The sequence below is a fragment of the Mesorhizobium sp. WSM4311 genome (assembly GCF_002295115.1).
Lineage (GTDB): Bacteria > Pseudomonadota > Alphaproteobacteria > Rhizobiales > Rhizobiaceae > Mesorhizobium.
In genome coordinates this window covers 1-110,750 of the sequence record NZ_NSFV01000005.1, presented here as the reverse complement: position 1 = coordinate 110,750, position 110,750 = coordinate 1, and the positions used below count along the sequence as shown (strand labels likewise).

Annotated in this window: 118 protein-coding genes and 1 tRNA gene (1 of these 119 running past the window's edge); 69 read left to right on the top strand and 50 right to left on the bottom strand. The window is 64.5% G+C overall.

Annotated elements, in window-relative coordinates; translation table 11 throughout:
* Positions 1–269, bottom strand: partial view of a tyrosine recombinase XerC gene (locus tag CK226_RS14645; RefSeq protein ID WP_095792249.1) — the 5' portion only. 670 nt of this gene lie to the left of the window's left edge; the window shows 269 of its 939 coding nt (coding positions 1–269); its start codon is at positions 267–269; its stop codon lies beyond the left edge, outside the window.
* 96 nt (positions 270–365) lie between these two features.
* Here CK226_RS14645 and rimM point away from each other — a divergent pair, with 96 nt between their 5' ends.
* The gene (rimM, locus tag CK226_RS14640) at positions 366–965 is read left to right on the top strand and encodes a ribosome maturation factor RimM (RefSeq protein WP_095792248.1); all 600 of its coding nucleotides are present in this window, start codon (positions 366–368) and stop codon (positions 963–965) included.
* Positions 962–1,660, top strand: coding sequence for a tRNA (guanosine(37)-N1)-methyltransferase TrmD (trmD, locus tag CK226_RS14635; protein ID WP_095792247.1), 699 nt, complete (start codon positions 962–964; stop codon positions 1,658–1,660). The genes rimM and trmD overlap by 4 nt, the downstream gene beginning before the upstream one ends.
* Here the strand turns inward: trmD and CK226_RS14630 are convergent.
* Complete coding sequence (locus CK226_RS14630) at positions 1,642–2,394, bottom strand: sulfite exporter TauE/SafE family protein (protein ID WP_095792246.1); 753 nt, start codon at positions 2,392–2,394, stop codon at positions 1,642–1,644. The genes trmD and CK226_RS14630 overlap by 19 nt on opposite strands.
* Positions 2,395–2,720: 326 nt before the next feature.
* On the opposite strand from CK226_RS14630, the gene rplS reads away from it, so the two are divergent.
* The 9 genes from rplS (at position 2,721) to CK226_RS14570 (ending at position 11,548) form a co-directional block, all read left to right on the top strand.
* Positions 2,721–3,266, top strand: a complete 546-nt coding sequence (gene rplS / locus CK226_RS14620; protein WP_019862024.1) for a 50S ribosomal protein L19 — start codon at positions 2,721–2,723, stop codon at positions 3,264–3,266.
* Positions 3,267–3,422: 156 nt separating this feature from the next.
* Positions 3,423–3,836, top strand: coding sequence for an organic hydroperoxide resistance protein (locus CK226_RS14615; RefSeq protein WP_095774786.1), 414 nt, complete (start codon positions 3,423–3,425; stop codon positions 3,834–3,836).
* Positions 3,833–4,378: a MarR family transcriptional regulator gene (locus tag CK226_RS14610; RefSeq protein WP_095792245.1), complete on the top strand. Its 546-nt coding sequence runs from the start codon at positions 3,833–3,835 to the stop codon at positions 4,376–4,378. The genes CK226_RS14615 and CK226_RS14610 overlap by 4 nt, the downstream gene beginning before the upstream one ends.
* Before the next feature lie 181 nt (positions 4,379–4,559).
* Positions 4,560–5,357, top strand: coding sequence for a transporter substrate-binding domain-containing protein (locus CK226_RS14605; RefSeq protein ID WP_095792244.1), 798 nt, complete (start codon positions 4,560–4,562; stop codon positions 5,355–5,357).
* A 269-nt stretch (positions 5,358–5,626) separates the two neighbouring features.
* Complete coding sequence (locus tag CK226_RS14595) at positions 5,627–6,442, top strand: amino acid ABC transporter permease (protein WP_095792243.1); 816 nt, start codon at positions 5,627–5,629, stop codon at positions 6,440–6,442.
* Positions 6,443–6,492: 50 nt separating this feature from the next.
* Positions 6,493–7,128, top strand: a complete 636-nt coding sequence (locus tag CK226_RS14590; protein WP_095792242.1) for a class I SAM-dependent methyltransferase — start codon at positions 6,493–6,495, stop codon at positions 7,126–7,128.
* Positions 7,129–7,492: 364 nt separating this feature from the next.
* Positions 7,493–8,902, top strand: a complete 1,410-nt coding sequence (gene leuC, locus CK226_RS14580; protein WP_095792241.1) for a 3-isopropylmalate dehydratase large subunit — start codon at positions 7,493–7,495, stop codon at positions 8,900–8,902.
* 163 nt (positions 8,903–9,065) lie between these two features.
* Complete coding sequence (locus CK226_RS14575) at positions 9,066–10,262, top strand: GGDEF domain-containing protein (RefSeq protein ID WP_095774780.1); 1,197 nt, start codon at positions 9,066–9,068, stop codon at positions 10,260–10,262.
* A gap of 74 nt (positions 10,263–10,336) precedes the next feature.
* Complete coding sequence (locus CK226_RS14570; protein ID WP_095774779.1) at positions 10,337–11,548, top strand: GGDEF domain-containing protein; 1,212 nt, start codon at positions 10,337–10,339, stop codon at positions 11,546–11,548.
* Positions 11,549–11,609: 61 nt separating this feature from the next.
* Here the strand turns inward: CK226_RS14570 and CK226_RS14565 are convergent, their stop codons facing one another.
* Entirely contained in the window at positions 11,610–11,972 is a 363-nt protein-coding gene (locus tag CK226_RS14565) for a hypothetical protein (protein WP_095774778.1), read from the bottom strand.
* Positions 11,973–12,321: 349 nt separating this feature from the next.
* Here CK226_RS14565 and CK226_RS14560 point away from each other — a divergent pair, with 349 nt between their 5' ends.
* The 8 genes from CK226_RS14560 to CK226_RS14525 all read left to right on the top strand — a co-directional run bounded on the left by CK226_RS14560 (position 12,322) and on the right by CK226_RS14525 (position 19,883).
* A complete protein-coding gene (locus tag CK226_RS14560; RefSeq protein ID WP_095774777.1) occupies positions 12,322–12,762 on the top strand; it encodes a hypothetical protein in 441 nt (146 codons plus the stop codon).
* Positions 12,763–13,108: 346 nt separating this feature from the next.
* Complete coding sequence (sdhC, locus tag CK226_RS14555) at positions 13,109–13,528, top strand: succinate dehydrogenase, cytochrome b556 subunit (protein WP_095774776.1); 420 nt, start codon at positions 13,109–13,111, stop codon at positions 13,526–13,528.
* A 2-nt stretch (positions 13,529–13,530) separates the two neighbouring features.
* Positions 13,531–13,929: a succinate dehydrogenase, hydrophobic membrane anchor protein gene (gene sdhD, locus CK226_RS14550; RefSeq protein ID WP_095792240.1), complete on the top strand. Its 399-nt coding sequence runs from the start codon at positions 13,531–13,533 to the stop codon at positions 13,927–13,929.
* 1 nt (position 13,930) lies between these two features.
* On the top strand, positions 13,931–15,766 hold the full coding sequence (sdhA, locus tag CK226_RS14545) for a succinate dehydrogenase flavoprotein subunit (RefSeq protein WP_095774774.1): 1,836 nt from the start codon (positions 13,931–13,933) through the stop codon (positions 15,764–15,766).
* Between the two features lie 2 nt (positions 15,767–15,768).
* Positions 15,769–16,206, top strand: coding sequence for a DUF3052 family protein (locus CK226_RS14540; RefSeq protein ID WP_095774773.1), 438 nt, complete (start codon positions 15,769–15,771; stop codon positions 16,204–16,206).
* On the top strand, positions 16,206–16,985 hold the full coding sequence (locus CK226_RS14535) for a succinate dehydrogenase iron-sulfur subunit (RefSeq protein ID WP_010912301.1): 780 nt from the start codon (positions 16,206–16,208) through the stop codon (positions 16,983–16,985). Before CK226_RS14540 ends, CK226_RS14535 begins: the two co-directional genes overlap by 1 nt.
* Before the next feature lie 404 nt (positions 16,986–17,389).
* Positions 17,390–19,123, top strand: coding sequence for an LTA synthase family protein (locus CK226_RS14530; protein WP_245437754.1), 1,734 nt, complete (start codon positions 17,390–17,392; stop codon positions 19,121–19,123).
* A 130-nt stretch (positions 19,124–19,253) separates the two neighbouring features.
* The gene (locus CK226_RS14525; RefSeq protein WP_095792238.1) at positions 19,254–19,883 is read left to right on the top strand and encodes a YceH family protein; all 630 of its coding nucleotides are present in this window, start codon (positions 19,254–19,256) and stop codon (positions 19,881–19,883) included.
* A 113-nt stretch (positions 19,884–19,996) separates the two neighbouring features.
* Here CK226_RS14525 and CK226_RS14520 read toward each other — a convergent pair whose 3' ends face one another.
* Positions 19,997–20,422 carry an OsmC family protein gene (locus CK226_RS14520; RefSeq protein ID WP_010912297.1) on the bottom strand — a complete coding sequence of 142 codons (426 nt, stop codon included), beginning with the start codon at positions 20,420–20,422 and terminating at the stop codon, positions 19,997–19,999.
* A 124-nt stretch (positions 20,423–20,546) separates the two neighbouring features.
* Between CK226_RS14520 and CK226_RS35525 the strand changes: the two genes are divergently transcribed.
* The 4 genes from CK226_RS35525 to CK226_RS14500 all read left to right on the top strand — a co-directional run bounded on the left by CK226_RS35525 (position 20,547) and on the right by CK226_RS14500 (position 22,517).
* On the top strand, positions 20,547–20,888 hold the full coding sequence (locus CK226_RS35525; protein WP_245437753.1) for a hypothetical protein: 342 nt from the start codon (positions 20,547–20,549) through the stop codon (positions 20,886–20,888).
* 11 nt (positions 20,889–20,899) lie between these two features.
* Entirely contained in the window at positions 20,900–21,256 is a 357-nt protein-coding gene (locus CK226_RS14510; protein ID WP_095774876.1) for a YciI family protein, read from the top strand.
* Positions 21,257–21,416: 160 nt separating this feature from the next.
* Positions 21,417–21,944: a hypothetical protein gene (locus CK226_RS14505; RefSeq protein ID WP_095774769.1), complete on the top strand. Its 528-nt coding sequence runs from the start codon at positions 21,417–21,419 to the stop codon at positions 21,942–21,944.
* 174 nt (positions 21,945–22,118) lie between these two features.
* Positions 22,119–22,517 carry a GFA family protein gene (locus tag CK226_RS14500; RefSeq protein ID WP_095774768.1) on the top strand — a complete coding sequence of 133 codons (399 nt, stop codon included), beginning with the start codon at positions 22,119–22,121 and terminating at the stop codon, positions 22,515–22,517.
* Here CK226_RS14500 and CK226_RS14495 read toward each other — a convergent pair.
* Positions 22,514–23,773 (bottom strand): ubiquinone biosynthesis hydroxylase, encoded by a 1,260-nt coding sequence (locus tag CK226_RS14495; RefSeq protein ID WP_095774875.1) that lies wholly within the window; start codon positions 23,771–23,773, stop codon positions 22,514–22,516. The genes CK226_RS14500 and CK226_RS14495 overlap by 4 nt on opposite strands.
* A gap of 99 nt (positions 23,774–23,872) precedes the next feature.
* Here CK226_RS14495 and tesB point away from each other — a divergent pair, with 99 nt between their 5' ends.
* The 4 genes from tesB (at position 23,873) to CK226_RS14475 (ending at position 27,386) form a co-directional block, all read left to right on the top strand.
* Positions 23,873–24,733, top strand: coding sequence for an acyl-CoA thioesterase II (gene tesB / locus CK226_RS14490; RefSeq protein ID WP_095774767.1), 861 nt, complete (start codon positions 23,873–23,875; stop codon positions 24,731–24,733).
* Between the two features lie 322 nt (positions 24,734–25,055).
* Positions 25,056–25,394 (top strand): P-II family nitrogen regulator, encoded by a 339-nt coding sequence (locus tag CK226_RS14485; RefSeq protein WP_013528889.1) that lies wholly within the window; start codon positions 25,056–25,058, stop codon positions 25,392–25,394.
* A 31-nt stretch (positions 25,395–25,425) separates the two neighbouring features.
* Positions 25,426–26,787, top strand: a complete 1,362-nt coding sequence (locus CK226_RS14480) for an ammonium transporter (RefSeq protein WP_095774766.1) — start codon at positions 25,426–25,428, stop codon at positions 26,785–26,787.
* A gap of 323 nt (positions 26,788–27,110) precedes the next feature.
* Positions 27,111–27,386: a hypothetical protein gene (locus CK226_RS14475; protein WP_095774765.1), complete on the top strand. Its 276-nt coding sequence runs from the start codon at positions 27,111–27,113 to the stop codon at positions 27,384–27,386.
* 138 nt (positions 27,387–27,524) lie between these two features.
* Here CK226_RS14475 and CK226_RS14470 read toward each other — a convergent pair whose 3' ends face one another.
* Complete coding sequence (locus tag CK226_RS14470; protein WP_095792236.1) at positions 27,525–27,896, bottom strand: hypothetical protein; 372 nt, start codon at positions 27,894–27,896, stop codon at positions 27,525–27,527.
* 196 nt (positions 27,897–28,092) lie between these two features.
* On the opposite strand from CK226_RS14470, the gene CK226_RS14465 reads away from it, so the two are divergent.
* The 3 genes from CK226_RS14465 (at position 28,093) to CK226_RS14455 (ending at position 32,604) form a co-directional block, all read left to right on the top strand.
* Positions 28,093–30,756, top strand: coding sequence for a DNA translocase FtsK (locus CK226_RS14465; protein ID WP_095792235.1), 2,664 nt, complete (start codon positions 28,093–28,095; stop codon positions 30,754–30,756).
* Between the two features lie 135 nt (positions 30,757–30,891).
* Entirely contained in the window at positions 30,892–31,572 is a 681-nt protein-coding gene (locus CK226_RS14460) for an outer membrane lipoprotein carrier protein LolA (protein WP_095792234.1), read from the top strand.
* 225 nt (positions 31,573–31,797) lie between these two features.
* Entirely contained in the window at positions 31,798–32,604 is an 807-nt protein-coding gene (locus tag CK226_RS14455) for an exodeoxyribonuclease III (protein ID WP_095774761.1), read from the top strand.
* Positions 32,605–32,657: 53 nt separating this feature from the next.
* Here the strand turns inward: CK226_RS14455 and CK226_RS14450 are convergent, their stop codons facing one another.
* Both CK226_RS14450 and CK226_RS14445 read right to left on the bottom strand, forming a co-directional pair.
* Positions 32,658–33,116: a cyclic nucleotide-binding domain-containing protein gene (locus CK226_RS14450; protein WP_095774760.1), complete on the bottom strand. Its 459-nt coding sequence runs from the start codon at positions 33,114–33,116 to the stop codon at positions 32,658–32,660.
* A gap of 122 nt (positions 33,117–33,238) precedes the next feature.
* Complete coding sequence (locus tag CK226_RS14445; RefSeq protein ID WP_010912284.1) at positions 33,239–33,922, bottom strand: response regulator transcription factor; 684 nt, start codon at positions 33,920–33,922, stop codon at positions 33,239–33,241.
* A gap of 144 nt (positions 33,923–34,066) precedes the next feature.
* Here CK226_RS14445 and CK226_RS14440 point away from each other — a divergent pair, with 144 nt between their 5' ends.
* Positions 34,067–34,603: a L,D-transpeptidase gene (locus CK226_RS14440; protein WP_179301068.1), complete on the top strand. Its 537-nt coding sequence runs from the start codon at positions 34,067–34,069 to the stop codon at positions 34,601–34,603.
* Between the two features lie 70 nt (positions 34,604–34,673).
* Here the strand turns inward: CK226_RS14440 and CK226_RS14435 are convergent, their stop codons facing one another.
* Positions 34,674–34,916, bottom strand: coding sequence for a hypothetical protein (locus tag CK226_RS14435; protein WP_095792232.1), 243 nt, complete (start codon positions 34,914–34,916; stop codon positions 34,674–34,676).
* Positions 34,917–35,046: 130 nt separating this feature from the next.
* On the opposite strand from CK226_RS14435, the gene gcvA reads away from it, so the two are divergent.
* The gene (gene gcvA, locus CK226_RS14430) at positions 35,047–35,979 is read left to right on the top strand and encodes a transcriptional regulator GcvA (RefSeq protein ID WP_095792231.1); all 933 of its coding nucleotides are present in this window, start codon (positions 35,047–35,049) and stop codon (positions 35,977–35,979) included.
* A 24-nt stretch (positions 35,980–36,003) separates the two neighbouring features.
* Here gcvA and CK226_RS14425 read toward each other — a convergent pair whose 3' ends face one another.
* From CK226_RS14425 to tsaD, 7 genes are all read right to left on the bottom strand, one after another.
* Positions 36,004–36,747 (bottom strand): glycosyltransferase family 25 protein, encoded by a 744-nt coding sequence (locus CK226_RS14425; protein WP_095792230.1) that lies wholly within the window; start codon positions 36,745–36,747, stop codon positions 36,004–36,006.
* A 15-nt stretch (positions 36,748–36,762) separates the two neighbouring features.
* Positions 36,763–37,179 carry a DUF1761 domain-containing protein gene (locus CK226_RS14420; protein ID WP_095774755.1) on the bottom strand — a complete coding sequence of 139 codons (417 nt, stop codon included), beginning with the start codon at positions 37,177–37,179 and terminating at the stop codon, positions 36,763–36,765.
* Positions 37,180–37,248: 69 nt separating this feature from the next.
* On the bottom strand, positions 37,249–37,905 hold the full coding sequence (locus CK226_RS14415; protein ID WP_095792229.1) for a methyltransferase: 657 nt from the start codon (positions 37,903–37,905) through the stop codon (positions 37,249–37,251).
* Positions 37,902–38,327 carry an EVE domain-containing protein gene (locus tag CK226_RS14410; protein ID WP_019861976.1) on the bottom strand — a complete coding sequence of 142 codons (426 nt, stop codon included), beginning with the start codon at positions 38,325–38,327 and terminating at the stop codon, positions 37,902–37,904. The genes CK226_RS14415 and CK226_RS14410 overlap by 4 nt, the downstream gene beginning before the upstream one ends.
* A 38-nt stretch (positions 38,328–38,365) precedes the next feature.
* Positions 38,366–38,662: a YciI-like protein gene (locus CK226_RS14405; protein WP_095774752.1), complete on the bottom strand. Its 297-nt coding sequence runs from the start codon at positions 38,660–38,662 to the stop codon at positions 38,366–38,368.
* A gap of 40 nt (positions 38,663–38,702) precedes the next feature.
* The gene (locus CK226_RS14400) at positions 38,703–39,734 is read right to left on the bottom strand and encodes an NAD(P)H-dependent glycerol-3-phosphate dehydrogenase (protein ID WP_095792228.1); all 1,032 of its coding nucleotides are present in this window, start codon (positions 39,732–39,734) and stop codon (positions 38,703–38,705) included.
* Positions 39,731–40,816 carry a tRNA (adenosine(37)-N6)-threonylcarbamoyltransferase complex transferase subunit TsaD gene (tsaD, locus tag CK226_RS14395; RefSeq protein WP_179296525.1) on the bottom strand — a complete coding sequence of 362 codons (1,086 nt, stop codon included), beginning with the start codon at positions 40,814–40,816 and terminating at the stop codon, positions 39,731–39,733. The genes CK226_RS14400 and tsaD overlap by 4 nt, the downstream gene beginning before the upstream one ends.
* Positions 40,817–40,918: 102 nt before the next feature.
* Between tsaD and hemC the strand changes: the two genes are divergently transcribed.
* The 6 genes from hemC to CK226_RS14365 all read left to right on the top strand — a co-directional run bounded on the left by hemC (position 40,919) and on the right by CK226_RS14365 (position 47,020).
* Positions 40,919–41,845 (top strand): hydroxymethylbilane synthase, encoded by a 927-nt coding sequence (gene hemC, locus CK226_RS14390; protein ID WP_095792515.1) that lies wholly within the window; start codon positions 40,919–40,921, stop codon positions 41,843–41,845.
* A gap of 2 nt (positions 41,846–41,847) precedes the next feature.
* Positions 41,848–42,564 carry a uroporphyrinogen-III synthase gene (locus tag CK226_RS14385; protein ID WP_095792227.1) on the top strand — a complete coding sequence of 239 codons (717 nt, stop codon included), beginning with the start codon at positions 41,848–41,850 and terminating at the stop codon, positions 42,562–42,564.
* Positions 42,565–42,674: 110 nt separating this feature from the next.
* On the top strand, positions 42,675–44,141 hold the full coding sequence (locus tag CK226_RS14380) for a COG4223 family protein (RefSeq protein WP_095792226.1): 1,467 nt from the start codon (positions 42,675–42,677) through the stop codon (positions 44,139–44,141).
* A 10-nt stretch (positions 44,142–44,151) separates the two neighbouring features.
* Positions 44,152–45,753, top strand: a complete 1,602-nt coding sequence (locus CK226_RS14375) for a heme biosynthesis protein HemY (protein ID WP_095792225.1) — start codon at positions 44,152–44,154, stop codon at positions 45,751–45,753.
* Between the two features lie 52 nt (positions 45,754–45,805).
* On the top strand, positions 45,806–46,285 hold the full coding sequence (locus CK226_RS14370) for a TerB family tellurite resistance protein (protein ID WP_095774746.1): 480 nt from the start codon (positions 45,806–45,808) through the stop codon (positions 46,283–46,285).
* 18 nt (positions 46,286–46,303) lie between these two features.
* Entirely contained in the window at positions 46,304–47,020 is a 717-nt protein-coding gene (locus CK226_RS14365) for a glutamine amidotransferase (RefSeq protein ID WP_095774745.1), read from the top strand.
* Positions 47,021–47,056: 36 nt separating this feature from the next.
* Here the strand turns inward: CK226_RS14365 and CK226_RS14360 are convergent, their stop codons facing one another.
* The 8 genes from CK226_RS14360 to CK226_RS14325 all read right to left on the bottom strand — a co-directional run bounded on the left by CK226_RS14360 (position 47,057) and on the right by CK226_RS14325 (position 56,407).
* Positions 47,057–47,365 carry an NIPSNAP family protein gene (locus CK226_RS14360; RefSeq protein ID WP_095774744.1) on the bottom strand — a complete coding sequence of 103 codons (309 nt, stop codon included), beginning with the start codon at positions 47,363–47,365 and terminating at the stop codon, positions 47,057–47,059.
* Positions 47,366–47,413: 48 nt separating this feature from the next.
* Positions 47,414–48,652, bottom strand: a complete 1,239-nt coding sequence (locus tag CK226_RS14355; RefSeq protein ID WP_095774743.1) for an MFS transporter — start codon at positions 48,650–48,652, stop codon at positions 47,414–47,416.
* A gap of 262 nt (positions 48,653–48,914) precedes the next feature.
* Positions 48,915–50,015, bottom strand: a complete 1,101-nt coding sequence (locus CK226_RS14350) for an aminotransferase class I/II-fold pyridoxal phosphate-dependent enzyme (RefSeq protein WP_095792224.1) — start codon at positions 50,013–50,015, stop codon at positions 48,915–48,917.
* 122 nt (positions 50,016–50,137) lie between these two features.
* Positions 50,138–50,593 (bottom strand): MucR family transcriptional regulator, encoded by a 456-nt coding sequence (locus tag CK226_RS14345; RefSeq protein ID WP_095774741.1) that lies wholly within the window; start codon positions 50,591–50,593, stop codon positions 50,138–50,140.
* Between the two features lie 212 nt (positions 50,594–50,805).
* A complete protein-coding gene (locus tag CK226_RS14340; RefSeq protein WP_095792223.1) occupies positions 50,806–51,510 on the bottom strand; it encodes an ROK family protein in 705 nt (234 codons plus the stop codon).
* A gap of 14 nt (positions 51,511–51,524) precedes the next feature.
* A complete protein-coding gene (zwf, locus tag CK226_RS14335; RefSeq protein WP_095774739.1) occupies positions 51,525–52,901 on the bottom strand; it encodes a glucose-6-phosphate dehydrogenase in 1,377 nt (458 codons plus the stop codon).
* A 22-nt stretch (positions 52,902–52,923) separates the two neighbouring features.
* Positions 52,924–53,940, bottom strand: a complete 1,017-nt coding sequence (gene gnd, locus CK226_RS14330; protein WP_095792222.1) for a phosphogluconate dehydrogenase (NAD(+)-dependent, decarboxylating) — start codon at positions 53,938–53,940, stop codon at positions 52,924–52,926.
* Between the two features lie 49 nt (positions 53,941–53,989).
* Positions 53,990–56,407, bottom strand: a complete 2,418-nt coding sequence (locus CK226_RS14325) for a glucan 1,4-alpha-glucosidase (RefSeq protein WP_095792221.1) — start codon at positions 56,405–56,407, stop codon at positions 53,990–53,992.
* 209 nt (positions 56,408–56,616) lie between these two features.
* On the opposite strand from CK226_RS14325, the gene CK226_RS14320 reads away from it, so the two are divergent.
* The 5 genes from CK226_RS14320 (at position 56,617) to CK226_RS14300 (ending at position 63,303) form a co-directional block, all read left to right on the top strand.
* Positions 56,617–57,630, top strand: coding sequence for an ABC transporter substrate-binding protein (locus tag CK226_RS14320; RefSeq protein ID WP_095774873.1), 1,014 nt, complete (start codon positions 56,617–56,619; stop codon positions 57,628–57,630).
* 49 nt (positions 57,631–57,679) lie between these two features.
* Positions 57,680–59,149: a sugar ABC transporter ATP-binding protein gene (locus tag CK226_RS14315; protein ID WP_095792220.1), complete on the top strand. Its 1,470-nt coding sequence runs from the start codon at positions 57,680–57,682 to the stop codon at positions 59,147–59,149.
* Position 59,150: 1 nt separating this feature from the next.
* Positions 59,151–60,131: an ABC transporter permease gene (locus CK226_RS14310; RefSeq protein WP_179301053.1), complete on the top strand. Its 981-nt coding sequence runs from the start codon at positions 59,151–59,153 to the stop codon at positions 60,129–60,131.
* Between the two features lie 3 nt (positions 60,132–60,134).
* Positions 60,135–61,082 carry an ABC transporter permease gene (locus tag CK226_RS14305; protein WP_095788895.1) on the top strand — a complete coding sequence of 316 codons (948 nt, stop codon included), beginning with the start codon at positions 60,135–60,137 and terminating at the stop codon, positions 61,080–61,082.
* Positions 61,083–61,236: 154 nt separating this feature from the next.
* Positions 61,237–63,303, top strand: a complete 2,067-nt coding sequence (locus tag CK226_RS14300) for a 3-hydroxyacyl-CoA dehydrogenase NAD-binding domain-containing protein (RefSeq protein ID WP_095792218.1) — start codon at positions 61,237–61,239, stop codon at positions 63,301–63,303.
* 37 nt (positions 63,304–63,340) lie between these two features.
* Here CK226_RS14300 and CK226_RS14295 read toward each other — a convergent pair whose 3' ends face one another.
* From CK226_RS14295 to CK226_RS14255, 9 genes are all read right to left on the bottom strand, one after another.
* Complete coding sequence (locus tag CK226_RS14295) at positions 63,341–64,849, bottom strand: aldehyde dehydrogenase family protein (protein ID WP_095792514.1); 1,509 nt, start codon at positions 64,847–64,849, stop codon at positions 63,341–63,343.
* Between the two features lie 20 nt (positions 64,850–64,869).
* Positions 64,870–65,214, bottom strand: a complete 345-nt coding sequence (locus CK226_RS14290; protein ID WP_095774732.1) for a cupin domain-containing protein — start codon at positions 65,212–65,214, stop codon at positions 64,870–64,872.
* Between the two features lie 22 nt (positions 65,215–65,236).
* The gene (locus CK226_RS14285) at positions 65,237–65,578 is read right to left on the bottom strand and encodes a cupin domain-containing protein (protein ID WP_095774731.1); all 342 of its coding nucleotides are present in this window, start codon (positions 65,576–65,578) and stop codon (positions 65,237–65,239) included.
* Positions 65,579–65,601: 23 nt separating this feature from the next.
* Positions 65,602–65,952, bottom strand: a complete 351-nt coding sequence (locus CK226_RS14280; protein WP_095792217.1) for a cupin domain-containing protein — start codon at positions 65,950–65,952, stop codon at positions 65,602–65,604.
* The gene (locus tag CK226_RS14275) at positions 65,949–67,223 is read right to left on the bottom strand and encodes a glycosyltransferase (RefSeq protein WP_095792216.1); all 1,275 of its coding nucleotides are present in this window, start codon (positions 67,221–67,223) and stop codon (positions 65,949–65,951) included. The genes CK226_RS14280 and CK226_RS14275 overlap by 4 nt, the downstream gene beginning before the upstream one ends.
* Positions 67,224–67,233: 10 nt before the next feature.
* Entirely contained in the window at positions 67,234–68,307 is a 1,074-nt protein-coding gene (locus CK226_RS14270) for an ABC transporter ATP-binding protein (RefSeq protein WP_095792215.1), read from the bottom strand.
* Complete coding sequence (locus CK226_RS14265; RefSeq protein WP_095792214.1) at positions 68,304–69,098, bottom strand: ABC transporter permease; 795 nt, start codon at positions 69,096–69,098, stop codon at positions 68,304–68,306. The genes CK226_RS14270 and CK226_RS14265 overlap by 4 nt, the downstream gene beginning before the upstream one ends.
* On the bottom strand, positions 69,091–69,933 hold the full coding sequence (locus CK226_RS14260; RefSeq protein ID WP_095792213.1) for an ABC transporter permease: 843 nt from the start codon (positions 69,931–69,933) through the stop codon (positions 69,091–69,093). Before CK226_RS14260 ends, CK226_RS14265 begins: the two co-directional genes overlap by 8 nt.
* Before the next feature lie 64 nt (positions 69,934–69,997).
* Positions 69,998–71,062, bottom strand: a complete 1,065-nt coding sequence (locus CK226_RS14255; RefSeq protein ID WP_095792212.1) for a spermidine/putrescine ABC transporter substrate-binding protein — start codon at positions 71,060–71,062, stop codon at positions 69,998–70,000.
* Positions 71,063–71,297: 235 nt separating this feature from the next.
* On the opposite strand from CK226_RS14255, the gene CK226_RS14250 reads away from it, so the two are divergent.
* The 4 genes from CK226_RS14250 to CK226_RS14235 are packed head-to-tail and all read left to right on the top strand — an operon-like array spanning position 71,298 to position 76,207.
* Positions 71,298–72,236 carry a GntR family transcriptional regulator gene (locus CK226_RS14250; protein WP_095774724.1) on the top strand — a complete coding sequence of 313 codons (939 nt, stop codon included), beginning with the start codon at positions 71,298–71,300 and terminating at the stop codon, positions 72,234–72,236.
* Positions 72,237–72,246: 10 nt separating this feature from the next.
* The gene (locus tag CK226_RS14245) at positions 72,247–73,530 is read left to right on the top strand and encodes a glycosyltransferase (protein WP_095792211.1); all 1,284 of its coding nucleotides are present in this window, start codon (positions 72,247–72,249) and stop codon (positions 73,528–73,530) included.
* 5 nt (positions 73,531–73,535) lie between these two features.
* Positions 73,536–74,906, top strand: a complete 1,371-nt coding sequence (locus tag CK226_RS14240; RefSeq protein WP_095792513.1) for a glutamine synthetase family protein — start codon at positions 73,536–73,538, stop codon at positions 74,904–74,906.
* 2 nt (positions 74,907–74,908) lie between these two features.
* Positions 74,909–76,207, top strand: coding sequence for an FAD-binding oxidoreductase (locus CK226_RS14235; RefSeq protein ID WP_179301052.1), 1,299 nt, complete (start codon positions 74,909–74,911; stop codon positions 76,205–76,207).
* Between the two features lie 41 nt (positions 76,208–76,248).
* On the opposite strand, the gene CK226_RS14230 is transcribed toward CK226_RS14235, so the two are convergent.
* Positions 76,249–77,019, bottom strand: coding sequence for an IclR family transcriptional regulator (locus tag CK226_RS14230; RefSeq protein ID WP_095774721.1), 771 nt, complete (start codon positions 77,017–77,019; stop codon positions 76,249–76,251).
* A gap of 117 nt (positions 77,020–77,136) precedes the next feature.
* On the opposite strand from CK226_RS14230, the gene CK226_RS14225 reads away from it, so the two are divergent.
* The 7 genes from CK226_RS14225 to CK226_RS14195 all read left to right on the top strand — a co-directional run bounded on the left by CK226_RS14225 (position 77,137) and on the right by CK226_RS14195 (position 84,927).
* Positions 77,137–77,994 (top strand): CoA transferase subunit A, encoded by an 858-nt coding sequence (locus CK226_RS14225; protein ID WP_095774720.1) that lies wholly within the window; start codon positions 77,137–77,139, stop codon positions 77,992–77,994.
* Positions 77,991–78,788 (top strand): CoA-transferase subunit beta, encoded by a 798-nt coding sequence (locus CK226_RS14220; RefSeq protein WP_095792210.1) that lies wholly within the window; start codon positions 77,991–77,993, stop codon positions 78,786–78,788. The genes CK226_RS14225 and CK226_RS14220 overlap by 4 nt, the downstream gene beginning before the upstream one ends.
* Position 78,789: 1 nt before the next feature.
* Positions 78,790–79,995 (top strand): 3-oxoadipyl-CoA thiolase, encoded by a 1,206-nt coding sequence (gene pcaF / locus CK226_RS14215; RefSeq protein WP_095792511.1) that lies wholly within the window; start codon positions 78,790–78,792, stop codon positions 79,993–79,995.
* 154 nt (positions 79,996–80,149) lie between these two features.
* Positions 80,150–81,181 carry a BMP family protein gene (locus CK226_RS14210; RefSeq protein WP_095792209.1) on the top strand — a complete coding sequence of 344 codons (1,032 nt, stop codon included), beginning with the start codon at positions 80,150–80,152 and terminating at the stop codon, positions 81,179–81,181.
* A gap of 259 nt (positions 81,182–81,440) precedes the next feature.
* Positions 81,441–82,931: an ABC transporter ATP-binding protein gene (locus CK226_RS14205; RefSeq protein WP_095792208.1), complete on the top strand. Its 1,491-nt coding sequence runs from the start codon at positions 81,441–81,443 to the stop codon at positions 82,929–82,931.
* On the top strand, positions 82,931–83,986 hold the full coding sequence (locus CK226_RS14200) for an ABC transporter permease (RefSeq protein ID WP_095792207.1): 1,056 nt from the start codon (positions 82,931–82,933) through the stop codon (positions 83,984–83,986). Before CK226_RS14205 ends, CK226_RS14200 begins: the two co-directional genes overlap by 1 nt.
* Entirely contained in the window at positions 83,983–84,927 is a 945-nt protein-coding gene (locus CK226_RS14195; RefSeq protein ID WP_095792206.1) for an ABC transporter permease, read from the top strand. The genes CK226_RS14200 and CK226_RS14195 overlap by 4 nt, the downstream gene beginning before the upstream one ends.
* Positions 84,928–85,294: 367 nt before the next feature.
* On the opposite strand, the gene CK226_RS14190 is transcribed toward CK226_RS14195, so the two are convergent.
* On the bottom strand, positions 85,295–86,062 hold the full coding sequence (locus CK226_RS14190; protein WP_095792205.1) for an SDR family oxidoreductase: 768 nt from the start codon (positions 86,060–86,062) through the stop codon (positions 85,295–85,297).
* Positions 86,063–86,353: 291 nt separating this feature from the next.
* Here CK226_RS14190 and CK226_RS14185 point away from each other — a divergent pair, with 291 nt between their 5' ends.
* Positions 86,354–86,509 (top strand): hypothetical protein, encoded by a 156-nt coding sequence (locus CK226_RS14185; protein WP_010912229.1) that lies wholly within the window; start codon positions 86,354–86,356, stop codon positions 86,507–86,509.
* Between the two features lie 136 nt (positions 86,510–86,645).
* Complete coding sequence (locus tag CK226_RS14180) at positions 86,646–87,587, top strand: LLM class flavin-dependent oxidoreductase (RefSeq protein WP_095792510.1); 942 nt, start codon at positions 86,646–86,648, stop codon at positions 87,585–87,587.
* Between the two features lie 6 nt (positions 87,588–87,593).
* On the opposite strand, the gene CK226_RS14175 is transcribed toward CK226_RS14180, so the two are convergent.
* On the bottom strand, positions 87,594–88,277 hold the full coding sequence (locus tag CK226_RS14175) for an isochorismatase family cysteine hydrolase (protein WP_095792204.1): 684 nt from the start codon (positions 88,275–88,277) through the stop codon (positions 87,594–87,596).
* Between the two features lie 14 nt (positions 88,278–88,291).
* Between CK226_RS14175 and CK226_RS34905 the strand changes: the two genes are divergently transcribed.
* The 4 genes from CK226_RS34905 (at position 88,292) to CK226_RS14160 (ending at position 90,940) form a co-directional block, all read left to right on the top strand.
* Entirely contained in the window at positions 88,292–88,459 is a 168-nt protein-coding gene (locus CK226_RS34905) for a hypothetical protein (RefSeq protein ID WP_179301051.1), read from the top strand.
* Between the two features lie 90 nt (positions 88,460–88,549).
* Entirely contained in the window at positions 88,550–89,518 is a 969-nt protein-coding gene (gene exbB, locus CK226_RS14170) for a tonB-system energizer ExbB (RefSeq protein ID WP_095792509.1), read from the top strand.
* Positions 89,519–89,525: 7 nt separating this feature from the next.
* Positions 89,526–89,993: a TonB system transport protein ExbD gene (gene exbD / locus CK226_RS14165; protein WP_095774712.1), complete on the top strand. Its 468-nt coding sequence runs from the start codon at positions 89,526–89,528 to the stop codon at positions 89,991–89,993.
* Entirely contained in the window at positions 89,990–90,940 is a 951-nt protein-coding gene (locus tag CK226_RS14160; RefSeq protein ID WP_095792203.1) for an energy transducer TonB, read from the top strand. Before exbD ends, CK226_RS14160 begins: the two co-directional genes overlap by 4 nt.
* Positions 90,941–90,992: 52 nt before the next feature.
* Here CK226_RS14160 and CK226_RS14155 read toward each other — a convergent pair whose 3' ends face one another.
* From CK226_RS14155 to CK226_RS14130, 5 genes are all read right to left on the bottom strand, one after another.
* Positions 90,993–91,313 (bottom strand): hypothetical protein, encoded by a 321-nt coding sequence (locus CK226_RS14155; protein ID WP_095774710.1) that lies wholly within the window; start codon positions 91,311–91,313, stop codon positions 90,993–90,995.
* Between the two features lie 106 nt (positions 91,314–91,419).
* Entirely contained in the window at positions 91,420–91,665 is a 246-nt protein-coding gene (locus CK226_RS14150) for a hypothetical protein (RefSeq protein ID WP_095792202.1), read from the bottom strand.
* Between the two features lie 66 nt (positions 91,666–91,731).
* Positions 91,732–92,790, bottom strand: a complete 1,059-nt coding sequence (locus CK226_RS14145) for a SagB/ThcOx family dehydrogenase (protein ID WP_245437752.1) — start codon at positions 92,788–92,790, stop codon at positions 91,732–91,734.
* Positions 92,791–93,203: 413 nt separating this feature from the next.
* Positions 93,204–93,953: a helix-turn-helix transcriptional regulator gene (locus tag CK226_RS14135; protein ID WP_095792199.1), complete on the bottom strand. Its 750-nt coding sequence runs from the start codon at positions 93,951–93,953 to the stop codon at positions 93,204–93,206.
* Between the two features lie 316 nt (positions 93,954–94,269).
* A tRNA-Ala gene (locus CK226_RS14130) sits at positions 94,270–94,345 on the bottom strand.
* Positions 94,346–94,490: 145 nt separating this feature from the next.
* Between CK226_RS14130 and CK226_RS14125 the strand changes: the two genes are divergently transcribed.
* Both CK226_RS14125 and CK226_RS14120 read left to right on the top strand, forming a co-directional pair.
* The gene (locus CK226_RS14125) at positions 94,491–94,781 is read left to right on the top strand and encodes a YggT family protein (protein ID WP_095792508.1); all 291 of its coding nucleotides are present in this window, start codon (positions 94,491–94,493) and stop codon (positions 94,779–94,781) included.
* Positions 94,782–94,794: 13 nt separating this feature from the next.
* Positions 94,795–95,115 carry a DUF167 family protein gene (locus CK226_RS14120; protein WP_095788875.1) on the top strand — a complete coding sequence of 107 codons (321 nt, stop codon included), beginning with the start codon at positions 94,795–94,797 and terminating at the stop codon, positions 95,113–95,115.
* 3 nt (positions 95,116–95,118) lie between these two features.
* Here CK226_RS14120 and CK226_RS14115 read toward each other — a convergent pair whose 3' ends face one another.
* Genes CK226_RS14115 through CK226_RS14105 form a run of 3 tightly spaced genes read right to left on the bottom strand, consistent with a single transcriptional unit; the run spans position 95,119 to position 97,883 of the window.
* Positions 95,119–96,000 carry a MurR/RpiR family transcriptional regulator gene (locus CK226_RS14115; protein WP_095788874.1) on the bottom strand — a complete coding sequence of 294 codons (882 nt, stop codon included), beginning with the start codon at positions 95,998–96,000 and terminating at the stop codon, positions 95,119–95,121.
* A 42-nt stretch (positions 96,001–96,042) separates the two neighbouring features.
* Complete coding sequence (gene ugpC / locus CK226_RS14110; protein ID WP_095774704.1) at positions 96,043–97,110, bottom strand: sn-glycerol-3-phosphate ABC transporter ATP-binding protein UgpC; 1,068 nt, start codon at positions 97,108–97,110, stop codon at positions 96,043–96,045.
* 2 nt (positions 97,111–97,112) lie between these two features.
* Positions 97,113–97,883 (bottom strand): SDR family oxidoreductase, encoded by a 771-nt coding sequence (locus CK226_RS14105; protein ID WP_095792198.1) that lies wholly within the window; start codon positions 97,881–97,883, stop codon positions 97,113–97,115.
* A gap of 181 nt (positions 97,884–98,064) precedes the next feature.
* On the opposite strand from CK226_RS14105, the gene CK226_RS14100 reads away from it, so the two are divergent.
* The 4 genes from CK226_RS14100 to CK226_RS14085 all read left to right on the top strand — a co-directional run bounded on the left by CK226_RS14100 (position 98,065) and on the right by CK226_RS14085 (position 102,971).
* Positions 98,065–99,297 carry a sugar ABC transporter substrate-binding protein gene (locus tag CK226_RS14100; protein WP_095792197.1) on the top strand — a complete coding sequence of 411 codons (1,233 nt, stop codon included), beginning with the start codon at positions 98,065–98,067 and terminating at the stop codon, positions 99,295–99,297.
* Positions 99,298–99,781: 484 nt separating this feature from the next.
* On the top strand, positions 99,782–100,651 hold the full coding sequence (locus CK226_RS14095) for a sugar ABC transporter permease (RefSeq protein ID WP_010912213.1): 870 nt from the start codon (positions 99,782–99,784) through the stop codon (positions 100,649–100,651).
* Positions 100,648–101,472, top strand: coding sequence for a carbohydrate ABC transporter permease (locus CK226_RS14090; protein ID WP_095774701.1), 825 nt, complete (start codon positions 100,648–100,650; stop codon positions 101,470–101,472). Before CK226_RS14095 ends, CK226_RS14090 begins: the two co-directional genes overlap by 4 nt.
* 23 nt (positions 101,473–101,495) lie before the next feature.
* Positions 101,496–102,971, top strand: coding sequence for a M81 family metallopeptidase (locus CK226_RS14085; protein WP_095788870.1), 1,476 nt, complete (start codon positions 101,496–101,498; stop codon positions 102,969–102,971).
* Positions 102,972–103,130: 159 nt separating this feature from the next.
* On the opposite strand, the gene CK226_RS14080 is transcribed toward CK226_RS14085, so the two are convergent.
* The 6 genes from CK226_RS14080 to CK226_RS14055 all read right to left on the bottom strand — a co-directional run bounded on the left by CK226_RS14080 (position 103,131) and on the right by CK226_RS14055 (position 108,417).
* Complete coding sequence (locus CK226_RS14080) at positions 103,131–105,185, bottom strand: M3 family metallopeptidase (protein ID WP_095792196.1); 2,055 nt, start codon at positions 105,183–105,185, stop codon at positions 103,131–103,133.
* Between the two features lie 92 nt (positions 105,186–105,277).
* Positions 105,278–105,712: a nuclear transport factor 2 family protein gene (locus tag CK226_RS14075; protein WP_095774698.1), complete on the bottom strand. Its 435-nt coding sequence runs from the start codon at positions 105,710–105,712 to the stop codon at positions 105,278–105,280.
* Positions 105,709–106,353 (bottom strand): carbonic anhydrase, encoded by a 645-nt coding sequence (locus tag CK226_RS14070; RefSeq protein ID WP_095774697.1) that lies wholly within the window; start codon positions 106,351–106,353, stop codon positions 105,709–105,711. The genes CK226_RS14075 and CK226_RS14070 overlap by 4 nt, the downstream gene beginning before the upstream one ends.
* A gap of 147 nt (positions 106,354–106,500) precedes the next feature.
* Positions 106,501–107,271 (bottom strand): DUF429 domain-containing protein, encoded by a 771-nt coding sequence (locus CK226_RS14065; protein WP_095792195.1) that lies wholly within the window; start codon positions 107,269–107,271, stop codon positions 106,501–106,503.
* Positions 107,268–108,152, bottom strand: coding sequence for a pyridoxal kinase PdxY (pdxY, locus tag CK226_RS14060; protein ID WP_095792194.1), 885 nt, complete (start codon positions 108,150–108,152; stop codon positions 107,268–107,270). The genes CK226_RS14065 and pdxY overlap by 4 nt, the downstream gene beginning before the upstream one ends.
* Positions 108,153–108,165: 13 nt before the next feature.
* On the bottom strand, positions 108,166–108,417 hold the full coding sequence (locus tag CK226_RS14055) for a hypothetical protein (RefSeq protein WP_095792507.1): 252 nt from the start codon (positions 108,415–108,417) through the stop codon (positions 108,166–108,168).
* A 163-nt stretch (positions 108,418–108,580) separates the two neighbouring features.
* Between CK226_RS14055 and CK226_RS14050 the strand changes: the two genes are divergently transcribed.
* From CK226_RS14050 to CK226_RS14040, 3 genes are all read left to right on the top strand, one after another.
* The gene (locus tag CK226_RS14050; protein WP_095792193.1) at positions 108,581–109,219 is read left to right on the top strand and encodes a LemA family protein; all 639 of its coding nucleotides are present in this window, start codon (positions 108,581–108,583) and stop codon (positions 109,217–109,219) included.
* A 252-nt stretch (positions 109,220–109,471) separates the two neighbouring features.
* Complete coding sequence (locus CK226_RS14045; RefSeq protein ID WP_095792506.1) at positions 109,472–110,239, top strand: YgcG family protein; 768 nt, start codon at positions 109,472–109,474, stop codon at positions 110,237–110,239.
* Positions 110,240–110,243: 4 nt separating this feature from the next.
* On the top strand, positions 110,244–110,750 hold a 507-nt coding region (locus CK226_RS14040), incomplete at its 3' end, for a YgcG family protein (RefSeq protein WP_143750385.1).

Genomic DNA, 110,750 nt, shown 5'->3' with positions numbered 1-110,750 from the left:
AGACCTCGGCCCAGCGTGCGGGCGCCGGCGCCGGCGTTGCGGCGGGCGGCAAGAAAGCCGCGCAGATCGGCCGGACGCAGATTGGCGATGTCGGAAACGCCGGGCGAGCCGCCGCAATGGCCGGTGAGGAAATGCAGGAACTGGCGCGTGTCTCGCTCATAGGCTTCCACTGTCTCGGGTGACAGGCGACGTTCACGCGCGAGCATCTTCAGCCAGCTTTCACGCGCCGCCTGGAGATCGGGTTTCGCCGGGATGAGGAATTCCTGCATGGCGGCATTTTCTTGTATCCGGGTTAGGAAGCGGTGAAGAGCGCGTCATTGAAATGACAGCCGCGTGGGGTTAGAGCAGGCCAAAGGATATTCGCGATGAGCAAGCCGCAAAACCCTGTCCAGATGGCCGTGATCGGCGCCGCCCATGGCATCAAGGGCGAACTCAGGGTGAAGACCTTCACCGGCGATCCGATGGCGCTGGCCGATTATGGGCCGCTCTATGCCAGGGACGGCCGCGCCTTCCAGATCACGGACATAAGGCCGGCCAACACCGTCGTCGTGGTGCGGTTCAAGGGCATCAGCGACCGCAATGCCGCCGAAGCGCTCGCCGGCACGGAATTGTTCGTCGATCGCTCGATGCTGCCGGACGATGGCGAGGAGGATGAGTTCTACCATGCCGACCTGGTCGGACTGGAGGTTCGCGACGACACCGGCACCGCGCTCGGCAAGGTGGTCGCGGTGCATAATTTCGGCGGCGGCGACATTCTCGACGTGACGCTTGCCGGCCGCAAGGGCGTGCTGATCCCGTTCACCCAGGCCGCCGTGCCTGACGTGTCGATCGCCGAGGGCTTTGTCCGCGTCGACCCGGTGGCGGCCGGGCTGGTCGAGGACGAGGATGGCGATGCGCCGCGCGAGGAAGACTTCGACCCGAAGGGCAGGCCGCGCGGGCCGCGCGACGCCGGGGGCAACCGGTGACATTCAAGGCCTCGGTGCTGACGCTCTACCCCGAGATGTTTCCGGGCGCGCTCGGCCTGTCGCTGGCGGGCCGCGCGCTCGAAGCCGGGGCCTGGTCGCTGGAGGCGATCCAGATCCGCGATTTCGCCACCGACAAGCACCGCACCGTCGACGACACGCCGGCCGGCGGCGGCGCCGGCATGGTGATGCGTGCCGATGTCCTGGCCAAAGCCATCGACCATGCCTCACCGCCGGGCGATGCGCGTCCGCGCCTTCTGATGAGCCCGCGCGGTAAACCGCTGACCCAGGAACGAGTACGCGAGCTTGCCGCCGGGCCGGGCGCCGTCATCCTGTGCGGCCGCTTCGAGGGCGTCGACCAGCGGCTGATCGAGGCTCGGGAATTGGAGGAAGTTTCGATCGGCGATTTCATCCTCTCCGGCGGCGAGCCGGCGGCGCTCGTGCTGCTCGACGCGGTGGTGCGGCTGTTGCCCGGCGTCATGGGCAATGCGGTGTCCGGCGAGGAAGAGAGTTTCGAGAATGGCTTGCTCGAACATCCGCACTACACGCGGCCGCAGGAATTCGAGGGGCGGGAGATTCCGCAAGTGCTGATCTCCGGCAATCACAAGAAGATCGCCGCCTGGCGGCGGGCGGAGTCGGAGAAGCTGACGAGGGAGCGGCGGCCGGACCTCTTCGGCGCTCAGCCCTTGCCGAAATAGTAAAACGCCAAAAACAGGCCGACGGCGACGACGAAGCCGCGCACCACGTTTTGCGGCACGCGCTTGGCGATCCAGACGCCGGCATAGCCGCCGAGCGCACCGCCTGGAATCATGACGATCGCCTGCGGCCAGGCGACGACACCGCCCGAGACGAAGACGATGATCGCCACCGCGGCGACGACCACGGCCAGCATGTTCTTCAGCGCGTTCAGCCGGTGGTAGTCGCCGGCCTGCGTCAGGCCAAGCGTCGCCAGCATCATCACGCCCATGCCGGCGCCGAAGAAGCCGCCATAGATGGCGGTGACGAACTGTGCCAGCAAACCGGCGAGCGAGCCGACCGCCGCCTCATGATCGGGTTTTGGCGCCGGCTTCAGCCACGGCCCGGCGGCAAACAGGGCGGTCGCGCCCAAGAGCAGCCACGGCACCAGGGCGCGGAAGGACGGGTTGGACAGTGCCAGAAGGATGAAGGCGCCGGCCAGCGCACCCGCCGCCGAGATCAGGCACAGCAGCAGGGCACCGCGCCAGAAGTGGCGGATATCGGTCCAGTAGGCGAGCGTGGAGGTGATATAGCCCGGGAATTGCGTGACCGAGGAGGTGGCGTTGGCGACGATCGGCGGCACGCCGACCAGTGTCATGGCGCCGAAGGTGACGAAGGTGCCGCCGCCGGCAACCGCATTGGCGGCGCCGGACAGGAAGCCCGCCAGGAACAGCAGGATGGCGTCGAAGACAGACATGGAATGCCACCGCGGAAAACTCAGTTATGTCAGGCTTAGAAAGGCCCGAGGGCCGGCGCAACCCGGCACGAAGCGATTACGATGGTGCCATGCCGGCAAAAAAGACTCGTGCGCGGGCGTGACAAAGCGCTGAAATAGCTGTATGTGCGCGCCGAACCGGAAGAAAAATCTGCCGGACCCGTCAACAATGACGGTGTAGTCGCCCCTGTCCGATGTCTTGCAGACGAATGTCTCGGAGGCAAAGGACATAGCCGAGCGGTCAATGGAACTGCAAGGCGAGTGTCGGACGCTCTGACTGTCGGAAGAACAAGAAGTGGATTATTGAGATGGATCTCATCCGTCAGCTCGAGGCCGAGCAGGCCGCCAAGATCGAAGCCAAGCGCAAGCTCCCCGAATTCCAGCCCGGCGACACCGTGCGCGTCCAGGTCCGCGTGACCGAAGGCACCCGCACCCGCGTCCAGGCCTATGAGGGCGTCGTCATCGCCCGCGCCGGTTCCGGCTTCCAGGAAAATTTCACCGTCCGCAAGATCTCCTATGGTGAAGGCGTCGAGCGCGTGTTCCCGGTCTTCTCGCCGATGGTCGAGGGCGTCGAGATCGTGCGCCGCGGCAAGGTGCGCCGCGCCAAGCTCTATTACCTGCGCGACCGTCGCGGCAAGTCGGCCCGTATTTCGGAAAACACCGGCGTGCGCGCCCGCAAGCTCAACGATGAGGAGCGCGACGCGCTGAACGCCGAGAAGGCCCGCATCGAGGCCGAGAAGGTCGCCGCCGCCCAGGCGCTGGCGGCTGAGACGGCCGCCAAGGAAGCCGCCGAGAAGAAGGCCGCCGCCGAGGCTGAGGCAGCCAAGGCCGCCGAGGCGACCCCGGCCGAATAAGGCTTTCGGAAATCCCATTCAAAAAGGCGGCTTCGGCCGCCTTTTTTCGTTTCACCAGACTGTGAACGCTTTCAGCCCCGGAAACAGCATCCGGCAATTGACGACGCATTATCTTGTGCATTAAATAATCGTGTACAAGATAATTGGAGATTTGCAATGGCACTCTACACCACACAGGCTCACGTCACCGGCGGCCGCGCCGGCCATGGCGAGACCACCGACGGCCTGCTCAAGGTCGATCTGGCGATGGCCAAGGAACTCGGCGGGCCAGGTGGCGCCACCAATCCCGAGCAGCTTTTCGCCGTCGGCTACGCCGCCTGCTTCGAAAGCGCCATCCGCTTCGTCGCGCGCAAACAGAAGCTGCCGCTCACCGATGCCGGGGTAACCTCCACCGTCAGCCTGCTTCCCAATGGCGAGGGCTTCAAGCTCGGCGTCGCGCTCGCGGCCCAGACGAAAGGCCTTGATCAGGCGGCCGCGGAAGCGCTTGTATCGGAAGCACACAAGATCTGCCCCTATTCCAACGCCATCCGGGGCAATGTCGAGGTGGCGCTTTCGGTAAAGGCGGCATGACGGGAAAGACCACAAAGACCGCAAAGAACACCAGCGCCGCCCCGGCGGAGACCGTCGGGACGGTCAAGGTGCCTCGACTAGATCAACAGCTCTGCTTCGCGCTCTATTCGGCGAGCGGGCTGATGACCAAGCTCTATCGGCCGTTGCTCGATCCGCTCGGCCTGACCTATCCGCAATATCTGGTCATGCTGGCGCTGTGGGAGCACGCACCGAGCACGGTGGGCGCGCTTGGCGAGGCGCTGGGCCTCGATTCCGCGACGCTGACACCGCTGCTCAAGCGGATGGAGGCGGGCGGGCTCGTCACCCGCCGTCGCGATGCCGCCGATGAGCGCCGCGTGCTAGTCGAGCCGACGGCCAGGGGCCAGGCGTTGCGTGCGCACGCGAAGGATGTGTCCCTGGCGCTCGCCTGCAGCGTGCCGCTGGAGCCTGGCGAGGCGAAAGCGCTGCACGCGACGCTCACCCATCTCGTCGCCGGCTTGCGCAACGCCACCGCCGATGACCGGTCGGCGGATGCGGAGGCGCTGGTTCCCGGCTTGGGGTAGTCCACGCCGTGCTGGGTACGGATTATCCCTGAATTCCGAGGTTGAAGGCATCGCAATCCACTTTCGCGTGAGCTTGAGCAGCGGACCGTCTTGCATGGCGCTTGCGGAAAGCTAAAGTCGGCGCCGTCTTTCCTGCAAGCCCGGCGCATGTCCGGGCGCCTTCAATTTTCCGGAGTGTGTCATGACCAAGTCGAAACTGCTGCTGGCCGGCCTGCTGGCCCTGGTGCTGGCGCCCGTTGTCGCGTTCGCGCAGGCGCTGCCCGATCTCGGCGGCAAACAAGTGGTGGTGGTGACTGAAAACGCCTATCCGCCGCTGCAGTTCATCGATCCCAAGACGGGCAAGCAGATCGGCTGGGAATATGACGCGATGAACGAAATCGCCAAGCGGCTCAATTTCAAGGTCGACTACCGGAACACCTCCTGGGACGCGATGATCCAGGCGGTTTCCGACAACCAGTACAACATCGGCATGACCGGCATCACCATCAAGGACGACCGCAAGGAGAAGGTCGATTTCTCCGACCCCTATATGCGCTCGGAGCAGTTCATGCTGGTGCGCGGCGACGAAAGCCGCTTCACCGACGCCAAGACCTTCGGCGCCTTCAAGGACGGGCTGATCGGTGCGCAGCCCGGCACCACGCCCTTCTACACCGCCGTCTACAGCGTGCTCGACGGCAATGAGCAGAACCCGCGCATCAAACTGTTCGAGACTTTTGGCGCCACGGTGCAGGCCCTGAAGTCGGGCGACGTCGATGTCGTGCTGACCGACGGCACCGCCGGCAAGGGCTATGTCGATGCTTCCGAGGGCAAGCTCAAGCTGATCGGCGGCCCGCTCGGCACCGAGGACTTTGGCTTCATCTTCCCGAAGGGATCGGACCTGGTGAAGCCGGTCAACGCCGCGATCGCCGCGCTCAAGGCGGACGGCACGTTCGATGCGTTGAACAAGAAGTGGTTTCTTGACTACAAGATGGGGCAGTGAGCCTCCTTGCGACGTGCACTTCATGATGGTCATGCGCGGCAATTCGCGCTGAGCTTGCGCTCGAACGCCCCCCTGTGCCCTGCCGGGCATCTCCCGCTCAAGGGGGGAGACTGGCTGTTCGGCCAACGGCGCCCTCCAGTCGACGTAGATGGTTGGCGAAAGCCGATCAAAGATCCGATCTCCCCCCTTGAGCGGGAGATGGCTGGCAAGCCAGAGGGGGGTGCCTTGGCGCCACCCTTTCGGGACTTCCATCGCGGCGACAGCGCCTGATGGCACCGCCTTCGTCATCCTCCACCAAAGCCGAATTCCCCTGGTGGCTTGCCGCTGCCGCCGTGCTTGCACTGGCGGCCGCCTTGTTCATCGCGGCCAGCGATCTCTATGCCCAGGTCTTCGCCACGGTCGCCAAGGGCATCGGCATCACCGTCTTCGTCACCGTCGTCGCCTTCGCCATGGCGTCGATCATCGGTCTCGGCGTTGCGCTGATGGGCTTGTCGGGTTCGCCCTGGCTTCGCCAGATCGCGCGCTTCTATGTCGAGATCATCCGCGGCGTGCCGATCCTGGTACTGTTGTTCTGGATCGCCTTTGCCGGCGCGCCGGCCTTCGTCGCGGCCTGGAACGCGCTGACCGCGCCGCTGCAAAGCGCGGGCTATCTGGGTGAGCTCCTGGTGCGCGACGTGTCGCTGTTGTGGCGGGCCATCATGGCGCTGACCATCGGCTACTCCGCCTTCATCTCGGAGGTCTTCCGCGCCGGCATCCAGGCGGTCGAGAAGGGCCAGATCGAGGCGGCCAAGGCGCTTGGGCTGAGCCGTGCGCAACGCTTCCGGCTGATCGTCTTTCCGCAGGCGATCCGCACCATATTGCCGCCGCTCGGCAATGATTTCGTCGCTTTGGTCAAGGATTCCTCGCTGGTCTCGGTGCTCGGCGTCGCCGACATCACCCAGATGGGCAAGATCTATGCCGCCGGCTCGTTCCGCTTCTTCGAGACCTATTCGATCGTTGCCTATATCTATCTCATCCTGACCGTCGGCCTGTCGCTGGCGCTCAGGGCGCTGGAGCGGCGCCTGCGCCGCCAGCACGAGGAATAGTTTTTGGGTGAGGACAGGGTTACGATCCTGTCGACATCGAGGGAGGTCTCATGAAGGTCGACAAGGCCAATGCGGCGCTGGATTCCGTCTATGGCGCGGACACGCCGGAAACACTGGCGCAGGCCTATGCCGCCTGGGCCGCGACCTATGACAGCGAGACCGCCTCGCTCGGCTATCTCCTGCCGTTCCTGATCACCGCCTGGGTGGCGCGCCATGTTCCGGCTGGCGAAGGGCCGCTGCTCGATGCCGGCTGCGGCACCGGCCTGTCGGGTCCGTCGCTGAAGGCGCTGGGCTATGGCGACATTGCCGGGCTGGATCTCTCGGACGACATGCTGAAGATCGCCGGCAGCCGCAACGCCTATAGCGAGCTGAAACAGGCGATGCTGGGCGGGAAGCTACCCTGGCCGGATGGTCATTTCCGCGCCTTCTTCTCGACCGGCGTGTTCACCATCAGCCACGCGCCGGCGGCGGGCCTGCACGAACTGGTGCGCATCACCAAAAAGCGCGGCCACGCTATCTTCACCGTGCGCGACCAGGTGTTCGAGAGCGGCGGGTTTCAGGCCGTGTTCGACGAATTGGAGCAGGCGAGAAAATGGCGGCCGGTCGAGCAAAGTCCGTGGTTTCGCTGCTACGCGATCGCCGAGCCGGATGCGCTGGTGAAGACTTTTGTGTTCGAGGTGATGTGAGCTGCGAGTTCCCCGATCTTGGCTGCCTTCCTCTCCCTCCGGAGGGGGGAGAGGAAAGGCGCGAGTTCGTCGAGCTTGGTGCCCTTCCTGCCCCTGAAGATGTGTAAGTGAGGGCGGGGAGCCCGCCAGGCCACGCCGCAATTGCCGAAAAGCCAAAACATTGGTATGAGCCACGCCATGGAAGAGCTTTTTGGCGATCCGGCCTACAAGGGGTTCGTGCTGCAGGACAGAAAACGCCTGCCGTCGCGCTTCTCCGCGCGCGTCTGCGGCGCTTTGACCAGCCGACTTAGCTAGACCGCTTTCGCCGGGCCAAGGGGCTGCGGCGTTACACTCTTCCCATTCTCATATCGACGGATCTACGCACATGAGCGCACCGCGCACCCTCTACGACAAGATTTTCGACGACCACGTCGTCGACCGCCAGGACGACGGCACCTGCCTGCTCTATATCGACCGGCACCTGGTCCATGAAGTGACCAGCCCGCAGGCCTTCGAAGGCCTGCGCCTGAGCGGCCGCAAGGTCCGCCATCCGGAAAAGACGCTGGCAGTCGTCGATCACAATGTCTCAACCTCGCCCGAGCGCAAGTTCGGCATCAAGAACGAGCAAAGCCGCATCCAGGTCGAGGCGCTGGCCAAGAACGCCAAGGACTTCGGCGTCGAATATTATTCCGAGAACGATATCCGCCAGGGCATCGTCCACATCATCGGTCCCGAGCAGGGCTTTACGCTGCCCGGCATGACGATCGTGTGCGGCGACAGCCACACTTCGACGCATGGCGCGTTCGGCGCGCTGGCGCACGGCATCGGCACGTCGGAAGTCGAGCATGTGCTGGCGACGCAGACGCTGATCCAGCGCAAGGCCAAGAACATGCTGGTGCGCGTCGACGGCCAGCTGCCGGAAGGCGTCACCGCCAAGGACATCATCCTCGCCATCATCGGCGAGATCGGCACCGCTGGCGGCACCGGCTATGTCATCGAATATGCCGGCGAGGCGATCCGCTCGCTGTCGATGGAAGGCCGCATGACGATCTGCAACATGTCGATCGAGGGCGGCGCGCGCGCCGGCCTGATAGCCGCCGACGAGACCACCTTCGCCTATGTCAAGGACAAGCCGCGCGCGCCGAAGGGCGCGGCCTGGGACGCCGCGCTCGCCTATTGGAAGACGCTGCAGTCGGACGAAGGCGCGCATTTCGACAAGGTGATCGTGCTCGACGCGGCCAAGCTGCCGCCGATCGTTTCCTGGGGCTCGTCGCCCGAGGATGTCGTCTCCGTGCAAGGCATCGTGCCGAACCCGGACGATATCGCCGACGAGAACAAGCGCACCTCCAAGCAGCGGGCGCTGGACTATATGGGCCTGACGCCGGGCACCAAGATCACCGACATCGCGCTCGACCGTGTCTTCATCGGTTCCTGCACCAATGGCCGCATCGAGGATCTTCGCGCCGCCGCCAAGGTAATCGAGGGCAAGACCGTCAATCCGCGCGTCAACGCCATGATCGTGCCGGGCTCCGGCCTGGTCAAGGAACAGGCGGAAGCCGAGGGCCTCGACAAGATCTTCCTCGCCGCCGGCTTCGACTGGCGCGAGCCGGGTTGCTCGATGTGCCTTGCCATGAACGACGACCGGCTGAAGCCGCATGAACGCTGCGCCTCGACCTCGAACCGCAATTTCGAGGGAAGGCAAGGCTTCAAGGGCCGCACCCATCTGGTGTCGCCGGCCATGGCGGCGGCGGCGGCGATCGCCGGCCACTTCGTCGACATCCGCGACTGGAAATAACCTCCGGTCCACACGTTCCGATGATTGCCGGACCCCGGACCGCATTGCGGTTCCGGGGTCTTTTTCATTCGCGCGGTCCGCATATGCGTTCGGGCTTAACCGCTTGTTTGGGCTTGCGCGCTAAGGTCTTCCCTGACGTAAAGCGAGGGGAAGTCACCGTCCTTTGGACACCGGCCTGTTCATAGCGCTGCTCAATCCGACGATCGCGCTGGCCCTCGGCGCGGCCTTCTTCGTGCTATGGGCCTATCAGCGTCACCGGCCCTATCTGGCCGTGCTGGCGCTCAGCTATTGTGTTTCGGCGCCCGGCTTTCTGTTCCAGTATTTCACCTTGCCCATCGGCATGGTGCTGACCAAGCTGGTGTCCAACATCTGCTTCGCCATCGCCGGCTGCTGCCTGTCGGGCGCAATCGTCGCCCGTTATGGCCGCAAGGTGCCCTATGTGGCGATCGGCGTGCTGACCGGTGGCGGTCTGGCCTCGTTCTGCTGGTTCCTCTTTGTCGCGCCGGATCTCACTTGGCGTATCCTGGCGATGAATTTCGCCTTCGGCGGTCTCAGCCTTCTGGTGGCCGCCGAATTGCGCCCGGTGCGCAACAATGGCCCGACCGAGAAGATCCTGTTCGTGCTGTCGCTGCTGTCGGGCCTCAACTTCTTCGTGCGAACCCTCGTCGTCGTCATCGCGCACGGGCCGTTCACCAGCTATGATGGATTCTACAGCTCGTCCTACTGGACGACGGCGCTGCTGTCGCATGCGCTGCTGTCGCTGCTGATCGCGCTCTGCCTGTTCACCGCCGCGGCGCTCGACGTCATGAAGGCCCTGAAGGCCGAGACGCACACCGATCCGCTTTCGGGCCTGCTCAACCGGCGCGGCTTCGAGGAGCGCGCGGCCCAGCTCCTGCGACACTGCGCGATGGCCAGGTTCCCGGTGGCGCTGGTACTGGCCGACCTCGATCATTTCAAGGCGCTCAACGATGTGCACGGGCATGCCGCCGGCGACCGGGTGATCGCTGATTTCGCCGCCAAGCTCCGGTCGGCCACCGGCGCGCGCGGCGCTGCCGGACGCATCGGCGGCGAGGAGTTCGCTGTGCTCCTGCCGCTCAGCGATCTCGCCGCCGCGCGCCTGTTCGCCGAGGCTGTGCGCACGCTCTACTCGGCAGGCGGCGTCGACGGGCTTCCCGCCGGCACCAAGGTCACCGCCAGTTTCGGCGTGGCGGCCCGCAGCGGCGAGGAAGCGCTGGAGCCGTTGATGCGGCGTGCCGACGAGGCGCTTTACAAGGCCAAGAAAAATGGCCGCGACAGCGTGCGCCTGTCGTACGAACGGCCCGAAACGTTGTTCGTGCCGGAGCCGTCCAAGGCCGGCTGAAGCCGTGTATCCCGCCTCACGTTAACGTCTTTTTCGCCCGTAGGTGTTTAGGTGAGACACGGGGTGCGAAAGAGATGAGCGGCGCGAACTTTATCTTGTTGATCAATCTGTCGGTTGCCGGCCTGCTGGCGGCATCCTTCATGGCGGTGGCGTTTCATGATGTCGGCCGCGCCCCGGCGCGCTGGTTTGCTTCTGGCTATGTCCTGGGCATGGTCTATTCGGCGATCGAATTCAGCATTCCCGCCTTCACCGATGCCCGGCTGCCGGTGGTCACCGCCTTCGCGGTTTTCCTGGGCGCAACAATAGCCTTCAACGTCGGACTGGCCCGCAAATACGGCGTCGCGCCGCCATGGTCGCCGATGCTGTTCTTCCTGGTCGCCGCCACCATCGTCGTCTATTTCGTGCAAGACCTGCCGCGCCAGTCGCTGGTGCGCATGATGGCCTACCAGCTCCCCTATGCCGTCATGCAATTCGTCGGATTGGCCATCGTCTGGTCGTCCAGGCAAAGGCGTGGCCGGCTCGATCGTATCCTGATGGCGGTGCTCGCCGCCAGCGGCGTGCAGTTCGCCTCAAAGCCGTTCATCGCGCATGCGCTCGGCGGCTGGGGCGCTAATCCGCAGGCCTATCTGCAAAGCAGCTACGCGCTGGTGTCGCAATCGCTCGGCACCGTCTTTGCCCTGGCCATGGCGCTGCTGACGCTGGCCATCCTTGTCCGCGATGTGTTGGCCGAAGTGACGTCGAGATCGGAGACAGATACGCTGTCCAGACTGCTCAATCGCGGTGCCTTCACGCGCCAGGCCGAGCAGGCCGTGCTTGGCGCCATGCGGCAAGGTGTGCCGGTCGCGCTGGTCATCGCCGATCTCGATCATTTCAAGAGCATCAACGACAATTTCGGCCATGCCTCCGGCGACCGGGTGATCGAGACCTTTGCCGGTTTCCTGCGCGAAGCCGCCGCCGGGCACCATGTCGCGGGCCGCATCGGCGGCGAGGAATTCGCCATCATGCTGCCCGGAACCAATCTGGCCGCCGCCCGGCTGTTCGCCGAGGGCACGCGCAGCGCATTCGGCGCGCTGCCCATCGACGGGCTGCCGGCGAACAATCGCTGCACGGCGAGTTTCGGGGTTGCCGAACTTCATCCCGGTGAAACCACCGCCGATCTCATGCGGCGCGCCGACGAGGCGCTCTACCTGGCAAAGAATGCCGGGCGTGACTGCGTCCGTGTCTCGGCCGGGCCGGGAGGCGAGTGGTCGTCCAGCGCAATCGTCATCAATTCCAGATCAGCATGACTTTGGTCGAAACGTCATCCTGATCCATCTCTTCGCCGTTTCCGTGAAACGGCGAATTGTACTAGCGGCAGGGGCTGAGTTCCGGCATCTCGCCGTCGGAAAGCCCGTACATATAGCTGCGGCCTTTGACGAAGACCGGCGGCCGGTAGCAATCGCCATAGCCTGAAATCTCGTCGGATTCGTTCTGGTAGATCACCTTGGGCTGGCCGGCGCTGGTGTAGTCGGCCAGCTTCTTGGCCAGCTTGCCTTGGCCGACGATGATGCGCTTGTAGCCGGCCGCGCTGTCGATGACGAGATTGCCGAAGGAATCGGCATAGACGCGATCCTGGTGGCGTCCATTGGCCAGCGTGGGCGTCGCCAGGCCGGCGAGCGAGACGGCCACGATAAGCGCCGAGAGGCGTGATCTGCTTGAGTTCGAACGCATGGTCTTCCCGATGGTTAGAGGCCAAAGCGCGTCGAGACACGCTTTTTGGTTACTTGTCTGGATGCATGTCATTGCCCCAAAACCGCTGACGCACTTTTGGGCGACATGCATGGCTCCTCGAATCAGAAATTAACCTTTTCTTAACCTTTGTTAAGAGGCCGGCGCGTTGCGCGGCGATGTCTCGTCAAACATGGTTAATTCCCGACTGGAGTGAAAACCCGATAGCCATCATTCGGCCATGCTTGGCGGCACCATCGCGGCCGGCATCGAATGGATTTAAAGGCAGCCTCGGGGCAACCTTGATCTGGGCGCAACATCGTGGCTAGTCTGCCGCGCGGGAGGACAGCATATGGGATTACGCCGGACGGTTCGGGTGTCCGTTTTCCCGTTGCTTGCCGTCGTTGCGGCCTGTGTGCCGCAGGATGGCGCGCCGAAGGCGGCCAATGTCGTCCCGCCTGCGCCGGCTCGGCAGTCCATCGCAGCCGCGACGCCCCCGGCATCGGCGCCTCCTGCACCGGCAACCAAGATCACCACCGACCTCACCGCGCCGCGATCCACAGTGGGTACGGCAACCTATGGATGCGGCAATGGCAGCGCGATCACCATCCAAAACCTCGGCTCGTCGTTGCGTGTGATCGAGCCGAATGGCGCGACCGAAGAGTTTGCGGCGTCGCCCGCCAACCAGTCCAGCCGCTACCAGGAAGCCGCCACGCATAACGCAATCGTGATCGACGGGCGTGAGGCGCTGGTGATGAAGAGGGGCTCGACGCCGCAGACCTGCAAGCGCTAGGCCGCACGGCCAAGAAGTCGCTTATGCTGCACTGCAGCGATATCGAGCCGGCCTTGGGTCCTCCACCGCTAATCGATTGAAGCCCGAGCCTGCCTTTTTTGTCAGACTAAATGACGTTTCCAAAACGATTTTCTGGCTTTGACGCGGTGCAAAAAGAGCATTAGAAACCGCCTGTCCGAAGTCGCAACCGGAAGCGGCAATGCCGCGTTTCCATCTGAGGCTAAGCGCGTCGCGCCGAAACGGATTCATGCGACGCGCTCTGGATTGTTGTTCTGTGCATGCCGTCCTCGCAAAACCGAGGTCACTTTTGGGCGACATGCACGAAGACGCCGAACCTGGGGGAGCCATGAGCAAATCACCAGCCACCCGCGAATTCGCCAGACGTGAACGGCCGCTTTCGCCGCACCTGACGATCTACCGGCCGCCGGTCACCATGACGATGTCGATCATCCATCGCATCACCGGCGGGGCGCTTTATTTCGGCACGCTGCTGGTCTCGGTCTGGCTGATGGCGGCGGCGAGCTCTCAAGGCGTCTTCGACTGGGTCAACTGGGCCTTCGGCACCTGGCTCGGCCGGCTCATCCTGTTCGGCTACACCTGGGCGCTGATGCATCACATGCTGGGCGGCGTGCGCCACCTGGTCTGGGATACGGGCGCCGGGCTGGAAAAGCATACGGCCTCGAAGATCGCCTGGGCGACGCTTGTCGGCTCGGTCCTGCTCACCCTGCTGATCTGGATCGCCGGCTACATGGCGCGAGGAGCTTGATCATGAGCGGCAAGAGCAATACCGACATGCGCACGCCGCTGGCGAAAGTCCGCGGCCTCGGCTCCGCCCGCGAAGGCACCGGCCATTTCTGGCGCCAGCGGCTGACGGCCATCGCCAACATCCCGCTGATGCTGTTCTTCGTCGGGTTCCTGATCGCGCTCAACGGCGCCGGCTATGCGGAAGTGCGCGCGGCGCTCGCCAATCCGTTCGTGGCGCTGGTGCTGGCCCTGGTGCTCATCTCCGGGCTCATCCATATGCGCCTCGGCATGCAGGTGATCATCGAGGATTACATCACCAGCGAAAGCCTGAAGCTGGCGACGATCGCGCTCAATACATTTTTCACCGTAGCGGTCGGCGTCGCCTCGATCTTCGCCCTGCTCAAGCTGGCATTCGGAGGCTGAGTTGGCCAAGGACGCGAAATCAGCCAAAATGGCAGGCTATAATTTTGTCGACCACAAATTCGACGTGGTGGTGGTCGGCGCCGGGGGGGCGGGCCTGCGCGCCACGCTCGGCATGGCCGAACAGGGCCTGCGCACCGCCTGCATCACCAAGGTGTTCCCGACGCGCTCGCACACGGTGGCCGCGCAAGGCGGCATTGCCGCTTCGCTGTCCAATATGGGCCCCGACAATTGGCAATGGCATCTCTTCGACACCGTCAAGGGTTCGGATTGGCTGGGCGACATCGACGCGCAGGAGTACATGGTCCAGCAGGCGCCTGCCGCCGTCTACGAACTCGAACATTACGGCGTGCCGTTCTCGCGCACCGAAGAAGGCAAGATCTATCAGCGGCCGTTCGGTGGCATGATGATGAATTTCGGCGAAGGCCCGCCGGTGCAGCGCACCTGCGCCGCCGCCGACCGCACCGGCCACGCCATGCTGCACACGCTCTACGGCCAGTCGCTGAAGAACAACGCGCAGTTCTTCATCGAGTATTTCGCGCTCGATCTGATCATGGAGCCGGACGGCACCTGCACGGGTGTCGTCGCCTGGAACCTCGACGACGGCACCATCCACCGCTTCTCGGCCAAGATGGTGGTGCTGGCCACCGGCGGTTACGGCCGGGCCTATTTCTCCGCCACCTCGGCGCACACCTGCACCGGTGACGGCGGCGGCATGGCGGCTCGCGCCGGCTTTCCGCTGCAGGACATGGAGTTCGTGCAGTTCCACCCAACCGGCATCTATGGCGCCGGCTGCCTGATCACCGAAGGCGCGCGCGGCGAGGGCGGCTATCTCGTCAATTCCGAAGGCGAGCGCTTCATGGAGCGCTACGCGCCGTCGGCAAAGGACCTTGCCTCGCGCGACGTCGTCTCGCGCTGCATGACGCTGGAGATCCGCGAAGGCCGCGGCGTCGGCCCGAAGAAGGACCACATCTTCCTGCATCTCGACCATCTCGACCCAGCCGTGCTGCATGAGCGGCTGCCCGGCATTTCGGAATCGGCAAAAATCTTTGCCGGCGTCGACCTGACCAAGGAGCCGATCCCGGTGCTGCCGACGGTGCACTACAATATGGGCGGCGTGCCGACCAATTACTGGGGCGAGGTGCTCAACCCGACGGCGAGGAGCCCGGACAAGGTGTCGCCGGGCCTGATGGCGGTCGGCGAGGCCGGCTGTGCCTCTGTCCACGGCGCCAACCGGCTGGGCTCGAACTCGCTGATCGACCTGGTGGTGTTCGGCCGCGCGGCGGCGATCCGGGCCGGCCAGGTCATCGACCGCAAGTCGGCGATCCCCGCCCCCAACGAGGCCTCGGTCGAAAAGATCATGGATCGCTTCGACCGGCTGCGCCACGCCAATGGCTCGACGCCGACGGCAAGCTTGCGTGAAAAGATGCAGAAGGCGATGCAGGAAGACGCCGCCGTGTTCCGCACGCAGGAATCGCTCGAAAACGGCTGCAAGCGCATTTCGCAAATCTGGGGCGAGCTCAAGGACATCAAAGTGTTCGACCGCTCGATGATCTGGAATTCGGATCTGGTCGAGACGCTGGAACTGGAAAACCTGATGGCCAACGCCATCACCACCGTCTACGGCGCCGAGGCGCGCAAGGAGAGCCGCGGCGCGCATGCGCGTGAGGACTTTTCCGCGCGCGACGATGCCGCCTGGCGCAAGCACACGCTGGCCAGGGTGAGCGAAGACGGCAAGGTGACGCTCAGCTACCGGCCGGTGCACACCGAGCCGCTGCTGGCCGAAAAGGACGGCGGCATCAGCCTCGCCAAGATCGCGCCCAAGGCCAGGGTGTACTGACAATGGCGCTGGCGGCCACGGGATATTCCGGCAAGCCCCTTCCGGCCAAGCTCGGCCTGAAGGACGGTATGACCGCCGCCTTCATCGCGCTGCCGCCGGAGCTCGACGAACTGGCCGGCGCCGTCGATTTCGCAGAGGTCGATCGGCTGGCCGAATGGTCCGACATTTCGGGTAGCCATCAAAGATACGATGCCGTCCACGCCTTCACCAAACAACGCGCCGAGATCGAGGATCGCCTTGGCGACGTCGAGGCGGCGATCAAGCGTGACGGCATGGTCTGGGTGTCGTGGCCGAAGAAGGCATCGAAAGTGCCGACCGACGTCACCGAGGGTATCGTGCGCACTGAAGCGCTGAAGCGCGACCTTGTCGACGTCAAGGTCGCTGCCGTGAATGAAATCTGGTCCGGGCTGAAGCTCGTCATCCGAAAGGACCTGAGGTAATGGTCGAACTGACGCTCCCCAAGAATTCGAAGATCCAGCAGGGCAAGACCTGGCCGAAGCCGGAAGGCGCCACCAATCTGCGGGAATACCGCATCTACCGCTGGTCGCCGGACGATGACGAGAACCCGCGCATCGACACCTATTTTGTCGACATGGACGATTGCGGACCGATGGTGCTCGACGCGCTGCTGTGGATCAAGAACAAGATCGACCCGACGCTGACCTTGCGCCGCTCCTGCCGCGAAGGCATTTGCGGCTCCTGCGCCATGAACATCGACGGCTCCAACACACTGGCTTGCACCAAGGGCTGCGACGACATTTCCGGTGCGGTAAAGGTCTATCCGCTGCCACACATGCAGGTGGTGAAGGACCTGGTGCCCGACCTCACCAATTTCTACGCCCAGCACGCCTCGATCGAGCCGTGGCTGAAGACGGTGTCGCCGCAGCCGGCCAAGGAATGGCTGCAGAGCCATGAGGACCGCGAGAAGCTCGACGGGCTCTACGAGTGCATATTGTGCGCCTGCTGCTCGACCTCGTGCCCGAGCTACTGGTGGAACGGCGACCGCTATCTCGGCCCGGCAACCCTCTTGCAGGCCTATCGCTGGCTGATCGACAGCCGCGACGAAGCCAAGGGCGAGCGGCTCGACAATCTCGAGGACCCGTTCCGGCTTTATCGCTGCCACACCATCATGAACTGCGCGCAGACCTGCCCCAAGGGCCTCAACCCGGCCAAGGCGATCGCGGAGATCAAGAAGATGATGGTGGAGCGGCGGGTCTGAAGCTGACGTTACCCGCTGATTTCTCCCCGGATGCCGTCGCGGCCATCCGGGCGCGACTCGATCTGGTGCGAAGCCGGGCGTAAAAATCCTTTTCGCTATCGAAAGCGGCAGTCGCGCCTGGACTTTCTCCCCCATCGAGGCGCGGGTGCTCGGCTGCTTGACTGAAAGAAGGAACTGACGAACCGCCCAAGCTGCTTGAGCAGAAGGGGCCGGTGTAGCCTATGTCCAGCTCTTGTGCCGAACACGGTCCGCTCAGATGGCCCGGCGGGTCTTGCTGGCTGCGCTGCGGTCCAGCTAGCCAAGTGTGGCTGCCCGCGACCGATCACGTTTCAAACATGTCGCTTACTAGTCAGGGCGCCGAGGGAGTCTCGGCGACTAATATTAGCGTCAACTTAAGTAAATGATTGCTGTATGCGCGCGATTACTGGTATTGTCTTAGTATAGTTTTAAGCAGTCGTCGATATTGCCTTTCGAGACCATGGTTCGAGTGCAAAGCAGTGCGCGGCTTCATCGTGAATGGGTATTCAGTATCTGGGCCATTGATCAGCGCCACAACAGTCGGATCGCTCACCTGGCTTGTGTCGCTGATTTATTTTCAGGACAAGCGGCTGCTTGCGGTTCTCGGCCTGGGGGTTTTGATCGCGCTTCTCTGGCTTGACGGCTTCCGGGGCAGGAAGCCGGATCGACAAGGAAGCAGGTGGTTCAGGCTCTATTTCTCGCTCCTCCCCTGCCTTCTGTTCCTTGTCTATGTCTATCTGGAAAGCGTCTTCGGCTATTTCGACTGGGGTGCGATGTTTATGCATGCCGGCGCCGGCATGCTTACGCCCGGTGTCGTCCTTGAGTATTTGTGGAATACCGGAAGCACGATGCTGGTTATTTTGGTCGTTCTTCTCGGTTTCGGCGCCCTGAAGGCGCGCGGCACGCTGACCAGAGGATTGGACGTTGCCTTGATGGCGTTCTTCCTGGCGGCAAACCCGATGCTGACGCGTCCGATCGCGGCGGCGATCCATCCCAACCCGCTGCATGATTTCCTGTCCAGACGGTTCGTCGATGTCACCTCTTTGACAAAGCCGGCTGAAACAGCGTCGGCGACCGTCGCGCCAAAAAACCTCGTTCATGTTTTCATCGAGAGCGCCGAGCGCACCTACATGAACGAGGCGGAGTTCGGCGACGTCATGGGGCCGCTGCTGGAATTCGACAGGCGTGGCGTTTCGGCGACCAACATGGTGCAGCTTGCCTACACCAACAACTCCATCTCAGGGATGGTCGCCGCGAATTGTGGAACGCCGCTGCTGATAACGTTCTTCACATCGCGCCAGTATCTGGAGGAGCAGTCTCAATTCCTGCCTGGCCTGACCTGCCTGGGCGATGCCCTGAAGGCGCGGGGCTATCAGCAGAACTTTGTTACCGGCTGGCCACTCAGCTTCACCGGTCAGGGGACATTCTATTCCACCCACGGCTACTCATCGCTTTTCGGGGGTCCCGAAGTGGTGGCCGCCGTCGCCGGGCGCGGCAACAGTTTCGGCGCCGACGACGCCGAAGTCCTCGATCTGAGCTTCGGCATTTTGCGGCGCGCGCAGCGCGATGGCAAACCGTTCTCCCTGACGATCGCCGTCAGCGGCGGGCATGCGATGGATGGTTACCTGACCGACAAATGTATCGGCAAGACGGGACTTTCCCCGCAAGCTCCCAATATCCTCCACGCCGTGAAATGCACCAACATGCTCATTGCCGACTTCATTCACAAAGCCGAGGCCGAAGGCCTGATGGCGAACACCGTTCTGGCGCTGCAAAGCGACCATCTCAGTGCGCCAAGCGCGGTGACGGACCGCCTGAACAAGTATGAAAGACGCAACTTTTTCTCCCTGTCGGGGGATGGCATCCCGTCCAAAACATATGCCGGACTTTCGGGCACGATCGACATATTTCCCACCATCCTCGACGCGCTGGGAATGCCGCTCTCGAATGACCAGGCTGGCCTTGGCGTTTCGCTGCTTGGGGATCAACCGACGCTGTGCCAGGCACTTGGACAGGATCAGTTCGATGACGCCATCTATGCCGAGGATGTGCTCGTCAGGTCATTCTGGCAGTTGAAATCGACACGGACCGCCGTGGCGTCCGAGGCCGAGCCGCGTTAAATAGCACCTGCCTGCCCAAGGGCCTCAACCCGGTCAAGGCGACCGCCGAGATCAAGAGTTCTGCTCTGTCGCGCCGCTCGGATGTCTGTCAAAATCATGCTGTCGAAGAATCGGTAGAAATTACCAATCCATGAGCGAAGACCTTCCCATCCTCTCCCCCATCGAAGCGCGCGTGCTCGGCTGCCTGATCGAGAAGAAGGAGCTGACGCCGGATGTCTATCCGCTGACGCTCAACTCAGCCCTTGCCGCCGCCAACCAGAAGACGGCGCGCGACCCGGTCATGGCGCTGGAACAGACGGAGGTGCACCGGGCCTTGAAGCTGCTCGAGCAGAAGGGGTTGGTGCGACAGATGTTCGGCTCGCGCGTCGAGCGCTACGAGCATCAGATGGCGCAGCGCTTCTCGCTGACCACGCCGCAGACCGCCTTGATCGGCCTGCTCCTGCTGCGCGGGGCGCAGACGGCGCATGAACTGTTGGCTCGAGCCGAGCGCATGGCGCGGTTTTCATCCATCGAAGATCTGCGCGGTGAACTCGACATGCTGATCGGCCGCCGGCCGCCGCTGGTGCAGGAAATCCCGCGCGGGCCAGGCCAGCGCGAGGACCGCTACGTGCATCTTCTCGCCGGCCCGGTGGACGTTGCGGCTTTATCGGCGCAACGCAGTGCGCCGGCCATGCCTCACTCCGACCTGGAAGCGAGGCTGGAAGCACTGGAACAGGAAGTCGCCGCATTGCGCGCCCGGCTTGACGCGCTGGGCGCCTAGGCAACTGGCAATCATTATGGATGTTGGCGGAACAGCGCCCCCCTCTGTCCTGCCGCACATCTCCCCTCAAGGGGGGAGATTGGCAGCTCCGACCTCGGCGCTTGTCCGTTTTCTCAGCCAAGCCTGGCGTCGAGCGAGACCTTGATCGCGCCAAGCGCCTTGGAGACCGGGCATTCGGCCTTGGCCTTCTCGGCCAATTCCTTGAATTTCGCCGCATCGATGCCGGGCACCTTGCCGACCAGCGTGATCGCGCTGCCGGTGATGCCGGTGCCTGGAACCAGCGTCACCACCGCCTTGGCGTCGAGTTCGGCGGCGGGCGTGCCGTTCTCGGCCAGGAAGTGCGAAAGCTGCATGGCGTAGCAGCCGGCATGCGCGGCCGCGATCAGCTCTTCCGGGTTGGTGCCGGATTTGCCGCTTTCATCCTCGAAGCGCGCCTTGAACGAATAGGGTGTGCCCTTGAGCGTCCCGCTCTGGCTGTCGAGCGTGCCCTTGCCTTCTTTCAGATTGCCTTTCCAGACGGCGGTTGCGGTGCGGTCCATGAAGTCCTCCTTGGTTGTCGTGAACTCGGGGGTTGTCGTGAACTTGGCCCGGGTGAGCCCCCGCGTCCGCTCAACTATAGCGCGGGTGGGCGCGAACACCACCGCGCTGTTTGGACCACGCACGATGACGGCGCATTTGCATTCGGAAAAAATATTGGGGCAGCCTGGAAAAAATATCCGCGCAAAAATGTCGACTTCCATGCGACCCGGCCGTCCTGTGGGCGGCCATGGGATTTGTGGCCTGATGGAGGTTCACATGGACAATCTGTTTTTCGCACTGTGGAAGAGCCCGGGCCACGCGCCTGAGCGACCGGAAGACTTCTGGCTGGATCCGCCGGCGCCCGGCTTCGGCCGGCTGCTGGCGGCGGTCGCCATCATCGGAGTCGGGGTGTGCTTTCTCGATCATGCGGCGGCCAAAGGCCCGGCTGACAGCCTGATCGCCTCATCCTATGATTCGTCGCGATAAGGGAGATGGACATGCAATATGTTTGCCTGGTTTACGGTGAGGAGAAAGATCTCCACGCCATGACGACAGAGCGGTTGGCCAAGCTCGACGCCGATTCGCTGGCCCATGACCGGTCATTGGACCAACGCGGGATGCTGATCATCGCGCAAGCGCTGCAACCGGTGAAAACCTCGAAAACCGTTCGCAGGCGCCAGGGCAAGCGGCTGGTCACCGACGGCCCGTTCGCCGAAACCAAGGAGCAGTTGCTCGGTTTCGTCATGATCGAGGCGAAGGATCTCGACGAGGCGCTGGAAATCGCCGGCGAGATCCCGCTGGCCGAGATCGGCACCATCGAGGTGCGCGCGATCTACAACGTGCCGGGGTCATAGATGGCGTCCGGCTTCGACGGCAAGGCCCGTGGGCCACGCTTGTTATTCGCCTAAGCTTCACCAGCCGCAAATTGAATTTTCTTCGCGGCAGGCAACCCGCGCGTGTTGAAGCGGCGCGTCAGTTCTCTTATCGTCCCTCGGATTTCCGGGGGATTTCGACATGCCTTTCCTGATTGCTGTCCTTGGCGTGCTGGGAGCGGCTGCGTTCTGGTGGTATCGGATGAAGGCCATGAACGACGCCGCGCGCGAGGTCGCCGATGTCGTCGGGCGCGTGCAAGGCAACATCAGGCGCAAGAAGCTGCGCAAGCAGGCGGCCCTGTCGCCGCTGACGGCGATCGACGATCCGGTGGTGGCCGCAGCGACGCTGATTGCATCGATCGTCTCCGAGAATGGGCCCATCCTGCCGCAGCGCGAGGCCGTCATCCGGGCGGTGATCTCCGAGATCGCCGACAAGAAGAAGACCGACGAGGCGGTGATCTACGCCAAATGGGCGGCCTCACAGATCGACGACACCACCGTCGTCATCGACAAGCTGGCGCCGTTCCTGCGCGAGCGTCTCGACGTCGCCGAGCGCAACGATCTGCTGCAGATGGTCAACCGCGCCGCCCAGGGCGGCGAGAAGCGCCTCGAGATCGCCGACCAACGCATGCTGCGGCTGCGGCAGAAGCTGGGTTTTGAAGTGAACTAGGCTGTGCAGCCAGGGCGTAGTGAATGCAGCCTGGGGGCAACGCCTCGCGCACGCGAACACAATCGCTTGCTTCGAATGTCGGAATTGGGTTCCCGCTCTGCGCATTTCATGGCGGCGCCCTCGCTACGACCGGCATAATTTATCGGTCCGTCGATTGGCTCAAGGAGAATTCGTATGCGTGGTCATTGTTTATGTGGCGCCATTGCTTTCGAGGTCGATGGTCCGGCACAAGCATGCGTGAGCTGTCATTGTGAAAGTTGTCGGCGGCAATGTTCTGCGCCGATGACCACCTATATTGGCGTCTTGGACGACCAATGGCGATGGCTGGGCAAGCCACCGAAGGTATTCAATTCTTCTCCCGGTGTGGAAAGAACATTTTGCGATCACTGTGGCTCGCCACTGTCTTTCCGCTCAAAGAACATGTCCGGCGTCATGCATTTCTTTGCCGCGGCGATGGAGGAGCCGGAAAAATTTGCACCAACGCTGCATGTCGCTTTTGAGGAGAAGCTCCCCTGGTTGAAACTCGCCGACGGCCTGCCCACGCGTTTTGGGCCTGACTATAGGAAAGGCTAGATCGCCTCGCCTTTCAGCAGCCGCGGCGTGTCCGCGGACAATCCCGACGCCTGCCGGATGAAAAACTCCTTCAGGCGCGGCATGCGCTCGACGAGGCCGAGGCCGATGTCGCGGACGGTGCGCAGCGGGGTGATGTCGTTGGAAAACAGCCGGTTCAGCACATCCGTCGTGACGCCCATCTGCACCGTGTCGAAACGGCGCCATTGCTGGTAGCGTTCGAGCACGTCGAGTGCGCCGATGTCCTGGCCGAGCCGGTCGGCCTCGACGATTACCTCGGCAAGCGCTGCCACATCCTTGAAGCCGAGATTGAGGCCCTGGCCGGCGATCGGATGGATACCGTGGGCGGCGTCGCCGGCAAGGGCCACGCGCGGAGCGACGAAGGCGCGCGCGATGGTGAGACCGAGCGGCCAGGCGCGCGGCTTGTCGGCGACGCGGATCTCGCCGAGCTTCAGGCCGAAACGCTGTTCGAGCTCATGCTCGAAGACGAGATCGTCGCCTTCCACCAGCGCTTTGGCGTCTTGCGCGCGTTCGACCCAGACGATCGACGAGCGGTTGGTGCCGTCCTCATCGGGTTTCAGCGGCAGCGTGGCGAAGGGGCCGGCCGGCAAGAAGTGCTCTTCGGCACGGCCATTGTGCGGTCGTTCGTGCGCCACGGTGCAGACGATGCCGGACTGGCCATAGTCCCACTTCACCGTCTTGATGCCGGCCATGTCGCGCAGCTTCGAATTGACGCCGTCGGCGGCGACCAGCAACCGTGCGGTCAGCGCGGCGCCGTCGGCCAGATGCACGGTGATGCCGGCGCCATTGGTCTCGAAACCCTGCACGGCGACACCTTCGATGATGTCGATGCCGAGCGTTTCGGCCCTGGCGCGCAAGGCGCCGTTCAGCGACTTGTTGGCGACCATATGCGCGAAGGGCTCGCCCGGCGCCACTTCGCCGCCAAAGGTCAGGAACACCGGGCGCACCGGATCGGCGCTGCGCGAATCGGTGATGATCATCTCGGTGATCGCCTGCGCCTGCGGCGCGATCTCGGCCCAGACGCCGAGCTGGTCGAGCATGCGGCAGGCGGCAGCGGCAATGGCCGAGGCGCGGCCGTCGCGCTGCCAGGCGCCGGCGGGCGCGGCATCGACCAGCGCCACGGCCAGATGCGGTCGCGCCTGCTTCAGCGAGACGGCGGTGGCCAGGCCGACATAGCCCGCGCCGGCGACGAGAACATCGAGCCCGGATCTGGTCTTGGCGTCAGCCTTGCGTTCCATTGCCTTGGCTCCTTGCGCGCCGGCCCTGGCCCGCGCCCTTGACGGCTCGTTCTTCCTGTCGGAAACCGCCATAGCAATTTTGCGGCGAGGTCACAAAACATGACGGCGGCGATCGACGAGCTTCTGAGCATTCTCGACCTCGAGAGGCTGGAACACAATCTGTATCGTGGTCGCAGCCCCCAGGTGGAGTGGCAGCGCGTGTTCGGCGGCCAGACCATCGCCCAGGCGCTGGTTGCGGCGCAGCGGACGGTGGAACCGGACCGCTTCGTGCATTCGCTGCACGGCTATTTCATGCGGCCGGGCGACATCAGGGTGCCGATCGTCTACGAGGTCGACCGCATCCGCGACGGCGGCTCCTTCACCACCCGACGCGTGCTGGCGATCCAGCACGGACAGGCGATCTTTTCGCTGGAAGCCTCGTTCCAGGTCGACGAGAAGGGGCTGGAGCACCAGTTCGCGCTGCCCGACGACGTGCCGCCGCCGGAAGGGCTGCTGACGCAGCGCCAGCTGCTCGAAAGAGCCGAACGCGTGCCGGAGGCGGTGCGCCGCTTCTGGGCGCGCGAGCGGCCGCTGGAGCTCAGGCCGGTCAATCTCCAGCACTATGAAAGCCGCGACAAGCTGCCGCCCCGGCAGAATGTCTGGATCCGCCTTGCCGGCCCGGTTCCCGACGACCGCGCGCTGCAATCGGTGCTGCTGGCCTATCTCTCCGACATGACGCTGCTGGACACCTCGACCTTCGCGCATGGGCGCGGCCTGTTCGATCCCGACATCCAGGCGGCGAGTCTCGACCATTCGATGTGGTTCCACCGGCCGCATCCGCTCGACGGCTGGCTGCTCTATGCCCAGGACAGCCCGTCGAGTTCGGGATCGCGCGGCTTCAGCCGCGGCACGCTCTATGCGCGCGACGGCACGCTGATCGCCTCGATGGCCCAGGAAGGGTTGATCCGGCTCAAGCGTTGAGCATTGCGAGTCTTGTTTGAGCAGGATCACCGGACAAACGAAAACCGTTTGTCCGAGAAAACCCGGCTCGGCTTTTCGGGATCATGCTCAAAGCCGGCAAATTAGGCAATTTTCAAAAATTGCATATTTTTTGAGCATGTGATGTGCCGCGGGCATTGGCACCTGCTGCCTCCAATCACCTCATTCCCTTTGTTTACAACAGGTTAACACCCTGCTTCGGCACTTGGCACGGAGCTTGAATCCTTGTGGGCACTCTCCGGCTCTTTGGGATCGGTGAAGTCGTGCAAACGCGGGGGACCGCAACAGCAAAGGGTGAAACCTTATGAAAATCGTGATGGCAATCATCAAGCCGTTCAAGCTGGACGAGGTACGCGAAGCGCTTACCGCCGTCGGCATCCAGGGCCTGACCGTCACCGAAGTCAAAGGCTACGGGCGTCAGAAGGGACATACGGAAATCTATCGCGGAGCGGAATACGCGGTCAGTTTCCTGCCGAAGATCAAGATCGAGGTCGCCGTCAGTGCCGACATGGTCGACAAGGCCGTCGAAGCCATCACTGCCGCGGCCAAGACTGGCCAGATCGGCGACGGCAAGATTTTCGTTTTCGGCATCGATCAGGCGGTGCGCATCCGCACCGGCGAAACAGACACCGACGCGCTCTGAGCGGCGAACACGTATTCCAATGGAGAGTTCAATGAATATTTCTTCCACCTTGAAGACGACGGGACGGGCGGCCCTTCTGGGCTCGCTTGCCCTGGCAGCATTGGGCAGCGTCGCCGCCTTTGCGCAGGAAGCCGCTCCGGCCGCTGCCGCCGCCGCGCCTGCTGCCGCGCCCACCCCGGTGCTCGACACCGGCAACACCGCCTGGATGCTGACCTCGACGGCCCTGGTGCTGATGATGACCATCCCGGGCCTGGCGCTGTTCTACGGCGGCATGGTGCGCAAGAAGAACGTGCTCGCCACCATCATGCAGAGCTTCGCCATCACCTGCCTGGTCACGGTGCTGTGGTTCATGTTCGGCTATTCGCTGGCCTTCACCACCAATGAATCCGCCAGCATGAACAGCTACATCGGCGGCTTCTCGCGATTCTTCCATCACGGCATCACCGTCTCGACGCTGTGGCTGCCGGGGGTCGCGAACATTCCTGAATTCGTCTTCTCGATGTTCCAGATGACCTTTGCCATCATCACGCCTGCCCTCATCGCCGGTGCCTTCGCCGAGCGCATGAAGTTCTCGGCGCTGCTGATCTTCATGGCGCTGTGGCTGCTGGTCGTCTATGCGCCGATCGCGCATTGGGTCTGGGGCGGCGGCTTCCTTGGCGCGGCCGGCGTGCTCGACTTCGCCGGCGGCACGGTCGTCCACATCAACGCCGGTGTCGCGGGCCTGGTCTGCGCGCTGGTCCTGGGTAAGCGCGAAGGCTACGGCACCACCAACATGGCGCCGCACAACCTGGTCTACTCGGTGATCGGCGCCTCGCTGCTGTGGGTCGGCTGGTTCGGCTTCAACGCCGGTTCGGAACTGGCGGCCGACGGCCTTGCCGGTGCCGCCATGCTCAACACCCAGGTCGCCACCGCCGCGGCGGCTCTCGCCTGGATGTTCGCCGAATGGATCGTCGCCAAGAAGCCCTCGGTGCTCGGCATCATCTCGGGTGCCGTCGCCGGTCTCGTCGCGGTGACGCCGGCTTCCGGCTTCGTCAACCCGACCGGCGCCTTCATCGTCGGCATCGTCGCCGGCGTGATCTGCTACATCTCGGCGGTCAAGGTGAAGCACATGTTCGGCTATGACGACTCGCTCGATGCCTTCGGCGTCCATGGCGTCGGCGGCGTGGTCGGTGCGTTGCTGACCGGCGTGCTCGCCGATCCGGCGATCAATGCGCTCGGCAAAGACGCTTCCATCGGCAAGCAGCTCTACGGCATCGTCTTCACCATCCTGTGGACGGCGATCGCCACCTTCGTGATCCTCTACATCGTCAAGGCGCTGGTCGGCCTGCGTCCGACGACCCAGGAAGAGGTCGAAGGCCTCGACATCTCCCAGCATGGCGAAGTGGTGCCGTAAGGCCAGCCTCGCCAATGGGGCCGGCGGATCCTCCTCCCGCCGGCCCCGTTGTCCCTCACGCAATTCCAGGGAAAACCGCAATCCGGCTTTCCCGGAGCTGCTCCAGAGATCCCGTCGTGACGCTCCCGCAAGGAGCTCACGCCTTGAGGCCCGGATTGTTTCCGGGCCTCTTTTTTTTGGTAAAATGTTCTAGCTATACCCCGGTTCGCGCAATCACGTTCGCGTGATGGACCTTTGGGAAGAAACATCGACCGCGTTGGTTCCGAACTGTGGGGGCGATCGTCGTTCTGACGCTCGTGCAAAAAACAGGGAGGAACTTTCTCATGAACCTCAAGAATATCTGCCTTGGAGCGCTCGCTCTTTCCATGGTCGGTGGCATGGCATTTGCCGGTGCTCTGGATGAACCGGACAACATGGCACCGTTCTTCACCGATTCCAGCATGAAGACCATGAAGCCCGAGGCGGATTTCAAAGCAGCCTGGGCCTCGACGGCCAAGGACAAGCAGGACCAGATGATGAAGGAGTGCCAGGACGCAGCGATGAGCAAGCCTCACGCCGAATTCTGTGCCAACCTGATGATGTATGCCGGTCACAAGTGATCGCGCGGGATCGGGCAGAGGCCGATCTTTTTGTTGCCGAGCGAAACGATGGCGGGTCTACGTGCCCGCCATCGCTTCGTTTGCAAGTGCACTTTGGCGGAGACCGCAGGCGTTCCCGATGCCTTCCGGTGACGGCGTTTATCCGCCGATCCCATCGTCCATCATGGTGTTTGTCAGCGCCTCATAGGCGCTGCTGCAGGCCTGGGAATGGGGGCAATTGCGGAGAATCAACGTCGGCGCCACCGTCAGCATGGCCGCCATCAGAATTTGCAGGCCGAGACCCAGCAGCCCAAATCCCTTGCCGAAGAGGCCCCTGCACAGAAAATACAGGCCCTGTATCAGGCAGGCGGAGGCGAGCACGTGCAGGAGTGGGCCCGTCGTTCTGGCAAAGGGCGTCACGTGACCATCCGGGAAGCCCACCATCCCGAGCTCGACAAACCAGAGCACAGCAAGCAGGAGACTAAGCCCTGCCCAGGCCAGAGCTGCCACGCGCAGGACGATGGATTGCATGCCTCTATCCATTTTGGTGGTCGCACGGCAACGTTGCACGCTCCGTCCGCTACCGCTTCAACCTGAAGTGACGGGGTTTGATGATCTCAACTTCTTATAGTTAATGCGCCCTTAACCTTCCCACCGATAGTCTGGCATCCGAATCTGCCGGAGTGCGTCATGCGCTCTGGCCAGGCAATCACTGACGGGGAAGAGCATGCGTTCAGGGGCTTCAGCACCGCTCGCGATGACCGATACGGGGCACGGCATCCAGGCTTTCGCACGGCGCCAGGTCGGCCGGCTGGTCGGCGCCGGCATGTTTGCGGCTGTAGCCTTCGGGGTTGCCAGCCTCGCCACCTGGAACGTTGCCGATCCAAGCTTCTCGCACGCCACCAACAACACCGTCACCAACGCCATGGGCTATGCCGGTGCGGTTTTCTCCGATCTCGCCATGCAGTTCTTCGGCCTTGCCGCGGTTGCCGCGCTGGTTCCCGCCGTCATCTGGGGGTATCTGCTGTTTTCGGCGCGCGGCGTCGACAGACTGCCCAAGCGCGGTTTGTTCTGGTTCGGCTTCGCGCTGCTTGCCGCCGCGATCGCCGGCTGCATCGTTCCGCCCAAGACCTGGCCGCTGCCCACCGGCCTCGGCGGCGTGTTCGGCGACATGGTGCTCAAGATTCCCGGCATGCTGATCGGCGGCTACCCGACCGGGCTGATCGCCAGCGTGCTCGCCGTGCTGCTGGCCGGGCCGGCGCTCTGGCTGTTCGCCTATGGCTCGGCGCTGATCGGGCGCAAGAACGGCTTCGCCGTGATGGAAGAGCCGGCGACCGCGGACCCGCGCGAGGACGATCTTCTGTTCGACAATGAAGAGGATGAGGGCGACGAGGGCATATTGGCGCTCGGCGCCATCACCCATTGGTGGCTGTCGCTACGCGCGTGGATGCATCGCCGCGCGGTGCGCCGCAGGCAGGAACGCGACGAATACGAGCCGGAGATGGAGCCGCGCCCCAGCGCCTGGCGGCGCGCCGCCGAGCGTGTCGAATCGGCCGAATTCGCCGAGCAACGGATGAGCCCGGACGGCCGCGCCCGCGTCGAGCCGGAATTCTTCGCCGCCATGGTCAATGACCGCAGCGTATCCGTCGATCCGGACGATGACGATATCTTCGACCGCGACGACGAGGACATGGATTTCGACGAGGAGCCCGTCACCCAGCGCCGTGCGGCGCCAACGGCCAAGGTGCAGCAGTTCCGTTCGGATGCCGCCCCCCGCGTCGAGGCGCCGGCGCCGCGCCCGGCGCCGGGCGCGCGCGTCCAGCGCGAGGCGCAGACCTCGCTGATCGGCTCGGACAAGTTCGAAATGCCGTCGCTGCATTTCCTGTCCGAACCGAAGAACGTCGCGCGCGACCCGAGCCTGTCGAAGGACGCGCTGGAACAGAATGCGCGGCTGCTTGAAGGCGTGCTGGAGGATTTCGGCGTCAAGGGCGAGATCATCGCCGTACGCCCGGGTCCGGTGGTCACCCTCTATGAGCTGGAACCAGCGCCCGGCATCAAATCGTCGCGGGTCATCGGCCTTTCCGACGATATCGCCCGCTCGATGAGCGCGATCGCCTGCCGCGTCGCCGTGGTGCCCGGCCGCAACGCCATCGGCATCGAACTGCCGAACGCCAAACGCGAGACGGTGTATCTGCGCGAGATCATGGCCAGCCGCGATTTCGAGACGACCAAGGCAAAGCTGGCGCTGGCGCTGGGCAAGACCATCAACGGCGAGGCCGTCATTGTCGACATCGCCAAGATGCCGCACGTGCTGGTCGCCGGCACCACCGGCTCGGGCAAGTCGGTCGCCATCAACACCATGATCCTGTCGCTGCTCTACCGGCTGACGCCGCAGGAATGCCGGCTGATCATGATCGATCCGAAGATGCTGGAACTCTCCGTCTATGACGGCATCCCGCATCTGCTCACGCCGGTCGTCACCGATCCGAAGAAGGCGGTGGTGGCGCTGAAATGGACCGTGCGCGAGATGGAGGACCGCTACCGCAAGATGTCCAAGGTCGGCGTGCGCAACATCGACGGTTTCAACGCACGCGTCCAGCTGGCGGAGAAAAAGGGCGAAAAAATCTCGCGCACCGTGCAGACCGGCTTCGACCGCCAGACCGGCGAGGCGATCTACGAGACCGAGGACCTCGATCTTGAGCCGATGCCCTATATCGTCGTCATCATCGACGAAATGGCCGACCTGATGATGGTCGCCGGCAAGGACATCGAGGGCGCGGTGCAGCGCCTGGCGCAGATGGCGCGTGCCGCCGGCATCCATGTCATCATGGCGACGCAGCGTCCGTCGGTCGACGTCATCACCGGCACCATCAAGGCCAACTTCCCGACCCGCATCTCCTTCCAGGTGACGTCGAAGATCGACAGCCGCACCATTCTAGGCGAGCAGGGCGCCGAGCAGCTGCTCGGCATGGGCGACATGCTCTACATGGCCGGCGGCGGCCGCATCCAGCGCGTGCATGGTCCCTTCGTCTCCGACGATGAGGTCGAAAAGATCGTCGGACACCTGAAGCTGCAGGGTGTGCCCGAATATCTCGACGCCATCACCGAGGATGACGACGAGGATGACGACGAACCATCCGGCAAAGGCGGCGGCTCCGGCGGCGGTAGCGGCGGCAATTTCGAGGATTCCGACGATCCCTACGACCAGGCGGTGGCCGTGGTGCTGCGCGACGGCAAGGCGTCGACCAGCTACATCCAGCGCCGGCTCGGCATCGGCTACAACCGCGCCGCCTCGATCATCGAGAAAATGGAGAAGGAAGGCATTGTCGGCCCGGCCAACCACGCGGGAAAACGCGAAATCCTGGTGCCGACCGAGGACGACAAGTTCTGATGGCGGGGCGTTCACGGCAACCTTGAACGCTCTGGCGCGTTCAAGCGAACAAGCAGCGTTCGCCCCGCCAAACTTCAGCCCAACTGGGGGTTCAGGACAGCGACAGATACAGGAATCACCACGAGAGTGACCGACATGAAAAACGATCTTTCCAAGCCCAGCGATTTTGCCCCGACCCGCCGCCAGCTCCTCGGCCTCGGCCTTGTCGCTGCCGGTGCGGCCGCCTTCAACGTGGTGCCCGGGTTCGAGCTTCTGGCCTCGGCGCAGGCGGCCGTGCCGGCCGCCGCGCAGAAGATCGCCGACCATTTCTCCTCGGTCAAATCGATGAGCGGCGAATTCGTGCAGTTCGGCCCCAAGGGCGAGCAGACCGGCGGCAAATTCTTCCTCGAGCGGCCGGGCAAAATCCGCTTCAACTATGACGGCGCGTCGAATTTCAAGGTGATTTCCGACGGCAAGTCGGTGGTCATCCTCAACAAGAAAATGAACACATCGGACCTTTATCCGTTGTCGAAGACGCCGCTGAAGCTGCTGCTCGATGACCGGATCGACCTCTCCGGCGACCGCGTCAAAAGCGTCAAGGAAGAAGACGACCTCACCACCATCCAGCTTTCCGACAAGTCGGTGTTCGGCAATGCGCGCATCACCATGATGTTCGATCCGAAAACCTATGATCTGCGCCAGTGGACGATCACCGACGCGCAAGGCAAGGACACGACGGTGATGATCTTCAACACCAAGGAAGGCGTCAGCTTCGCGCCCGACACCTTTGCCATCGACTATACGGCGAACCGCGAGCTGAATACGAAGACGCGCTGATCGCTGACTTGTTAGCCTCCCAGGGTCTCCGCGACGGCGCTGCGCGCCTGCTTCGCCCAGGGATGACGCAGTTGGGGGGCTTTGACCGACCCCGAAGGGTTCGCAGCAAGCCCGGCTTGTGTTTGCGGCGCCCGGCTGGCAGTTTCCGGACCGACTCCCTCAAAAGGCGTCTTCCCTGTCAGGGCCGATCGATCCTGGCTGGCTGCACGCTGTCCGGATTGCCAAATGCCTTTTTCCATCGCCACCTGGAACATCAACTCCGTGCGCCTGCGCATGCCGATCGTCGAGCGCCTGCTCGATGAATACGCGCCCGATGTGCTGTGTCTGCAGGAGACCAAGGTTCCGGACGAGCTGTTCCCGGAAAAGGCATTCCGCAGGCTCGGCTACCAGCACATCGCCTTTCATGGCCAGAAGGGCTATCACGGCGTCGCCACGGTGGCGCGGCGGCCGATCGCGGTGGTCGAAAAGCGCCGCTTCTGCGAGATCGAGGACAGCCGGCATCTGTCGGTGTCGGTGCGCGCCGGCGGCAAGACGATCCTGCTGCACAATTTCTACGTTCCGGCGGGCGGCGACGAGCCCGATCCCGAAATCAACAGGAAATTCAAGCACAAGCTCGACTTTGTCGCCGAGATGAACGCCATTCGCGCCGAGCATACAGAGGTGTCCGCCTCGGTGCTGGTCGGCGACCTCAACATCGCGCCACTCGAGCACGACGTTTGGTCGCACAAGCAATTGCTCAATGTGGTCAGCCATACGCCGGTCGAGACCGAAAACTTCGAGGCGATGCGGCTCGCCGGCAATTGGGTCGACCTGATGCGGCACAACGTGCCATTCGACCAGAAGCTCTACACCTGGTGGAGCTATCGCGCGCAGGACTGGGAAGCATCGAACCGGGGCCGGCGGCTCGACCATGTCTGGTCGTCGCCCAATCTGGTGCCTGATTTCGCCGGCTACGAAATCCTGCGGGCGGCGCGCGGCTGGGAGCGGCCGTCGGACCATGTGCCGGTTATCGCGCGGTTCAACCTGGATTAGGTGTGCCGAAGCTCCCGCCTAATGTAGTTCCTGGCTGCAACCGACGATCGCTCTCACCTCCCCGAAAACCGTGGCGCCAGTTCCTCGATGCGGCGGATCATGTCCTGGAATTCCTCGGAGATGCGCTGGTGCAGCTTCACCGCCACTTCCGGATATTCCTCCAGGATGCGGCGGAACATCTTGCGGCTGAGCCGGATCACTTCCGAGTCGATTTCGGCCGACGCGCTGGTCAGCCGGTTGGTGTCGGCGATCAACGCCAGTTCGCTGAGCATGGTGCCGGGGCCGGCGGTGCCGATCGGGATGCGTTCGCCACTCTGCTCGCGATAGAGCACGATGCGTCCGCTGACCACGACATAGGCCGTATCCGCCTCGTCGTCCTCGCGGTAGAGCTTGTGGTTGGCCTGCAGCAGGGTGGTCTCGGCGCCGAAGGCGAGCAGGCGTAGCTGTTCCTGCGTGAAACCCTGGAAGAGCCTCACGGCGGACAGGATGCGGATGTCGTCATCCAACGCCATCTCTAGCTGCGTCCCCGAACGGTCAGTCCAATCCCTCCTTCACGAGTCGATCCTTAATCCCCTCCAACAGGATCGCACCCGAAAGCGGTCCCGCCCAGACCGCCTATTGGATAATGAAATGTTTAAGGAACCAGCTTGTAGCCACCGCTTTCTGTCACAAGAATTTCCGCATTGGAAGGATCGCGCTCGATCTTCTGGCGCAGCCGGTAGACATGGGTTTCCAGCGTGTGCGTGGTGACGCCGGAATTGTAGCCCCAGACTTCCTCCAGCAGCACGTCGCGCGTCACCACCTTTTGGTCGGCGCGGTAGAGATATTTGATGATCGAGGCTTCCTTCTCCGTCAGCCGCACCTTGCCGCCACGCGGGTCGATGAGCAGCTTCTGGCTGGGTTTGAAAGTGTAGGGGCCGACCGAGAAGGTCGCGTCCTCGCTCTGCTCGTGCTGGCGCAGCTGGGCACGGATGCGCGCCAGCAGCACCGCGAAGCGGAACGGCTTCGTCACATAGTCGTTGGCGCCGGCCTCGAGACCCAGAATCGTGTCCGAATCGGTGTCGTGGCCGGTCAGCATGATGATGGGCGCCTTGTAGCCGCCCTTGCGCAGGATTTTGACGGCCTCGCGGCCGTCCATGTCGGGCAGGCCGACATCCATGATGAGCAGGTCGATGAGGCCGCCGCGTGCCGCCGTGACGCCTTTTGCCGCAGTCGCTTCCTGCAACACGTCGAATTCCTCGTAGAGGGCGAGTTGCTCGACCAGTGTGCCGCGCAGGTCGTCGTCGTCGTCGACGATTAGGATGGTGCGTGAAGTCATGGATCAATCCGTTGTTTTGAAAATGAAATTCAGTTGACCGCTGCGTATTTATGCGGAAGCTGGCCGACACAATAGCCGATCACAGTGATTTGTTCCGTGGCACGATCATACAAGAAAAAACGCGATCGCAATGCAGCCGGCGCAATTTTGCCGAAACGGCTGCGTGTGCTGACCGTGCGGGCAAGGCCCGGCCACCCCAGCCAGGGCCTGCTGCAGGCCGGGAAAACAGTGTTTGCCTGCGCTCTGGGGCGCGGCGGCATCTCGGCCGACAAGCGCGAGGGCGATGGCGCCACGCCGCTCGGCTCGATGCGGATCCTGTCGGGTTATTTCCGGGGAGATCAGTTTGCCGGTGGCCGCCGGACGCGGCTGGCGATGACGCCGATCGGGCCCGATCTCGGCTGGTGCGAGGTATCAGACGACCGCAACTACAACAGGCCGGTCAGGATCCCCTATGGCGCCAGCCATGAGCGCATGCGGCGCGACGACCGGCTCTACGACGCCTGTCTGGTGCTCGACTGGAACATCGCGCCGCGACGCCGTGGGCGCGGCAGCGCCATCTTCTTTCATCTGGCGCGACCAGATTTCACGCCGACGCAAGGTTGCGTGGCGGTGACAGCGCGCACGATGGCCCGGCTGCTGCCGCTGCTGTCGGATAGGACGATGGTGAGGGTGGTGCGGTAGGGAATGGGCAGTAGGCAGTAGGCATCTCTTTCTACGCCTATTCCCTACCGCCTACTGCCCAATCCCTTTTCTATCGCTTCTGCCAACCCGTGCCCAGCAGTCCGATTTCGCGAAGCTCACGGTCCATCGCCCTGGCAATGTCGCGGCGTTCGCCGCCGATATCGCGCAGTTCACGGTCGGAGAGGTCGTCGACCGATTCCAAGGGAAGCCTGGCGGCGACGTTGGCCTGGCGCAGCCAGTCGAACGTGGCGCGCAGCCACTGCGGGAGAGATGATTTCAGGGTGGTGTGGGACTTCAGAGCGATGTCGGTCATGGCTTTATCCGGTTTCTCCGGATATCAAATCCGGTTTGAAGGTGTCTCGATGTCGACATCATGCTGGATTGAAAAACAAACGGGAAACGAGTAGTTCTTTTCAGATTATCAAGTTTTATTTGGAGATCAGATGTCTCGCCTCCTGCCCGGAACGCGCGCGCTGAGGACCTTCGAGGCGGCGGCGCGTCACCTCAATTTCACCCGCGCCGCCGACGAGCTTGGGCTGACGCCGGCCGCGGTCAGCCACCAGGTCAAGGAAATCGAGGATCAACTCGACCTAGTGCTGTTCACGCGCACCAGCCGCACCATGCGGCTGACGGAAGCTGGAAACGTGCTTCACGAGGCGTCGATCGATGCGCTCGACCTGCTCAACCGGGCGGTGTCGCGCGCCCGCAAGATGACGCGCGGCACGTCGCTCTTGAAAGTGACGCTCGACGCCCAGTTCGCGACGAAATGGCTGATGCGGCGCATCGACGATTTCCGCCGCCAGCGGCCAGGCATCGAGTTGCGTTTCGACATCTCCTACGATGTCAGGGACTTCGAGCGCGACGACGTCGATATCGGCATCCGGTTCGGCACCGGCAGATATGCCGGGCTTTGCGCGCACCGGCTGTTCGACAACATCATCATCCCGGTGTGCAGCCCGGCGCTGCTGGCTTCCGGGCCGCCGCTCAACGAACCGCGCGATCTCTTCCAGCACACGCTCGCGCATATCGATTGGTCGCGGCAAGGCGTCACCTGGCCGAACTGGAGCATGTGGATGCAGGCGGCCGGCGTCGACGATTTCGACGACAGCCGCACCCTCGTCTTCGGCTCCTCGACCGATGCCACGCAGGCGGCCCTCGACGGCAATGCCGTGGCGCTGGCCGACTTCGCCATGGTCGCCAACGACCTGTCGCAAGGGCGTCTCGTGCGCCCCTTCGAGCTCGGCATCAAGGTCGCGCCGGACTTCGCCTATTTCCTGGTTTATCCGGAAGCCGTGAAGGACGACACCCGCATCGCGGCGTTTCGTGAGTGGCTGCTGGAGGAAGCGGCAAAGACGCACGGCACGGAGAAGGTGTAGGCCGCTGCCGGGCCCGTCCTTCGGTCACGACCGGGCGCTATGGCCGAAGATCATGCGCGTGTACTTCTTCCAGTTCCATTTCACACTTTTGTAGAGACGCGGGTATCTTTTCGCCGAAATGGACGTCTGAAACGCCCCGTTTTCGCTGCCCTGTTCGACAATGGGCCGTTCGAACCAAAGCATTTCAACCCCGAGCCTCTCGTCCATCTGCTCAATCTGGTGATCGATCGCCGTCGATATCTTGTTTTGCGCGATCCAGGCGCAACGGGCCTCGGCAACCGGGCGGGTAATAAGGTAGGAATCGGTGCATCTGGCATGCAGTGCCGGATAAAGCTTCTGGCCCTTCCGCAATTTCCAGCCCGGCGTGTAGTAGTTGCTGCCATTGCCGAGATAGATGACGGCCTTGCGGCTGGGGCTGCCGAGTTCGGAAAGCCCCTGCCGGAACTTGGCGACGAAGTCGCGGGCGAGGAAGACGTCGTCCTCGAACACGAGGCAATAGGGAAGGTCGGTCTCGAGGAAGTCGCGCCAGATGCCGACATGCTTCAGCGCCAGCGAGACGGTCGCCGGATGGGTAAGGGCTGGCGCGACCAGCTCGTTTCGGATTTCCGGCGTGATGTCTGCCTGGTCCCAGTCCGTGTAAAAATAGACCGGCACGCCGCGCCGCTCGAATTCGCCGACAATGTGCCGGCGCCGGTCGTCATAGCCCTGCTTGACGTGGCAGATCCGGCTGAACACCTGGTCGCGTGGAAAGCCGGACTCGTCCGCCATCGTCAACGCGCCGCCTTAGCTTGCCGCGGCGCCGAACCAGCCGATCACCGCGCCGACGATCAACAGGACGCCCAGCCAGTGACCACCGTCGATGAGGGTCAGGTCCCAGCCGAAATTTTCGTAGCGATGGTTGACCGACAGCGTCGTGGCGATGAACCCCAGCCAAAGCACGAAGCCGAAGACAAGTCCGGCGAGCAATGTCGGTTCACCGCCCGTCATCGCGGCGACGATCAGGGCCATGATGTAGGCCATGACCAGTTCGGCGACGAAGCTGATGACGAAAGGCAGGGGCGATTTCTTCATCGTCGCCGGATCGAGCTTGGCGGCCTTCAGCCACGGCTTGCTCAACGCCATGTACCAGGCGGCGCCGAACAGCCAGGCCAAGACGGCGGCGGCAATGACCGCCAGCCAGTTCACTGCTGAAAAATCCATGAGCTTCCCCCTCCAGATGCAGGCCATGCGACATGCATGCATTCTGTATCAGGCGCTTCGGCGATGGCGTCAAGCAAAGCGCCAGACGGTGGTGCGCTTGACCAGGGAATCCTCCAGCGCCCGCGTGACCTCCACCTCATAGACCGCAAGCGGCTCCAGCCCCGATTTCGGCAGATACGACCGGCCGGGATCGCCGACGAAGATCTCGGCTCCGCGCGCCTTGAGTGTCGCGAACCACGGCATCAGGCGGTCGGCGAAGGATTTGTCGTAGAAAACGTCGCCGGCCAGGACCACGTCCCAGCCCGCGTCGGTGCCGATGCAATCCGTGCCGAGGAAGCCGATCCCGACGCCATTGGCCTCGCTGTTGAGGCGGATCGCCGTGGCGCAAAACGGGTCGATGTCGGCTGCGATAACTGCGGCAGCGTCCGCCTTGGCGGCGGCGATGGCGACAAGGCCGGAGCCTGAGGCGAAGTCGAGCACGCGCTTGCCTCGCACCGTGTCGGGATTGTCCAGGACATAGCGGGCAAGGCCCTGTCCGCCGGCCCAGGCAAAGGCCCAGAACGGCGGCGGCAGGCCGATCTCGACCAGTTCGTCCTCGGTGCGCTGCCACAGATCGTGCGCTTCATCGGCGAGACGCAGCAGAATCTCGGGCACATGCGGCGGCGCCATCAGCGCCGTGTTGTCGAGGATGAATTGCTTCGCGCCGTGCGGGGTGAGCGCCGTCACGGAGCGGGCGTCAGGCCGCCCATGCGGCAGACTTCCTTCCATTCGGCCGGGGTCACCGGCTGCACGGAAAGCCGGCCGAGCCGCACCAGCGCCATTTCGGCGAGCTTCGGATTGGCTTTCACCTGTTCCAGCGTCGGCGGGTTCGGCACATCGCGAACCGCGCGGATGTCCACGCATTCCCAGCGCGGATCATCCGAAGTGGTGTCGGGGTGGGCCAGCGCGCAGACTTCGGCGATGCCGACGATGTTGAGCCCCTCATTGGAATGGTAGAAGAAGCCGAGATCGCCGATCTGCATGGCCTTCATGTTGTTGCGGGCGGCGTAGTTGCGCACGCCGTCCCATTGCGTGCCGGCCTTGCCCTTGGCCTTCAACGCCTCGAAGGAGAAGACCGAGGGTTCGGATTTGAACAGCCAGTAGTTCATGTTTCTCCTCCGTGCGATCCAGGTGCAGGCAACCGGAATTAACTAGCCGCCGGCTTGTTGAACGTCCAGTTCCACTGGCGAATTTCGACGCTTTCGAACAGGCCCGCCTTGGCATAGGGGTCGGCGGCCGACAAGGCCTGCGCCGCGGCCAGATCCGGCGCTTCGACGACCACGAGACTGCCATTGGGCTTGCCGTCGGCATCGAGGAACGGACCGGCGAAGGCCAGTCTCTTGTCCGCATTCAGCCCTTCGAGAAAAGCGACATGCTCGGGCCGCGTGTCGAGGCGCACCTGCAGGCTCGCGGGCTTGTCCTTGCAAATCAAAGCGAACAGCATGGTCTTTCTCCTGGGTTCTTCTGGATCAGAGTCGTGGGGATCAATCGTTGGTTTCGGTCTTCAGCGGCCGGGTCATCAGGGCCGTCACCGCCTGGCCGATGGTGATGGTGCCGTCCAGTATGGCCGCCACGGCGGTTATGATCGGCGCGTCGATGCCGCGCTCGGTGGCGATGCGGGCGGCGATCGCCGCCGTCGGCACGCCCTCGGCCAGCGCCAGTCCGGCAAGCGCCTTGCCTTGCCCGAGCGCCAGCCCGTAGGCGAAGTTGCGCGATTGCGCCGACGAGCAGGTCAGCAGCAGGTCGCCAAGGCCGGAAAGCCCCATCAAGGTCTCGGGCCTGGCGCCGAAGGCGGCACCGATGCGGCGCAGTTCGACGAAGCCGCGCGTCACCATGGCGGCCTGGGCGCTGGCGCCAAGCCCGGCGCCGGTGATGGCGCCCGCGGCGATGGCAAAGACATTCTTCAAGGCGCCGCCGATCTCGACGCCGATCAGGTCGTCGCTCGAATAGCAGCGCAGGTTTTCGGCGGAAAAGCGGGCGGCAAGGTCAGCCGCCAGCGCCTCGTCGCGGGCGGCGACCACGACCGCTGTCGGCAGGCCGCGGGCGACATCGGTGGCGAAGCTCGGGCCCGACAGCGCGGCGACCGGATTTCGCGGCAGGATTTCGTCGACAATTGCCGACAGCAAGGCGCCGGTGTCGCGCTCGATGCCCTTGGCACAGAGCACAAGCGGGATGCCGCCCGGCATATGGTCCTTCGCGGCCGCCAGCGTCGCCCGCAGAGACTGCGCCGGCGTTACCGCCAGCACGCAATGGGCCCCCGAGAGCGCCGCCGCAATGTCTGTTGTCGCTTCGATGCCGGGCGCAATGGCGATGCCGGGCAGATAGCGTGGATTCTGGCCTTGGCCGATCGCGGCCACGGTTTGCGGATCGCGCGCGAACAGCCGCACCTTATGGCCGGCGCGCAGCATGGCCAGCGCCAGCGCCGTGCCCCAGGCGCCGCCGCCCAGCACGGCGACCCGCCAGCCGCCTTTATTGGGATTGCCGACGTCTTGGCCGCTCACCGTTTCACCCGTCATGCCTTGGCTCCGCGCCGGCCGGAACCGACCATCGGCGCCGAGATGCTGTCCAGCGGCCAGCGCGAGCGCGGCACGAAATCGAAGCCGTTCTCCTGCGCCATGCCTTCGCGCAGCCGTTCGATGCCGGCCCAGGCGATCATCGCGGCATTGTCGGTGCACAGTTTCAGCGGCGGCGCGACGAAGGTGAACCCGGCCTCGGCGCAGAGCCGTTCCAGCGTTGCCTTGATGGTGCGGTTGGCGGCGACGCCGCCGGCAACCACCAGCGCCGGGTTTTTCGTGCCGGGAAATGTCTGGCCGAATCGCGCCAGCGCGCGCGAAACGCGGTCAGCCAGCGCATCGGCGACCGCCGCCTGGAACGAGGCGCAGATGTCGGCGACGTCCTGGTCGCTCAGCGGCTCGATCGCGGTCGCCGCCTGGCGCACGGCGGTCTTCAGGCCGGAGAAGGAGAAGTCGGGCTGCGCCGAACCCTTCATCGGACGGGGGAAGGCAAAGCGCGAGGCGTCACCCGATAGAGCCGCCGTCTCGACATTCGGTCCGCCGGGATAGGGCAGGCCGAGCATCTTGGCGGTCTTGTCGAAGGCTTCGCCGAGCGCGTCGTCGATGGTGGTGGCCCAGCGCTGATAGTCGCCGACGCCGCGCACCGCCAGGATTTGCGTGTGGCCGCCGGAGACCAGCAGCAGCAGATAGGGGAATTCGAGCCCGTCTGTCAGCCGCGCCGTCAAGGCGTGGCCTTCGAGGTGGTTGACGGCGATCAGCGGCTTGCCGGCAGCGGCGGCTATCGCCTTGGCCGTCATCAGCCCGACGATCAGGCCGCCGACCAGGCCGGGGCCGGCGGTGGCGGCGATGGCATCGATATCGGCTAGGGTCGTGCCCGAATCGGCCAGCGCGGCCTCGACGATGCCGTCCAGCGCCTCGACATGGGCGCGGGCGGCGATCTCGGGTACGACACCGCCGAAGGCGGCATGCTCCTCGATCTGGGATAGCACGATGTTGGACAGGATTTTCGGCGCGGCATCGCCCTCCAGCGCCACGACGCTGGCGGCGGTCTCGTCGCAACTCGTCTCAATGCCCAGAACGCGGATCAATTCGTCGCTATCCCAAGAGATTGTGCAGCCAGGCTTTCCCCTTTAGGGAGAATGCCGGAAACGCAAAGCCAGCCGGGGGGTTATCACGGACCGCGCGCCATGCAAACAATCTTGAAAATCGGAACACGCGGCAGCCCGCTGGCGCTGGCCCAGGCGCATGAAACACAGGCGCGGCTGATGGCCGCGCATGGCCTGCCGGCGGAAGCCTTCGAGGTCGTCATCATCTCGACCAGCGGCGACCGCATCCAGGACCGGCCGCTGTCGGAAGCCGGCGGCAAGGGCCTGTTCACCAAGGAAATCGAGGAGGCGCTGCTCGCCGGTGCGATCGACATCGCCGTGCATTCGTCGAAAGACATGCCGACACGATTGCCGGACGGTCTGGAGCTCAGCGCATTCCTGCCGCGTGAGGACGCGCGCGACGCCTTTGTCGGTAGGGCGGCAAAGACCATCGCCGAGCTGCCGCGCGGCGCCAAGGTCGGCTCGTCGTCGCTCAGGCGGCAGGCGCTGATCCGCCGCATGCGGCCGGATCTCGACGTGGTGATGTTCCGCGGCAATGTGCAGACGCGACTGCGCAAGCTCGACGAAGGGATCGCCGCCGGCACCATCCTCGCCTATGCCGGGCTGAAGCGGCTGGGGCTGGAACATGTCGCCACCGACTTGATGCCGCTCGACATTTTTCCGCCCGCACCCGGCCAGGGCGCGATCGGCATCGAGGCGCGCATCGACGATCGCGCCGTCGAAGAAATGCTGGTCGCCATCCATGATGTGCCGACGGGGCAGGCGCTGGCTTGCGAACGCGCCTTCCTGGCGGCGCTCGACGGCTCCTGCCGCACGCCGATCGCCGGCCATGCGACGATCGAGGCCGGAAATCTTTCTTTCGCCGGCCTGATCATCTCACCCGACGGCACGCAGTCGCATACGGTCGAATTGCAGGGACCGGCGCAGGATGCCGCGCGCATCGGCGATGAGGCCGCGCGGACGGTGCGGGCCAGGGCCGGCGAAAAGTTCTTCGACGGCTGGCTCTGAAGATGCTTCGCGTCCTGGTGACCAGACCGGAACCGGGCGCATCGCGCACGGCGCGGCGGCTTCAGGACACGGGATTCCAGCCGGTCGTTCTGCCGCTGACCGAAACAGTGGCTCTGCCTGTCGATGCGGGGCTCGTCACCGGCGATGCCGTCGCGGTTGCCGTTACCAGCGCCAATGCCGTGCGCCATGCCCCGAACGAGGTCATCGCGGCACTTGCCGCCCTGCCTTGCCATGCCGTGGGCGCCAGGACCGCCGAAGCGGCGCGCAAGATGGGGTTTTCTTCCATCATTGAAGGCTCAGGCGATGCCGAGGCGCTGGCCGACGCAATGGCGGCGGCATTTCCCGGCAAGGCAGTCACCTATCTCTGCGGACGCGTGCGGTTTCCGGTGTTTGAACAACGGCTGGAGGCGGCTGGAGTCCGGCTCCGCGCCGTGGAGACGTATGACACGCTCCCGGTGCCGTATTCCGACGAGACCATCCTTGCGCTGCTGTCGGGCCAGCCGGTCGATGCGGTGCTGCTCTATTCGGCCAAGGCGGCCGCCGCGATGCAGGTCTTGACCAAGCGGCCGGCTCTGCAAGAGGCCTTTCAAAAAACGCGGTTTATCGCGCTCTCCGCACGCATCGCCGACGCTTTCGACGATGGCGCCGGCAAAGCGATCCGCGTTGCCGCACAGCCCGATGAGGAGGCGCTGCTGGCGCTTTTGCGGGTGCTGCCCTGAGCCGCGTCATCACACCGCCCCTTTTCACCGCTTGGTGATGTGCTAGACCCTTTCTGAACCATCACGCGCCGGCAGGCGTTGAGACGAAGCGAATTTTGCGGAGCCCAGGCATGGTCAAGACGCCGAAGATGCGACACTCGAAAACCCGCCGCGAGCCGGTGACCATCGATCTCGAGCCCGGTGCCGTTTCCCGCATCGTCGAGGAGGGTGCCGCCAAGGCAGCGGCCGAGACAGACGAGGCGAAGGCTGAAGAAGCCGACAATGCCTCGCAGCCGGAGGCTCCCGAAGAGCCGGTGCATGCCGACCAGACCGATCTCGAACCCTGGGAGCATGCCGACGGCGTGGGGCAGGCCGGAACCGAGCCGCCCGCGGAGGCCAAGGCTGTTGAGCCGGAGATGCCCTATCCCGGTTCGGATGCGCCAGCCGACCGCACTGCCGCCTCCGACTACAATTTCGAGGATGCGTCGGCGAAGCGCACCGACGACGGCAAGGCAAAAACCCAGACGCGGGACGAAAAGATGGCGCCGGCCGCGGCAAAGCGTGGCGGCCTGAACGGCCTCGCTGCCGGGATTATCGGTGGCGTCATCGCGCTCGCCGGCGCCGGCGGCCTGCAATTTGCCGGCCTGCTTGGCGCGCCGGGTTCCGGCGCCGGCGTCTCGCTCGACGGCGTCAATGGTGAGATCGCTTCGCTGAAAACCGAGATTGCCGGGTTGAAGGACGGCGGCGGCAACAACGACGCAGCGGCCAAGGTGGTCGGACTTTCCTCGGGACTGGAGCAGGTAAAAGCCGATGTCGCGGCGCTGAAATCGGCGGTCGAACAAGGCGGCGCGGGCGACAATGCCGGGCTTGCAGCCCTTGGCGACAAGGTCAAGCAGATCGAAACCGCGGTCGCCGCCCTCGGCAAGGCCGGCAGCGCGGCGCCGGTCGATCTCGGCCCGCTCAACGAAAAACTGGCCGGTCTCGACGCGCTGGTGAAATCGACAGGCGAAGCGGCGAAGGCCCAGGACAGCCGGCTCGCCGCGCTGGAACAGTCGGTGTCGCAGCTTTCCGGCAAGGTCGAGGCGGCGGCAGGACAGCCGAAGATCGCGCTCGCCATTGCCGCGTCGGCCTTGAAGTCGGCGCTCGAACGCGGTGCGCCGTTCTCGGCTGAACTCGATACGCTCGCGGCGATTTCGCCCAACGCGCCTGAGCTCGCGACCTTGCGGCCCTATGCCGAAAAAGGCGTGCCCACCCGCACCGAGATCGCCGCGCAGATGGATGCCGCCGCCAATGCCATGGTCGCCGCCGCTACGCCGGTCGACCAGAATGCCGGCTTCCTGCAGAACCTGATGGCGAGCGCCGAATCGCTGGTCAAGGTGCGGCCGATCGGCGCCGTCGAGGGTCCCGGCGCGCCGGAAACCGTGGCGCGCATGGAAGTCGCCGTCACGCAGGGCGACTATGCCAAGGCGCTCGGCGAGTACAATTCGCTGCCTGAGGCCGTGAAGGCCGCCGGCGCCGACTTTGCCGGCAAACTGAAGGCGCGCATCGAGGTCGAAACCCAGGTCGACGCGCTGATCTCCGGCGCGATGAAGGCATGAGGGCAAAACGATGATCCGCCTGCTCGCCTTCCTCATCGTCGTCTTCGCGCTCGGGCTCGGCTTTGCCTGGCTGGCCGACCGGCCGGGCGACATGGTCGTCACCTTCAACGGCTATCAGTACCAGGTCAGCCTGATGGTGGCGGCGGTGGCCATCGTCGCCGTGGTCGCCGCCGTGATGATCCTGTGGTGGCTGGTCAGGTCGCTGTGGAACAGCCCCTATACCATCTCGCGCTATTTCCGCGTGCGCCGCCGCGACCGCGGTTATCAGGCGCTGTCGACCGGCATGATCGCGGCCGGCGCCGGCGACGGCGCGCTGGCCCGCAAGAAGACCAAGGAAGCGGCCAAGCTGATCCGTTCCGATCAGGAGCCGCTGATCCATCTGCTCGAGGCGCAGGCCTCGCTGCTCGAAGGCGACCATGAAGGGGCGCGCCAGAAGTTCGAAAGCATGCTCGACGATCCCGAAATGCGGCTGCTCGGCCTGCGCGGGCTTTATCTCGAAGCCGAACGGCTGGGTGACCGCAATGCCGCCCGCCACTATGCCGGCCGCGCTGCCGCCGTTGCGCCGCAGCTGGCCTGGGCGGCCGAATCGACACTGGAGGAATTGACCGCGCGCGGCGATTGGGACGGCGCCTTGAAACTGGTCGACGCGCAGAAGGCGACGCGGCAGATCGAGCGCGACGCCGCCAACCGCCGTCGCGCCGTGCTGTTGACCGCCAAGGCGCAGTCGCTCGCCGACAGCGATCCCAATGCGGCAAGAAGCGCGGCGCTAGAGGCCAACAAGCTGCAGCCGGATTTCGCCCCTGCCGCGGTTGCCGCCGCCGCAGCGCTGTTCAGGCAGAACGATATGCGCAAGGGTTCGAAAATCCTGGAGACCGCCTGGAGGGCCGAGCCGCATCCCGAGATTGCCGAGCTCTACACCCATGCCAGGCCGGGTGACGCCGTGCTCGACCGTCTCGACCGGGCGAAGAAGCTGCAGGAGATGAAGAAGAACCACGCCGAATCGTCGATGACCGTGGCGCGTGCCGCGCTCGACGCACAGGATTTCGCCACCGCTCGCAGCGAGGCCGAGGCGGCGATCCGGATGGACCGCCGCGAAGGCGCCTATCTGCTGCTGGCCGACATCGAGGAGGCCGAGACGGGCGACCAGGGCAAGGTGCGGCAGCTGCTCTCCAAGGCGGTACGAGCGCCACGCGATCCGGCCTGGGTCGCTGATGGCGTCGTTTCGGAACGCTGGGTGCCGGTATCGCCAGTTACCGGACGGCTCGACGCCTTCGAGTGGCGCGCGCCGATGGAGCGGCTTGGCCAGTTGATCGACGGCCGCGACGATGCGCCTGAGGCCACCGTGCCGGTGATCGAGGCGCTGGCGAAGCCGGCCAGTGAAAAGCCGGTCGAAGCGATCGAGCCTGCCACGGCGGGCAGCGAGACAACGGGCAAGGGAACCGATAGAAGCGAAGACCAGGTCACGCCGGTCACGGCGGCTGCGTTCGCGGCGGTGCCGGCCGATGCCGAGGCCGTCGAGCCGGCTGAAGAATTGGCGCGGCTGCCGGATGATCCGGGCGTCGATCCGGACGAGGAAGCGGAAAAATCGCCGCGCCGCTTCCGGCTGTTTTGATCTTGGCCTTCGGGTGATTGACTTGGCCCTTGGGCCGTTTGGGAATGGATTGATGTTCGAACGCGTTCTATCGTTTCTCAGGGATTTGCCGGCCGGCGCCGGGGCGCATACCAGCACGGACGATCCGCGCGTCGCCGCCTCGGCGCTGCTCTACCATGTGATGAATGCCGACGGCGTGCGCCAGGATGTCGAATGGGAGCGGTTCAAGGCCGTGCTCTCCGAGAGCTACTCGATCAGCGGCGCCGAACTCGAAGCGCTCGCCGCTGCCGGCGAGCGGGCCGACAATGAGGCGATCGACCTCTATGCCTTCACCAGCGTGCTCAAGCGCCATCTCGACGCGGACGGGCGCAAGGCCTTCATCGGCCTGATGTGGGAGATCGTCTATGCCGATGGCGAGTTGCACGAACTCGAGGACAATACGGTGTGGCGCGTCGCCGAACTGATTGGCGTCGAACGCCACGACCGGGTCGAGGCGCGCCGCAAGGCGGCGGCGCAGGCGCCGGGCGCGCGCGGAATTTCGAGCGACGAATAGACGGGAACTCGCCTGACGATGCCGCGCGCAACGAGCTCGAAGCCAAAAATCCTGATCCTGCTGCACCAGGAGAATTCGAGCCCCGGACGCGTCGGCCATATGCTCATCGAAGAGGGTTTCGAGCTCGATATCCGTCGGCCGCCGCTCGGCGACGCCTTGCCGGAGACGCTGGACGGCCATGCCGGCACGGTGGTGTTCGGCGGACCGATGAGCGCCAATGACGAGGATGAGTTCGTTCGCCGCGAGACCAACTGGCTGGAAATCCCGCTCAGGGAAAACCGGCCGTGCCTCGGCATCTGCCTTGGTGCGCAGATGCTGGTCAACCATCTCGGCGGCAAGGTCGAGGGCCACGGCGAAGGGCTGGTCGAGATCGGCTGGTATCCGATTAAGGCGACCGAGGCCGGCAGGAACCTCATGCACTGGCCGGAAATGGTCTACCAGTTCCACCGCGAGGGCTTTTCCCTGCCCAGCGACGCAACGCTGCTGGCGACGGCCGAGACCTACCCCAACCAGGCGTTTCGCTATGGCGACAATGCCTGGGGCATCCAGTTCCACGGCGAACTGACCCGGGTGATGATGCAGCGCTGGGTGGTGCGCGGCGCGCATCGCTTCGAATTGCCGGGCGCGCAGCCCGGCCGCGATCACCTCGGCGGCCGGCTGATCTGGGACATGCATCTGAAGCGCTGGCTGGACGAATTCCTGCGCATGGTGTTCGGCAGGCCGGCGGTGCGATAGCTCCGTCCGTTTCGCAATTCCGGGCGGACTGTTATTCTAGGGTTCGAGCACCGGCCGCATGAAGCTGCGCTCATAGCTCAAAATGCTGCGATTGCGTTTTTCCGCTTCAAACACATCCTGGCATTCCGGGTCGGCCGCCATCCGCATGCGATAGTCCTCGTAGTCGGCAAGGCTCGGAAAGCTGAACATGGCATAGGCGATATTGTTGGCTCCTTCGCTCGGGAGGAAATAGCCATGATGGTTTCCGCCGAGGCGATTGACCAGACCGATCCAGCGGCGGCCATATTCTTCAAACTCGGCAAGCTTGTAAGGGTCGATGACATATTTCAGGTAGCACGTGATCATGGGATTTCCTGTGACAGGGTGAGGTATCTTGCCGGCCATCGGCGAGCGTCAGTTGCGCCCGTCGAGGTGGCGAACCTTGCGCAATTGCGGGAACAGATACGCCCACAGGCCGGCGACCGCGATGGCGCCGACGCCGCCGATCACCACCGCAGGGACGGTGCCGATCAGCGCCGCCATGGTGCCGGCACGGAATTCGCCGACCTCGTTGGAGGCGCCGACGAAGACCTGGTTGACGGCGTTGACGCGGCCGCGCACCTCGTCCGGCGTCCACAGCTGGATCAGCGTCTCCCTGATATAGACGCTGAACATGTCGGTGGCGCCGAGGAGGGCCAATGCGACGATCGACAGCCAGGTGAGGGTGGACAGTCCAAACAGCACGGTGGAGGCGCCGAATGCCGCGACGAAGCCGAGCATGATCACACCGGCATGGTTGCGGATCGGGTGTCCGGCGAGCCACACCGCCACGCAGATGGCGCCGATGCCCGGGGCCGAACGCAGCAGCCCGAGGCCCCACGGGCCGAGCTGCAGAATGTCGCGCGCATAGACCGGCAGCAATGCCGAGGCGCCGGAGAGAAGCACGGCGAACAGGTCGAGCGAGATGGCGCCAAGCACGATCTTCTCGCTCCAGATGTAGCGGAAGCCGGCAAACAGCGTCGCCATGGAGGGCTTGTCGGTGGCAGTCCGCTGGGCGGGCCTGGGAATGGTGAAAATCAAAAGGGCGGCAGCCAGCATCAGGATGGCGGCGCTGGCGTATGCGACCTCCGGAGAAACGCCGTAGAGCAGGCCGCCGGCAACCGGTCCAACGATGGTCGCCGTCTGCCAGGCGGACGAGTTCCAGGCAATCGCGTTGCCGAAATCCTCCGGCGGCACCAGATTGGCGAACAGCGAGGACGAGGCCGGGCCGTAAAAGGCCCGTGCCGTGCCGAACATCGCGAGCACGGCGAAGATCGGCAGCGGGCTGGCGAGACCGCGCAGCGTCAGGACCAGCAGAATGAGGGCGCATATGCCCTCGATCACCGTCGACAGCGCCATGATCAGCCGGCGTCCGAAGCGGTCGGCGACGACGCCGGTGACCAGCACCAGAAGCAGGGACGGCAGGAACTGGACGATGCCGACAATGCCGAGGTCGAAAGGATCGCGGGTCAAATCATAGACCTGCCAGCCGACGGCGACGGAGACGATCATGGTCGCGAAAGTGGTGAGGAAGCGCGCCGTCCAGTAGCTGAGGAAGGCTTTGTGCCGGAAGGCAGCGTAACGCTGCTCAGGTGAAGTCTGCAGGGATGTCATGAATATAAGGGCCCCGTTGCGATGGCATTGGAGCGACGTCCAATTGGACGCACAAAGTATGCTCCAACACTGTTTGGTTTCGCATCGTGCTTTCCGAAAATCGGAGTGGATTTTCGGGCCGATGCGATTGCCGGCGGGGCACTTCCCGGATGGGCGCTGGTCCGACCAATGGAACGTCTAGCAAAGTTCGATGCGCGATGTGTGCGAAAATCAGCACTGGATCAAGGGATTTTCAGCCCGTTGCGTCCATCGCACAAGGACGTTACTGCCGAAGTGCCGCCGAAATGGCGTCGAGCCCGCCTCGCAACTCGACCTCCGTCGGCCAGCCGAAGCCGACGCGGAAGAAGCGCTTTTCCATTTCGAACCAGTGGCCAGGCCCGACATAGGTGCCATGGTTTTCCAGCAGGTTCACATAGAACCGGTCGAGATCGAAGCCGGGTTCGACATTGAGGCGCGGGAAGCCGACGACACCGCCTTCGGGCCGCACCCAGTCGACCAGCGGCTCGCGGTCGATCCAGGCCTGGACGATGTCTCGACGCTTCGCCATTTCGGGCAGCAGCACTCCCAGGAAGGCGTCCCGGCGTTCGAGCATGCCGCGCGCAATGCCTTCGTCGATGACGCTGCCGCAGATGCCGATCTGTTCCTTGGCGGCAAGGAACGTCTCCTGTAGCGCTGGATCCCTGGTGATCAGCCAGCCGATGCGGATGCCTGGAATGCCGAAGGCCTTCGACAGCGACGCGACGCTGATTGCCTTCGGGCTCAGCGAGGCTGCCGACGGCAGGCGCCGGCCATAGGAAAGATCGCGATAGGTCTCGTCGACCAGCAAATGGCAGTTGCGGCTTTCCGCGAGGGCTACCAGCGCGTCGAGATCGGCCCGGCCCATCATCGTGCCGGTCGGGTTGTGCGGGCAGGTAACGCTGATCAGCCTGGTGTTCGGCCGCATCGCCGCCTTGATGGCCTCGACGTCGATGGCAAAGCCGTTCTCGAAGGCCAGATCGACAAAGCTGATGGCGCAGCCGATCGCGCGTGGGGTTTCGATGTTGGTGGCGTAGTTGGGCCGGATGACGACCAGATGGTCGTTCGCCGACAGCAGCGACGTCGAAATGATGAACAGCGCGCCGGCGGCACCGGCGGTGACCAGCACATCGCCAGGCGAGATGCCGGCATCCTGCGCCGCGATCAGCGCACGCAAGTCCTTGTCGCCGCGATGCTCGCCATAGAACAGCGTGAGGTCAGGCAGCGACAGGCCGATGTCGGAGAGCTTCTGGTCGGCGATCGAGCTCTCGGAGAGGTTGAAGCGGATGCGGTCGTAGCCGTACTCCTCCGGCGCCTCTTTCTCGATCACCATCCTGGTGTAGTTCATGGCTTTCCCCACATGGCCTTTGTCTGGTCTATCCAAGCCACAAAAGCAGGAAGCCTGCCAAGGCGGTTTCGCCGGCAGGCTTCTGTTCCAGTCGTCCTAAATATTGGCTCAGGCCTGAATGCTCAGGCCGAAACCTTCGCCCTGCGGCCCTTGGCCTTGACAGGCGCCACCTCGACCTTGCGGCCGAGTCCGATGGACTTCGCCAGTTGCGAGCGCGAGGCCGCATAGTTGGGAGCAACCATCGGATAGTCCGAGGGCAGGCCCCATTTGGCGCGGTAGGCGTCCGGCGTCAGGCCAAAATGCACGCCGAGATGGCGCTTCAGTGATTTGAACTTCTTGCCGTCTTCGAGGCAGATGATGAAATCCGGCGTCACCGACTTCTTCGGGTTGACCGCGGGAACCAGGGGAGCCGCCACCGGCACCGCCGGCTTGCTGAGCCCGCCGATCGAGGTGGCGACGCTGGCGATGAGGTCGGCCAGGCCGGAGGCGGGCAGGCGGTTCTTCTCAACGTAGGCGGATACGATGTGGGCGGTCAGCTCGAGAAGGTCGATGCGAGCGTCGTTGCTATCGTCGGTCAATGTTTCCTCCGTCTATGGTGCACGGCCTCGAAAATGGGGATCGTTTTCGAAAGGACGAGGCACAAATCAAAAAATGCTGAAGGGTCTTCAAGCGTATCCAGTGGAGCGCGCGGGTTAGTGCGCGAAATTCCTAGTCGGCAAATCTGCGCAACGCAATGATTAAGCGCGGCGTCACACGTTATTTTGAACAACTATACTAAACAGTAATAATATCAGACAATCAGCGCCTTGTCTCGCCACAGACGAAATCCGCCTTCGAAGGCGCGTGTGTTGTCACCGCGCCTGGCCTCGGCCGGTAACTCGTCGAGCTTATCGACATTGCCGCCGCCAATGATGACATAATCTGGCTGCAGGGCGGCGCGCAGACGGGTGACGACGTCGACGACGTATTTGCGCCACTTCTTCTTGCCGTACTTTTCCAGGCCGCGCTCGCCGACATAGTCCTCGAAACTTCGGCCTTTCCTGTAGGGAAGATGGGCGAGCTCCATCGGCTGGCCGACATTGTCGAAGACCATCGCCGCACCGAGGCCGGTTCCCAGCCCGAGGAACAGCATGCGCCCGCCTTCATAGCTGCCGATAGCCTGCATCAACGCATCGTTGACCACCTTGACCGGCTTGCCGAACTGCGCGTCGAAATCGAAGCCGGCCCAACCCTTGCCGAGATTCTTGGGATCGAGCACCGGCTTGTTGTGACGCACCGGGCCGGGATAGCCCATCGAGATGACGTCGTAGGACAGGCCCTCGGCGAGCTTCTTCACCTTGTCGATCATCTGCTGCGGCGTCAGGTCCGGGCCGGAATCGTCCCGGCGCTCGGCGCCGCCGGCGCTGGTCAGGATCTTGACGTGCGAGCCGCCAATGTCGATCGAAAGCACGATCTGCCCGGCGTCCGATGCCGTCTGCTTCACCGCCTTGGCCATCGTCTCTCCTCCGCTCATGCCACCGGGTCGATCCAGCCGTTGGGAGGCCCGAAGCCGGCCATGGCGTCGGCCGGCCCCCATGTCTTCGGCTCATAGAGATGCGGCGGCGTGGTGTCGCCGAGCACCGGCCCGACAATGCGCCAGGCAAGCTCGGCCGCGTCCTGGCGGGTGAAGAGCTGGCCATTGCCGTTCATGGCGTCGCCGATCAGGCGCTCGTAAGGCGGCATGTCGGCCTTGCTGTCGTCGAGCGCCGTGAGTTCCACCTGTTCGCCGACCATGTCGTCGCCGGGTGCCTTGCGCTGCGCGCCGATGGCGATCACCACTTGCGGGTCGATGCGGAAACGCACGTAGTTCTGGTCGGCGGGCTTGATCGGGTCGAAGACGTCGAGCGGAGGGCGCTTCAGCCGCACCACCACTTCCGTGACATGCACGGGCATGTTCTTGCCGGCGCGGATGAAGAAAGGCACATCCTGCCAGCGCCAGGTGTCGACGAAGAAGCGCACCGCCGCGAAGGTCTCGACCGGCGAATTCGGCTTCACGCCGGGCTCGGCGAGATAGCCGGTGAACTGGCCGCGCACGACATCGTCTTTTGTCAGTGTCCGTATCGCCCTGAGAACCTGCACCTTCTCGTCGATCAGGTCGTCGGCCGAGCGGCCGACCGGCGGCTCCATGGCCAGCAGCAAGAGGATGTTGAGCAGATGGTTCTCGATGACATCCCTGATGCAGCCGACATCGTCATAGAAGCGGCCGCGGCCCTCGACGCCGAAATCCTCGGCCATGGTGATCTGCACGCTCTCGACGAAATTGCGGTTCCAGATCGGCTCGAGAAAGGAATTGGCGAAGCGGAAATAAAGCAGGTTCTGGATCGCTTCCTTGCCGAGATAGTGGTCGATGCGGAAGATCGACTGCTCGTCGAACACCAGATGCAGCACGCGGTTCAGCCAGCGCGCCGACTGCAGATCATGGCCGAACGGCTTTTCCACCATCAGCCGCGCGCCACGCGCGGTGCCCGACTGCTCCAATCCTTGCACGACAGTCTCGAACATGGTCGGCGGCACCGCCATGTAGTGGAGCGGCCGCTGGGCGGTGCCAAGCGCGGTCTTCAGCTTCTCGAAGGTGGCCGGATCGCGGTAGTCGCCGCTGACATAGCGCAGCAGCGAGGCGAATTTGGCGAACACCTTCTCGTCGATCTTGCCGATGGCGTTGACGATGCCGTCGCGGGCGCGGGCCTGCAACTGCTTGATGTCCCAGGCGTCGAAGGCGACGCCGATCACCGGTTCGGTGAGCGTGCCCTTGGCGACCATCTGGTAAAGGGCCGGAAATATCTTCTTGTGGGCGAGGTCGCCGGTGGCGCCGAAGAGCACCAGCGTGTCGGACCGTTCCTGGCTCATGCATGCGTCTCCTGCTGTGGCGTCACTTGCCGGCCTTCGGCTTTTCGACATGGCCGCCGAAGGCATAGCGCATGGCGGACAACAGCTTGTCGGCGAATTCGGATTCGCCTTGCGAGGAGAAGCGGTCGAACAGCGCCGAGGACAGCACCGGCGCCGGCACGCCGGTGTCGATCGCCGCCTTCAGCGTCCAGCGCCCTTCGCCCGAATCCGAAACCCGGCCGCCGAACTGCGCCAGGCCCGGATCGCTCTTCAGCGCGCCGGCGGTGAGATCGAGCAGCCAGGAGCCGATGACGCTGCCATGCCGCCAGACCTCGGCTACCTGCGGAAGATCGACGTCGAACTGGTAGTATTGCGGGTTTTCCAGCGGGCTGGTCTCGGCGTCGGCCGTGCGCGGCCGCTTGCCGGCATTGGCCGACTTCAAGATGTTCATGCCTTCGGCATAGGCGGCCATGACGCCATACTCGATGCCGTTGTGCACCATCTTGACGAAGTGGCCGGCACCGCTCGGCCCGCAATGCAGGTAGCCGAAGGGCGCGGTGCCGGCGGCCTTGTCGGGAGCCGGCGCGCCGGCATCGGCGCCGGGCGCCAGCGTGGCGAAGATCGAATCGAGGTGCTGCACCGCAACGTCGGGACCGCCGATCATCAGGCAGTAGCCGCGCTCGAGGCCCCAGACACCGCCGCTGGTGCCGACATCGACAAGATGGATGCCCTTGGTGGCCAGTTTCGCCGCCTGGTCGACGGCGTCGTGATAGTAGGAATTGCCGCCGTCGATGACGATGTCGCCGGGCTCCATCAGGACCGAGACCTGATCGATGATTTTGCCGGTGATCGCCGCCGGCAGCATCAGCCAGACACAGCGCGGCTTGGCGAGCTTGCCGACGAATTCCGTCAGGGATGCCGTGCCCAGCGCACCGTCGCTCACCAGGGCCGCGACGCTTGCCGGGTTGATGTCGTAGACGACGCATTCATGGCCATCGCGCATCAGGCGCCGCACCATGTTGGCGCCCATCCGGCCCAGTCCCATCATTCCGATCTGCATGGTTTCGTCCTGTTTCCTAGAGATTTTCTGGGTTTGTCGAGGAAGGATCTTAGCCGCTATCCCGCTCGCCTGATGTGACGGAGAAGTCGACATTCTCCCAATCGCCGGTTCCGGGCCAGAAAAAAGTGAAGATCAGCGTGCTTCCGCCGCGGAGGCTGGCGGTGGGAAGATCGGCAAGATGGATGCCGAAGGCATTTTCCGCCGTCTGGCTGTCATGGGCGGTTGCCCAATTGTCGCTGCTCCAGTGCACCGTGGCCGTGGCCAGCAATTCGATGCGCAGCGTCTTGCCCTCGGGCAGCGTGCGGATCTTGTTGTTGAAGCGCCAGGTCCTGAACGGCGATGTGGTCTTGCCCTGGATGTAGCGCTTCACGCCTTGCGGCGGCATATCGAAGACAACGCCGTCGCGCAGCGAGCGCAGCAGCTTGATATGCTCGGAATGCGCCCAGACCAGCGGCATGGCGCTGCCCGAAGGGCGGCCGTGCAGCAATTCGCGCTCGGGCAGGTCGGCGCCGTCCCAGACCTGCTCCGGCAACAGGCCGCCGGGCTCGGCCGAACCTTCCAATGCCGCCAGAAGATTGGCTGCCTTGTCCTTGCGCCCCGCCGCCAGTTCATAATGGGCGCGTTCGCCGGCCAGAAGCGGCCATGGCCGGCCCTGGCCGGTGCCGTCGAAAGGGGCGCCGTCCTGGTGTTCGCCATAGCCGTCGCCATTGTAGCGATACCAGAGCGAGCCTTGCGGCAGCGCGCAGCGTAACTGCGCGTCGATGACCTGGACCGTATCGACGATGCGCGGGTCATCAGCCGACCTCAGGCCGAAGCGCACCAGCGCCAGCGCGTCCGGGCTGACGATTTCCTGCGCCGGGCGGTTCGTGTCACCGGGCGGCCGGTTCTTGATCGGTACATAGCCGTCCTTCGGCGAGGCGGCCTCGGCGCTGTCGGGCGGCGCGATGCGGACATAATAGCCTTTGACGCCGGCCGCCTTGCCGATGCCCGTGTCGGTGGCATAGGTCCAGCGTTCGACCTGGTCGTTCCAGCCATCCGATGTCTCGCGCAGGTAGATTGCTTCGTCCTTCTTGCCGCAGGCATCGAGCAGGTCTGCAGCGGCAAGCAGCGCCGCGATCTCCACCGCCAGCGTGAACGGGCTGTAGCCGGCATCCTCTTCCCAGCGATCCTCGCCGGTGACCGGTCCATTGCGCACGACATAGGTCGCGGCGCGCTCGATCATCGGCAGGAAAGCGGCAAGCCTGGCGCGGGGCAGGTGTCCCGCGCGATGCAGGGCATCGGCCAAAAGCAGCGGGAAGGCGCATTCGTCCATCTGGATGCCGGGCCAATAGGCCGACCCGTCGAGCCAGGCATTTTGCGGCCAATGTCCGTCCGGCTGCTGGATGGAGCGCAGATACTCGAGGATCTGCAAGGCCGAGCCGGCATCGCCGGCGGCGAGAAAGCCGCCCGCCGTCTCGACCAGATCGCGCGGCCAGACCAGATGGTAGCCGCCGAGATCGTCGTCGCCCTTGTCGAAGCCCCAGGGGATGGACAGGCTGGCGACCGCCGCGCCCGGCATGGCGGTGGAGCGGTGCGTCGCCAGAACCGCGGTCGAGGCGCGATAGGTGTTGATGCCGGATGCCGCGTGCCGGTCCAGCGGCAGCAGTCCCGCCTGCCATTTGCGCCAATTCTGGACATAGGCCTTGGCGGTGGGCTCAAAGCCCGTCTTCAGGCTGGCGAAGGCATTTTCGGCGGCCTCGTCCGCTGTGGCGCCGAAACCCAGCGCCAGCACGGCTTTTGTCTTGGTCGGCGAAAAGCCGATCTCGCCGGTCAGCGCGACATTGCCGTCTTCCGCCCGTTGGCAAGCCGGATCGAGCATGCCGGTATGATTGAGTTGCTGCCAGCCGTCGGAGAAACCGACATAGCCGGCTGAACAATCCCGCCAGGGCAGCGACGAGGCCAGCGCCAGGCAAGAGCCGCGGCCCGAGGCGAACAGCACGGGCTTTCCCTCGTGGTCGCCGACCCAGGCGGTGTTGCCCATGCCGGCATTGACCAGATGCGGCGCCAGAAGCGCGTAGACGCGGTAATCGCCGGGCGCACCTTTAAGCGCCGTGAAGGTGATTTCCTGCAGCAGCACGGGTTGCGCCGGGTCGCAGAGGATGCGCTTCTCGATGCGGTAGGCGCCGTCGCCGGCGGTGTTGACCAGCCGGTAGGCGGGCACGCCTGCCTCGAAGGGCTCGATTTCATGCGCGGCATCACGCTTCTCTTCCGAGAAATAGCCGCCGGGACCGGTGACGATCAGGCCGAGATCGCGCGTGCAGGCGCTGTCGAGCCGTGGATAGTAGACTTCGTTGAGAATGCCGTGGCTGATGGTGAACCAGATGTGGCCGGCCGGCGAAAGCGACGTCCCGACGCCGCTCTTGGCGCTCGACGTCCAGCGCGCCGGAATGCCCGGCGCGCCCGGGGGAACGATCGGCGTCACTGCCATCTCTGTTGGCCTCCTGTGCGCATGGCTTACCCATCCACCGACGCCATTTCAATTGGCGCACCGCAAGTTGATCGGCAGGCTTTGCGGATTGCAGTTGACAGGCCGCTATGCCATCTTCATTTGTCTGACAATCGATAAAAAACAGGAACGCAGGCGCGACTTTCCACCTAAAATCCGCACGACCAGCAACTCTTGGGAGGAGTATGAACATGAAGAAACTGTTAGCTCTGAGCGCTCTTGCCGCGATGCTCGCATCAGGCACGGCGCTTGCCGATACCAGCGGCAAGAAGATCGCATTCTCGAACAATTACGCCGGCAATTCGTGGCGGCAGGCGATGCTCGACAGCTACGGCATCGTCACCAAGAAGGCGGTCGCCGACAAGATCGTCGGCGCGGCCGACATCTTCACCACCGCCGACAAGGAAGTGCCGACGCAGGCAGCCCAGGTGCAGAACCTGATCCTGCAGGGCTATGACGCCATCGTCATCAACGCCGCCTCGCCGGATGCGCTCAACGGCGCCATCAAGCAGGCCTGCGACGCCGGTATCACGGTCGTCTCCTTCGACGGCACCGTGACCGAGCCCTGCGCCTACCGCGTCGTCGTCGACTTCAAGGACATGGGCAAGCAGGAAGTCGAGCAGATGGCCAAGTTCCAGCCCAAGGGCGGGAACCTTTTGGAAATCCGTGGCCTGGCCGGTACCTCGATCGACGATGCCATCCATGCCGGCATCCTCGAAGGCGTCGCCGCGCATCCCGAGTTCAAGATCGTCGGCTCGGTGACCGGCGACTGGGATCAGACGACGGCGCAGAAAGCCGTCGCGACCATCCTGCCTTCATTGCCCGATATCGTCGGCATCGTCGACCAGGGCGGTGACGGGTATGGCGCCGCACAGGCTTTCGCCGCCGCCGGCAAGCCGCGCCCGACCATCATCATGGGCAACCGGCAGGACGAGCTGAAGTGGTGGAAGGAACAGAAGGACAAGGACGGCTACAAGACCTGGTCGGCTTCGATCGCGCCCGGCGTGTCGTCGCTCGCCTTCTGGGTGGCGCAGCAGGTGCTCGATGGCCGCAAGGACATTCCGCACGACCTGCTGGTGCCGTATCTGGCCTTCACCCAGGACGACTTCGAGGCAGCCCTGCCGAAGATCAAGGAAGGCGGCGTCGCCACCCACGAATACACGCAGGAAGACGCCCTCGCGGCGATCAAGGCCAACATCAAGTGAATGTCGCGCTTGCGTTGCCCTTCGTACCATCGCGCGGATATATCTAGGCATGCCCGAAGGGAACGCTGACATCATCAGACTGAACGGCGCCGAAAAACATTTCGGCGCCGTTCGCGCGCTGGGCGGGGTGGACTTCCACGTCCGGCCCGGCGAATGCGTCGGCCTGGTCGGCCACAATGGCGCCGGCAAATCGACGCTGATGCACATGGTCGCGGGCACACTCACGCCCGACAGCGGCCAGATCGCCGTGCATGGCGGCATCGAGGACAACTACGCGGTGTCGCGGGCGCAAAAGCTCGGCATACGCTGCGTGTTCCAGGAACTGTCGCTGTGCCCCAATCTCAGCGTCGCCGAAAACACGCGCATCAACCATGCCTCGCTCTCAGGCCTCGGCTGGCGGCGCAAGGCGGCCGCGCTGATCACCGCCAAGCTTGACGAGATCTTTCCCGATCACGGCATCTCGGCCTGGGATATTGTCGGCGACCTGTCGATCGGCCGGCGCCAGATGGTCGAGGTGGCGCGCGCCTTCACGGTGACGCAGGACAGGCTCGACCTCGTCATCCTCGACGAGCCAACATCATCGCTGGACGCGCACACGGCTGGCCAATTGCTGGCCTTCGTGCGCCGCTTCATCGCCGGCGGCAAGAGCTGCATCCTGATCTCGCATGTTCTGGGCGAGGTGCTCAGGAATGCCGACCGCATCGTGGTGATGCGCGACGGCAAGGTGGTGGTCGCCGACGCGGCGAATGCCTTCGACCGCGACCGGCTGGTGACCGCGATGGGCGGGGCGGAAGCGCGCCAGAAGATCGCCGCCGAGATTGCCGCGGCCAAGCCGGCTGACGGTCCGTTGCGGGTGCGGGCGCGTCCCGCCGCGCAGAAGGACGGCGCCGACCTTGTCGCCCGCGCCGGCGAGATCATCGGCCTTGCCGGGCTGGCGGGACACGGCCAGACCGACCTGTTGCTGGCGATCTTCGCTGCCGCCTCCCGCGCCAGGACCGGCATCGAAGTGACCGCGCCGGTGGCGCTGGTCGCCGGGGACCGCCAGTCGGACGGGATCTTCCCGCAATGGTCGATCGCCGAGAACATCGGCATCCGATCGCTGGCGCGGCTGCGCAACGGGCTGCTGATCTCGCCGCGGCGCGAGGCCGAGTTGGCCCAGTTCTGGCAGAAGAAGATCGGCATCCGCACGCCCGACATGAACAACAACATCTTCTCGCTTTCGGGCGGCAACCAACAGAAGGCGCTGTTTGCCCGCGCGCTCGGCTCGGATGCCCAGATCGTGCTGATGGACGATCCGATGCGCGGCGTCGATATAGGCACCAAGCTGGAAGTCTACGACCTCGTGCGCGAGGAGGCTGGCCGCGGCCGCACCTTCCTCTGGTACACCACGGAAACCGAGGAACTCGACAATTGCGACCATGTCTATGTCTTCAAGAACGGCCGCATCGTCGCCAATCTGGGTCGCGACGAATTGACCGAGGAGAAGATCATCCAGTCCTCCTTCGGCGATGCGGCCTGAGATGACCGCCGCCAGCCTCGACGCCACCACCAGGAGCTCCGCCGAGCGTGGCGCGCTGGCCCGTGCCCGCCTGCTGCGCGGGCTGCTGCCGGCGCTGTCGCTGGCATTGGTGCTGCTCGCCATCGCCTGGCTCAACCCACGCGCCATCAGCTATTTCGGCTTCAGCCTGATGCTGAACCTGGCGATCCCGATCGCGCTGGCGACGATCGCGCAGATGTTCGTCATTTCAGGCAATGAGCTCGACCTGTCGATCGGCACCTTCGTCGGTTTCGTCGGCTGCGTCACCGCGACCTGGCTGAAGGACGCGCCGCTCATCGGCGTCGCCATCCTGGTTGGCTCGATCGGCGTCTATGCGCTGCTCGGCGCGCTGATCCGCCTGCGCAATCTGCCGTCGATCGTGGTGACGCTCGGCATGAGTTTCGTCTGGCAGGGGCTCGCCATCCTCGTCCTGCCCAAGCCCGGCGGCAAGGCGCCGGACTGGCTGCTGGCGATCATGTCGTTCAAGCCGCCCTTCGTGCCGTTCCCGATCATCGCGGCGCTGCTGATAGGCCTCATCGTCCATTTCGGCCTGATGCGCACCTCCTATGGCGTAATCCTGCGCGGCTCCGGCGGCAATGCGGCCGCGCTCAAGCGCGCCGGCTGGTCGCTGCTCAAAACCAAGATCGTGCTGTTCGCGCTGGCAGGCGTGTTCGGCGTGCTGTCGGGCATGGCGCTGATCGGCATCACCACCTCGGCCGATGCCAATATCGGCAATGGCTATACGCTGCTGTCGATCGCCGGCGTCATCCTCGGCGGCGGTGAATTCGTCGGCGGCCGGGTGTCGCCGATCGGCGCGGTGATCGGCGCGCTGACACTGGCGCTGGCCGCCTCGCCGCTGCTCACCTTCATGCACATTCCGCCGGACTGGCAGGTGGCCGCCAACGGCGCCATCCTGATCATCGTGCTGGCGGCGCGGGTGCTGATCAGCCGCAGGGAGAGGTAAGCGATGATCCTGGTTAGATCGCTGGCCGGCAAGCCCTGGGTATGGTCGTTCCTCGGCGCGCTTGTCGTGTGGCTGGCGACGATCGCCTTCACCGGCGGCTACGGCGCCGGCGGCATGGTCACGGCGGCGTTGTCGCTCGCGGTGTTCACGGTCATCGTCGGCGTCGGCCAGATGTTCGTCATCACGCTTGGGCCCGGCAATGTCGACCTGTCGCTGCCGGCCAATATCGGCCTCGCCAGCGCGGTCGCCATGAAAGTGATGGCCGGCAGCGATTCCATGATCGTTGTAGGCCTTCTGGCGGCGCTCGCCTGCGGCGCGGCGATCGGCGCGGTCAACTATCTGCTGATCTGGGCGCTGCGCATTCCGCCGATCATCGCCACCTTGTCGGCGAGCTTCATCATCCAGTCGATCGACATCAGCTATGGGCGTGGGCTGCAGATCAAGCCGCCGCCCGGCTTTGCCGATTTCACCAACTGGCAGATCCTGGGCATTCCGGTGCTGGCGGTGCTGACCGTGCTGTTCACCATCGGCGCGGCCATCGCCCTGCAGCGCATGATCTATGGCCGCTCGGTGCTGGCGATCGGCCAGAACATCCGCGCCGCATGGCTCGCCGGCGTCAATGTCGGCCGCATCCGCTTCCTCACCTACACGCTGTCGGGCGCGCTCGGCGGCATCGACGGCGCGCTGCTCGCCGGCTATTTCCGCGGCGCCAATGTCGATATCGGCAATGAATATCTGCTCGCCTCGATCGCCGTCGTCGTCATCGGCGGCACGTCGGTGGCCGGCGGCAAGGCCAATGTGCCCGGCGTGTGGGGCGCGGCGCTGTTTCTGGTGCTGCTCTTGACCATGCTCAACACATTCGGGGTCAGCGCGGGCGTTCGCCTGCTTTTGACGGGGCTGATCATCGTCGGGGTGATTACGGCGGCAGGCGGGGAAAAGGCGGTGCGGTGATCGCCGTTCCCGAGCGTCCGGCGAGCATCGCCGCGAGCTTCTGGGGCAGTCCGTCGCGCCGCCAAACGTTGGGCCAGCCCAACAGCGGGTTCCCATTCGCGGCGCGGCCTAGTAAACCCTTCCGCGATTTCGGTCGGTCCCGGGAGGGCTCTGCTTGTCCAATTCTGTCAGCGTCGTGAACGACAATGGCGTCGCCATCGTCACCATCGACAATCCGCCGGTCAATGCACTGAGTTTCCATGTCCGCGAGCCGCTGATGCAGGCGCTTGTCGACTTGCGCGATGACGCTTCGGTCACGGCCATCGTGATTGCCTGCGCCGGGCGGACCTTTGTCGCCGGCGCCGACATCACCGAATTCGGCAAGCCGGTGCAGCAGCCTGATCTGCGCGCCACCGTTGCGATGCTGGAAACCATCGCCAAACCGACGGTCGCCGCCATCCACGGCACCGCGCTCGGCGGCGGGCTGGAACTGGCGCTCGGCTGTCATTTCCGCGTTGCCGATGCCGGCGCCAAACTCGGCCTGCCCGAAGTGAAGCTCGGCCTCTTGCCGGGCGGCGGCGGCACGGTGCGGCTGCCGCGCCTGGTCGGCGCGGTGAAGGCGCTGAAGATGATTGTCTCGGGTTCGCCGGTCGGTGCCGACGAGGCGCATGAAGCCGGGCTCGTTGACGCTGTCTTCGAAGGCGACCTCACCACGCATACCGTGAACTTCGCCCGGGAAATCGCCCGCAAGGGTGGTCCGTTCACGCCGGTGCGCGATCGCAATGACGGGCTTGGGGAAACCGATCTGGCGGCTTTCGACGCCGAGGCGGCGGACCTCGCCAGGAAAGCGCGCGGGCTGGAAGCGCCGGTCGCCTGCGCGCAAGCCGTGCGCAACGCCCTCACGCTACCCTTCGACGAGGCGCTGGCGGCGGAGCGCGCGCTGTTCGCGAAACTGGTCGCCAGCGACCAGTCGCGGGCGCAACGGCACCTGTTCTTCGCCGAACGCGAGGCGGCGAAGCTTCCGGGCAAGGACACGCCCAAGCGCAGGATTGCCCGCGTCGGCGTCATCGGCGCCGGCACCATGGGCGGCGGCATCGCCATGGCCTTCGCCAATGGCGGTTTTTCGGTCACCTTGCTGGAAACCAGCGCGGAAGCGCTGCAGCGCGGGCTGGGCATGATCGAGAAGAACTATGCCGTCTCCGTTTCGCGTGGTTCCCTGACCGAAGACGCCAGGCGTCAGCGGCTCGCCCAGTTCAAGGGCTCGACCGACTATGCCGATCTCGCCGATTGCGACCTGATCATCGAGGCGGTGTTCGAGGACATGGCGGTGAAGAAGCAGGTTTTCGGCAAGCTGGATGCTATCGCCAAGCCGGGCGCCATCCTCGCCACCAACACCTCCTATCTCGACATCAATGAAATCGCCGGCTCGATCTCGCGGCCGCAGGATGTGCTCGGCCTGCATTTCTTCTCGCCGGCCAATGTCATGAAGCTCTTGGAGATCGTGCGGGCCGACAAGACCGCGCCGGATGCGCTGGCGACGGTGGTCGATCTCGCGCGGCGGATCGGCAAGGTGGCGGTCGTCGTCGGCGTCTGCCACGGCTTCGTCGGCAACCGCATGCTGGCCGCACGCGGTTCGGAATCGGAAGCGCTGCTGCTGGAGGGCGCGACACCCAGCCAGATCGACAAGGTCTTCACCGATTTCGGCTGGCCGATGGGCCCGTTCCAGATGGGCGATCTCGCCGGCCTCGACATTGGCTGGCGCAACCGCAAGGCGCGCGGCCTGACGGCCGTTATCGCCGACACGCTGTGCGAACTGGGACGTTTCGGCCAGAAGACTGGTCGGGGTTTCTATCTCTACGAAGCCGGCGCAAGGGCAGGCGTTCCAGATCCGGAGGTCGAGGCGCTGATCCGCGACAAGGCTGCTGAGAAGGGCATTGCGCCGCGCGCGATCAGCGCGGAAGAAATCATCGAGCGCACGCTCTATCCCCTGGTCAACGAGGGAGCGAAAATCCTCGAAGAGAAGATCGCGGCCCGTGCCTCCGACATCGATGTCGTCTGGGCCAATGGCTACGGTTTTCCCATCGGCAAGGGCGGCCCGATGTTCTGGGCCGGTCTCGAAGGGCCGGCAAAGATCGTCGAACGGCTCGACCAGTGGCACAAGCGGACCGGCAAGGACGTGTTCAAGCCGGCTCCGCTGCTGAAGCGGATGGCCGAGACCGGCTCCTGGGAGGCCGAGGCGTAAACCTCGTCGAGCCGCGCGGTGTTGCCGCGCCATTCCCTCACACGTGCTTGCGGCCGCCGGTCTCGCGGAACCAGTTGTCGGGGTAGGGATACCACCAGTCCTGGATCGCCGGTCTGTGGTCGATGATGACCATCTTCGAGCGACGGAAGGCATCGAGCCCCTGCCGTCCCAGTTCGCGGCCGAGGCCTGACGCCTTCCAGCCGCCGAAGGGCAGGGCGTCATTGTCGATCAGCGGGTTGTTGACCCAGACCATGCCGGCCTCGAGCCGTTCGGCCGCCTCATGCGCTTCGGCGAGGTCGGTGGTGAACACCGAGGCGCCGAGCCCGAACGGGCTGTCATTCGCAAGCCGTATCGCCTCGTCGAAATCCTTCACGCGGCAGATGGCGGCGACCGGCCCAAAACACTCTTCGCGCACGATCGCCATGCCAGGGGTGACGCCAGTCAGGATCGTCGGTTCGTAGAACCAGCCGGTGTCGTGCGACGGCGGGATGCGCCCGCCGGTGACGGCCTTGGCGCCATGGGCAATGGCGTTATCGACAAGACGCATGACCTTGGCTCGAGCCGCTTCGCTGACCAGGGGGCCGATCTCGGTCTTGTCCATGCCGTTGCCGATGCGCAGCGTGCGTGTCCTTTCGGCAAACAACTCGACGAAGCGGTCATGCACGGCATCGACGACGAAGAAGCGCTCGGCCGAAGTGCAGACCTGGCCTGTGAGGTGGAAGGCAGCGGTAACGCTGCCGGCCGCGGCGACCTCCAGCGGCGCGTGTTCACTGATGATCAGCGGGTCGCTGCCGCCGGCCTCGATGACGCAAGGCTTCATGCGTTCGGCGCAGGCGACGGCCACCGCCTTGCCGGCGGCGACCGAGCCGGTGAAGGCAACCGCATGGGTGCGGTCGGACGTGATCAGCCCCTGGGCGGTCGCCGCTCCGCCGGGCAGGCAGGAGACCAGGCCTGCCGGCAGCGAGCGGAACACGGCCATGTAGTCCAGCGTCGACAGCGTCGTCGCCTCGGCCGGCTTGACGATGCAGGCATTGCCCGCGGCAAGCGATGCCGCCACGGTCCAGCACATCAGCAGGATCGGAAAATTGTAGGGCATGATGTGGACGGAGACGCCATAGGGCTCGTAGCGCGCATATTGGAACGAGCCGGCCTGCGTCGTGCCGGCGATCTTGCCGGCGTCGTCGCGCGCCATCTCGGCATAGTAGCGGAAGATCGGCGCGCAATTGGCGATCTCGCCGATGGCTTCCGGATAAGGCTTGCCCATCTCGCGCACCATCAGCTCGGCGCAGCGGGTGAAATCGGCGGCCTCGATGGCGTTGGCTACGGCATGCAGGTGCTTCGCCCGGCTCTTGGCATCGAGCCTTTTCCAGGCGGCCTGCGCCCCGGTCGCGGCGGCGAGCGCGGCATCGATCTCGCCATCGCTGGCCGCGGCGATGGCGCCGACCGTTTCCAGCGTGGCCGGATCGATCACCGGTTTGTTTGCACCCGCCATCGGCCGGTAGTCCGGATTGACGAAGAAGGTCGGCCGGTCAGCGGAGAAATGCATGGACATCCTCTCAGATCCGCTCAGCGGATCATGTAGACCTTCTTGATGGTCTCATGGACGGTGCAGACGCCCTTCCAGTCCTGTGGGAAGAAAGCCGCCGTGTCCGGCTCGATTTCGATCACCTCGCCCGATTCGTGCACATAGGTGCAGCGGCCTTCGAGGAAATGGCAGAACTCGTCGCGGGTGACGTGGCAGTGCCATTTGCCCGGCGTGCAGACCCACAACCCGCATTCGGAGCGGCCTTCCGGCCCCTTGTGGAGCAGCTTGCCCGAGGTGTGGGACTGGCCCTCGATCATCGTCGGGATGATGCCCCAGTCGACGAGGTCGGTGACGGCGAGCGGCGATTGCATGATGGGCGTGGTCATATGGATTTCCTTGAAATGATGCTCACCGGCACATGAAGGCCTTGGTCAGCGTTTGCGTGACGATGGAAATGCCGGTCCAGCCGGCCGGAAAGAACACCAGCGTGCCGGCCTCGACCGGAATCTGTTCGCCGTGCTCGTGGACATAGCTGCCGTGACCAGACAGGAAGTGGCAGAACTCGTCGGTGGCGAAGGTGACCTTGCGGGTGCCCGGCGTGCACGACCACAGGCCGCATTCGCTCGACCCGTCCGGATTCTGCGACAGGATCTTGCCGGAGGCGCGCGGCGCGCCGGCAAGCGTGTTGCTGCCCGCGCCCCAATCCTCCAGTTCCACGCTCGAGGCCTGTGGCCAGTGCGGTGTCGACATGTCTTGCTCCCTGTGTCGCGATGTCAGGCCAGCATGTAGATGTTGCGCATGGTCTCGTGCACCGTGCATTCGCCCGTCCAGCCGGCGGGGAACATGACCACGGTCCCGGCCGAGACTTCTATCACTTCGCCGACATCCGAGCGGTAGGTCGCACGGCCGACGACGAAATGGCACAATTCATCGCGCGGGATCGAGAGCCGCCAGCGGCCCGGCGTGCAGACCCAGATGCCGGATTCCGGCTGGTTGTTCGGGCCCTTGTGCAGCAGCCTGCCGGTGGAGTGCGACGCGCCGTCCAGTACGTCCGGCTGGGCGCCCCAGTCGACGAGATCGGTGCGGGTGGATGCCTGGTGAAGATGCGGAGCGGAGGAGGTCACAGCAACGCCTCCAGCAAACCGGCAGCCTTCTCAGGCCCGCTCTGCGCGTGCATCTGTGCCGATGTCCTCGCCAGCTCCGCCTTCATCTGGGGATCGGTCAGGCAGGCCTCGATCTTCGCGACCAGAACGGTATCGCTCCAGTCGTAGCGCGGCATGCCGAAGCCATGGCCGGTTTCCTCGACGCGGGTGGCGTTGTCGTGACCATCCCAGACATAGGGCATGATGATCGCCGGCTTGCCGAAATAGAGGCACTCGGTGAACGAGTTGTTGCCGCCATGGTGGATGACGGCATCGACCTGCGGGATCACCGAAGGCTGCGGGAACCAGCTCTCGACGATGACGTTGCCGGGCACGTCCGTATACTGATCCTTGTAGCCGCCGACATTGACCAGCGCGCGGTAGCGGGTCTTGCCCAGCGTGGCGATGATGCGCTTCAAGAGCTCGACATCGCCGGCGCCGAGGCTGCCGAAGGAGACATAGAGCAGCGGCCCGTCATTGTTCTTCGCGAAGGTGGGCACCGCATAGGGCTTCTCCTGCCGCACGCAGCCTTCGAGATACTGGAATTTCACCGGGTCGAGCGGATGGCGGCGCTTGAACTTCGCCGCTTCGGGATAGAGCAGCAAATTGAGATAGGGCGAGGCCTCGAAGAACTGGCCGATCGGGTAAGGCGCCTCGTTGTTGGCCTTCAGGAAGGCATTGAAGTCGTCATGGATCGGCTTGATCACCGCGTTGAAGTGGTCGCGGTAGCGCTGGTGGCCGGCATGGTCATTCTCGCCGCAGCCCGACAGATGCGGCGGGATGTCCTCGTCCTCGATCTCGTTTTCCGAGCAGGAGATGACGCGCACCCATGGCTTGCCGAACTGTTTTATGGCTGGGAACAGGATGACATTGTCGACGCAGATGACATCGGGCTTGATGGCGGCCAGCACGCCCGGCAGATCCTTCTGCGCCCATTTGGCGCTGTCGACGATCGCCGTCCAGCAATCCTTGACGTAATTGTCGACCTGGTCGTAGGGCGATTTGCGGAAATTCGGGATGTGGCCGTTGATGAAGTCCTCCCAGAATTTCGCCATCTGCTCGGGCGGCATCGGCTCGGACAGGTTCACCGGATGCGCCTCGAAGCCGTAGCCCCGATAGACCTCGACGAAGCCGGGATCGGACAGGAACACCGCCTTGTGGCCGCGCGCCTCGACGGCCTGGGCGATGCCGACGGAATTGAGCGCCGGGCCGTAGGCGGCTTCCGGGAAAAAGGCGATCGTCTTCTGCGCCATCAAGCTTCTCCTATTCTGCGAAAATTCTGACATCAGCGGCATCCCAGCCGAGTTCGACCTGGTCGCCCGACGACACTGGCCGGCGGTCGGCTGCGTCCGCGGTGACGCGCACCAGGAACGGCTTTGGCGACAGCGGTGTGCGGATATGCAGCTGCAGATCGAGGCCGTGATAGGCCAGCGCCTCGACCGTGCCGATGGTGCGGTTGGCGGTCTCGATCGATGGGAATAGCCTGATGCGTTCCGGCCGCACCGAAGCTACGGCCGAAGCACCGGGCGTGAGCGTTGCGGGAACCTTACCGGCAATGCGCGCGCCATTCACGGCCACCACACCATCGGCTGACGCCTTGCCCGGGATGAAATTCATCACGCCGATGAAGTCGGCGACGAAACGGTCGGCCGGATGCTCGTAGACCGTGTGCGGGGTGTCGCATTGCAACAGTTTGCCATCCTTGAGCACCGCCATGCGATCGGCCATGACGAGCGATTCTTCCTGGTCGTGGGTGACGATGACGAAGGTGATGCCGACCTCGTGCTGCAGGCGTTTCAATTCCAGTTGCATGGCGCCGCGCAGTTTCTTGTCGAGCGCGCCGAGCGGCTCGTCGAGCAGCAGCAGCCTTGGCCGCTTGACCAGGGCGCGGGCCAGCGCGACGCGCTGCTTCTGGCCGCCCGACAATTGCTCCGGCCTGCGGTCGGCGAAGGGGACGAGCTCGGTGGTCCCCAGGATGGCGTCGACGCGGGAACGGATTTCGTTAGCCGGCAAGCGCTCCATCTCCAACCCATAGGAGACATTGGCGCGCACGCTCATATGCGGGAACAGCGCGTAGGACTGGAACATCAGGTTGACCGGCCGCTTGTTGGGCAGGGTCCTGGCGATGTCCTTGCCGTCGAGCAGGATGCGCCCGTCGCTCGGGGTCTCGAAACCGGCCAGCATGCGCAAGAGCGTGGTCTTGCCGCAGCCGGAGGGCCCAAGCAGCGCGAAGAACTCGTTCTCCCGGATATCGAGCGAGATGCCGTCAACGGCCGTGACCCGGCCGAAATTCTTCGACACATGATCGATGGCCAACAGCGTGCGCGGTTCGCTCATTGGCCGATCATTCCCCTGTTAAGCCGCTGCGACAGGGTCAGCGCGGTGATGCTTACGGCCATGACGATGGTCGCCAGCGCGTTGATCTCAGGTGTGATGCCGAAGCGGATCATGGCGTAGATCTGCATCGGCAGCGTGGTCGAGGCACGGCCGGCGCCAGCGGTGAAGAAGGCGATGATGAACTCGTCGACCGACAGCGTGAAGGCGAGCAGCGCGCCGGCGATCACGGCAGGCGCGATGACCGGCAAGGTCACGCGCCGAAAGGTGGTGAGCGCGCAGGCGCCGAGATCGGCGGAGGCCTCGACGATCGACCAGTCGAAGGTCTTCAGCCTTGCGCGCACCACCGAGCAGACGAAGGCGAGGTTGAAGACGACATGGGCGAGGATGATTGTGTGCAGGCCCATGGTCAAATTGAGCATGGAGAAGAACGACAGCAGCGCGATCGCCAGCACGATGTCGGGAATGATCATCGGCGCGAAGATCAGGGCTTCCAGCCCCTTGCCATACTGCCGGCGCATCTCGACGCCGATCGCCAGCAGCGTGCCGAGCAAGGTGGCGATGGCGGTGGAGACCAGCGCCACGATCAGCGTGTTGAGGGCGGCCGACAGGATCGCGGAATTGTTGGCCAGCGAGGCGTACCATTTCAGCGAGAAGCCAGACCAGGCCGTCGGCAGCCCGCCTTCGTTGAAGGAGAGCGCCACCAGCACGGCGATGGGGATGTAGAGGAAGGCCAAGACCAGGCTCAGCACGAGCCACAGCGTGCGCCGCGTCGCAGGGGGGCGCTCAGCCATCCGCGCCTCCCCCGGCCTGCATTGCCGGCCCCGAGGCGCGGTCGGCGGCGAGCGCCTGCGCCATCAGGACCAGAAGCATGATGGCGATCAGCGCCATCGCCAAGGCGGCACCGAAGGGCCAGTCATTGGCGGTGAGGAACTGGTCGTAGACGAGATTGCCGATCATCTGGAATCGGCCGCCGCCGAGCAACGCCGGGGTGACGAAATTGCCGATCGACAACACGAAGACGAAGACGGCGCCGGCGGCGATGCCGGGCACGGTCAGCGGCAGGATGACACGGCGGAATGTGGTGGCGGCCGAGGCGCCGAGATCGCGCGAGGCTTCGGCGAGTTCGGGGTTGAGCCGCGACAGCGGCGCGTAGCAGGCGAGGATGACGAAGGGCAGATAGTTGTAGACGAGGCCGGCGATGACCGCGCCTTCGGTATAGAGCATTGACGGCGGTTCGCCGGTATAGCCGAGCCAGCGCAGGAGCTGCGTGATCAGGCCTTCGCGGTTGAGCAGCACTATCCAGGCATAGGTGCGGATCAAATAGTTCGACCAGAACGGTAGCACGGCAAAGAACAGGAACACAGGCTGCCAGCGGCGCGGGGCAGCGGAGATGGCGTAGGCGGCGGCATAGCCGATCACCGCCGCGATCAGGGTGGCGGTGCCGGCGATGCGCGCCGACTTCAGGAAAATGCCGGCATAGAGCGGGTCGAAGACCAGCCCGAAATTCTCCAGCGTGAAGGTGTAGTCGATGCCGCCATAAATGCCGCGGCGGAAGAAGGCGAGCGCCAGCACCAGCGCGCACGGCACCACCATCAGCGCCGTCAACCAGACCAGAGCCGGGGCCATCAGCAGGGAGGAGCGAGAGGGGACGGAACGCAAGCTTGCTTCCAAGACGCTGCTGGAATGCCGCCTACTGCGCGGCCTTGATCTCGCTGACGATCTTGGAATAGTCGCGCTGGGCTTCGCCGACGTCACGCAGCTGCTCGAACTTGACGAGATCGGCCACCGGCATCGCCATGTTGGGGAATTTGGCTAGGAAATCGGCCGGCAGGCTTTCCATCGCCGGCTTGTTCGGCACCTTGTAGTCGATGTTCTGCGCCGCCCAGGCGTGGTTCTTGGCGTCGAGCATGAAGTTGATGAACTTGAAGGCGTCGTCCTTGTGCTCGGAAGCCTTCATCACCACCATCGTGTCGACCCAGAGGTCCGAACCTTCCTTCGGAATGACGTATTTGATCTCCGGCTTCTCGGCGATGCCGTAATTGCACCAGCCGTCCCAGGCCTGCACCATCAGCGCCTCGCCCGAAACCAGCTTGGAATAGAAGGTGGTGTCGTCATAGGCGAGCAAGGTCTTCTTTGCCGAGATCAAGAGGTCCTTGACCTCGGCCATCTTGGTCGGATCGGTCTCGTTGACGGAAAAGCCCTTGTCGAGCTGGCCGGCCGCCAGCAGCCAGCGATCGGTCGCCAGCATGGTGGTCTTGCCCTTCAGCGCGTCTGAAGGCGCGAGCAGATCGCTCCAGCTCGTCGGCGCCGTCTTGACCAGGTCCGAGCGGTAGCAGAGGCCGGTCGTGCCCCAGGTGTAGGGCACGGAGAAGGAGTTGCCGACATCGTGCGGCAGCTTGGTCGCTTCCGGGTAGAGGTTGGCGAGATTGGGGATCTTGGCGTGGTCCATCGGCTCGATCAGGCCGAGCTTGTTCAGCACCTCGGCAAAGGGCGAGGAGACGAAGACCACGTCATAGCCCTTGCCGCTGGCGGCGATCAGCTTGCCCATGATCTCTTCATTGGTGGCGTGCACCACCACTTCGCCGGAGACGCCGGTGGCGGTCTTGAAGGCGGCCATGGCATCGGGCGCCATGTAGCCGTCCCAGTTGGAGATGACGAGGTCGGCGGCGATTGCCGGCGCCGACAGCGCCATGGCAAGGCCGAGAGCGATTGAAGAGACCTTGAGCGCACGGCGTCGTGGGCTGGTAGCGGTCATGGCAGACTCCCATTCCGGTTGATCGTCGAATTCTGTGCTGGACCGGGCGCGACCCATGCCGCTGCTTTCGATCCTGTTCCCTCGGTCTTTTTATCGCCGATTATCCTGACAGTACTATTGCAGAAAAAAGTACGTCAATCCATAATTTACCAAGCGACCGAGGAATCTGGCCGATTGCGCTTGTGCCCGCGATCGGCCAAACCAATACGGTCATATCCATCCGCCGAGACAAGTCATGCAAGCCGCAGCCCGACGACCTCGCACCAACCATCTCGACCTGGCGCAGCGCATCCTGGATGTGGCGCGCCAGCGCGGCTTCGAGCCTGGCGCGCGCCTGCCCGAACAGCAGATCGCCTCGCTGTGCAATGTCTCGCGTACGCCGGTGCGGGCGGCGCTCAGCCTGCTCGCGGAACGGGGCGTCGTGCGCTGGGAGGCCGATACCGGCTATCACCTGGCGGTCGACCTCGCGGCGCAGCCGGCCATCGCCGCCGAGCTTCCGAGCGCGGAGGAGGATGATCTGGCCGAGGCGATCCTGCGCGACCGGTCGGCGCGGCGGCTGGACCAGACAGTGACCGCCGCGGCGCTGATGCGACGCTACAGTGCTGATCGCAAGACGGTACTAAAAGCGCTTAATAAACTGACAGAGGAGAATCTGCTGGACCGCGCGCCCGGCCAATCCTGGCTTTTCCGGCGCACGCCCGACGATCCCGAGGCGCAAGGCGAAAGCTATGAGTTCCGCTTGCTGCTCGAGCCGGCGGCGATCCTGACGCCGGGATTCCGGCTGGACGGCGCGCGGGCGGCGGCGTTGCGCCAGGGCATGGACGCTCTGTCGGCGTTGCCGGATGCCGCCTTCGACACGCGTGAGTTCCAGCGGCTGGACATGGATTTCCACGGCATGATCGCCGAGGGCTGTGCCAACCGGTTCATCGCCGACGCGCTGGCCGATCATCTGCGCCTGCGCCGGCTGCCGGGCATCTATGCCGGGGTCAACGTCTTCCGGCTGCGGCAGTCCTTGCTGGAACACCTGAACATACTCGACCATCTCGAAAGCCGGCAGTATGAGGTGGCTGCCGATCTGCTTCGCATCCACCTGCGGCTCTCCCGCAACCAGCGACCGCAAGCGGCCAGCCGCGGGGCGCCCGCCCTGTTCGGCATGATCAGCCGGCCGGAATGAAGAGGATTAATTGACGCGTAGAGCCAGCCCGATCATCGCGCTGTTTCCCGAAGCAAGCTTCGGCGCCGCGTTGAATTGCGTCGGCATCGCGCAGGCCTTGCGGGCGCGGGGCGCCCGGCCCGTCTTCATCTGCCATGCCGGTTTCTCCGGCGTCTTTGCCGACTATGGTTTCCAGGAATACCAGCTGCCGACCGACGAGCCGCTGAGCGACAGCGAGCGCCAGAGCTACTGGCAGGCCTTCGTGCGCCGGCACCTGCCGCATTTTAGGCTCAGTCCGATCGACCAACTCGAAACCTATGTCGCGCCGACCTGGCAAGCGATTGTCGACACGGCGGTCAATGCCGAGGCGCCGCTGCGGCAATTGCTGGCGCGGCTGAAGCCCGACGCGGTGGTGCTCGACAACGTCATCATGTTTCCGGCGATCGCCGCCGCCGGCTGCCCCTGGGTACGCGTCGTCTCCTGCGCCGAGACCGAGCTGCCGGACGCCGAAGTACCGCCCTACCTTTCCGGCATGGCTGCCGATGACCCGCAACGCGCGGCGTTCGAGGCGCGCTATCTCTCGGCCTCGGCGCCGGCGCATGACCGCTTCAACCGCTTTCGCGTGGATGCCGGCCTGGCGCCATTGCCCAAGGGTCTGTTCCTGGAGGCTTCGCCCGACTTCAACCTGCTGCTGACGCCGTCGATCGTGCGGCGCGAGCGGGCCAAACCGCTCGATCCCGCCCGATTCGTCTATCTCGAAGGCTGCGTGCGCTCGGAAGGGCCGTTCGAGGTGCCGGTGTTTCCGCGCAATGGCGGGCCGCTGGTCTATGTCAGCTTCGGCAGTTTAGGGGCCATGGATGTCGGGCTGATCGAACGCATGCTTGCCGTGTTCGACAGGCTGCCGGCGCGCTTCATCGTCAATGTCGGCGGCCTGCGCGACGCCTATCGCGCGGTGCCGGACAATGTCTATCTCGACGCCTGGTTTCCGCAGCCTTCGGTGGTGGCGAAGTCGGATCTGTTCATCCACCACGGCGGCAACAACAGCTTTTGCGAGGCGCTGCGCTTCGGCGTGCCGTCGCTGATCATGCCCTATTGCTGGGACGGACATGACAATGCGCGCCGCGCCGGCGAGACCGGCACCGGCGATCATATCGGCCGGGATGCCTGGACTGAAGGAGTATTGGAGAGAGCCATTCTCGGCCTGCTGGCCGACGACGCCATGCGCGCCCGCCTGAGGGACAATGCGGCCCAAATGGCGCTGCAACCCGGAACGGACGTGGCCGCGCAAGCCATACTCTCTCTGATACGGACTTGAACGACATGCTTGATAAGAACACGAATACCGCGACCAACGATCCCAGGGCCTGGTTGGCACAGCACGGCATCAACGAGGTCGAATGCCTGGTGCCCGACATGAACGGCGTGCTGCGCGGCAAGGCGCTGCCGACGGTCAAATTCCTCAAGGCACTGGAAGACCGCGCGCTGTATCTGCCGAGCAGCGCCTTTCTCGTCAGCATCGACGGCCGCTATTCCGGCTCGATCGACGAGGGCTTTGCCTATTCGGATCCGGACATGCGCATGGTGCCTGACGTTTCGACGCTCTGCCTGGCGCCGGGCGCCGGGGCAGGGAAGGCCTATGTCTTCGCCGACGCCTTCCACATGGATGGCCGGCCATGGATGGCCTCGCCGCGGCATGTGCTGCGCGCCGTGCTCGATCTCTACCGCCAGCGCGGCTGGCGCGCGGTGGTGGCGCCGGAGGTCGAATTCTATCTGACCGCGCCCAACCCGGATCCGGACAGGCCGCTGATCGCGCCGGTCGGGGCGAATGGCCGTGCCGAGGGCGTGCAGCATCCCTATGACATGGCGGCGCTGGAAGAATTCGAGCCGGTGATCCGGCGCGTCTACGACTATGCCGCGGCGGCCGGCCTGCCGCTCGATACGCTGATCCATGAATCGGGCACGGCGCAGCTGGAGATCAACCTCCTGCATGGCGACGCGCTGCCATTGGCCGACCAGGTGCTTTTGTTCAAGCGGCTGACGCGCCAGGCCGCGCAGCAATGCGGCATGCATGCCACCTTCATGGCCAAGCCGATCGCGGCCCAGGCGGGCAGCTCGATGCATCTGCACATGTCGGTTGTCGATGAGGCGGGCGATGCGCTGTTTGCCGGCGACGATGATGCCGACACCGAGATGTTCGGCCATTTCATCGGCGGCCTGCAGACATATGTGCCGGAAATCATGCCGCTGTTCGCGCCCAATGTGAATTCGTTCCGCCGCATAAGGCCGAACCACAGCGCGCCGGCCAACATCGAATGGTCGCATGACAACCGCTCCTGCGGCTTGCGCGTGCCGGCCGGCGGCCGTTCGGCGCGGCGGGTGGAGAACCGTTTGCCGGGCGCCGATTCCAATCCCTATCTGGCGATCGCCGGCTCGCTGCTCGCCGGTTATCTCGGCGTCGAGCAGAAACTCGCGCGCTCGGCCGAAGCTTCGGGCAATGCCTACAAGATCAAGAGCACGCTGCCCAAGACCATGGAGGAGGCGCTCGATCGCTTCACCGCCTGTGAGCCGGTGCGCAAACTGCTCGGCGAGGATTTCTTCCAGACCTATCTGCGCGTCAAGAGCGTCGAGCTCGACCTGTTCCAGAGCGTGGTGACGAGCTGGGAACGCGATCACCTGCTGCTGAAGGTGTGATCATGGCATCTTCAACAGGTTTCAATTCCGGTCTCGATATCGGCAAATCCTACTATGTCGCCACCGCCAATCCGGCGCCGGACCATCCGGCGCTTGCCGGCGATGTCGAAGCCGATCTGGTCGTCGTCGGCGGCGGCTGCACCGGCTTGTCGGCTGCCCTTCACGCCGCCGAGCGCGGCCTGAAGGTGGTGCTGCTCGAAGGCGGCAGGATCGGCTGGGGCGCATCGGGGCGCAATGGCGGCCAGATGATCCCCGGCCTGCGCAAGGGCGCCAAAGGCCTGGTCAAGCTTTTCGGGCCGGAGCGGGCGAAGGTGCTGTTCGACCTTGCCTTCGAGGCACGCGGCCTGGTGATGGATATCATCGAGCGCCACGCCATCGACTGCGATCTCAGGCTCACCGGCCATCTGGTCGGCGCCGTCAACGGCTCAGATCTCAAGGATTTGGAGGAAGAGGCCAAGTGCCTCGACAGCGTGATGAAGTTCCGCGATGTCGAGATCCTGTCGGCGGCGGAAGCCCGCGCCAAGGTCGACACCGCATATCATGGCGCGATGTACGAGCCGCTTGGCGGCCACATGCATCCGCTGAACTACACGCTCGGTCTTGCCGGGGCGGCGGTGGCCGCCGGCGTCACCATTCATGAGAATTCGGTGGCGGTGAAGCTGGAGCGCGAGCCTTCGATCCGGGTCTCGACATGGAAGGGCTCGGTGCGCGCAAAACATGTCGTGCTGGCCGGCGACGCGCTGCTCAATGGGCTGGAGCCGCGCGTCAACAGCCGCATCATGCCGGTCGGCAATTACATCGTCGCCACCGAGCCGCTGGAGGGCAAGCGCAACGTCATCCCGGCCAATGTCGCGGTGTCCGACACGCGCTTCGTCGTCAATTACTATCGCATGTCGGCGGATGGACGGCTGTTGTTCGGCGGCGGCGAGCGCTACACGCCGTCGCCGCCGGCCGACATTGCCGGCTTCGTGCGGCCGCATATGGAAGCCACCTTCCCGCAGCTCAGGGGCTGCCGCATCGATCATGCCTGGGGCGGGCTGGTGTCGGTGACGACATCGCGGCTGCCGCATGTCGGGCACTATGGCGAGGTCTATTTCGCGCATGGCTATTCCGGCAAGGGCGTCATCCTGTCGACGCTGTCGGGCAAGCTTTTGGCCGAAGCCATCACCGGCGACGCCTCGCGGCTCGACCTGTTCTCGACGCTGACGCCGCTGCCGTTCCCCGGCGGCACGGCGCTGCGCGGGCCGCTCTATGTGCTGGGCATGCTTTGGTACGCGATGCGAGACAGGATCAAGCACTGAGGGTGCAACTATCGGAGGCTGGCCCGCCGGCGTTCGACCTCTTAGACCACAAAAAAATCCTCGATGCGCTGTCTGGCTCCAAGCAGCGCCGGCAGGATTTCCCGCTCCATCTCGGCGACGGTAAACCGCGCCGACTGGGTCGAGACGTTGATGGCCGCGACCGTGTTGCCAGCGCGGTCGCGGATCGGCACGGCGATGGAGCGCAGGCCGAGTTCCAGCTCCTCGTCGACGATGGCAAAGCCGTTCGCCTTCGCCTTGCCGATGGCCCCGGCCAGCAGCCCGATGTCGGTGATCGTCTTCGGCGTCCGTCTCTCGATGGTCGCCTGGTGCAGAAATTCGTCGAGTTCCTGCGGCGCCAGGCCGGCGAGCAGCATGCGCCCCATCGAGGTGCAATAGGCGGGCAGCCTGGTGCCGACATCGAGCGAGACGCTGAGGATGCGGCGACCAGGAATGCGGGCGACATAGACGACATCCTGGCCCGACAGGATCGCCGCAGAGCAGGCCTCGTTCAGCTGCGCGGCGACCGCGCGCATGATCGGCGCGGCGAAGCTCCACAACGACCCGCCACCGAGCCATGTGCGGGCAACGGCCAGCAGGCGCGGCGACAGCGAGAACACACGGCCGTCCTGGGTGGCATAGCCCGATGCGACAAGCGTCAGCAGGAAACGGCGGGCGCCGGCCCGGGTCAGGCCGGCTTGCTGGGCCATTTCCGTTAGCGTCATGCCGGAGGGGTGGCGGGCGAGGATCTCCATGACCGCAAGGCCGCGCTCGAGCGAGCCGACATGATCACGGGAAGCGGCTTCTTCGCCCATCTCACCTCCGCCAAAGGGTATCGACGCCCGGATTGACTCCCTGACCTCGTTCGGCGTAGAAAGTTTCGCATACAAAACATAAGTTCGCAATACGAACTTTTGGACCGGGAGTCGACGATGGTCAAGTTCCTGCCGCTCAAACAGGCCGTGGCCGAGAATTTGAACGATGGCGACTCCGTCGCCTTCGAGGGCTTCACCCACCTGATCCCGACAGCCGCCGCGCATGAGGCGATTCGCCAGGGGTTTCGCGACCTGACCCTGATCCGCATGACGCCGGACCTGATCTACGACCAGATGATCGGCATGGGCATGGCGAAGAAGATCGTCTTCTCCTATGTCGGCAATCCCGGTGTCGGCCTGCTGCGGCGCGCCCGCGATTCCATCGAGAACGGTTTTCCCCGGACGATCGAGGTCGAGGAGCACAGCCATGCCGGCATGGCCAACGCCTATGAGGCGGGCGCGGCCGGCCTGCCCTGCGCGGTGTTCCGCGGCTATCGCGGCGCAGGCCTTGCCGCGGTCAACCCGAACATCAAGTCGGTCACCTGTCCGTTCACCGGCGAGGTGCTGGCGGCCGTTCCCTCAATTCGGCCTGACGTCACCTTCATCCATGCGCAGAAGGCCGACAGGAAAGGCAATGTGCTGGTCGAGGGCATCATCGGCATCCAGAAGGAGGCTGTGCTGGCGGCCAGGCGCGCCGTGGTGACGGTGGAGGAGGTGGTCGACAATTTCGACGATCTGCACCCCAATCTGACCGTGCTGCCGCGCTGGACGATCGCGGCGATCTCGGTGGTGCCCGGCGGCTCGCATCCGTCCTATGCCCATGGCTATTACGCGCGCGACAACGCCGCCTATCTCGAATGGGACGCGATCGCCGCCGACCGCGAGAAGTTCCATGCCTGGATGCAGGCGAATGTCATCGAAAAGAGCGCCGACGATTTCGCTGGCCGCGTCGAGCATCTGAGGAAAGCTGCATGAGCGACAATCCGGGCTTCACCCCCAACGAGATGATGACGATCGCCGCCAGCCGCGCGCTGCGCAATGACGATGTCTGCTTCGTCGGCATCGGCGCGCCGTCCGCCGCCTGCAACGTGGCGCGGCTGACGCATGCGCCTGACATCACGCTGATCTACGAGAGCGGCACGATCGGCACCGCGCCTGACGTGCTGCCGCTGTCGATCGGCGATGGCGAATTGTGCGAGACCGCCGTCACCACCGTCGCGGTGCCGGAAATGTTCCGCTACTGGCTGCAAGGCGGCCGCATCTCGATCGGTTTCCTCGGTGCCGCGCAGCTCGACAAGTTCGGCAACATCAACACCACGGTCATCGGCGACTATGTCCATCCCAAGACAAGGCTCCCCGGCGGCGGCGGCGCGCCGGAGATCGCGACCTCGTCGAAGGAGATCTACATCACCATGGCGCAAACCAGGCGCGGCATGGTCGAGAAGATCGACTTCTTCACCTCTTTCGGCCATGGCGAGGGCGGCGATCACCGCAAGCGGCTGGGCATCGACACCGCCGGGCCGACACTGCTGATCACCGATCTCGCCATCTGGAAGCCGGACCCGGTGACCAAGGAATTCACGGTCGTGTCGCTGCATCCCGGCGTCACCCGCCAGCAGGTGCAGGACAGCTGTGGCTGGGTGGTTAAGTTCGCCGAGGCGCTTGACGAAACACCGGCGCCAAGCGAACTCGAACTCACGACATTGCGCGACCTGCAGGCCCGCACCAAGGCGGCGCATGAGGGAACCGGAAAAGCAAAGGCTGCATGACATGGCCGAGGCCTATATCTGCGACTACATCCGCACGCCGATCGGCCGCTTCGGCGGTTCGCTGTCCTCGGTGCGATCAGACGATCTCGGCGCCATACCGCTGAAGGCGCTGGTCGAGCGCAATGCCGGCATCGACTGGCAGGCGGTGGACGACATCGTCTATGGCTGCGCCAACCAGGCCGGCGAGGACAACCGCAACGTGGCGCGCATGGCGCTGCTCCTGGCCGGCCTGCCCAAGGAAATCCCGGGTTCGACCGTCAACCGCCTGTGCGGATCGGGCATGGATGCGCTGACCATTGCCGCGCGGGCCATCAAGGCCGGCGAAGCGGAATTGATGATCGCCGGCGGCGTCGAATCGATGAGCCGGGCGCCCTTCGTCATGCCCAAGGCCGACACGGCGTTCTCGCGCAATGCCGAGATCCACGACACCACCATCGGCTGGCGTTTCGTCAACCCGCTGATGAAGAAGCAATATGGCGTCGATTCGATGCCGGAGACGGGCGAGAACGTGGCAGAAGAATTCGCCGTTACCCGCGCGGCCCAGGACGCCTTTGCCGTGCGCAGCCAGGACAAGGCTGTCGCGGCGCAGGCCAATGGCCGCCTGGCCAAGGAAATCACTCCGGTGACCATCCCGCAGCGCAAGGGCGATGCGGTGGTGGTCTCGAAAGACGAACATCCACGCGCCGGCACGACGGTCGAGGCACTGGCCAAGCTGCCGACGCCGTTCCGGCAGGACGGCACGGTGACCGCCGGCAATGCCTCCGGCGTCAATGACGGCGCGGCGGCGCTGATCGTCGCCTCGGAGGCCGCGATAAAGAAATACGGCCTGGCGCCGATCGCCCGCATTCTCGGGGGCGCCGCCGCCGGCGTTGCGCCGCGCATCATGGGCATCGGCCCGGCGCCGGCGACGCAGAAACTTTGCGCGCGGCTTGGCCTGACGCCGCGACAGTTCGATGTCATCGAGCTCAACGAAGCCTTTGCCTCGCAAGGCATCGCCGTGCTGCGCCAGCTCGGCATTGCCGAGGATGCCGAACACGTCAACCCGAATGGCGGCGCCATCGCGCTCGGCCATCCGCTGGGTATGTCGGGCGCGCGAATCTCGGGCACGGCGGCGCTGGAGCTGCGCGAGCGCGGCGGCCGCTACGGCCTGGCGACGATGTGCATCGGCGTCGGCCAGGGCATCGCCATCGCGCTCGAACGGGCTTGACCGCCGCCTGCCGTTTGGCCAGCGAGAATCAGGGCTGGATTCGGCTTGTCGCCAAATTTGACCATGTGGACAAAAGTCCGGACCCGTTCCATAGTTCCCCGTCTGATTTTTAGAACGGCCGGCTCGACACGGCTGTCAAACAGAGGGGACTGCAATGGAAAACCGGAAGAACAAATCTTCGTCGACACGCGAAGGGATTTCGCGGCGCAATGTGCTGGAGCTCGGCGCGCTTGGCCTGGCTGCGGCCATGGTGCCGGGTGCGGCCTTCGCCAAGGACAAGAAGCTGAAGGTGGCGGCGATCTTCGCCACGCCGATCGAGGAGCCGTGGGACAACCAGATCCATGTTGCCTTGCAGAAGGCGGAGAAGGAACTCGGCATCGAATACAAATGGTCGGAAAAGGTGCAGACCGCCGACTTCAGCCGCGTCATGCGCGAATATGCGCAGGGCGGCTACCAGCTGGTGCTAGGCGACGCCTTCGCCGCCGAGCGTGAATCGCGCCGCACCGCAAAACAATTCCCGAAGACGGCCTGGCTGTTCGGTTCGGGCGCCGGTCCGGCCGAACCGAATTTCGGCGTCTTCGACAACTGGATCCATGAGCCCGCCTATCTCTCGGGTATGATCGCCGGCAAGATGTCGAAATCGGGCACGGTCGGCGCCGTCGCGGCGATGGGCATTCCGGAAGTGAACCGGCTGGTCAACGCCTTCTTTGCCGGCGCCAAGGAGGTCAATCCGAACGTCAAGAAGAAGGTCGCCTTCATCGGTTCCTTCTTCGATCCGCCCAAGGCCAAGGAAGCCGCGGTGGCGCAGATCGATGCCGGCGTCGACGTCATCTATGCCGAGCGCTTCGGCGTCATCGAGGCGGCGGTCGAGAAGAAGATCCTCGCCATCTCCAACATGTCGGACCAGTCGAGCCTCGGCCCCGACACGGTCATCACCGGCCCGGTCTGGGACATGTATCCGACGGTCGAACAGGCGATCAAACTGGTCAAGGCCGGCGTCTATACCGCGCAGGACTATGGCGATTTCTCGCGCATGGCCAAGGGCGGTTCGTATCTCGCCCCCTACCACAAGTTCGACAAGACACTGCCGGCCGAGGTCAAGGATCTGGTCGAGAAGAAGAAGGCCGAGATCCTCGAAGGCAATTTCCGGGTGGACGTCGACGAGAACACGCCGGTTTCGGATTGAGGCTTGCTTTGAGGGGCGGTGCTAAGCGCCCCCCTCTGTCCTGCCGGCCATCTCCCCCTCAAGGGGGGAGATTGGCAGCTTCACCCGAGTCACTTTTCTTTCGACCTAGAAAAACTGGCGAAAGCCGAAAGTGACATCCAATCTCCCCCCTTGAGGGGGAGATGGCCGGCAGGCCAGAGAGGGGTGCAGCGCCACCCGATCAGTCAAAGCTGAATTCCGATCAGGAGTATCCTTGCCGACGCCCGCCCCACTCATCGAAATGCGCGGCATCACCAAGAGCTTCGGCGCCGTCAAGGCGAACGAGGCTGTCGACCTCAGCGTCGCGCCCGGTGAAATCCTCGGACTGCTGGGCGAGAACGGCGCCGGCAAGACGACGCTGATGAATGTGCTGTTCGGCGCCTACGCGCCGGACGCCGGGGAAATCCTGATCCAGGGGCAGCCCGTGCGGATCACCAGTTCGGCCGATGCGCTGGCCGCCGGCATCGGCATGGTGCATCAGCATTTTCACCTGGCGCCACGGCTGACGGTGCTGGAGAACCTCTTGATCGGCATTCCCGGAAAATCGGGACGGATCGACCGCGCCGGCGGGCTGGCGCGGCTGGCCGAAATCGGCCGCCAGCATGGACTGACGCTGGATCCCGACCTGCCGGTCTCGACGCTGTCGGTCGGCGAACAGCAGCGGCTCGAGATCGTCAAGGCGCTGTTTCGCGGCGCAAAGCTTTTGATCCTCGACGAGCCGACGGCGGTGCTGGCGCCGAGCGAGGTCGACGGGCTGTTTTCAGCGCTGCGCTCGATGGCGGCGCAAGGTCTCGGCATCATCTTCATCTCGCACAAGCTCAACGAGGTGCGGGCGCTCACCCATCGCTGCACGGTGCTGCGGCATGGCCGTGTCGCCGGCCGCGTCGACGATCCGGCCAACACCACGTCCGCCGCCATGGCGCAGCTGATGTGCGGCCACGAGATCGTGCCGCCGGCCAGGGGGCCTTCGACGCCGGGCGAAGCGGTGCTGACGCTCGACGCCATTTCCACCTCGACGCATTCGGGAACCGCGCTGCGCGATGTTTCGCTTGCCGTCCGCTCCGGCGAGATTCTTGGCATTGCCGGCGTGTCGGGCAATGGCCAGCGGGCGCTCGCCGAAGTGATCTCCGGCGTGCGCGCGCCCGATGCCGGCCGGATGACGATCGCCGGCCAGACGGTCTCGCGGTTTTCGCCGCGCGAGGTGCAGGCGCTTGGGCTCGGCCGCATCCCGGAGGACCGCATGACCACGGGTCTGGTCACCAATTTGCCGCTTGCCGATTCCATGGTGCTGCCACGCATCGGTACCGCCGCCTTCAGCAGCAAAGGCCTGCTCAAGCCGGACGCGATCCGCACCTTCGCCGAAGAACAGATCAAGGCCTATGACATCAGGTGCCCCGGGCCGATGACGCGTGCCGGGGCGCTGTCCGGCGGCAATCTGCAGAAGGCGCTCCTGGCGCGCGAGCTTGCCTTCGACCCGAAGGTTTTGATCGTCTCTCAGCCGACGCGCGGCCTCGACATCGGGGCTGCCCGCTTCATCCACGAGAAGTTCCTCGACATGCGCGCCAAGGGCTGTGGCATCATCGTCATCGGCGAGGATCTCGAAGAGCTGCTGGTGCTCTGCGACCGCATCGCGGTGATGTATGAGGGCCGCATCGCCGGCACGCTCGACAGTGCCGACGCGACGATCGCGCGGCTAGGCCTGCTGATGACCGGAGCGGAGGGCCACGGCTGATGTTTCGCCTGGAAGTGCGCAACTCGACGCCGACCTGGTTCAATCTTGCGCTTCCGTTGGTGGCGATCGCGGCGACGCTTGTCCTGTGCAGCGGCCTGATCGCGCTGGCTGGCGCTGGCGTGCTCGAATCTTACGGCGTGATGTTCACGGCCTCGCTCGGCGACAGCTACGCCATCACCGAAACGCTGGTGCGCGCCGCACCGATGATCTTCACCGGACTGGCGGTCGCCGTCGCCTTCCGCGCCAAATTCTGGAACATCGGCGCAGAGGGGCAATTGCTGGCCGGTGCCGTCGCCAGCTGCTTTGTCGGCGCCATCCCGATGCCGGGAGCGCTCGCCATGCTGTTGATGGCAATTGTCGGCGCCGCCGCTGGTGCCGCAGTCGCGTTGGTGCCGGCGACGCTGCGGGTCAAATTCAAGGTCGACGATGTCGTCAGCTCGCTGCTGCTCAACTCGGTCATCTACTACGCGCTGATGGCGCTGATCGAAGGGCCGTGGAAGGACAGCTTCAGTGGCTATCCGATCTCGCCGCCAATCGAGGATTCGGCCAATTTCCCGGTGCTGGTCGAAGGCACGCGGCTGCATCTGGGCGTCATCGTGGCGCTGATCGCAGCACCTCTGATCTGGTTCCTCATCGCGCGCACCACGCTTGGTTTCCGCATCAGGGTCACCGGCGAGAACCCGGAAGCCGCCCGCTACGGCGGCATCCCTGTCGAGCGTGTGCTGCTCTCGACCGCGCTCATGTCCGGCGCGCTGGCGGGGCTCGCCGGCGTCGGCGAAGTCGGCGGCGTGCATTTCCAGGTGATGAGCGACATCTCGCCCGGCTACGGCTATTCCGGCATCGTCGTCGCCATGCTGGCGCGGCTCAATCCGCTGGGCGTGGTGCCGGCGGCGATCTTCCTCGCCGCCGTAATGACCGGCGCCGAGGCGATGTCGCGCGCGACCGGCGTGCCGGCGTTCCTCAGCGACGTCATCCAGGGCACCGCCTTGCTCGCCATGCTGGTGGCCCTGCTGTTTACCGCCTATCGCATTCGCCGTGTGGGGGCCGCCCGATGAGCGCGGTGCTGGAACAGATCTTCCAGGTCGGCTTTTTGGCCGCCATCATCCGCATCGCCACGCCGCTGGCCTTCGCCACGCTCGGCGAAATGTTCTCCGAGCGCGCCGGCGTGCTCAATCTCGGCATCGAAGGCATCATGCTGCTCTGCGCCATGACTGGCTTCACCGCCACCAGCCTCAGCGGCAGCCTGTGGCTCGGCGTCCTGGTGGCGGTGCTGACCGGGATGCTGATGGGCGCGCTGCATGCGCTGTTCACCGTGGCACTGGGCCTGAGCCAGCATGTCTGCGGCATCGGCGTGACTTTGTTCTCGTCGGGCCTTGCCTATTTCCTCTACCGGCTGATCTTCGGTCAGCAATCGGTGCCGCCTGCCATCAAGGGCTTTCAGACGCTGCCGATCCCGGTTCTATCGGACATTCCGGTGCTCGGGCCGGCTGTGTTCAACCAGTTCGCGCTGGTCTACATGGTGATCATCGCCATACCGCTCGCGGCCTTCGTGCTTTACCGCACGCCCTGGGGCCTGTCGGTGCGCATGGTCGGTGAGAACCCGCGCGCCGCCGATTCGGCCGGCGTCAGCGTCATTGCCACGCGCTTCCAGGCCGTCATCCTCGGCGGCGCCCTGATGGGGCTGGCCGGCGCCTTCCTGTCGATGGCGCAGTTCAACGCCTTCACCTTCGGTGTCGTCTCCGGACGCGGCTGGGTGGCGATCGCGCTGGTGGTGTTCGGCCGCTGGGACCCGTGGCGCTCGGCGGGCGCGGCACTGCTGTTCGCCTTTGTCGATGCGCTGCAGCTGCGCATGCAGGCGAGCGGCCTCGGGCACATCCCCTACGAGGCGTTTCTGATGCTGCCGTTCATCTTCACCATCGTCGCCATGGCGGTGATGTCGCGCAACGCGGTGGCGCCGTCGGCGTTGTTGAAGCCGTTTCGGCGTGAGGAGCGTTAGCGTATAAATAACCCATGTGGACTAGGCATTGGTGACCTAGCAAGCGCGCTGGTGGGTCTATGGCTGAGCCAAATAAAACTATCCAAGGAAGGGTCCGACTGTCAGTGAGCCTGCCAGTCGTGCATTCCTGCTGGTTCCAGGAATCGTAGGGCTTTATGCGTTTATATGGGGAGACCTGAATCTGAGAATTTACGGCGGACCTCCGGAAAGCTATCCACTCGCTATCGACTATGCGAGTGTCCAGATAAATATATTGATGTATGCTATAAACCTACTGCTGTTCGTCCCGACTGCCGTGCTGCTCACGATGTTTATCAAGCGCGAGTAGCTGCTGGCAATGTTGCTGGTGAGGGTGTTGTAGTAGAACTCACATCGCCGTAAAACCATTGTCGACGAACAGATGCGCGCCGTTGACGAAGCTCGATTCGTCGCTGGCCAAATACAGCGCGGCCTTGGCCACCTCTTCCGGCTCGCCGATGCGGCCCTGCTGCGCAGCCAGTGCCGCGTCGGAGACGTCGACGCCGAGCTTGCCGAGGTCGGCGACCTCGCGAAGGCCGTGCGGTGTCCTGATAAAGCCGGGGCAGACGGCGTTGCAGCGGATGTTGCGGTCGCGGAACTCGACGGCAATGGCGCGGGCGAACATGTGGCAGGCGCCCTTGGTGGTGTCGTAGAGCACTTCGTTCGGTGTCGCCGCCACCGCCGAGATCGACGAGGTGCAGACGATCGAGCCGCCGCCCGCCGCGATCATGCCGGGCAGCACGGCGCGCGTCATCAGGAACATCGAACGCACATTGACGGCATGCAGCCAGTCCCATTCCTGCACGGTCGTCTCCAGGAACGGCTTTATCACGATGGTGCCGGCGTGATTGAACAGCACCGTGACCGGGCCGAGTTTTTCGGTCGCGCCCTTCACTGCCGCCTGAACCTGCGCCTCGTCGGACACGTCGGCGACAAAATGCTCGGCGACATGGCCGCGTGCACGGATTGCCGTCGCGGTGGCGGCGGCTGCCTCGCCATTGCGGTCGACGATCGCCACCTTGGCGCCTTCAGCCGCGAACAGTTCCGAGGCCGCTCCGCCCATTCCCGTCGCGCCGCCCGAAATGATGGCAACCTTGCCGGCCAGTCTTTCGCCCATTTTTATTCCCCTGTTCGATCCAGTTCGCATTTGCTTGTCGGGGGATGCTACCGCGCCCGCACAAGGCGGCCAATGGACCAATTGGGTGCAGCGGGAACAAGGCCATAGGTCCATTCGGACGCGTCCAAGGCAAGGCTCATGCCCTGCCGATCAATTGCGCCAGCAAGCGATCCCAGCAATTCATAACCAATTTATCCCCTGGAAGGAGAAAATTATTCTACCTACAGCGCAAAAATAGCAATCGACAAAGTCTACAAGTTTTATAGATTAACCGGCGAGACGGAGGTCGATATGTCCTATATCCAGAACGCTCAGACTGACAGCAGCGGCCAGAGGCTGGCCAATGCCCAGACCTTTCGCCCGGCCTATGCCGGAGCTTTCGCCTATCTCGTCTTTGCCCTTGCGTTCGTGTTCACCGGGGCCGTCGTTCTGGGCCTTATTCCCTAGGGCACCGGATCGACAGGGGCCAGCCGCCCCGCTGTATCAGGCAATCGGAGTTGAATGAACCGGATCCGGTGCGTTTGCGCGCGGCCGCGATTCGAATTTCAGCGCGTCCATGATTCCAGCGATGGAGGAGATGACAATGCCGATCGAATTCACCCATGTCCCTGGCAAGACCGCCGACGCCGCCATTCCGTTTTTCTATGATTTTGCCGAGACGGCGACCAAGCTCGGACTGATCGAAGATGGCGGCTTTCAGAAGATCGTCGTCGACGATTCGGCCGGGCTGCTGACCAATATGGATCTTGCCGCTCAGGTGCTCGACCGCACCGCCGCGCTCGAGGTCGTGCTGACCCACTGGGCAGGTGTCGTCGAGCCGACCGTGGCGGCCCGTCAGCTGGCATCGATAGATCGAAAAAGCGGCGGCCGGCTGGCGCTCCGGATGATCAGCGAGCCGTTGAACGATGACGATGCCGAGTCACGGCCGGTCGGGCACAGCGTCGTCTGGCAGCGCATCGACGAATATCTCGTGCTTTTGAAGCGGCTGTGGTCGAATGACCGACCCTTCGATCATGAAGGCGCCTTCTACAGTATCAAGGGCGGCTACGTGCCGCGCAAAGGCCCGCACGGCGCCGACCTGACCATCCGCATGGGCGGGCAATCAGGAACGGCGCTGAAAGTGGCCGGCCGGCATGCCGATGTCTTCGAACTGGCACCGGGCTCGATCGACGATGTCAGGCAGTTGATGGAGCGGGTGCGTGGCGCCGCGGCCGAACATGGCCGGGCCGGCAAACTGCGCTTCGCGCTTCCGGTGCGGATCCACCAGGGCGCTTCCGCCGCCGGCCACAAGGCGGTCGACCTGTCCGGGCCGCCCGCCCAGGTCGCGTTGTCGCTGCTTGCCTATGCCGGGCTCGGGATCGATGAGTTCATGATCATCGGCGTCGACACGCCGCGCGAGATCGCGACGGCCGGCCGGGAAACGATCGCGCTGCTGCGCAACTCGCTGGCGCGCCGCGAACATGATGTTTTCCAGCCGGGGGCCTACGCGCCTCGCACGGGGCTGGAGACGCGTGCAGCAGGGTGAAGCCGATCAATCGTCGGCGTGATGCCTGTCGCCAAGCCGCGACAGGCCATCGATGACGGCGGCCGAATCGGCCAGGACGCCGAAGACGCCGTCCTCGACCGTCACCATGTGCAGCGCCGCCTCGTGGGCTTGTCTGTCGCCGCTGGCGCAGGCGTCCGAGATCGTCAGGCACTGAAAGTTGCGGTCGCAGGCCTCGCGTAGCGTGGTGTGGACGCAGACGTCGGTCGTGCAGCCGGAAAACATGAGATGCGTGATGCCTTGCGCGCGCAGCACAAGCTCGAAATCCGTATAGGTGAAGGCGCTGTTGCAGGTCTTGTCGACGATGATGTCATCAGGCGCGACATCGATCTCCGGAACGATCTGGAACCCCGCGCCCGAGCGCAGCAGTATGTCTGTGCCGTCGAGACCGGAGCGCCTGCGGCGCCATTTCTCATAGGGCGTCATGTCGGCCATGTCGGCGCGATAGCCCTGCCTGGTGTGGATGACCGTGACGCCGGCTTTGCGCGCGGCTGATATCAGCCGGTTCACCGTGGGCAGGATCGCCCGCAGCGGCGAGGGGTCATATCCTTTTCTGGCGAAATAGCCCGTGGTCGACAGGAAATCCTGCTGCAGGTCGATGACGACAAGCGCCGTGTTTTCGGCCGCCAGCCTGCCGTCATACGGGAAGTCGAAGGGCGTTGCCTTGATCATCCGAGAGTGTCTCCTTGCCGATCGTGAAGGCCATCCTGACTGGCGAAGCTCAACTCGTCCACTCAGGCCGCGGCTCTGACGCGAAGAAGCAGGATGTTGCGGGCATCGTGCTGCCGCTGGCGAACGTCATCGGATGTCCCGACGAATTGTTGACTGTTGCACTCATCTTCAATGTTGACTAGTAGAGCCATGTTTCATGCCCGGAGATCGGACCGCCGGGGTGGCGGAATAGGAAGCGGCCGGCCGTTGTGAGGACAAGGAAGAAGCTGTTGTTGCCTAGAACCAGTTTGCTTGCAGCGTTGGTCGCATCCGTCATCCTGTCGGTCTGCATTGTATCGACCCAGCAACAGCCGGCCGGCGCTGCCCCTGCGGTAGACGCCGGCGCGGCCTCCGCCGCAGGGGCAGCGCCGGCGTCTACCGCACCGGCACCCGCCGCAACGGCCCCGGCCACATCAGCGCCCGCGACACCGCCGCCCGGCGCGCCAGCAGCTGTGGCGCCCCTCGCAGCAGCGCCGACGGGGGCGATGGAGCTGACCCTGCCGCACGATCTGTCGCCATGGGGCATGTTCATGGCTGCCGACATCATCGTGAAGGCGGTGATGATCGGACTGGCCTTCGCCTCGCTCGTCACCTGGACGATATGGCTGGCCAAATCGCTGGAGATTTTTGGCGGCAAGCTGCGCGTCCGCCGTGCCGTTCGCGCGATCGGTGATGCCGCGACGCTGACGCAGGCGAGCCGCGCGCTCGATCGCAGCGGCGGCCCCGGCGCGCTTCTGGTCAAGGCGGCGGAAGAAGAGACCGCACTCTCGGCCGCCGCGCTCGACCATGTCGGCGGCGACGGGTTGAAGGAACGGGTCACCTCGCGCCTGTCGCGCATCGAGGCGGCGGCGTCGCGGCGCATGTCGCGCGGCACAGGCGTGCTGGCGACGATTGGCTCCACGGCACCTTTCGTCGGCCTGTTCGGCACGGTCTGGGGCATCATGAACGCCTTCGTCGGCATTTCGCAGGCGCAAACCACCAATCTGGCAGTGGTCGCGCCGGGCATCGCCGAAGCGCTGCTGGCCACGGCGATGGGCCTCGTCGCGGCAATTCCAGCAGTGGTGGTCTACAATGTCTTCGCCCGCTCGATTGCCGGCTACCGGCAGATCCTCGCCGATGCCTCGGCGGGCGTCGAGAGGCTGGTCAGCCGAGACCTGGATTTCCGCACGGTCGCGCCGGCGACGGCGCTGGCGGCGGAGTAGCGACGCCATGGCAAGCAGAATCCGCCAGACCCTGGACGAGGATCTCGAGGAGAGCCACGAGATCAACGTCACGCCCTTCATCGACGTCATCCTGGTGCTGCTGATCATCTTCATGGTCGCCGCGCCGCTGGCGACGGTGGACGTCAATGTCGACCTGCCGGGCTCGACGGCGACGCCCGCGCCGCGACCCGAAACGCCGCTGTTCCTGACCTTGAAAGATGATCTTACGCTGGCTATCGGCAATGACAGCGTGCCGCGTCCGGCCTTCGCGGCCACGTTGGACAGCAGGACCAGGGGCGACAAGCAGACGCGCATCTTCCTGCGCGCCGACAAGGCGGTCGCCTATGGCGACCTGATGGGGACCATGAACCTGCTGCGCCGCGCCGGCTATCTGAAGATCGCGCTGGTCGGCCTGGAGACGGCGCCCGCGAGCGATGCGCCGGCACCCGCTCCCGCGGGAACGGCGGCGCCATGACGCAGGCGGCGGCCCTGCCGACGACTTACCCGACGCGCTTCGGCTGGCGCGACCTTGGCTTGTGGACGGGTGCGGCGGCGCTGGTGCTTGGCGCCCATGTCGCGGTCGCCTATGCGGTGCAGAGCTTCAGTCCGATCGAGATGGATGGCGGACCGCCGCCGGCTCCGGTGATCGAAATGGTGCCGATGGCGGTGATGCCGGCCGTGCCCGAACAGGCCGCGATGCTGGAAGCGGCGATGCCCGACCAGGCCGAACCAGCCGAGGAGGCCGAGAGGGTCGCCGAAGCCGAACCCGAGAAAATGACCGAACAGACCGAACCGACAGCCGAGCAACCGGAAACGGTGCCGCCCGACGGGACCGAGCCGACCACGACAGCCGACGCCGAACCGATCGACCAGCCGCCGCCGGATCAGGTCGTTCCCGAAATCGTCGAAGCCGTGACGCCAGAGGTCGTCATTGCGTTGCCGCAGCCGAAGCCGGTCGAGAAAACCAAGGAAAAGAAACCGGCCCAGGCCAAGGCGAAAAAACCGGCCGAAAAGCCGAAGCCGCGGCCAAGGAAGGAAAAGGCCGAGCCGGCAAGGACGGTTGCCACCGCAAGCGCACAGACAAGGCCGGCGGCCAGGGCGGCCGCGCCGAAATCGGCGGCAGGGGTCTCGGGCATGGATCCGGCCAAGTGGGAATCCCGGCTGGCGTCGTGGATCAATCGGCACAAGCGTTATCCAAGTGCCGCGAAATCCAGGGGAGCGCAGGGCAATGTGAACGTGGCCTTCGCGGTGGACGCATCGGGCAGGGTGGTGTCGGCGCGCGTGGCCCGTTCTTCCGGCGATCCCGACCTCGACCGCGCCGCGCTCGCCGTGCTGCAGGGCGCAACGGTGCCGGCACCGCCGCCGGGACTCGGCTCGCGCGTCAGCCGCACGGCGCCGTTCGTGTTCAATTTGCGGGATTAGAGCAGAGGCCCGGCCCGATACTGGTACTGTCCGATCTTTGTGAGGACCGCGGTCAGTGGCTCATCGAATGGCACAGCGCTTCGACCTGCTCCAGATAGAAGCGGCATTTCACGCGCAGTGTCCTGAGGTTCGGATCGTCGGCGCCGTTGATCTCGATGGTCTGCATCATGAAGTCGAAATGGGCGTGGAAGGCGTCCGCCGCGCCCCATAGGCTGTCTGCCTGCCAGGTGTCGGCCATGGCCAGGGAAATCATTTGCCGGGCCTCGGCGCGTGCGGCATCCGGCGATGCCGGCCGACGGGCGATCAGGGTCTGGAGCCGGCCGAAGACGCTGTCCGTGGCGTCGGCGCTCCTGATGGGTGCGATCATGTTCATTGGCGGATCCCCCTCGAATCTCTATGCATGAAGTCCATTTGCGGGCCGCGGGCGATCAAGGCGGGGGTCGCGGTACCAGAGCGCGCAGGGCTGAGTGTTGCATCCGCTACGCTCTCCTTTGCTGAGCCTGGTTGTCCTTCGGCCTGGCATGCATCGGGTTGCCGCTGAGCTGCGCATGCCTTGCCGGCTGCGCGCCGCGCAGGACGTCGAAGGCTTCGGCATAGGCCATGCCGAGCAGGTAGGAGATCATGGGAAAACGGCTTGCTTCGGCCATCTGTACGAGCTCATTGCTCATCGTCGCGATATATTGAAGGCTATCGATCTCTGACTGACGTAGGGACTGATTGGCCACGTGCTTCTCCTGTCATCTGGTGGAACTCAGGGAACGCGTATTGGCTACACGGAAATACTAAGACGGCTAATTAATGGACTGGCCCGCCGAATGCGGGTTTGGTTCCGGGGTCGAAAGGGTCAACGCATAGATGGGTGCATCGGTGAGGCGGTCGAGGCCGAGAAGACGCTTGATCGCCGAATGGCTGAGCGCTGCCGTGGGGCAGGCCGACAGACCATGCCTGGTCGCCGCCAGCATCATGTTCTGGCCGATATGGCCGGCCTCGATCAGCACGACGCGGTAGGCGTTGGCATCCTCATATTTCCACATGGTGCGGTCGAGCTTGGCGCAAAGCAGGATCAGGCAAGGCATGGCATCAGCCCATTCCTGCCCGCCGACCAGTTCGGAAATCCTCGGCAGATGGTTGGCCGAGATCCTGCCGAGGTCGTGATCGGCGGCGGAATAGTGGTAGACGCCGGGCTCCAGGCTCTCGACGCCAAGCGCAACCACATAGGCCTCGTAAGGATTGCGTGCGCCGCCCGAGGGGGTCATGCCCAGCGGCAGGGCGCCGACGCAGTTGCTGGTCTCGCCGGTGATGCCCATGCCCGCGAACAGGCAGTCGGAAAGCTGCCGCGCGGTGATCGTGGGGGCGGCCGCGGTGCGGTTGGTGCGGCGCCGCGCCATCAGGGTCAGGAGTTCGTTGTCGTCGAGCGCGTTCGGCAGCCGAATGGCGTCGGCGGCATTCTTGAGCATGAGGTCGGGCTGCGCGACATGGCCGGCGCGTTCGATTTGGCGGGCCTCGGCTTGCTCAATGGTCATGAACTCCGAGTCCTGGACGCAGAAATGCATCAGCGCGGTCGGGATGCCCCAGTTCCACTGTCCGGAGAATTTTGTTTCCTGTTCGGCCAGCGGCGAACCGGCGGTGACCAGGGCGGAAAAATCGAGCAATTGCGGGACGACGGCGTTCAGGTCGGACCTCGACCATCCGTGAGCGCGCGCGATTTCCGCGGGGGAGGCCCATTCGTCCCAGGATGCGAGAAGACCGATCACCTCGGGGCTGCATTCGAAGACGCTTCGGGTCAGGAAATTGCAGGCCGTGACCTTGTTGGCCCCGGGATACAGGACGAGCGTTTTTGAAGAGCGCATTTTCATGATGCTGAATGCCGTTTTGCCAATGTGAGGCGCCGACAGGCGAACCGCCCATCGGCGCCGAACGACCTCAGCGCTTGTTGTAGTGCATGCCCTGCGAGAGGAAGACAGTCTGCGTGCCCGCCGCAACCGTCAGCTTCGGGGCATTGTTCACTTTCTTGGCCATTTTCGTCCCTTTTCCCGACCCCCAATGGGATCTGTTGAAAGATCCCCACAGCGGGATCCGCGTGAAGAAAGGTAAGGTCGAAAGAGTTAATGGTTTGTTAAAATTATAGTAAAGCCGACGTGGTCTAAAATATCTTTCTTGGCGGTAAAGTCTAAAATATCGATTTTGCTCAGATACGGAGTAGGCAATCGCTAGCATACGCTTTTTTGGGATATTCTTATTCTTATTTAGCGTAACCGATCGACTAACCCAGCCCGTCTCGGGCGAGGCTGACGACGAGTTGATCGATGCCGGGATCGTCGAGCCCGACGACATGCGCCATGCGGATGGCATGCCGTGGCCGGATGCCGGACATATCCTGCCGCATGATGACCGATACGAATGCCGGCCCGGCCTCTGTCAGAAGCATGGCCTTGCCCGTCAGCACCGGTTCGGAGATCGGAGCCCATTGCACGGAGATCAGCGACGGTTCGCCGGTCTGGCGACGGTTGACGCCGCTGAAATAGATCCAGTTCAGGCGCGAGATCGCCACACCATAGTGGTTGCCGCGCGCCCGCGCCCATGTCGAGCCACGGCGCTCCGACCACCCGGTGACCCGGCGGAATGTGACCAGCTCGGCCTCGCGACGCACGAAGGTCACCGACCGCATCAAGAGGTCGGGACGGGTGGGGATCGAAAAGTAGGTGAAATAGGTACCGCCCGCGATCGACGGGGCGGGCGGGCGGATCATCTGGTTGAACAGGCTTTCGGAAATCGGCGGCAGACCGGGAGCCCTTTGCTCGGGTGCGCCAGGGTCCTGGTAGAGTTCGGGCTCGTTGATGCGGAAGTAGTCGCAGATCAGCTTGGCGGTGGCCTTGTTCGGAACGGTCTGCCCTTGCAGATACCGCTCGAACTGCGTGCGGTTGATACCCAACTCACGGCATACCGCACTAACGGAGGCATGGTTCTTGCAGAGCCGTCTGAGATTTGCAGCGAGGTTCTCGCGAATGGACACGTCTTTGCTTTCGCAGGCGAATTCTTCATTTCAACTCGGAATCCGTATAGCGCCTTCGGTCGCCCCCGCCGAAACGCCTTGTCACAACACACAGAAAAAACGATTTGAGAACGCCACTCTAATGGGGCGGCTTCCAAAAAAAATAGCGACGATCCGGCAACGGTCATCGCCATAAGTCCAATTGACAATTGCCTGGCCCCGGAGGTCGCGAAATTGCCTGCGGCCTGCTTTGGGGTGACATTGGCGCGCGGCGCCGCATGGGACGACCATGCGTCCCGGCGGCGCGGCAGAAAAAGTGGAGAACCGACGACTTTGCTGGTGGAGCTGAGGGGGATCGAACCCCTGACCTCATCATTGCGAACGATGCGCTCTCCCAGCTGAGCTACAGCCCCGTTCCAGCAAGTGGCGCATTTATCGGGCGCGGCTGATTTCTGTCAAGGCGGCGCTGCCGAAATCCTCGTTGCCTGGCGCTTCGGTTGCCGGCCCTTGCCGGTTTGGCGTGCAATGGCTACATGTCGGCAACAATTGGAGACCGGCATGCTCGCCCTCATTCAAACCATCGTCATGGCGCTTGACCTCTACTGGTGGATCATCATCGCCTCGGCGATCTTTTCCTGGCTCTATGCCTTCAACGTCGTCAATTCGCGCAACCAGTTCGTCGGCAGCATCGGCAATATGCTCTACCGGCTGACCGAGCCGGCGCTGCGGCCGATCCGCCGCTTCATGCCGGACCTTGGCGGTATCGACATCTCGCCGATCATCCTGCTCTTGATCCTGTTCTTCGTCAGGCAGTTCATTCTCACCACTATAGCACCGCTGGTGCTGTGAGTCTGCCGATCGCATGAGCGCGCCGTTCCGCATCCGTGAGAACGGCATCGACCTGTTCGTGCGGCTGACACCAAAATCTTCCGTGGACAGGTTGGAAGGTGTCGAAACGGCGGCGGACGGGCGAAGCCATTTCAAGGCGCGGGTCCGCGCCGTGCCGGAAAACGGCGCCGCCAATCACGCGCTGGAGAGGCTGGTGGCCAAGACGCTGGGTGTGCCGGCGTCGGCCGTTTCGGTGGTCGCCGGCGGCACGGCACGGCTCAAGACGCTGCGCATAGCCGGTGATCCGAAGGTGCTGGCACGGAGCGTCGAAGCACTCGGTCAATCCTCTGGCTGACGTTCAATCCCCCAATGGGAGCCTTGGATCGTCGACCTTCAGCGTGTTCACGCTCTGCTTGATGCGGCGCAAGTTCTCCAGCACCTTCGGACCGCGCGTCTCGGCAACCGATGTCACGATCATGTCGACGATCGCCAGCAGCGCGTAACGCGACGATGTCGGCTTGTAGATGTTGCCGTCCTCGAGCGGCTGCAAATGGATGACCGTGTCGGCGGCCTTGGCCAGCGCCGAATCGGGCGCGGTGATGGCGACCGTGGTGGCGCCATATTGCTGGGCCACCTGCACCGCCTCGATGACCGAGCGCGCATAGCCGGACACCGAAAAGGCGACCAGGGTGGTTTCCGATGTGGCTACGGCGGCATACATGCGCTGCAACTGGCCATCGATCTGCGCCAATACCGGCAGGCCAAGGCGGAACAGCCGATTCTGCATCTCGGTCGCCATCATCGAGGAGATGCCGCCAGAGCCGATGCACAGCACATTGCCTGACGTCGCAAGCCGCTCGGCGACGGCGACCAGCGTCGTCATGTCGAGGTTCTCGCTGGCGCGCTGGATGGCCGAGATCGCCGCTTCGGTGATGGCCGAGGCGATGCGCTGCTCACGCGCGTCGCGGCTCAACGGTTCGGGCGACAGATACTGGCCGCCAATGGCGATGGCCTGGGCCAGGTAGAATTTGAAGTCGCGCAGGCCCTCGCAGCCGAGATTGCGGCAGAAGCGCGTCACCGTCGGTTCGCTGACGCCGACGCGCGCGGCAATCTCCGAGATTGCCGCCTTGGAAGCGAAATCGAGATCGGACAGCACAAGGCCGGCCAGCCGGCGATCCGACTTGGTGCCGTCCTGCGACACCAGCTGCAGCCGCGTGATGATGTCTGCCGGCGTCTTCATGTCTGTCGTTTCGTCTTCATGCCGTTGCCCTCGGGGCAGGCCTTATAGCGGCAGGCCGGTCGCCTTGTCGAACAGATGGATGTTGCCGGGATCGACCGAGACCGGCAGCAGGTCGCCCGGCTTGACCGGCACCCTGTCGCGGAACACGGCGCGCACCGTATCGGTGCCGATGGCGCCATAGACATGGGTCTCGGAGCCCGTCGGCTCGACGACATCCACCTTGAGCGCCATGGCGTCGGCGGCCTCGCCGATGATGAAGTGCTCGGGCCGGATGCCGGCCTCCACAGCATTGCCAGCCGGTGCCGCCTTGCCGGCAAGCGCAAGCCGTCCGCCGCCGGCCGATTCGAACCAGCTTTTCTCGGGCGTCGCCTTGAGGGCGCCGGAGACAAAGCTCATCGAGGGGGAGCCAAGAAAGCCGGCGACGAACTTGTTGGCCGGCCGGTCATAGAGCTCAAGCGGGGCGCCGACCTGCTGGATCCGGCCGCGGTCCATCACGACGATGCGGTCGGCCATGGTCATGGCTTCGATCTGGTCGTGGGTGACATAGACGATGGTCGATTTCAGCCGCTGGTGCAGCGCCTTGATCTCGGTGCGCATCTGGACGCGCAACTGCGCGTCGAGATTGCTGAGCGGCTCGTCGAACAGGAACACCGAGGGTTCGCGCACAATGGCGCGGCCCATGGCGACGCGCTGACGCTGGCCGCCTGAGAGCTGGCGGGGATAGCGGTCGAGATAGGAGAAGAGGTTGAGCACCCCGGAGGCCTTCTTGACCTTGTCGTCGATGGCGGCACGGTTCTCGCCACGGATCTTCGGGCCGAAGCCGATATTGTCGGAGGCCTTCAAATGCGGGAACAGCGCATAGGACTGGAACACCATGGCGATGTTGCGCTGCTGTGGCGGCAGATCGTTGGCGCGCGTGCCGCCGATCATGAGGTCTCCGGAACTGATCGTCTCCAGGCCGGCCAGCATGCGCAGCAAGGTCGACTTGCCGCAGCCGGACGGGCCGACCAGCACCACGAACTCGCCGCTCCTGATGTCGAGGTTGATGTCCTCGAGGATCTTATGCTGGCCAAAGGATTTCGACAGGTTGCGAAACAGGACGTCGGTCATGGTCACGCTCCCAATATGTCGTCGATGAACGGCAGGCAGCCGGCGGTCAGTCCGGCATCCACGGGCATCACCACGCCTGTTACGCCCGATGCGCGGTCCGAGGCAAGGAAAGCCACGGCTTCAGCCACTTCCGAGGCGTCGACGATGCGGCCGAGCGGATAGAGGCGCTTGAGCTTGCCCAGGATTTCCGGGTCCTTGGCCAGGCGATGGTCCCAGGCGGCGGTGCGGATCGATCCGGGACAGACGACATTGGCGCGCACGCCGCTGCGGCCGAGTTCGACAGCGATCGATTTGGCATAGGCGTTGATGCCGGCCTTGGCCGCGGCGTAGGCCGGATTGCCGAAATGCGCGATGGCGTTGACGGAGGAGATGAAGACGACGCTGCCTGACCCGCGCGCCGCCATCGCCTTGACGATAGGGTCGGCGAAAGTCATCACCCCGGTCAGATTGAGGTCGAGCTCGTGCTCGATCCTGTCGGCATCGAGCGCGGAAATCGTCTCGGCGCGCGTCCAGCCGGCATTGTTGATCAGGATATCGGGCACGCCGTCTCTGTCCAGCACAGCGGCGATCCCCGCCTCGATCGAAGCCCGGTCGAGAAGGTTGAAGAGATGGCGCGAGGCGAGGTGCGGGCTTGCCAGCGCCTCCTGCGACTGGTCGCAGCCGACCACCCGTGCGCCCCTTCCGGCCAGCAATGCGACGATCGCCGAGCCAAGGCCGCCGCCGGCACCGGTGACGACGACAGAGCGGCCTTCGAATTCGGCTTTCGAAACCACGGCGCTTGCTCCTCCCGCATGTCAGGCAGATGCCGGCAGGTTACTGAAATGAATGTAATTAAGCAACATGATAATCCGCTTGCATGCGCTGAATTCCTCGATAATGTAGGAAAGTCACATAAATCTTGTGCCCGTCATCGGCACAAGGAGCGCAAATGCGCGGAACAATGGGAGAGATCAGATGAGCCTTGCCAAATGGACTGTCGGCCTGATGGCCGGAATGAGCATGCTGGCCTTCGCGGCGCAGGCGAATGCGGGTGAAGTGCGCGTCACCGTCGCCGAATACAGCGCCAAGACCGGTCCGTATTTCGAAGCGGTCAAGAAGGAATTCGAGGCCAAGAACCCCGGCATCACCATCAAGTTCGAGGTCGTGCCGTGGGATGTGCTGTTGCAGAAGCTGACCACCGACATCACCGCCGGCACCAATGCGGACCTGTCGATCATCGGCACGCGCTGGCTGATCGACTTCGTCCAGCAGGACGTCGCCGAACCGCTCGACAGCTACATCACGCCCGACTTCAAGGGCCGCTTCATCGACACCTTCCTGTCGCCCTCGATCATGGACGGCAAGACCTACGGCCTGCCGATCGCCGCTTCGGCGCGCGCGCTCTATTACAACAAGGAGCTGTTCGAGAAGGCCGGCATCGCCAAGCCGCCGGCGACCTGGACCGAACTGCAGGACGATGCGCGCAAGATCAAGGCGCTGGGGTCCGGCACCTTCGGCTTCGGCCTGCAGGGCAAGGAGATCGAGACCGACGTCTACTACTACTACGCCATGTGGTCGCAAGGCACCGAGATCCTCAACAAGGACGGCACGTCGGGCCTCGGCACGCCGGGCGCGCTCGAAGCCGCCAAGCTCTACAAGTCGATGATCGACGAGGGGCTGACCGAGCCAGGCGTGACCTCCAACAACCGCGAGGACGTGCAGAACCTGTTCAAGCAGGGCAAGGTCGGCATGATGATCACCGCACCCTTCCTGTCCAACCAGATCAAGGACGAGGCGCCGAAGCTGAAATACGGCGTGGCGGCCATTCCGGCCGGCCCGAGCGGGGCGCGCGGGACCTATGGCGTCACCGATTCCATCATCATGTTCAAGAACTCCAAGAACAAGGATGAGGCCTGGAAGCTGCTCGACTTCCTGTTCACCACGGAACAGCGCGCCAAGTTCACGCAAGGCGAAGGCTTCCTGCCGGTGAACAAGGAAGAGGCCAAGATGGATTATTACGTCAACAATGCCGATCTCGCCGCCTTCACCGCGCTGCTGCCCGACGCTCGTTTCGCGCCGGTCATTCCGGGCTGGGAAGAGATCGCCCAGATCACGTCCGACGCCATGCAGAAGATCTATCTCGGCGGCGACCCCGAGGCAGGCCTGAAGGACGCGGCGGCGAAGGCCAACGCCGTGCTGAAGAAATAGGGGCCGTGCTGAAGAAATAGGGCGTATCTCCCTGCGCCCCGTGGCGCGCCCCAGACTCAGGCGGGGCGCGCCACACCCTTGCCGACTTGAGAAGAAGGACAGTTCGTCGGTGTCAGCGCCGCCCTGCCAGGCTCCTTCCTCTCCCTCCGGAGGGGGGAGAGGTGGCTCGGCGGAGCCGAGACGGAGTGGGGGAACCACCTGGCAACCGCCGCGAACGGGCACGGGAAAGGCGCAAATGTCGCCTTGCCTTGCGCCCAAGGGTCGACCCCCACTCCGTCGAGCTTCGCTCGACACCTCTCCCCCGATCGACGGGGGAGAGGAAAGGCCCCTTCCGCAACGGCTGCGGAGGACGGGCAGACAGGTGATGGGCAGCGCCGATGCTTGCAAGGAATCCTGAAGGCCCTGAGAAGAACGAGGCGGGATAAAGTAATCTGTTAAGCCAGCGCAATCCAATCTCCACCCGCAACGCGGTACGAACCAGCCGATGCAAAATCGTTTCCTGCCCTATCTCCTGACCTTGCCCAGCCTGTTCCTGGCGGCGGTCGTCATCTTCTGGCCGGTCTGGGACCTGATCCAGATCTCGACGCATGACGTCAACCGCTTCGGCCAGCTGCGCGAGTTCAGCGGCCTTGCCAATTTCGCCTCGCTTGCCGCCGATCCCGACTTCGTCGCGGCACTCTGGCGCACCGGTGTGTGGACCGTGCTGGTGGTCGGCGGCGCGCTGCTGCTGTCGGTGCCGGTGGCGATGATCCTCAACACCGATTTCTACGGCCGTGGCCTTGCCCGCGTCATCATCATGCTGCCCTGGGCGGTGTCGCTGACCATGACGGCGGTGGTCTGGCGCTGGGCGCTCAGCGGCGAAAGCGGCATGCTGAATTCGGCGCTGCTTGGCCTTGGCCTGATCGACCACAACATCCAGTGGCTGGCCAGCGCCGAGACGGCGTTCCCGATGCAGGTGCTGATCGGCATATTGGTGACGGTGCCGTTCACCACGACGATCTTCCTCGGCGGCCTGTCGTCGATCCCGGACGATCTCTACGAGGCGGCGGCGCTCGAGGGCGCCACGCCGCTGCAGCAGTTCCGCGAGATCACCTTTCCGCTGCTGAAGCCGTTCATAAACATCGCCATCGTGCTCAACACCATCTACGTCTTCAACTCCTTCCCGATCATCTGGGTGATGACGCAGGGCGGGCCGGCCAACTCGACCGACATCCTGGTCACCCACCTCTACAAGCTTGCCTTCCGCATCGGCAAACTGGGCGAGGCCTCGGCGGTGTCGCTGGTGATGTTCGCCATATTGCTGGTCTTCACCATGATCTATGTGCGGTTGGCGATGCGGGAGCAGCGCGCATGACCAGCAAACTCAAACGCACCATCGTCGCCTGGCTGCTTTTGGCGCCGCTGATCGTGGTGACGCTGTTTCCCTTCGCGGTGATGTTGCTCACCGCGGTCAAGCCGCGACAGGAGGTGCTGTCGCCGACATGGTGGCCAAGCGAGTTCCGCTGGTCGAATTTTGCCGACATGTGGGTGGCGACCGGCTTTGGCCAGGCACTGGCCAATTCGCTCTATGTCTCGGTCATCGCCACGGTCGGCGCCATCCTCATCTCCGTTCCCGCTGCCTACGCCATGTCGCGCTTTCGCTTTGCCGGCTACGGCGCCTTCCGCCAGTTCCTGCTGATCTCGCAGATGATTTCGCCGATCGTGCTGGTGCTCGGCTTGTTCCGGCTGATGGCCGCCTGGGGGCTGGTCGAATCGACGACGGCGCTCGGCTTCATCTACATGGCCTTCAACGTCGCCTTCACCGTCTGGATGCTGCAGAGCTATTTCGACACCATTCCGCGCGACCTCGAGGAGGCCGCCTGGATGGAAGGCGCCGGCCGCTGGCTGACCCTGCGCAAAGTGTTCCTGCCGCTCTGCCTGCCGGCCATCGCGGTCACCGCCATCTTCACCTTCATCAACGCCTGGAACGAGTTCGTCGTGGCGCTGACCATGCTGCGCAGCCAGGAAAGCTATACGCTGCCGATCCAGGTCTTTTCTCTCGTCGCCGGCCGCTACACGATCGAGTGGCATCACGTCATGGCGGCGACACTGCTGGCGACATTGCCGGTGGCGATCCTGTTCATCTGGCTGCAGCGCTACCTCGTGCGCGGGCTGGCGCTCGGGGCCGTCAAATAGAATTTGCATTCCACGGAGCCTACATGCGCATCTTCACCGCCTCGCTGGCGACGGAAACCAACACCTTTTCGCCGGTGCCGACGGACCGGGCATCGTTCGAGATGGCCTTCTATGCCGGACCGGGCAAGCATCCGGAGACGCCGACGCTGTGCTCGTCGCCGATCGTCGCCTTGCGCCGGCGCGCGGCCAAGGAAGGGTTGACCGTGATCGAAGGCACCGCGACCTGGGCCGAGCCCGGCGGCCTGGTGCAGCGGCAGACCTTCGAGGCGCTGCGCGACGAGATCCTCGATCAGTTGAAGGCGGCACTGCCGGTCGACGCGGTCATTCTCGGACTGCACGGCGCCATGGTGGCGCAAGGCTATGACGATTGCGAAGGCGACCTGCTGGAACGTGTGCGCGGGATTGTCGGGCCCGACGTGGTGATCGCCTGCGAGTTCGATCCGCACAGCCATCTGACGCCCAAGCGCGTGGCGGCATCCGACATCATGGCCTATTTCCTCGAATTCCCGCACACCGATTTCTACGAACGCGGCGAGCATGTCGTCGAGCTGGGGCTGGCCGCCGCGCGCGGCGAGATCAAGCCCGTCATCTCGACCTTCGACTGCCGGATGATCCAGGTGCTACCGACCAGCCGCGAGCCGATGCGCTCCTTCGTCGACCGCATCAAGGCGCTGCACGGCAAGGACGGCGTGCTGTCGGTTTCAGTGATCCACGGCTTCATGGCCGCCGACGTGCCGGAAATGGGCACGCGCATCCTCGTCGTCACCGACAATGACAAGGCCGGGGGCGACGCGCTGGCGGAGCGGCTGGGACGGGAACTCTATGCCATGCGCGAAAAGACGGCGATGACGATGCTCGATACCGCCGACGGCATCGACCGTGCGCTGGCGGTGCGCGCCGAGAACCCCGGCAAGCCGGTGGTCATCGCCGACATATGGGACAATCCCGGCGGCGGCGTTCCCGGCGACGGCACCTTCGTGCTGCGTCAGATGCTGGTGCGTGGCCTCGACAGATTCGGCGTGGCGACGATCTGGGATCCGATCGCCGTCACCTTCTGCCTGGCGGCCGGCGAGGGCGCGGTCATCGACCTGCGTTTCGGCGGCAAGGCAGGGCCGCAGGCGGGTGAACCGATCGACGCCCGCGTCAAGGTGCTGAAGGCCGTTGCCGAGGGCTGGCAGAGTTTCGGGCCGAGCCGGGTGACGCTCGGTCCAACCGCGCTGGTGCGCATCGAAGGCACCGAGGTCGACATCATCCTCAACACCAACCGAACCCAGACTTTCGAGCCGGACATTTTCTCCAATATTGGCGTCGATCCGCTGGGCAAGGATATGCTGCTGATCAAGTCGACCAACCATTTCTACGCCGGCTTCGAGCCGATCGCGGCGGAGATCATCTACGTCACGGCGCCAAGTTCGTATCCCAGCAATCCTGCGGTGACCGATTACAGGAAGCTGACGCGCAAGATATGGCCAAGGGTTGCGGATCCTTGGAAGGCGTAAGGTTCTCCCTTCTCCCCTTGTGGGAGAAGGTGTCGCCGAAGGCGACGGATGAGGGGTGCTCCAGCGGAGTGAGGCGTTGGTGTTCCCTGGAATACCCCTCATCCGTCTCGGCGCTGCGCGCCGATCCACCTTCTCCCACAAGGGGAGAAGGAAGAGGTGCTACACCAATCCGCGCTTCACCATCATCGCTTCCGGCGAAGGCATCTTGCCGCGAAACGCCGTGTAAAGCTCCTCGGGGTCCTTCGAGCCGCCAGCGGCGTAGATGTTCTTGCGCAGCCTTTCGGCCAGTGCCGGGTTGAAGGGATCGCCAGTCTCCTCGAAGGCGGCGAAGGCGTCGGCGTCCAGCACTTCCGACCACATGTAGGAATAGTAGCCGGCCGAATAGCCGTCGCCCGAGAAGACATGGCCGAAATGCGGGGTGCGGTGGCGCATCGCAATGGTGTCGGGCATGTGGAGTTCTTCCAACGTTTCGGCTTCGAAACGAAGCGGTTCCGCCGGCGCCTCGGGCCGGGCGTGATAGGCCATGTCCATCAAGGCGGAAGACGTGAATTCCACCGTGGCGAAGCCGGCGCCGAAAGTACGCGTGGCCAGCATCTTGTCGAGCAGCGCCTTCGGCATCGGCTTGCCGGTCTTGACGTGCAGCGCGTGCTTTTCAAGCACGGCCGGCACCGTCAGCCAGTGCTCGTAGAGCTGGGAGGGCAGTTCGACGAAATCGCGGCTGACCGAAGTGCCTGCAACTGACGGCCAGGTGACGTCGGTCAGCATGCCGTGCAGCGCATGGCCGAATTCGTGGAACAGTGTCTTCGCCTCGTCGACCGAGAGCAGGGCCGGCTCGCCGGCCGGCGGCTTGGCGAAGTTCATGATGTTGTAGATAACCGGCTTCGAGCCGTGGCCGAGTTTATAGCCGGACTTCAGCGCGCTCATCCAGGCGCCGGAACGCTTCGAGGGCCGCGCGAAATAATCGGCGAGGAACAAGGCACGCTCTGTGCCATCGGCATTTGTCACCACGAAGACGCGCGCGTCGGGGTGCCAGGCGGTGATGCCCTTCTTCTCCTCGAAGGTGATGCCGAACAGTTTGGTCGCGACGTCGAAGCAGGCGTCGATCACCCGGTCGAGCTGCAGATAGGGTTTCAGTTCCGCCTCGTCGAAAGCGAATTTTTCCGCGCGCAGCTTCTCCTGGTAGAAGCGCCAGTCCCAGGCGGCGAATTTCTCGTTGCTGCCGGCTTGCGCCGCCAGCCGCTCCAATTCCTTCTGGTCGGCGGCGGCCTTTTCCAGCGCCTTTTCCCAGACGGGATCGAGCAGGTCGTGCACCGCCTTCGGCGTCTTGGCCATGGTGTCGTCGAGCTTCAGCGCGGCGAAGGAGGCGTAGCCGAGCAGCCCGGCCTTTTCGGCGCGCAGTTTCAGCATGTCGCGCACCACTTCGGTGTTGTCGCTGGCGCCGCCATTCTGGCCGCGCATGGTGAAGGCTTTGAAGGCGATCTCGCGCAGGTCGCGGCGTTCCGAGAAGGTCGTGAACGGCTCATAGATCGAGCGCGACAAAGTGACGGCGTAGCGCCCCTTCTGGCCGCGCATCTCGGCCGCCTCGGCCATCGAGCTTTTCAGGAAATCCGGCAGGCCGGCAAGGTCGGCCTCGTCGAGGAACAGCGCCCAGTCGCGCTCGTCGGCCAGCACGTTCTGGCCGAAAGCCGTACCGAGCGACGACAGCTCCTCATTGATCTTGGCGAGCCGCTTCTTGCCTTCGGCGTCGAGGTTGGCGCCGGAGCGGACAAAACCCTTCCAGGTCTTCTCCAGCACCCGCAGCGTCTCGGCGTCGAGGCCGAGGCTCTCGCGGCGCTGGTAGAGGTCGTCGATGCGGGCAAACAGCTTCTCGTTCATCGAGATCGCCGAAAAGTGCCTGGACATCTTCGGCGAGATGTCGCGCTCCAGCGCCTGGATGGTCTCGTTGGTGTAGGCGCCGGCGCGGCACCAGAAGATCGACGAGACTTGATCGAGCGCCTCGCCGCCGAGTTCGAGCGCGGCAAGGGTGTTGTCGATGGTCGGCGCATCCTTGTTGCCGGCGATCGCGTCGATCTCCGCCTCATGCGCCTTCAGCGCCGCGTCGAAGACCGCGGAAAAATCACCGTCGCCGATATGGGCGAAATCGGGCAGGCCGAGCGGTCCCTGCCACGCGGTCAGCGGATGGGCGGCGAGGTCGACGGCTTTCGTGGAGGGCATGGAGGGTCTTTCGCTGGCATCAAGGAGGAGGGAGTGTCACCGATGTAGGGCGCGGCCCACGAGGCCGCAATATGGCAGCTGGCCGATCCGCCTCAATAGGCTTCGCAGTTTTCGGCGATGGCCGCTTGCGAGCTGGCGGTGATGCGATTGCCGGCCACCGCGAAGGTTTCCTGCATCAGCATGTCATTGTCCGGGAAGTCGTAGCAGGCGATCACCGTGGTGATGCCGCCCTCGCTCTTCTCGATGCGGTGGCGGATCTCAGCGCCCGCAACCGCGCCTTTCCATTCGTCGAGCGCGGCGATGAATTCCTGCTTGCTCTGGACGACGCCAAGGTCTCCGAGCTTGATGCGGACGTCGTCGGCAAGCAGGTCGGCGAGTTCGGTGCGGTCGGCGACCAGCAGCGCCGAATACCAGCGGCTGATGATGGCGCCGTCATCGGCGCGCGCGGCAATGATCGCTATCAGGAGTGCGGCGGCGGTGAAGACGGCCGACCGGACGTTGCTCACCGGGCGCGCCTTACCGCTCATTCCGGCACCGGCCGCTCGAAATCGCCGGTTTCCTTGTTCATCACCCAGAGCTCACCGGTCGAAATGTCGAACCAGGCCCCGTGCAGCGACAGCCGCCCCTTGCCCTCGAGGATCGAGACACAAGGAAAAGTCCGGAGGTTGGCGATGGAATAGCGGATCGAGATGCGTTCAAGCGCTGTCTGGCGCTCCACCGCCGTCATGAAGGTGCTGGAGGAGACCGTTTCGGCGGCAGGCGCGATCAGGCTCATCCATTTGCCGATGAAGTCGCCGGGCGACAGCGGCGCGGCATTGGGGTCGAGCGCGGCGCGGATGCCGCCGCAGCGGCCATGGCCCATGACGACGATGTTCTTGACCTTGAGGCTCTGCACCGCGAATTCGAGCGCCGCCGAGGTCGAATGGAACTCGCCGTCCGGCTCGTAGGGCGGCACCAGATTGCCGACATTGCGCAGCACGAAGAGTTCGCCCGGCCCGGCGTCGAAGATCGCTTCGGGGGCCGAGCGGGAGTCGCAACAGGCGACGATCATCGTCTCGGGGGCCTGCCCCTCGCGCGCGAGCTCGCGGTAGCGGCCGCTCTCGGTGAGGTAGCGGCCATTCATGAAATTGCGATAGCCGGCGAGGAGGTGATCGGGGAGATGAGGCATGGGCGGCTAAGGCCTTTCCGGGGTTGGAGGCGGCAGCTCGTTGCGGTCGAGAAAGCCTCTAGCGGCAAAAGCCCGTTGCGAGCAATGCAGAATTGTTGGGGCTGGTCATAAACGCCATGCACATAAGCGGGAGGTCCGCCGACATTGTCATGCCCAGATGGCGACCGGTATGCCAAAACCGTCAGCGAGTGGCGGGTTGGGAAATGGCCTCGCGCTGCCGCTGGCGATGCGCCCGGCGATCAGCATCATGACCGCCGCATCGAGGAAATCGTCGGCGGCCGCGCCACGCGGCGGCGGCTGGTCGAGGAAGTCCATGGCATAGCCGTGCCGGCAAAGCAGCGCCTTGCGTTCTTCCATGCCGGCCGCATTGACGCTGCCCTTGATCTTGTTCGGCAGCCGCATGGCCCGGTCGCCATTCAGGCGGCAGAAGGCGACTTCCGGATGCGATTCGAAGACGCGGCCGCGCAGATCGGGCCGCGCGATCAGCAGGGCGTCGATCTCGCGGATCTTCGAGAAGATGCCGAAGGCCTGGATGGAAACGCCGCGCGGCGGGTCGGATGTGGCCCTTGCCACCTCGCTTGCCCTGCGATGCGCGGCATACCAGGCTTCGATAGTGGTGAAGTCGCTGGTGTCGGCATAGAGCGCTGCGCGGGACGGGATCGAAAAGACGCTGGACTGGCGCGCGCCAAGCTGCGGCCTGACCAGCGCCTCCGGTCCGCGGCCGCCCTTGCTGGAGAATTCGGGCAGGCCGATCGGCATGTCGACGGCGACAATCGCATCGTCGGGAGTTGCCGCGAGCAGCGCCGCGAAACTGGGGAAGATTTCAACCGAGGGCGCTGAACCGGGCCCGCGCCGCACGGCGATCCAGCCGGCCTTGCAGCCGTCGGCGCCGACCAGCACCGCCCCGGCCGAATTCACGCCCGGCGGTCCCGCCCCGGATGCGTGAGATGGCGCAGCTGCACCATGGCCATCGGCTGCGACAGGCTCTGGGCGTCGGTTTCGAGTTGCAGCTCGTCGCCGCCGCGCTTTGCCGTGCGCGCCAGGATCTCGTAGACCGCCGCGGTGGTCGATTGCAGCGCCTTGATCGGCGGCTGGCCGGAAAGGATGCGGGCGAGGTAGACGGCCGCCGTCAGATCACCCAGGCCGTTCGGCGGCTTGTCGATCAGGCGATGTTCGGCCAGCAGCGCCTGGGTGCCGTCGAGCAGCAGATTGCCGGTGCCGCCAATCATCATCGATTGTGCCGAAGTGACCAGCATCGTCGACGGCCCGGCATGGAGTGCTGCCGCGATCACCGATTTCAGATCGGGCAGCGGCGTGCCGGCCATCCATTCCAGCTCGTAGCGGTTGGGGGTGGCGATGTCGGCGATCGGCATCAGTCGGTCGCGCATGGCGGCGGCGATGGGCTCGGGCACATAGAGGCCGCCGGAATCGCCCATCACCGGATCGCAGATATAGACGGCATCGGACGTCCTGGCCTTGACAGCGGCGACCAGCGAGGCGACGGCCTCGGCCTGGCCGGCCTCGCCGAGATAGCCCGACAGCACCGCGCCGACCTCGCCCAGCCATGGCGCGCGCTCCAGATCGGCCATCAGCGCCTTGAACTGGTCGAGCGGCGGCACGATGCGCGTCGCCCGCCCATGGCCGGGATGCCAGGGCAGGATGACCGTCGGCACCGCCCAGACCGGAAAGCCCAGGGTCTCCAGCGCAAAGACGGCGGCACGATTGCCGACCGAGCCACGGGCGACATGGCTGGAAATGACGATGACCGCACGCGGCGCGTCGGGTTTTTCGGCGCTCATTGTTTTTTGATTCCTAGCTGTCCCGGATGAGGAAAAGCACGAGCCAGACCATCAGGCCCAGCGCCAGAAGCAGGCCGAGTATCCTGCCAATGCGTGTGCCCCAGACCTCGATCGGATCGGTGCGGTCGGCATCGGCGGCGGAGACATGGTCGCGCACGCCTTTCGTCGTCCGCGCCACCAAGGAGGTACCGGCTGGATCGGTCTCCCGCGCGACGCGCTCGAGGATGCGGCGCGATTCCCTGTCGCTGTCCTGGCGTTGCGCCATGATGATATCCCGTTTTGACCGGACCTTATCGCGTTCGCGCGGCCAATCACAGGGCCTTGCGGCAAGGCGATGGATGCCGTCGCTGGTCCAGAGGCCGAGGCCGTTTTCTTGCGCGCCGATTGTGGTAATGCTTCGCATGCAACTTCTATCGAGGGACCCCATCATGCTTGCCCAGCGCCTTGCTCGACCATCGCCATTCCGCACGCTGCTCGCCTTCCTGATGATGGCAATCATGCTGCCGCTGCTTGCCGGCTGCGGCTACAACACGATCCCGACAGCGGAGGAAAACGCCAGGGCGGCCTGGAGCGAGGTGCTGAACCAGTATCAGCGCCGCGCCGACCTTATCCCCAATCTGGTCGAGACGGTCAAAGGCTATGCCTCGCATGAAAAGGACACGCTGGATGCGGTGGTCGAGGCGCGCGCCAAGGCCACGCAGATCACGGTGACGCCGGAAACGCTGAAGGATCCCGAGGCCCTCAAGAAGTTCCAGGATGCCCAGGCCGGGCTGACCAGCGCGCTGTCGCGGCTGATCGCGGTGTCGGAGGCCTATCCCGACCTCAAGGCCAACCAGAATTTTCTGGCGCTGCAGGCCCAGCTCGAGGGCACCGAGAACCGCATCGCGGTGGCACGGCGCGACTACATCCAGGCGGTCAGGGACTACAATCTGACGCTGAAGACCTTCCCGTCGGTGCTGTGGGCGACCTTCTGGTTCCGCGGCAACGAGCCCTTCGCCAACTTCACCGTAGACGAAGACAAGATGCAGCCGCCGAAGGTCGATTTTGGCACGAAACAGGGCGGATAATTCGCGAAATCGGCTGAGCGTCTCTTTGCCACAAGACGGACCGCTGGCGTGCAAACACCCCCCTCTGTCCTGCCAGACATCTGCCCCTCAAAAGGGGAGATCAGTCGTGGTCCAGGCTTTCGCCAATGTTCAGCCTCTCAAAGTGAGACCCGGCAACGAAGCTGCCAATCTCCCGCCTCGAGGGGGAGATGTCCGGTAGGACAGAGAGGGGGGCCTCGCGCTTACCTCACCCTCCTTGGCCTTCTTGCCAGCCTGCTTTTTCTCCCCCTGGCCGCCCGCGCCGCGGACCTGCCGGCGCTTACCGGCCGCGTCGTCGACAATGCCGGCATCATCGATGCCGGCACAAAAGCGGCGCTGACACAGAAGCTCGCCGATTTCGAGACAAAGGGCTCCGACCAGATCGTCGTCGCCACCATCCCTAGCCTCGACGGCGAGGAGATCGAGCCCTACGCCAACCGGCTGTTCCGCTTCTGGAAGCTTGGCCAGGCCAAGGAGAACAATGGCGTGCTTCTGCTGGTCGCCAAGAACGACCGCAAGATGCGCATCGAGGTCGGCTACGGGCTGGAAGGCACGCTGACCGACCTGCACACCAAGCTGATCATCGAAAACGACATGGTGCCGGCGTTCCGCGCCGGCGATTTCTCCGGCGGCATCTCCAAGGCCGTCGACGACATGGTCATGGTGCTGGAAGGCAATCCGGAGGAGCTAGAAGCGCGCGGCAAGCGCAACCAGCAGGCGCCGTTCAATTCCGACGACCTGTTCTTCGCCATTTTCATCAGCATCTGGGCGATCATCTTCTTCGGCAGCATCGCCGCCTCCGTCCTGCCGCCGATCTTCGGCAAGAAGCTTGGACCCGGCCGCTATCGCTGGCTCGGCATGACGTTCGAGCCCGGCCGGCGCTCCTCCTCGGGTGGCGGCTGGTCCTCTGGCAGTTCCGGCGGCGGCTGGTCTTCGGGCGGCGGTGGCTTTTCCGGCGGCGGCGGTTCGTCCGGCGGCGGCGGCTCCTCGGGAAGCTGGTGAAGGCATGACGACACGCCGCCTGCCGAGGCCCGGCCGTCTCAACCCGACGATCCACGTTGTCCTGGCCGTTCTGGCGCTGCTGTTGTTCTGCTTCGCGGTTTTCGCCGCCGAATTGCCGGCGCTGACCGGCCGCGTCGTCGACAATGCCGGCATCATCGATGCCGGCACCAAGGCGGCGCTGACACAGAAGCTCGCCGATTTCGAGACAAAGGGGTCCGACCAGATCGTCGTCGCCACCATCCCCAGCCTCGGCGGCGAGGAGATCGAGCCCTACGCCAACCGGCTGTTCCGCTTCTGGAAGCTTGGCCAGGCCGGCGAGAACAACGGCGTGCTTCTGCTGGTCGCCAAGAACGACCACAAGATGCGCATCGAGGTCGGCTACGGGCTGGAAGGCACGCTGACCGACCTGCACACCAAGCTGATCATCGAAAACGACATGGTGCCGGCGTTCCGCGCCGGCGATTTCTCCGGCGGCATCTCCAAGGCCGTCGACGACATGGTCATGGTGCTG

Excerpts from the sequence above, each read along its gene's own strand:
- rimM (WP_095792248.1), top strand. The coding sequence starts at position 366 with ATGAGCAAGCCGCAAAACCCTGTCCAGATGGCCGTGATCGGCGCCGCC.
- CK226_RS14630 (WP_095792246.1), bottom strand. The coding sequence starts at position 2,394 with ATGTCTGTCTTCGACGCCATCCTGCTGTTCCTGGCGGGCTTCCTGTCC.
- rplS (WP_019862024.1), top strand. The coding sequence starts at position 2,721 with ATGGATCTCATCCGTCAGCTCGAGGCCGAGCAGGCCGCCAAGATCGAA.
- CK226_RS14615 (WP_095774786.1), top strand. The coding sequence starts at position 3,423 with ATGGCACTCTACACCACACAGGCTCACGTCACCGGCGGCCGCGCCGGC.
- CK226_RS14610 (WP_095792245.1), top strand. The coding sequence starts at position 3,833 with ATGACGGGAAAGACCACAAAGACCGCAAAGAACACCAGCGCCGCCCCG.
- CK226_RS14605 (WP_095792244.1), top strand. The coding sequence starts at position 4,560 with ATGACCAAGTCGAAACTGCTGCTGGCCGGCCTGCTGGCCCTGGTGCTG.
- CK226_RS14595 (WP_095792243.1), top strand. The coding sequence starts at position 5,627 with ATGGCACCGCCTTCGTCATCCTCCACCAAAGCCGAATTCCCCTGGTGG.
- CK226_RS14590 (WP_095792242.1), top strand. The coding sequence starts at position 6,493 with ATGAAGGTCGACAAGGCCAATGCGGCGCTGGATTCCGTCTATGGCGCG.
- leuC (WP_095792241.1), top strand. The coding sequence starts at position 7,493 with ATGAGCGCACCGCGCACCCTCTACGACAAGATTTTCGACGACCACGTC.
- CK226_RS14570 (WP_095774779.1), top strand. The coding sequence starts at position 10,337 with ATGAGCGGCGCGAACTTTATCTTGTTGATCAATCTGTCGGTTGCCGGC.
- CK226_RS14565 (WP_095774778.1), bottom strand. The coding sequence starts at position 11,972 with ATGCGTTCGAACTCAAGCAGATCACGCCTCTCGGCGCTTATCGTGGCC.
- CK226_RS14560 (WP_095774777.1), top strand. The coding sequence starts at position 12,322 with ATGGGATTACGCCGGACGGTTCGGGTGTCCGTTTTCCCGTTGCTTGCC.
- sdhC (WP_095774776.1), top strand. The coding sequence starts at position 13,109 with ATGAGCAAATCACCAGCCACCCGCGAATTCGCCAGACGTGAACGGCCG.
- sdhD (WP_095792240.1), top strand. The coding sequence starts at position 13,531 with ATGAGCGGCAAGAGCAATACCGACATGCGCACGCCGCTGGCGAAAGTC.
- CK226_RS14540 (WP_095774773.1), top strand. The coding sequence starts at position 15,769 with ATGGCGCTGGCGGCCACGGGATATTCCGGCAAGCCCCTTCCGGCCAAG.
- CK226_RS14535 (WP_010912301.1), top strand. The coding sequence starts at position 16,206 with ATGGTCGAACTGACGCTCCCCAAGAATTCGAAGATCCAGCAGGGCAAG.
- CK226_RS14525 (WP_095792238.1), top strand. The coding sequence starts at position 19,254 with ATGAGCGAAGACCTTCCCATCCTCTCCCCCATCGAAGCGCGCGTGCTC.
- CK226_RS14520 (WP_010912297.1), bottom strand. The coding sequence starts at position 20,422 with ATGGACCGCACCGCAACCGCCGTCTGGAAAGGCAATCTGAAAGAAGGC.
- CK226_RS35525 (WP_245437753.1), top strand. The coding sequence starts at position 20,547 with ATGACGGCGCATTTGCATTCGGAAAAAATATTGGGGCAGCCTGGAAAA.
- CK226_RS14510 (WP_095774876.1), top strand. The coding sequence starts at position 20,900 with ATGCAATATGTTTGCCTGGTTTACGGTGAGGAGAAAGATCTCCACGCC.
- CK226_RS14505 (WP_095774769.1), top strand. The coding sequence starts at position 21,417 with ATGCCTTTCCTGATTGCTGTCCTTGGCGTGCTGGGAGCGGCTGCGTTC.
- CK226_RS14500 (WP_095774768.1), top strand. The coding sequence starts at position 22,119 with ATGCGTGGTCATTGTTTATGTGGCGCCATTGCTTTCGAGGTCGATGGT.
- CK226_RS14495 (WP_095774875.1), bottom strand. The coding sequence starts at position 23,773 with ATGGAACGCAAGGCTGACGCCAAGACCAGATCCGGGCTCGATGTTCTC.
- tesB (WP_095774767.1), top strand. The coding sequence starts at position 23,873 with ATGACGGCGGCGATCGACGAGCTTCTGAGCATTCTCGACCTCGAGAGG.
- CK226_RS14485 (WP_013528889.1), top strand. The coding sequence starts at position 25,056 with ATGAAAATCGTGATGGCAATCATCAAGCCGTTCAAGCTGGACGAGGTA.
- CK226_RS14480 (WP_095774766.1), top strand. The coding sequence starts at position 25,426 with ATGAATATTTCTTCCACCTTGAAGACGACGGGACGGGCGGCCCTTCTG.
- CK226_RS14475 (WP_095774765.1), top strand. The coding sequence starts at position 27,111 with ATGAACCTCAAGAATATCTGCCTTGGAGCGCTCGCTCTTTCCATGGTC.
- CK226_RS14470 (WP_095792236.1), bottom strand. The coding sequence starts at position 27,896 with ATGCAATCCATCGTCCTGCGCGTGGCAGCTCTGGCCTGGGCAGGGCTT.
- CK226_RS14465 (WP_095792235.1), top strand. The coding sequence starts at position 28,093 with ATGCGTTCAGGGGCTTCAGCACCGCTCGCGATGACCGATACGGGGCAC.
- CK226_RS14460 (WP_095792234.1), top strand. The coding sequence starts at position 30,892 with ATGAAAAACGATCTTTCCAAGCCCAGCGATTTTGCCCCGACCCGCCGC.
- CK226_RS14455 (WP_095774761.1), top strand. The coding sequence starts at position 31,798 with ATGCCTTTTTCCATCGCCACCTGGAACATCAACTCCGTGCGCCTGCGC.
- CK226_RS14450 (WP_095774760.1), bottom strand. The coding sequence starts at position 33,116 with ATGGCGTTGGATGACGACATCCGCATCCTGTCCGCCGTGAGGCTCTTC.
- CK226_RS14445 (WP_010912284.1), bottom strand. The coding sequence starts at position 33,922 with ATGACTTCACGCACCATCCTAATCGTCGACGACGACGACGACCTGCGC.
- CK226_RS14435 (WP_095792232.1), bottom strand. The coding sequence starts at position 34,916 with ATGACCGACATCGCTCTGAAGTCCCACACCACCCTGAAATCATCTCTC.
- gcvA (WP_095792231.1), top strand. The coding sequence starts at position 35,047 with ATGTCTCGCCTCCTGCCCGGAACGCGCGCGCTGAGGACCTTCGAGGCG.
- CK226_RS14425 (WP_095792230.1), bottom strand. The coding sequence starts at position 36,747 with ATGGCGGACGAGTCCGGCTTTCCACGCGACCAGGTGTTCAGCCGGATC.
- CK226_RS14420 (WP_095774755.1), bottom strand. The coding sequence starts at position 37,179 with ATGGATTTTTCAGCAGTGAACTGGCTGGCGGTCATTGCCGCCGCCGTC.
- CK226_RS14410 (WP_019861976.1), bottom strand. The coding sequence starts at position 38,327 with ATGAACTACTGGCTGTTCAAATCCGAACCCTCGGTCTTCTCCTTCGAG.
- CK226_RS14405 (WP_095774752.1), bottom strand. The coding sequence starts at position 38,662 with ATGCTGTTCGCTTTGATTTGCAAGGACAAGCCCGCGAGCCTGCAGGTG.
- CK226_RS14400 (WP_095792228.1), bottom strand. The coding sequence starts at position 39,734 with ATGACGGGTGAAACGGTGAGCGGCCAAGACGTCGGCAATCCCAATAAA.
- hemC (WP_095792515.1), top strand. The coding sequence starts at position 40,919 with ATGCAAACAATCTTGAAAATCGGAACACGCGGCAGCCCGCTGGCGCTG.
- CK226_RS14385 (WP_095792227.1), top strand. The coding sequence starts at position 41,848 with ATGCTTCGCGTCCTGGTGACCAGACCGGAACCGGGCGCATCGCGCACG.
- CK226_RS14380 (WP_095792226.1), top strand. The coding sequence starts at position 42,675 with ATGGTCAAGACGCCGAAGATGCGACACTCGAAAACCCGCCGCGAGCCG.
- CK226_RS14375 (WP_095792225.1), top strand. The coding sequence starts at position 44,152 with ATGATCCGCCTGCTCGCCTTCCTCATCGTCGTCTTCGCGCTCGGGCTC.
- CK226_RS14370 (WP_095774746.1), top strand. The coding sequence starts at position 45,806 with ATGTTCGAACGCGTTCTATCGTTTCTCAGGGATTTGCCGGCCGGCGCC.
- CK226_RS14365 (WP_095774745.1), top strand. The coding sequence starts at position 46,304 with ATGCCGCGCGCAACGAGCTCGAAGCCAAAAATCCTGATCCTGCTGCAC.
- CK226_RS14360 (WP_095774744.1), bottom strand. The coding sequence starts at position 47,365 with ATGATCACGTGCTACCTGAAATATGTCATCGACCCTTACAAGCTTGCC.
- CK226_RS14355 (WP_095774743.1), bottom strand. The coding sequence starts at position 48,652 with ATGACATCCCTGCAGACTTCACCTGAGCAGCGTTACGCTGCCTTCCGG.
- CK226_RS14350 (WP_095792224.1), bottom strand. The coding sequence starts at position 50,015 with ATGAACTACACCAGGATGGTGATCGAGAAAGAGGCGCCGGAGGAGTAC.
- CK226_RS14340 (WP_095792223.1), bottom strand. The coding sequence starts at position 51,510 with ATGGCCAAGGCGGTGAAGCAGACGGCATCGGACGCCGGGCAGATCGTG.
- zwf (WP_095774739.1), bottom strand. The coding sequence starts at position 52,901 with ATGAGCCAGGAACGGTCCGACACGCTGGTGCTCTTCGGCGCCACCGGC.
- gnd (WP_095792222.1), bottom strand. The coding sequence starts at position 53,940 with ATGCAGATCGGAATGATGGGACTGGGCCGGATGGGCGCCAACATGGTG.
- CK226_RS14325 (WP_095792221.1), bottom strand. The coding sequence starts at position 56,407 with ATGGCAGTGACGCCGATCGTTCCCCCGGGCGCGCCGGGCATTCCGGCG.
- CK226_RS14320 (WP_095774873.1), top strand. The coding sequence starts at position 56,617 with ATGAAGAAACTGTTAGCTCTGAGCGCTCTTGCCGCGATGCTCGCATCA.
- CK226_RS14315 (WP_095792220.1), top strand. The coding sequence starts at position 57,680 with ATGCCCGAAGGGAACGCTGACATCATCAGACTGAACGGCGCCGAAAAA.
- CK226_RS14310 (WP_179301053.1), top strand. The coding sequence starts at position 59,151 with ATGACCGCCGCCAGCCTCGACGCCACCACCAGGAGCTCCGCCGAGCGT.
- CK226_RS14305 (WP_095788895.1), top strand. The coding sequence starts at position 60,135 with ATGATCCTGGTTAGATCGCTGGCCGGCAAGCCCTGGGTATGGTCGTTC.
- CK226_RS14295 (WP_095792514.1), bottom strand. The coding sequence starts at position 64,849 with ATGCATTTCTCCGCTGACCGGCCGACCTTCTTCGTCAATCCGGACTAC.
- CK226_RS14290 (WP_095774732.1), bottom strand. The coding sequence starts at position 65,214 with ATGACCACGCCCATCATGCAATCGCCGCTCGCCGTCACCGACCTCGTC.
- CK226_RS14285 (WP_095774731.1), bottom strand. The coding sequence starts at position 65,578 with ATGTCGACACCGCACTGGCCACAGGCCTCGAGCGTGGAACTGGAGGAT.
- CK226_RS14275 (WP_095792216.1), bottom strand. The coding sequence starts at position 67,223 with ATGGCGCAGAAGACGATCGCCTTTTTCCCGGAAGCCGCCTACGGCCCG.
- CK226_RS14270 (WP_095792215.1), bottom strand. The coding sequence starts at position 68,307 with ATGAGCGAACCGCGCACGCTGTTGGCCATCGATCATGTGTCGAAGAAT.
- CK226_RS14265 (WP_095792214.1), bottom strand. The coding sequence starts at position 69,098 with ATGGCTGAGCGCCCCCCTGCGACGCGGCGCACGCTGTGGCTCGTGCTG.
- CK226_RS14260 (WP_095792213.1), bottom strand. The coding sequence starts at position 69,933 with ATGGCCCCGGCTCTGGTCTGGTTGACGGCGCTGATGGTGGTGCCGTGC.
- CK226_RS14255 (WP_095792212.1), bottom strand. The coding sequence starts at position 71,062 with ATGACCGCTACCAGCCCACGACGCCGTGCGCTCAAGGTCTCTTCAATC.
- CK226_RS14250 (WP_095774724.1), top strand. The coding sequence starts at position 71,298 with ATGCAAGCCGCAGCCCGACGACCTCGCACCAACCATCTCGACCTGGCG.
- CK226_RS14240 (WP_095792513.1), top strand. The coding sequence starts at position 73,536 with ATGCTTGATAAGAACACGAATACCGCGACCAACGATCCCAGGGCCTGG.
- CK226_RS14235 (WP_179301052.1), top strand. The coding sequence starts at position 74,909 with ATGGCATCTTCAACAGGTTTCAATTCCGGTCTCGATATCGGCAAATCC.
- CK226_RS14230 (WP_095774721.1), bottom strand. The coding sequence starts at position 77,019 with ATGGGCGAAGAAGCCGCTTCCCGTGATCATGTCGGCTCGCTCGAGCGC.
- CK226_RS14225 (WP_095774720.1), top strand. The coding sequence starts at position 77,137 with ATGGTCAAGTTCCTGCCGCTCAAACAGGCCGTGGCCGAGAATTTGAAC.
- CK226_RS14220 (WP_095792210.1), top strand. The coding sequence starts at position 77,991 with ATGAGCGACAATCCGGGCTTCACCCCCAACGAGATGATGACGATCGCC.
- pcaF (WP_095792511.1), top strand. The coding sequence starts at position 78,790 with ATGGCCGAGGCCTATATCTGCGACTACATCCGCACGCCGATCGGCCGC.
- CK226_RS14210 (WP_095792209.1), top strand. The coding sequence starts at position 80,150 with ATGGAAAACCGGAAGAACAAATCTTCGTCGACACGCGAAGGGATTTCG.
- CK226_RS14205 (WP_095792208.1), top strand. The coding sequence starts at position 81,441 with ATGCGCGGCATCACCAAGAGCTTCGGCGCCGTCAAGGCGAACGAGGCT.
- CK226_RS14200 (WP_095792207.1), top strand. The coding sequence starts at position 82,931 with ATGTTTCGCCTGGAAGTGCGCAACTCGACGCCGACCTGGTTCAATCTT.
- CK226_RS14195 (WP_095792206.1), top strand. The coding sequence starts at position 83,983 with ATGAGCGCGGTGCTGGAACAGATCTTCCAGGTCGGCTTTTTGGCCGCC.
- CK226_RS14190 (WP_095792205.1), bottom strand. The coding sequence starts at position 86,062 with ATGGGCGAAAGACTGGCCGGCAAGGTTGCCATCATTTCGGGCGGCGCG.
- CK226_RS14185 (WP_010912229.1), top strand. The coding sequence starts at position 86,354 with ATGTCCTATATCCAGAACGCTCAGACTGACAGCAGCGGCCAGAGGCTG.
- CK226_RS14180 (WP_095792510.1), top strand. The coding sequence starts at position 86,646 with ATGCCGATCGAATTCACCCATGTCCCTGGCAAGACCGCCGACGCCGCC.
- CK226_RS14175 (WP_095792204.1), bottom strand. The coding sequence starts at position 88,277 with ATGATCAAGGCAACGCCCTTCGACTTCCCGTATGACGGCAGGCTGGCG.
- exbD (WP_095774712.1), top strand. The coding sequence starts at position 89,526 with ATGGCAAGCAGAATCCGCCAGACCCTGGACGAGGATCTCGAGGAGAGC.
- CK226_RS14160 (WP_095792203.1), top strand. The coding sequence starts at position 89,990 with ATGACGCAGGCGGCGGCCCTGCCGACGACTTACCCGACGCGCTTCGGC.
- CK226_RS14155 (WP_095774710.1), bottom strand. The coding sequence starts at position 91,313 with ATGAACATGATCGCACCCATCAGGAGCGCCGACGCCACGGACAGCGTC.
- CK226_RS14145 (WP_245437752.1), bottom strand. The coding sequence starts at position 92,790 with ATGCGCTCTTCAAAAACGCTCGTCCTGTATCCCGGGGCCAACAAGGTC.
- CK226_RS14125 (WP_095792508.1), top strand. The coding sequence starts at position 94,491 with ATGCTCGCCCTCATTCAAACCATCGTCATGGCGCTTGACCTCTACTGG.
- CK226_RS14120 (WP_095788875.1), top strand. The coding sequence starts at position 94,795 with ATGAGCGCGCCGTTCCGCATCCGTGAGAACGGCATCGACCTGTTCGTG.
- CK226_RS14115 (WP_095788874.1), bottom strand. The coding sequence starts at position 96,000 with ATGAAGACGCCGGCAGACATCATCACGCGGCTGCAGCTGGTGTCGCAG.
- ugpC (WP_095774704.1), bottom strand. The coding sequence starts at position 97,110 with ATGACCGACGTCCTGTTTCGCAACCTGTCGAAATCCTTTGGCCAGCAT.
- CK226_RS14100 (WP_095792197.1), top strand. The coding sequence starts at position 98,065 with ATGAGCCTTGCCAAATGGACTGTCGGCCTGATGGCCGGAATGAGCATG.
- CK226_RS14095 (WP_010912213.1), top strand. The coding sequence starts at position 99,782 with ATGCAAAATCGTTTCCTGCCCTATCTCCTGACCTTGCCCAGCCTGTTC.
- CK226_RS14090 (WP_095774701.1), top strand. The coding sequence starts at position 100,648 with ATGACCAGCAAACTCAAACGCACCATCGTCGCCTGGCTGCTTTTGGCG.
- CK226_RS14085 (WP_095788870.1), top strand. The coding sequence starts at position 101,496 with ATGCGCATCTTCACCGCCTCGCTGGCGACGGAAACCAACACCTTTTCG.
- CK226_RS14080 (WP_095792196.1), bottom strand. The coding sequence starts at position 105,185 with ATGCCCTCCACGAAAGCCGTCGACCTCGCCGCCCATCCGCTGACCGCG.
- CK226_RS14075 (WP_095774698.1), bottom strand. The coding sequence starts at position 105,712 with ATGAGCGGTAAGGCGCGCCCGGTGAGCAACGTCCGGTCGGCCGTCTTC.
- CK226_RS14070 (WP_095774697.1), bottom strand. The coding sequence starts at position 106,353 with ATGCCTCATCTCCCCGATCACCTCCTCGCCGGCTATCGCAATTTCATG.
- pdxY (WP_095792194.1), bottom strand. The coding sequence starts at position 108,152 with ATGAGCGCCGAAAAACCCGACGCGCCGCGTGCGGTCATCGTCATTTCC.
- CK226_RS14055 (WP_095792507.1), bottom strand. The coding sequence starts at position 108,417 with ATGGCGCAACGCCAGGACAGCGACAGGGAATCGCGCCGCATCCTCGAG.
- CK226_RS14050 (WP_095792193.1), top strand. The coding sequence starts at position 108,581 with ATGCTTGCCCAGCGCCTTGCTCGACCATCGCCATTCCGCACGCTGCTC.